Below are 115,343 nucleotides of genomic sequence, written 5' to 3'. Positions count from 1 at the left end.
TAGCTGCGCCTCTTTTGGGTTATCCCAAAAGTCTGGTGCTAAGGTTTTCTCCTCTTCATTGGCAATTTCAATCTTCTTTTTGTCAATCTGGAGATACCTTTCTAAGCGTTCTACCCGCTGGCTAAGTTCCTTGAGTTGGTCTATGGTTACCATTTACGAAAATTTCGGCAAAAGTACGACTTTTTATTTATTTTTCTTGAGATGGCTGTTGTTTTTTTCCAAAATATGTCTTAACGATTGATAAATTAAATAGTAATATACTGATAATCAATAATGTATAAATAAAAATTTTAACGTTCCTCACGGAATAGTTTTAATTATTTGTTGTAATTTTGTCCTTTGTTGAGGCGAATGGCAATTCGCATACAGTTTAATATCTTGAAAGAAATGGCGAAATTCATCAAAATATATCCAGAGAATCCCAATGAGAGGGAAATACAGAAGGTAGTGGAGTGCCTCAGAGATGGTGGGGTGATTATCTATCCTACCGATACCGTCTATGGGTTGGGTTGCGACATCACCCATAGCAAGGCCTTAGAACGTATTGCACACCTTAAGGGCGTAAAGTTGGACAAAGCCAACTTCTCCTTTGTCTGTGCCGATTTGAGCAACCTTTCCGACTACGTAAAACAGATAGATACCGCTACCTTCAAGCTCCTTAAGCGGGCACTGCCAGGGGCTTATACCTTTATCCTGCCAGGGAATAACAACCTGCCTAAGGAGTTCAAAAAGAAAAAGACGGTAGGAATTCGTGTGCCTGATAACAACATTGCTCGTACCCTGGTAGAGAAATTAGGCAATCCGATTGTCTCCTCCTCTATCTATGACGAAGACGAAGTAGTGGAATACACCACAGACCCCGAATTGATCTTTGAGAAATGGCAAGACAAGGTCGATATTGTCATCGATGGTGGTTATGGAGACAATGTAGCCTCCACTATCATAGACCTTTCCACAGGAGTTCCTGAGCTGATTCGTGAGGGAAAGGGTAGCATAGAGGGACTTTTTTAACTAACTGAAAACAAACATAGTGCGTTATTTTATACGACTCTCCTATAATGGAAAAGATTACAATGGTTGGCAGCGACAGCCCAAGGCTCCCTCGGTGCAGGAAGAGATAGAACGAGCCTTGTCCTTACTATTACGTGCTGAAATCTCCATAGTGGGGGCTGGCCGTACCGATACTGGGGTACATGCCAGGGACTATTATGCTCATTTTGACCATGAAGCGTCACTGCCTGAGAATTTAGTAAACAAACTCAACTCCTTCCTCCCAAAAACCATTGCTATCAGAGCCATCTTTCCAGTCAAGGAGGATGCCCATGCCCGTTTTGATGCACGCTCTCGTACCTATCAGTATTTCATCAGCACGGAGAAAGACCCCTTCGGGTATGAGCAACATTATTACATACATTACCCCCTTGACCTTGACCTGATGAATAAGGCTTGCGAAATACTTTTAAAACATACTGATTTTCAATGTTTTTCAAAAGTTAATACCGATGTGAGAACCTATATCTGTCACCTGACAGAGGCCTATTGGCGGCAGCAAGGGGCGTTGCTCATCTTTAGAATCACTGCTGATCGCTTCTTGCGCAATATGGTACGCGCCATTGTAGGGACGCTCTTGGAGGTAGGCTCAGGGAAAATAACCTTGGAGGGCTTCGAGCAAGTCTTACTGAGCAAAAATCGTTCCCAAGCGGGCTATTCCGTTCCTGGGCACGCACTTTTTTTAGAGGAAGTACTTTATAGTGACTAATGACTAGTGACAACTAACCTGCGACAACTGAAAATGGAAATAGAAAAAATACATCATATCGCAATTATTTGTAGCGATTACGAGCTGTCAAAGCATTTTTATACGGAAATTTTGCCTTTTACCATACAGTCCGAACATTATAGGGCAGAAAGACAGTCTTTTAAGTTAGACTTGTGTCTCAACGGGGAATATGTTTTGGAATTGTTTTCCTTTCCTTCGCCTCCTAAGCGCATCAGCCGACCAGAGGCTTGTGGAGGTAGGCATTTGGCCTTGGCGGTGAGAGACTTAGAGGCATCTATTACCTACTTAGAAAGCCAAAAGGTGGCTTGTGAGGCCATACGCCAAGATGAATACACTGGCAAGCGCTTTACTTTTTTGGAAGACCCCGACGGCTTCCCCATTGAATTATACGAAATATAACCCTTTGCGAACGTGATTACTAAAGAAAGCATAGACAAAGTATATGATGCCATTCGGGTGGAGGAAGTCATAGGCGACTTTATCCAACTCAAGCGTTCTGGCTCTGGTTACAAGGGACTCAGTCCCTTTACCAATGAGCGTACGCCGAGCTTTTCCGTATCTCCAGCCAAGCAAATCTGGAAGGACTTCAGTAGCGGAAAAGGTGGCAATGCCATTGCTTTTCTTATGGAACATGAGCACTTCTCTTATGTAGAGGCCATTCGCTATCTGGCAAAAAAATACAATATAGAGCTGGAGGAAACCCAACAGAATGAGGAGGAGAAAAACAAAGCCAATGAGCGGGAGGGATTGTACTTGGTGAGCGAATTTGCTCGTGATTATTTCCAGCAAATTCTTCTAAACGCTGAAGAGGGCAAAGCCTTGGGACTCACTTACTTCAGGGAACGAGGCTTTACCGATGAGACTATTGCTACTTTTCAGCTCGGTTATTCCCTTGATAGCTGGAGTGCGCTGACCGATGAGGCCATAGCCAAGGGAATGAATATCACTTACTTAGAAAAAACAGGGCTTACTATTACCACTGAGAAAGGTCGTAAGATAGATCGTTTCAAAGGACGAGTGATGTTCCCCATTCTCTCCATGAGTGGGCGGGTCTTAGGCTTTGGTGGACGTATACTCTCCAAGGAAAAACAAAAAGAAGCCAAATATCTGAACTCTCCTGAGAGCGACATCTATCATAAGAGTAATATACTATATGGTATATTTCAGGCCAAACCTTTTATCGCCAAGGAGGACAATTGCTACCTTGTAGAAGGCTATACCGATGTGATACAGCTCTACCAGCGCGGTATCAAGAATGTGGTAGCCTCCAGCGGAACAGCCCTCACTCAAGAGCAGATACGCCTTATGCGCCGACTTACCCCCAATGTTACCATTCTCTATGATGGGGATGCGGCAGGGCTAAGAGCGGCTATTCGTGGAGTGGATCTGATTCTTGCCGAGGGTATGAATGTACGTATTTGTACCTTTCCCGAAGGAGAAGACCCTGATAGCTTTGCCAAAAGTAATTCTTTAGAAGAAATACAGGCCTATTTCAACGAACATACACAAGATTTTATCCGCTTTAAGGCCTCTTTGCTCATTGAGGAAGCCCAAGACGACCCTATGAAGCGTGCCGATACCATTCGCAGCATGATAGAGAGTATTTCCAAAATCTCCGACCCTATCAAAAGAGAAATCTACGTCAGGGAATGCGCCAAAATCATGGAAATATCCGAGGAGGTACTCTTTGCTTCGCTGGCACAAATGAAGCAGCAACAGCTCTTAAAGGCACAACAAGAGCTAAAGAAAGTGCAAAAGGAAACACCTATGGCTGCGGTGAAAATGCCTGAGCGCCTGCCTCCCATCGCCTATTTGGAGAAGGATCTGATTAAATACCTGCTTCTCTATGGGCCTAAAGAATGTGTCTTTGAGGACAAATTCCTATACTACGATCCTGAAACGGGAGAAGAAAAAGTGCAGGAAATCAGCCAAAAGGCAAAGGTATATGAAAAACTATTCCTCGAACTCCAAGCCGATGAGATAGAACTTTCCACGGCGGAGTTCAAGGAAATATATACTTTCTTTATAGACAAATATCAACATGGCCTTGAGGATATTTCTACCATTATCAATGAGCTTCCTGTCTCCATGGCTTCCATTATTGCTACCTTTCAAGCTCAGGAGGAAGAAATCCGCCTACACAACTGGAGAGAGAAAGGAGTAGAGGTAAAGCCTAAGGAAGCTGACCTTTCCTATGCAATCAATGGAATTGTCCTGAATCTTCGCAAGATACTTATTGACAAAAAGATAGAAGAACTCCGAGCCGAAATTATCCAATTAGAGGCCGAAGAGGGAGATCCCTCTTGGGCTATCCAAGAAGTAATGGAGTACAATGTACTGAAGAACACGATCTCCCGCCGCTTAGGTTCCAATTAGTCTATGGTTTATAACAATCTATAGCCTCTAAAATAATCGCGCAAGCCTTCTCAATCTCTTCCTTGCTAATGGTCAGTGGCGGAGAGATCCTCACCGCTCTAAGTTCAAAGAGCAGCCAAAAGAAGATATACCCTCTTTGGTGAGCATAAAGGATTATGTGATTGGCCAAGTCCTCACTCTCCATAATAGCCGCTAGCATGAGTCCCTTACCATTAACCGATTTTATCTTAGGATGCTTGAGGAGCTTGCGGAAAAGTTGTTCCTTCTCAAGAGTTTCTTGCATAAGAGAAGTGGTAAGCAGCTCATTGAGTGTCGCCAAAGAGGCAGCTGCCACTACTGGATTTCCCCCAAAGGTTGTGATGTGAGACATCTTGGGTTTGTCGGCCAAAAGGTGCATAAGGTCATAAGAAGCCACAAAAGCACCACAAGGCAGTCCGCTGGCCATTCCTTTACCAATGGCTATAATATCGGGTACTACATTATAGTTCTGAAAACCAAAGAGCTTGCCTGTACGCCCAAAGCCTGGTTGTATCTCGTCCAAGATAAGCAGAGCGCCTACCTCTTGGCAGCGTTGTTTTACCTTAGCCAAGTAGTCATTCTCAGGGGTGATAAAGCCTGCACCTCCTTGAATAGTCTCCAAAACGACCCCTGCAGTTCGCGTGGTAATCTTCTGAAGTTCTGCTTCATTGTTGAACTCTATCCAAGCCACATCGGGTAGGAGCGGACGAAAAGGTTGTTTGCGCAATTCGTAGTCCATGATACTAAGCGATCCCTGAGTATTGCCATGGTAAGCCTTGCGGGCAGCGATAATTTGGGAGCGTCCCGTAGCACGCTTAGCCAGCTTGATACTCCCCTCAATAGCCTCGGTACCTGAATTGACCAAATAAGTCGTTTCCAAAGGTGCAGGTAGATTTTCAGCCAAGCGCTTACAATAGTCCACCGCTGGTGATTGCGCATACTCTCCATAGACCATTACGTGCATATACTTTGCTGCTTGCTCTTGTATCGCCTTGACCACCTTGGGGTGACAATGGCCTAAGGTACAAGCCGATACGCCCGCTACCAAGTCCAAATAAGCCTTTCCTTGGGTATCATAGATATAAGAGCCCTCGGCACGAGCCACCTCTAAGCCCAAGGGGTAGAGAGAGGTTGGGGCTTGATAATGTAAAAAGTCTTCTTTCATTTTATGATGCTTTCATTTTCTTGATTCTAAGACGTATATTGCCTTCTAAAAGATATTTCATATATTCGGAGCGAAGGATTTCATAAGCCCCTAAGCTCTCCAAGTGTTCGTTATACACTTGGCAATCCAGTAGCAGATAGTCCTTTTCCTTGAGATCTTGCAAGAGTGTATAGAAAGCCACTTTGCTAGCGTTGGACACCTTGGAGAACATACTCTCTCCACAGAAGATGCCGTTACCTATATCCACCCCATAGAGTCCTCCTACTAGTTTCTTATTCTGCCATACTTCCACCGAGCGAGCTAGCCCCATTTCGTGGAGTTTGGTATATGCTTCCACTATTTCATCACTAATCCAGGTGCCTTGTTGGTCTCTGCGATAGATGTTCTTGCAAGTGGTAATCACCTGATAGAAGTCTTTGTTAAAGGTTATGTCAAATATTTTTCTATTGAAGATATTGTGCATGCTCTTGTGCATGGTATAATGCTGAGGTACCACTACCATACGCTTTTTGGGAGCCCACCAGAGTATAGGTTCGTCCTCGTTATACCAAGGAAACACCCCGCTCTTATAAGCCAGCAAAAGACGTGGTATGGAGAGGTCTCCTCCTATGGCAAGTATTCCTGTTTTGTCGGCTTGCTCCACTGGAGGAAAATAAAGATTTTGGGTTAATATGTACATTGATAATGATGATATATTAGGGTATATAAGTTTTTTAAGAAATATTTCTACTTGAAGAAATACCATATAATACCTAGGCGCACTTTCCAATCGCGATAAGGTTGAGCAGGAGCCGCGTAATAGTTGTAATTACCAAGTAAGGCTTCAAGGTGCTCCACGGTAAAGAAGATACGCATAGTTCTTACCTTTGCATTGAGGAAGAAATCAGTCACTGAATAGTTCCCTATCTTCTGATCGGTCTGTACTTGGAAATCAGCCAATAGCGGATTATACTCGTTAGCATAATAGTTAGTAAAATACTTGAAAGTAAGTCCTGTCTGCAAATACATGGCTTTTTTGAACATGTAGGAGCTGAAATAGAGTGTATTGCGGGTAGTGAAGGTAGGGACATTGAAAATGTGCTCTCCTTGTTGTAGCACTTGCTGATACATCAGAGTGTTGTCCAAGCCCCAGTTGCCCAAGCGAAACTCTTTCTCCCCTACCAGTTTCAGGTACTGTATATTACCTGTGTATTGCTGAGGTTTGGGTTGTTTTTTTGTTCCATTGATATTGGTTTTAAGTTCAAAATAAGTGTAGTTATTGATATTAGTAATATCCAATGAGAGGTTTCCCCACTGGGAGCGGAGTCCCCCATAGATGGTCTGAATGTTTTCCTTAGAAAAGTCATCAAAGTGATACCAATTATAATTCTTATAATCACTCTGATAGAGTAAAAAATTAAAGTTAGGCAGTTTAGAGGTGATATTAATCCCTGCAAATAGCTTATTATGCTCATTAAAGTTGTAAGACAAGTCTCCTTGGAGCTTGGTACCTAATATTTTCCCAATAATCATTTGTTCTCCTTCGGCATTGATATAGAATCCCTTATAATTCTTTTTCCATTGAAGTCCCAATCCGTAATCGGTTCCCTTTATCTGGTGAGGTATAAAGTTACCCGATGTATCTATGAAGATTCCTTTGGCAAAATAATTATAGAAATAAGACTTTCCATATACGAATGTCTTGCCCAAATAAGGTAGAGAAAGCTCTGCTCCCAGCTTATTGGTCAGTGCTCTAAGGGAGAGCTTGTCTCGAAGATCCTTAAGGGTAAAACTCTCCCCAAAGAAGTTATCTGCAGCTAGAGCTTTTTGGGTATAATAATAGTTTTCTGTCTGATATTCAAACAAATGCTTCAAAAGTATCTCCGAATCACCATCCTCAGAAGGTCTTAGGAAATTATACTGGTGTTGCAAGAAATAACGCTTTAGGTTCTGCTGAGAGGTTACATCCGAAAGGGCTATATCCAAGCGTGCACGATTGCGAAATTGGTCATTTCCCCCTTGGAATTGGTCAGGGTATAGCAATCCCCCATTCTCTTGGCGATCTATCTCCTCATTGGCATAGTGGGACATCACTAGGTACTTTCCACTCTTTGACAAATAGGAAAAGCCTGCAAAGAAATTTCCTATAGAGGAAAGGATATTCTTGTAATCTCCTAAAGAACGCAGCGCATTATAGCGTACAAAAAAGTTAAATTCGGGCGATAGATTGGCCGAGAAAAAGGACTGTAACATTTGTCCTTGCGAGAGTCCCGACTTGAATGAGAATTCAGTCATGGGCGTGGGCACTCTGTAGTAGAAGACATCATCGGCTGATGAAAAATAAAAACTATTTCCTCGCATTCCCAATCGTGGGGAAAGTGCTGTATGCTTAAAATCATACGCCAGTGTCGTATAGGTCTGCCCCATATTTTGGAAAGGTACATAGGCAAACATATCCTTTCTTACAGGATTTTGCTTATACATTGCCTTAAGAGTAAGGGTAGTATCTATCGCTATGGTATCGCGTGTTATGGAAATATACTTATAATCCTGCGAAGAAAGTGTAATACTGTCTTTTTTCTTAGGCTGGGGTCTTACAGATTTGAAACGAATACTATCCTGAGCTAGAACTCCTATGGATAGGAATAAGGCTATAAAGAAAAGTAGTTTTTTGAGCATACTTTTGTTTTAGTTATCAATGTTGGTTGTGTAGGGGCAAATGGCAATTCGCCTATACTTGTTAGTTATTAGTGGTTAGTTCCATATTAACTTTTCACTCTTCATTCTTCACTTAGTTCAGAGATCTCTGATGGAGGTTCCACCAGCGCAAAGGGATTTCCCCTTCAAGAGCTTTTTGGTAATCTCGTTCAGTACAAGGTAGCATAAAGGCTCCTTTGGAAGACTCACTAGGGAGAATCCACCAGCGTCCTGTACGATTGCTCTTATAGAACTCTATGGTGAAATCCTCTAAGAGTACTATATGTTTGGTATAATTTTTATCCTCAATAGAAGGAAACTCTTTGATACGATAGTTGATACCCTCTATAAAGTACCAAAGCACCTCCCCTACTAGCATCTTTCCTCGTTCGGAGACAGGCGGATTGAAAATACCCAATACAGAGGTTTGTGAACTAAGCCCCGCATAGCGGCTTATGGTACAGATCTCTCTGGCGGTAAATCCATTGACGAACCCCTTAGGCATATCGGTATCAGAGGCTTGCACCGAGGTCATATCAATACTCACTAGGTCCGTATTGCGCAAAATAGGTTCCACCTGCTCCATATAGCTGGTAATCTCGCCCAATCGGTAGCTTTCAAAGAACATCTTTTGAAGTAAGTCAATAGATTCCTGAGGGTTATAATAAGTTTGGTAACCAATATTGGTAAAATGGTTCAGCTGTGTAGGCGTTTCCATTAGAATACGGCTCATATAGCTATCCTCAGCAAAAATCTCATACTCATCGGAAAAGCCAAAGAGCGCATTCACACAAGCAAGATTTACCATTTGCTCCATAGTATCGAAGGAGCGATAGAGTGCATAGGTATTCTCCACCCCTTCAGCCAAGAGTATAGGTATAATCCCTTGCTTGAGCAAGTGAGCTGTTACTTCTCTTATAGCTACAAAAGTATCCTCTTGGGTAGTTCCTTCGGGGATATTTCCTAAATCAGCCAAAACAATATCCCAATTACCATAATAAAGGCTATAAAAAGCATCTCTAAATGAGTTTTTCAGGATATTTTCGCTATTAGAGAGTGAGAAAATAGCCACTTGTACCCCTGAAAGGTCTGGCAAGCCCTCTTTTCGGGTATGTTTTTTTATTTTTCCTCCAATGGTTTGGGAAATATATTTCTTTTGAACAAAAAAATCTTCTATAGGATATAAAAAATCTAACACTATTCTAAAAAATTAGATGGTAGACGAAAAATTGTCCCCTGATTAAATCTTGTGCAAAAATACATATTAAAAACTGTACAATAGTAAAATTAAGAGAGTTTGTGAATAGCTCCCCTTTATTTTCATCTATTTTAATGTTTGTTTTTCTATTTTTTAAAAATTTTTCACAGACAAAGTTTGTTTATTATTTTGAAAAAACGTAATTTTACAGCGTAGAAAAACAAAAATATTGTCTAACATATAATCTTCAATTACCATGAAAAATATTCTTGTACCTGTCGATTTCTCAGAACATTCTAATTATGCAGTAGAAGTAGCCGTAGATTTAGCAAAGAAAAATGGGGCTACCATTCTATTGTTACACTGTGTAGAACTGCCTAGACGCTTTGTTACAGAATCCACTTCGGCACTCCCTGAAGAACTTTTCTTCATGCGTGAGGCTGGCCTTAATGTAAAGAAACTCTCCGAGGAGTTAAAAGAGAAAGGTCTTACCGTAAAAACTGTGGTAGAGACTACCGCTCTTACCTATGCAGTAAAGAACCTACTTGAAAGTGAATCGGTAGACTTTATCGTGATGGGATCTACAGGAGCTACAGGCTCTAAAGAACTCTTCTTAGGTTCCAATGCTGAAAAGATTGTACGTACTTCCTCTGTACCTGTTTTGGTCATCAAAGACAAAACGGATATTTCCAAGGTAAAAAAACTTATTTTTGCCTGTGATTTCTCTCAGAAATATGTAGAAGCCTTCCAAAAAGCAGTAGCTTTTGCCAATATTTTGGATGCCAAGATAGACTTTGTATATATCAATACTCCTTATCACTTCAATTCCAGCAGGGAGATAAAGGTACTGATAGATAATTTCTCTAAAGAACATAAGGAAATACTCTCTCACAATATCCATATGTATAGTGATTTCTCTATTGAAGAAGGTATTATCCACTTTACAGAAGACCATCAGAGTGATCTTATCTGTATGTTCCCAGCCAAGCAAAGTGCACTTATGCACATCTTCAATGGCAGTATCAGTGAGGACATTGTAAATCACTCTGAAAAACCCGTACTTACGATTAAGCTATAATTTTTGGTTTCATTTTTTTAATTTTTAAGGAGAATGTCCCTATGCAGTGGTGAGTAGCTATTCATCACTGCATAGGCATTTTAGCCCCTTAGTTACTTTTTTATATTTACATCGTTTTTTTATGCAATACATTTAATGTTAAAAAGGACATTATTGTCGTAATTAAATTGTATTTTTAAAAATACACGTTTTTCTTTAGTAAATATTAAAAATAAATTCTTATTTTTGCAGAAAAAACATATATGAAAAAGATCATTATCCTCTTATTACTTGTTCTAATGACAGAGAACGCCTTTGGAGAAACGCATTTCTCCATAGAGAAGGACACCCTTTTGTCTCCTCATTCGGCACAATCGGCCAATATTGAATTCTATTTCAATAGTAGTTTTGCTGCGGATAAGACAAGACTTACCCCTACTTCAGCCGCTTTCCGCCTAGAGGATGCGAGAATTTATATGTATGGAAACTACAACAAGGACTTATCCTACAATGTACGTTTTCGCTTAAATCGTCCCTTTACACCCACTTCCCAGGACAATGCATCGGTAGCCTTAGACATGGCTTTTCTTACTTATCGCTTTGGTAAAGATCGCCAATGGGACTTGAGATTAGGTAAGGCCTATGCTATGATAGGCTCCTATGAGATAGATATTCACCCCTTGTATGAGTATATCTATGGGGATTATTTGGCTTATATCGTCAATCCCTTCCTTGGGGTACTTCAAGTAGGTTATGCCATCAATGAGCGCCATAAGGTAGGACTACAGGGGCATAATACACTCAATGCCAACTTCGCTGACCACTTGCAGAACAATGGCTTTGTTGCTGGAGATTATGTGGCTTCTAGAGCTCCTATCGGAGGATATGCGTATTGGACAGGCTCCTTTTTTGATGGAGCATTACATACTAATTACTCTTACAATGTATCGCAGTTTGCCCAAGACTATTATACCCATACCGTATCGCTAGGTCATCAGCTTACCTTAGGAAAACACTCGGCCTACATAGACCTGATGTATTCCCATATGGGGGCTGACTATGCCTTAGTAGCCTCCAAGATACTCAACCAGTATGAAGGGCAGTCCGACAAACTTATGTATAAGAACATAGTATATAAAGGAGTCATCTCTCGTTACGAATACCAAATAGATGATTATTGGAGTGTTTCTGCCAAATTGGCAGTGGAGCTTGCAGGAAGCAAAAACAAGATAAGTGAGCACTTCCGCCAAAATTACAGTTATTTCCTTGCCGTACAATATGAACCCTTTAAGACACAGGATTTCCGCTTCTATGGAGCCTATATAGGCAATACAGTTAATTATGCTGAGGCACTCAATATGCCTTATGAGCAATTTCATAGAGTAGCCTTAGGAGCTGCTTATACTTTGCCAGTTTTGAAAAAATCAGTAACTTTACCGCGAGAAAAATAAAATAAATTCATCATGTCAGGAAAAATAAAATTAGTCATTACGCTAAGTATTTTAGTACAGAATTTTATTTTTGCACAGAAAGATACACTTACAGAGCCACTTTCAGCTGAAAAACTGAAAGTAGAATTCTATTTCAGAGGAGGGTTCCTTTCGGATATTCATAGCCAAGAGGCTCTCTCTTCCTCTCATTTTCAGATAGATAATGCGCGTATCAATATTCAAGGGGATTACAACAAAGCGCTCTCCTATAGGGTACGCTTTCGTATGAATAAGCCCTTTGCTACTACCACTCAGGACAATGGGGCTGCTGCTTTGGACTATGCCTATATCACCTATCGCTTTGGCGCAAAAAGACAATGGGCAACCACTTTAGGCAAACAGCTTTCGGTAATGGGGTCCTTTGAACAGGATATCAATCCGCTATACGAATATATTTTTACGGATTACCTCAATGGAGTATATACCAATGTCTTTTTGGCAGGAGCACAACTCTCTTACCAGCTCAATCCCCAGCACATAGTAGGGGTACAGCTGCACAATACAGTAAATCAGTCTTTTGCTAAACACTTGGAGAGTAACCACTTTGTTACTGATAACTATACAGCCTCTAAGGCGCCTATAGGCGGTTATCTGTATTGGAATGGTATTTTCTTTGATGGTATGTTCAGGACTAAGTATTCGTATAACTTAGCCCAGTTTGCCCAAGGATACTACACCCATTCTGTTTCTTTAGGTAACAAGCTACAAGCAGGTAAGCATACCGCTTATTTGGACTTGGTGTATTCCCATATGGGGGCTGACTTCGGGCTTACCTCCTCAAGGCTGCTAAGTATGTATGACGGTCTTTCGGAAGGAGCTTTTGTTATGCGCAAGAACATCGTATATAAGTGTGCGGTCTCCCGCTATGACTATCAGATTGATGAGCGCTGGAGTCTCTCTGCCAAGTTAGGGATAGAGACCACTGGCAGTAGGAATACCCTCAATGAACAGCTAAGAACGAGCTATGTTTATTTCCTTGCAGGGCAATATGCCCCCTTTGTCAGTCAAGATTTGCGCTTCTATGTGGCTTATGTAGGTAACCATATCACCTATACCGAAGCCCTGAAGTTGCCTGATGAACAGTTACACAGCATAGCAGTAGGTGCTTATTATACCTTACCTGTTTTCAAGCGATAATCACGAATTAATTTATTTCCTCATTATATGGAAAATTTCCCGATGGTGGCCAAAACCTTTTTTGGTTTTGAAGATATTTTAGAAAAAGAACTACGTACCTTAGGCGCTATGAATGTGAAAAAAGGCGTACGAAGTGTCTCTTTCTCTGGCGATAAAGGCTTTATGTACAAGGCCAACTTATCCCTACGCACAGCCCTGAAGATTCTCAAGCCTATCTACTCTTTTGAGGTACGCAATGAGAAGGACTATTACCAAAAACTCTATCAGTATGATTGGAGTCGGCTATTCTCTGCTGCGCAAACCTTTGCTATAGAGGTAACTCTGACAACTGACCTCTTTAACCATACCCAGTACATGGCCCTAAGAGCCAAAGATGCTATAGTGGATAAGTTTCGTGCTCAAGAGGGCAAACGTCCTAATATAGACACACTACACCCTGACATTCAGCTGTTTATACATATTCAGAAAGACAATAAGGTCATCGTTTCTTTGGATACCTCTGGGGAATCGTTGCACCATAGGGGCTATCGTACCCAAACCAATATAGCTCCTATCAACGAAGTACTTGCCGCAGGGATCTTGCTACTGAGTGGTTGGGAAGGGCAAAGTGATTTCTTAGACCCCATGTGTGGGAGTGGTACCTTCCTAATAGAGGCTGCTATGATTGCTTGTAATATCCCTGCCTCTCTCCATCGCAAGGAATTTGCCTTTGAGAAATGGGCTGATTATGATGTAGATTTGTTTGAAACTATCTTTGATAGTTCTCTGGGCAAAGCGAAAGAGTTTTCCCACCAGCTATATGGCTATGACAAGGCACCATCGGCGGTGATGAAAGCTAAGGAAAATGTAAAAAATGCTCAACTTAGCGAATATATCACCATTCGCCAACAGGATTTCTTCAAGTCCAAGAAGGAAAACGACAAACCTCTCTTTATGGTATTTAATCCTCCTTATGGAGAGCGATTGGAAATCAACCCACAAGTGTTCTACCAGCAAATAGGCGATACACTCAAGAGGGGATATACCAACACCCAGGCATGGTTCATTACTTCCAACCTTGAAGCCCTTAAGTCGGTAGGGTTGCGCCCTTCTCGCAAGATAAAACTCTTCAACGGTAAGTTAGAGAGCCGTTTGGTCAATTACACCATCTATGAGGGAAGCAAAAAAGTAAAGCAATAATTCCTCACTGGTCTATCTGTAACTTAGCCAAGTAGTTAAAGGCATCCCCCTCCTGTTGTAATTCACAGCTAAGACCATTGTGATAGGCCGCATTTTGCAAGGTATTATAATCCAAAAAGAGCCAAGGGAAGGAATCTTTCTTTCCCTTGTAGCTTATGGTATAAGTAAGTTCACCATAATAATCAGCATCTTCGGCAATGGGCACAATATAACCCCCATCTTCATCTTGGTCAAACATATAAATAATATCGGTAGATGTAGCCAAGATCTGCCCAGTAGGTGTAAGAAGCGATTTTAGTTTTTGTAAATAAAGGTCAATCTTTGACAGTTTCTGACAAACTCCTATACCATTCATTAGCATAAGAATAGTGTCAAACTTGCCATTATAGTCCAGCACATCGGCACATACAGCTTGCTTCACGCCCCTGAGTTTACATACCTCAACAGCAGAAGCAGATATATCAAGTGCCACCACGTCCAATCCCTTTTCTTGTAGATATAGGACATGTGAGCCTGTCCCTGCCCCTACGTCCAATACCCTTCCCTGAGCCATGGTAAGTGCTAATTGTTCCAAAGGAATCATTTGGGAGAAAGAACGAAAGAAGTGAGAGCGGAAGAGAATTTCCCGCTCTGAAATATTTGTCTCTACATGTACATCGTCCGATCGGTCTCCCTTTTGGTAATCCAAGAGCGAGCGTCCTAACAAATCCAACATCTGATTACGATTTTATTTTCTTTGAGAAGCGTTTTTTTATTCTATAAACCAGTTCACCAAAGTTCCCTACCGACTTATCTTCATTGACAAAGATAGTAAGATAAACCCCTAAGGGTAATAGGAAAAAGGTAGGAATCCAAGGAGCTACATAGGGGTTTATATTCCCATTGGTTGCCATATTCTTAGTTAATAGTCCAGAAAAATAATAAGCCAAGAACAATCCTATAGCTACCACCAAAGGCATACCTACCCCCCCCTTACGGATTACAGCCCCTAAGGGAGCCGCCACAAAAAAGAGTACAAAGCAGGTAATGGCCAGCGCAATCTTGTCACTTAGGGTCAAGCGATAGACATTGATTAGCTTCTGCTGGTACTCCATATTCTCCTTGTTGTTATCTATATTATTGATCAGGGAAGAAATATTATCTTTGGCTAGGCTATATATCTGGGTATGCTCATCTTTTTCCTTATATCGGTCAAGTAGTTCTGTGGCACTCTTGACCTTTTCCCCAGAGGAAGGCTGCTGATCTGTCTGTTTATCAGAGAGATAACTCACCCCAGTACGCCTGTAGAAGTTCTCTCCAAAGTCCTTCAACTCCTGCCTATAATCCCCTACTATAGAATCCAAAGTATAGGATAATTGGCTGATATTCATTGTTCTATAATAATCCTTTTCTGCATTCTCATTATAATTGATATCCTCATTAAGTGAACTAATATCTATATTAAGGATATGAGTTTGGAACTTTGCTTTCACGAAGGGATAATTGGCATTGTCATTATCCACATCTTCGTAGTAAGCCCCATCCTTGAGTACCAACTGTAGAATATCTGAACCCTTCTTATGTCCTGAGAGAGTTCCGTTTTTGGCTTTTATGACAGTGCGGTTTTGCTTATAAGCATTGAGTTTATGAATTACTATATCATGGAGAAACTCTCCGTTTTCCCCTGTTTTTCTACCTACTTTTATTGAAAAATCCTGTACATTATTGAATATCCCTTGACTTATGGCCAGTGCTGGTTGCTTATTTCTAATACTTGCTCTGAGGGCTACCACCTTCCTATTAGACCAAGGTTGTAGGTTGTTAAAGGTGAAGAAAACCCCAATACTGAGCAGTATCATAAAGACAATAAGCGTACGAGAGGCCTTGAGCAAAGACACTCCCGACGCTTTCATAGCTGCCAACTCATAGCTCTCTCCCAAAGCTCCTAAGGTCATTATAGACGATAACACCACCGTAAGGGGTAGAATCAGCGGAATGAGATTGGGCAGCATAAGGGCTATAAACTTTATCACCACAAATATACTCAGTCCCTTGCCCACCAACTCATCTATATAAAGCCAAATGGTTTGAAAGACAAAAATCAGTGTGATGATAAAGAGAGAGGCTATGAAATTGTAGATAAAACGCGATAATATATAACGATCCAGTATTTTCATAAAAGGGGATTTGCCTTGCCTAAGTGATTATTTGTTAATGTAATATCCTAATTTCTTGTATTTGCTCTCGTTAAAGAGAAACTCGTTACCACTTAGGGGTTGGTTAGTTTTAAATTCGTTGATCGTAATGGTTGTTTTCGCCTCATTCTTACCCACTTGTATAAGGTTATAGATATGCTTGGTAGTGGTATCTATACCGAGCAAAATAAGCTTAATATCAGAAGCGGGTTTGGTAGGTTTGAGTTCTATATATTGTATTTTACGACCTTTCACTTGCTGTACAATATCCCATTTGTAAGAAAAATCTTTTTTGTAGAAAGTCAGCATCTCGGACGGCTTGATCATTTGGTCGTCTTTGTTTTCGGTATCCTCTATAGTTACCTCCTCATTCTCAGGAACTATAGTATATATTTTTTTACCATCAAAGATTTTGGTAACTCCCATATAATTAAGCAGATACTTCTGTCCACTAAGGGTTACATCACCTCTGGTATCCTGCTTGATACGCTCTTTGGCATTCTCAAAGGAATAGCGAAAGTCTATATAAATATTGTTGTAGGATGTTACTTTTTTATACACTTCATCCAAAAGAGCTTTAGCCTTAGTGGCATTCTGTGCTTGAGTGAGAGAAGCCATAAGAGCAACAACAAATAAAAATATTCTTCTCATTTCTGTAATAATAAATACTCTCTCTACAGCAATAATTATGCCAAATTTTTATCTGCGGTTAATGGTCAGTAATTCAAAATTCAAAACTATTTTTTGTCTGAGTGAAAAAATAATTGTAATTTTGACCCAAATTTTATTAGCTCAATCATAGCATGAATGCTTTGTTCAAAAAAGAAATTCGTTATTTCTTTACCTCAGCTATAGGCTATGTGGTCATTGGTGCTTTTATGCTCTTCAGTGGCCTATTCCTATGGGTTCTATCAGGGGAATACAACATCTTCCAAACGGGTTTTGCGTCCTTGCAGCCCTTCTTTCTGCTCTCGGCATGGATCTTTGTCTTTCTCGTCCCTGCCCTTACCATGCGTATTATTTCCGAGGAGAAGCGTAGTGGTATGTTGCCTTTGCTCTTTACCTACCCTATCTCTGTATGGCGTATAGTGCTTGCTAAGTATCTGTCAGTACTTGCCATTCTACTGATTTTGTTGGCTTTTTCAGGCGTATATATATATGGTATGGCAATTAGGCGCTCCTAAGGGAAATATAGATATGGCCAGTACCATAGGCTCTTATATAGCGCTTTTCTTACTGGGGGCTACCTTTGTAGCGGTAGGCATGTTTGCTTCGGCTATGAGTCAGAACCAGATTATTGCCTTTGTTATCGCTACTTTTCTGAACTTTTTCCTATTCTTCGGATTGGACGAGCTCATAGGTCTCTTTACCCCCAATTCACTTTTCTCCTTTGGCTTCAAGGTACATTTTGAAGACATCAGCCGTGGGGTGATTGACACGAGAAATATAGTCTATTTCTCCTGCTTTATTTTCTTTTTCTTATACTTAACCCAACTTTCTTTGCAGACTGAAAAAAAAATGAAATCCATAAAGAAACCTCTTTTCTCCATTTGTCTATTACTACTCCTTTTGGGAGGGATTATAGGAGTGAGTCAACTACTATATAAGCGATTTGACCTCACCTCGGACAAGCGCTATACCCTCTCCCCTACTACCTTGCAACTTCTATCTAAGGTGAAAGCTCCTATAGATATCAAGGTATTACTCAAAGGAAACATCCCCGCTGAGTACAAGCGTTTACAGACCGAGACCCTACAGCTATTGGAGGAATACAAGGCAGCCAATAAGCATATTCATTTTGAATTTGTCAACCCTTTACAGGGCAAGGATGTAGATAGTCAACTACAAGCCCTAAGTGCGGAAGGTTTTACCCCTCTTATGATTACTTCCTCCACTGGAGCGACGACTTCCGAGGAATATATTATTCCTTGGGCTATTATCACCAAGGGAGACAAGCAAGAGAGAGTTCCCTTATTGCGCAACAAATTGGGTGCTTCCTCACAGGAAAAAATACAATTCTCTGTACAAAACTTGGAGTATGCCTTCTCCGATGCGCTCTATAAGCTCTTTTTAGAGAAACAGAAAAATATAGCTGTTATCAGAAGCAATGGTACCTTAGCTGATATTCAGATTGCAGACTTCTTGCGCTTGGAACAGCAATACTACCACTTAGCGCCCTTTGTCCTAGACTCGGTAGCTACCGCTCCAGAGAAGACACTCAAGCAGCTCTCTGAATTTCAACTATGTATCATAGCCAAACCCACCATACCCTTTACCGATGAGCAGAAACAAGTCCTTGACCAATATATCATGAACGGAGGGCGGGTGTTGTGGCTTTTAGACCCTGTGGCAGCTTCCTTAGAGGAACTCTTCCGCCAGCAAGGGCGTACTATGGCCATGCCCCTAAACCTCAACCTGACAGATATGCTCTTCAAATACGGAGTACGCCTGAACTATGATCTTATCAACGATTGGTACTTTACCCAAATTGTAGTGGCTCAGGGCAGTGGTAGCCAAACCCAATACACCCCTATCCCTTGGGTATATTCCCCTATGATCCTTTCGGCTAATAACCATATGATCAACAAGAACTTGGACGGTATCCGCCTACAGTTCGTCAGTAGCATAGATACACTAAGCAATGGCATCAAAAAGTCTATTTTGCTCACCTCCTCTCCCCTTTCCAAGACAGAAGGAACCCCTAGGGAAATCATTCTCGACTTTCCAGAGAAAACGACTGAGGGTTATGAAAAAGGAAATTTCCCAGTGGCTGTACTCCTAGAGGGCAGTTTTACCTCTGCCTTCAAGAATAGAGTAAAGCCCATTGCTGAGCTTGAGGACAAAGACCAAAGCGTACCTAACAAAATGATTGTTATCTCCGATGGGGATATCATCCGCAATGATATTCAGCAGGGAGTACCTACAGAGCTGGGGTATGACAAATGGACAAACCAATATTTTGACAACAAGGCTTTCTTGCAGAACTGCGTCAATTACCTCCTAGATGACACTGCTTTCCTAAGCCTACGCAATAAGAAAGTCTCTTTGGCCTTCTTGGACAAGAAAATATTAGAAAAAGAAGCAACTTATTGGAAATCAATTGCTTTTATCGTGCCTCTACTTACTCTCACTCTATTAGGCTTAGGAGTAAGATTCTGGTATAAAAAGCGATTTTCTTAATATTAAGTCAAAAATTTTATAGTTTCCCTTTTTTGGAATACCTTTGCACATATTTTAAACGCATAAAAGCATATCATGAGATTTATCGTATCTAGTTCGTATTTATTGAAAAAGCTCCAAATTATAGGAGGTGTAATCAATAGCAACAACACCATGCCTATCTTGGAGAATTTCCTTTTTGAATTATCTGAAAATAAACTAATCGTATCGGCCTCTGACTTAGAAACTACAATCAAAGGTGTCATAGAAGTAGAAAGTACCGATACGGCAAGTATAGTTGTCCCTTATAAGATTTTGATTGACACGCTCAAAACCTTTACCGAACAAGCGCTTACTTTCATCATCAATGACAACAATACGATAGATATTGTGTCTAACAATGGTAAATATACCCTTGCCTACTTAGATAGCCAAGAGTTCCCCACTGTAGTAGAAATAGAAAATGCTAATCATATAACTCTCAAAGGGCATATCCTAGCTACTGCTATACAGAGTACCTTCTTCGCTACAGGAAATGATGACTTACGCCCTATTATGAATGGGGTTTTCTTCAACTTTACCGAAGAGGCGCTTATCTTTGCTGCTACTGACGCCCATAAATTAGTAAAATATGAGCGCCAAGATATCAAATCCGCAGAACCATCCTCATTTGTCATCCCTAAGAAACCACTAAACCTGCTCAAAGGGATTCTCGCTGGAAGCGAAACTGAGGTAACTATAGAGTATAACCAAAGCAATGCTAAGTTCTCCTTTGACCAATTGGATTATGTATGCCGCCTTATTGACGGGACTTACCCCAACTACGAAGCGGTTATTCCTAGGGAAAATCCTAATAAACTGATTGTCAATCGTACGCTATTGCTCAACTCTACCAAGCGTATTTCCAACTTTGCCAGCAAAGCAACCCACCAGATGCGTGTGAAAATTACAGGTAACTCCCTACAAATCTTTGCCGAAGATATAGAATACAACAATAGGGCTAATGAAACCATTCCTTGTAACTACGAAGGTGATGACATGGAAATAGGGTTTAACTCTAAGTTCTTCATGGAGATGCTCAGTAACCTATCCTCCGACGATATCCTTCTTGAGATGTCATACTCCAATCGCCCTGGTATCCTCACCCCAGCCGACGGATTGGACGAAGGGGAGAAAATCTATATGCTTGTGATGCCAACGATGCTCAATGAGAATGTTTAATTGATTTTTTCATATTTAAAAAAGCTGTCTTTGTGAAGATAGCTTTTTTAATCTCATAATCCTAACGAATTCCTTTATGCAAATCTACAAATTCGGAGGTGCCTCCGTCAAAGACGCTCAAAGCGTACGCAATGTGGCCTCTATCCTTGAAAATACTACCCACCGAGATATCCTTATCGTAATCTCTGCTATGGGAAAGACAACTAATGCCCTAGAAGAAGTGGTGACCAATTATTTCAATGAAAATAAAAATGCTTTAGACGAAAGCCTCCAAAAGGTAAAGGACTTCCATTACCAAATCATTGGAGAACTCTTTGAGAATAAAAATCACCCTATTTATTGGAAAATAGATGGGCTTTTTGGGGAAATTTCCTCTTTCTTAGAACGCAACAAATCACCCAAACATAGTTTTGTCTATGACCAAATAGTGAGTTTCGGGGAACTTATCTCCACTCATATTATTAGCCATTACCTCAATGATAGAGGGATACGTAACACTTGGCTTGATGCACGTAACTTAGTGAAAACCAATAGCAACTACCGAGAAGGGGAAGTAGATTGGGAGGAGACCAAGCGCAATATTACCGAGAATATCAACCCCTCCCTTATGTACATCACTCAAGGCTTCATAGGCAGCGACCCGAACTACTTTACCACTACCCTAGGTAGAGAAGGTTCCGACTACTCTGCGGCTATCTTCGCCTACTGTCTTGAGGCTGAGAATGTTACTATCTGGAAAGACGTAGCAGGCGTACTCAATGCCGATCCGAGATATTTCACTGACACCCAGCTACTTGAAAAGATCCCGTACCAAGAGGCTATAGAACTGGCTTTCTATGGGGCTTCGGTGATTCACCCCAAGACCCTACAACCCCTCCAAAAGATGAATATCCCGCTAAATGTACGTTCTTTCCTGAACCCAAATGAAGCAGGAAGTTCCGTGTGCGATGTCAAGGAATTATCACCAAAGATTCCTTGCTACATACGCAAGCAAAATCAGCACCTATTATCACTCTCTTCCTTGGATTTTTCCTTTATTGCCGAAGAGAATATCAGCTTCATTTTCAATCTTTTGGCTACTTATCAAATCAAAGTAAGCCTACTGCAGAACTCAGCCATAAGCTTCAATCTTTGTATAGAGGACAAGTATAACAATCTCTCACAGCTATTGGAAGACCTAAGCAAACGCTTCAAGGTGAGTTGTATAGAGGGAGTAATCTTATACACCGTACGCCATGCTCAGCCCAACAGCTTCGATTTCTTGGGTGATGACAAAGAAGTACTCTTAGAACAATTTGCCCTCAATACCCAACAGAAGATCGTTAGGCAGTGATTTGTGATACCAATCATAAATTAACCACGAATAACTAATCACTAACAATCAACAAAACGTTAAAAACGTATTTTAAGCCTAATTTTTTCAATTTTATTTTCTTATCTCAAAAAAAGGTCGTAAATTAGCACCTTGAAATAAAAAGTAACTTTACAATGGTTGAAGGAGAAAAACTCATTCCTATTAACATAGAAGACCAGATGAAGACTGCCTACATTGACTACTCAATGTCGGTAATTGTCTCTAGGGCCTTGCCTGATGTACGCGATGGACTCAAGCCTGTACATAGGCGTGTACTCTTTGGAATGCATGAACTCGGTGTACGTAGCAATACCACACATAAAAAATCCGCTCGTATCGTCGGGGAAGTACTCGGTAAGTACCACCCACATGGGGATTCTTCTGTATATGATACCATGGTACGCATGGCACAATGGTGGAATATGCGCTACATGCTCGTAGATGGACAAGGTAACTTCGGTTCTATAGATGGGGATTCTCCTGCCGCTATGCGTTATACTGAGGCGAGAATGCGCAAAATGGCTGAGGATATGCTCATAGATATCGAGAAAGAAACAGTGGATCATACCCTGAACTTTGACGATACCCTTGAGGAGCCTACCGTATTGCCTACCCGTATTCCTAACCTTTTAGTCAATGGTTCTTCAGGGATTGCCGTAGGTATGGCTACCAATATGCCACCTCACAATCTTGCTGAGGTAGTAGATGGTACTATTGCTTATCTTGACAATCAAGATATTACCATTGATGAACTCATGGAGTATATCAAGGCACCTGATTTCCCTACAGGAGGAATCATCTATGGCTATGATGGAGTGCGTGAGGCCTTTAAGACTGGACGCGGACGCGTGATTGTACGTGCTAAAACACACTTTGAGGAGATCAATAACCGTGATTATATCGTTGTTACCGAAGTGCCTTATCAGGTAAATCCTGAGACCATGCGTGAACAAACCTCCAATTTGGTCAAAGAAGGCAAACTCGACGGATTGGCCGACATTGTAGATCAGACAGGTAAGGGAGGAATGCGTATCGTATATGAACTCAAGAAAGATGCCATTCCTAATGTAGTATTGAACAACCTTTTCAAGCACACTGCCCTACAATCTTCTTTTAGCGTGAATAATATCGCCTTAGTCAATGGTCGCCCTGAACAACTGAACCTCAAGGACTTAATATACCACTTTGTAGAACATCGCCATGATGTAGTATATAGGCGTACCCAATATGAGCTAAGAAAAGCCAAGGAACGTATCCATATCTTGGAGGGACTCATGAAAGTTATTGCTACTCAAGATACCTTAGATAGAGCGATCTACATCATCCGAAATTCAAAGGAACCTTCAATAGCTAAAGTAGGATTAATTGAGGAATTTGAACTTTCTGAGTTACAAGCTCAAGCAATACTAGATCTTCGCTTAGGACGACTCACTGGCTTAGAACTTGATAAAATCCGTGAGGAATACGAACAGATGTTAGAGGTTATTCTAGATTTAGAAGATATCCTTGCTCACAAGGAACGTCGTACCCAGATTATTAAGGACGAACTTTTAGAAATAAAAGCCAAATATGGGGACGAACGTCGCTCTGTAATAGAATATGCAGGTGGTGATATCTCTATAGAGGATATTATTCCGAACGAACAAGTAGTCATTACCATCTCCAATGCAGGCTATATCAAGCGTACTTCTGTCAATGAATACAAGACCCAAGCTCGTGGTGGTGTAGGACAAAAAGCCTCGGCTACCCGTGATAAAGACTTTATAGAACACCTCTTTGTGGGTACCAACCACCAGTATATGCTTTTCTTTACCGAAAAAGGTAAATGCTTCTGGCTCAGAGTGTATGAAATCCCTGAAGGTGGTAAGAATACCAAAGGACGCGCCATTCAGAACCTTATCAATATCGCTTCTGATGACCTTGTCAAAGCTGTTATCTGTACCCATGATCTCAAGGAACAAGACTATATCAATAGCCATTATGTAGTTATGGCAACTAAGAAAGGGGTAATTAAGAAAACTTGCTTAGAACAATACTCTCGTCCAAGACAGAATGGTATTGTTGCCATTACTATCAAGGAAGACGATGAGCTATTGGAAGCACGCCTTACCTCTGGCAATAGCCAAGTGATGCTTGCCGTGAAATCAGGCAAGGCCATTCGTTTCCCTGAAGAGAAAGTACGTGCCGTAGGTCGTAGCGGATCAGGAGTACGTGGTATCTCCTTTGACGACGAAGCCAATGATGAGGTTATTGGCATGATTACCATAGAGAATCCTAAGGAGGAAACCGTATTGGTAGTCTCCGAAAATGGTTATGGTAAGCGTACTTTCATTGATGACCCTGAGACAGGCGAGGCCGTTTATCGTATCACTAACCGTGGTGGTAAGGGAGTAAAGACAATTTCTGTAACTGAAAAAACGGGCAACTTGGTCGCTATCAAGTCCGTACTGGAAGAGGATGACCTAATGATTATCAACAAGTCAGGTATGGCCATTCGCCTGCCTGTAAGTGATCTCCGTGTTATGGGGCGTGCCACCCAAGGAGTACGCCTAATCAATATCAAAGGTAACGACTCTATTGCAGCTGTAGCCAAAGTGATGAAAGAAGATGAGCAACTCCCCGAAGGAGAAAATGAGGAACTTACCCCTACTGATGAATAAATAATTATAAGTTAAACATAAAACTGAATTACCATGAAAAAAAGTATGCTACTAATAACAGCACTCACTGTTTCAGCTGTTTCATTTGCTCAAAAGAAGGAATTGAAAGAAGTGAAGAAGGCCATTGAGAAGAATGAATTTTCTCAAGCACAAACATTATTGGAAAGTGTAAAAAATGTAGCACTTGCTGATAGAAAATATTCAGCAGAATATTATCTCTTAAAAGGAGAATTAGGACTCAAAAAAGCCATTGCAGGAAAAGATGTGATTAACTCCTTGTCTGAAGCCTCTACTGCCTTTGCCGAAGCAAAAAAAGTAGGGGGAAAAAGTTCCTCTGAGTTAGATATGCTTAAAAACGAAGGTGCAAGAATCGCCGTAGAAAAAGGACAGGCTTCTTATCAAAAGAATGATTTCAAAGAAGCAGCTCTTGCCTTTGAGCAAGTATATCGCCTTAGCCCAAGAGATACCTTATTCCTCTACAATGCAGCTGTTTCAGCTACTCAATGCAAGGAAAACCAAATGGCACTCAACTACTTCTTGGAACTGAAAGACCTAAAATATGATGGTTCTGAGACGCTCTATGCTGCTAAGAACAAAGAAACAGGCCAAATAGAAAAATCTGCTGATAAGGCTACACGCGATATGAAGATGAAAACGGGGAATTACTCCAACCCTACTCAGGAGAAAACCCCATCCAAGAGAGGTGAAATCATCCGCAACATCGCTTACCTCTATGTAGATCAAGGAAAAAAGGATGAAGCTATTAAGGCTTTTGAATTTGCGCGCAAAAACTATCCTAAGGACGGGGAACTAATCATGCAAGAGGCTAATGTATATTATCAATTGGGCAATATGGACAAGTTCGAAGCTCTTATGAAAGAGGCTACCGACCTACAACCTGACAATGCCGATGCACAATACAATATTGGGGTAATGAACCTACAAAGAGGTAACAATGCAGAGGCAAGAAAATATTTCCAAAAAGCCCTCAAGATAGCTCCAGACAACGCCAATGCGGCAATGAATTGTGCAACTACTTATGCTAACGAAGGAGATGCTCTTGTGGATCAGATGAATGCCTTGGGAAATACAGCCAACGACATCAAGAGATTTAATGAGCTTAAAAACAGCAAAGATACTTCTTACCGCTTAGCAGCTGAAGTATTGAATGAGTATGTAAAGAACAATCCTAAGAATCCTAACAAAACTGTATTGGAATACCTTTCCAATATTTACCTATCTCTTAATGATATGACTAACTATAAGAGAATCAAAGCGATTTTGGACAATAACTAAATAGTACATAATTTTATAATTTTAAGTTCAGTGAAAACACCTCTTCCTTTTCTGGAGAGGTGTTTCTTTATTAGCTCTCTTTGTAAGGAGTCTTGGCACAAGAAATAACTAAAAAGGCTTGAGGAGTACCCTCAAGCCTTCTAACTAAACCTTAAAAATCAATGTATTGCGGAGAAAGAGGGATTCGAACCCCCGGAGGTGTTACCCTCAACGGTTTTCAAGACCGCCGCATTCGACCGCTCTGCCATTTCTCCAAAAGAACTCTCTTGAATTCGGGTGCAAAGGTATAACTTTTTTTTTATCCTGCAAAGAAAAAAATGATTTTTTTTATCTGCAAAAAACATTTATTTCTTTTCTATCTGTATTTCAATTAGTTATAGATTATTTATAATAAATTTGAAAAATATCTTTGTTTTCTGATTTTTTTTTTTTACCTTTGTGTGATTTTAAAAAGAACATATATTATAATCATGTCAGTACATATACCTTCTATATTTACTTCTATCTTAGATAATGATTTCTACAAGTTCACTATGCAGTGTGCCGTGGTAAAGCTCTTTCCCGCTGTCAAGGGACGTTATGAGTTTATCAATCGTGGGAAGCACGAATTTCCAGAGGGGTTTGCTCAGGCTATGCAAGAGGCGGTGAATCAAATGGGACAACTCAAGTTATCCAAAGAAGAAAAAAACTTTCTAAAAACTTCTTGCCCTTATCTGAATCCTGCCTATATTGACTTTTTAGAAGGTTATCGCTATGACCCTTCGGAGGTGCATATCTCCCAAGAAGGAACAGAGCTTAAAGTAAGTGTAGAAGGCTACTGGTACAGAACCATTCTATGGGAAGTCCCCTTACTGGCTACCATTAGCGAACTATACTACAAGCTCACAGGAGCTGTGGCTTGGAGCGATGATCAGATTATAGCCAATACTTCCCACAAGATACATGATTATGAAGCTCTTGATGTCATTTTTGCAGAGTTCGGCACTCGCAGAAGGCACTCATATCACACACATGATTTGGTGATGCAGACCCTTACCAAGTCCCATCGTTATAACTTCACAGGGACAAGCAATGTGCACTTCGCCATGAAGTACCAGGTAAAACCCATTGGAACTCATGCCCACGAATGGTTTATGTTTCATGCCGCTGAATATGGCTTTAAGATGTCCAACGCCATGTCCCTAGAGCACTGGGTGGATGTCTATAGAGGGGATTTGGGCGTTGCCCTCTCTGACACTTACACAACCGACGTCTTTTTCAAACAATTCGATACCAAGTTTGCCAAACTATTTGACGGGGTACGCCACGATAGCGGAGACCCTATTGAGTTTGCCAACAAAACCATAGAACATTATAAGAAATTCGGTATCAATCCTCTTTCCAAATATATCATCTTCTCCGACGGGCTAACCCCTGAAAAGGTCGAAGCCATTACCAAATACTGCCGTGGTAAAATAGGTTTTTCTTTCGGTATAGGTACCAACCTTACCAATGATGTAGGTCTACATCCTATGAATATTGTAATGAAACTCACCGAAGTACTTACTTCCGACCACGAATGGGTAAAGACCGTCAAGCTCTCCGATGAGCCACTCAAGCACACTGGAGACCCTAGAATGATAGAATTGGCAAAGGAATTATTACGCATTCACTCTTAAAAGACAACCATGAGTATAGTAAAGAAAACCAATATAGTTGCTTATACCCTTATGATTATAGGAGTACTACTGCTCTACCTACAGTCCAAAAAGGAATATAGATTTTTCCAAGAGCAGTATGTCCTTATGGCAGGACTCATCCTGATGGTGGTGGGTATCTATATGCTTTCTAAGAAATTGTCCTCACGCGAACACAAATAATAGTATTATACAAATAATTTAAAAACAAAATTTTATGTCAGTATTAAAAATTGGAATCAATGGATTCGGACGTATTGGCCGTTTGGCTTTTAGAGCTATTTCAAAACGTGCCAATGTAGAAGTAGTAGGTATCAACGATCTACAAGATGTTGAGTACATTGCCTATTTGCTAAAATATGACTCTGTTCACGGTACTTTCCCTTTGGATGTAAAGACTGAAAACGGACACCTTGTAGTAGATGGAAAAACCATTCGCATTACTGCTGAGAAAGACCCTAACAACCTCAAATGGAATGAAGTAGGTGCTGATGTAGTACTCGAATGTACAGGTATCTTCACTACTTTGGAAAAAGCACAAGCACACCTTAACGCTGGAGCTAAGAAGGTAGTTATCTCTGCCCCATCTGCCGATGCTCCTATGTTCGTAATGGGTGTAAACCACAAGAGCGTAAAACCTACCGATACTATCGTATCCAACGCTTCTTGTACTACTAACTGCTTGGCTCCTATTGCTAAGGTTATCAATGATAACTTCGGTATAGATGAAGCTCTTATGACTACTGTACACGCCACTACTGCTACTCAGCTTACTGTAGATGGTCCTTCTAAAAAGGATTGGAGAGGCGGACGTTCTGCGCTTATCAACATCATTCCTTCCTCTACTGGAGCTGCCAAAGCAGTAGGTAAAGTAATCCCTGAACTTAACGGTAAGCTTACTGGTATGGCCTTCCGCGTACCTACAGCTGACGTTTCTGTAGTGGATTTGACTGTAAAGACTAAAAAAGCTACTTCTCTTAAGGAAATCAACGAAGCTATGAAAAAAGCCTCTGAAGGAGAACTTAAGAACATCTTAGCTTATACCGACGAGCTTGTAGTATCTCAAGACTTCGTAGGTTGTACCAACACTTCTATCTATGATGCTAAAGCTGGTATCGAACTTAACGACCACTTCTTCAAGGTAGTTTCTTGGTATGATAATGAAGCTGGCTACTCTAACAAATTGGTAGATTTAGCTCAACATGTAGCTTCTATTTAATCTTTAGAAGAGAAAAAAGACGTGTGATTTTCCTAAAAGCATACGTCTTTTTTTCAAATATAGTCACTTAATACCTCAAAATTATGATTTTTATAGTAGATAGTGGTGCAACCAAAGCCGATTGGACTGTACTAAACGAAAAAGGAATGAAAGAATTCGGCACCCAGACCCTTGGCCTTAATCCTGAGGTACTTACAGAGGAAATCGCCATGGAGCGTCTTACCACCAACGAACAGCTCAATGAGAACCGCAAGCGTGCTCGCTATGTATTTTTCTATGGAGCAGGTTGTGGGACAGAGCGCCTTCGCTTATTCCTACAAGCTATTCTACAGCGCTTCTTCTCCAATGCAACTATAGTGGTAAAAGAAGATACATATGCGGCAGTACATGCCACTACCGCCGATGGAGAAAGAGCCATTGTAGGTATTCTCGGTACTGGGGCTAACTGTTCCTACTGGGACGGAAAAAAACTACACCAAGCAGTAGATTCCTTGGGCTACTCTCTTATGGACGAATGTAGTGGTAACTTCTTTGGAAAAAGGCTTATTGTGGATTACTACTTCAAAATCATGCCCGAACACCTAAGAAACAAATTCGAACACGAATATGAGCTTAATTCCGATGTGATCAAGTCTCACCTATATAAGTTGCCTAACCCTAATAGCTACTTGGCTACTTTTGCTCGCTTTTTAGTGGAGAACAAGAATGATGCTTATTGCCAACGCATCATCCGAGAAGGTGTACAGCTATTTATTGATCACTGGGTAGTACAATACGAAGCCCGCAATGAAGTGCCTATCAACTTTGTAGGTAGTATCGCTTTCTATTTGCAAGATGTAGTCAAAGATGTATTTGTTAAAAACGGCCTAAAAGTAGGTAAAGTCATCCGCAAACCTATTGATGGCCTTGTGGAATATCATCTATTGCACAAGAATAGGAAATAAACTGATAGCCCAAAATCAATAATGAAAGATTATATTATCGTAGGTTTTGGCTTTGCGGGGTGTAGCTTGGTACATCTGTTGGAAAAATACCAAAAGTCCTTTGTGGTCTTCAGTGATGATCCTACCCCTGTTACTACGGTAGCGGGAGCCATGTTTAATCCTATCATTCTCAAGCGCTTCACCCCTGTGTGGAGGGTAGAGGAGCAGATGGCCTTACTGCTTCCTTTCTTTGGTGAAATAGAACGCAAGTTAGCCACCTCTTTCATCTATAAGACTCGCGTATTTAGGAAATTTACCTCAGTGGAGGAAAAGAATAACTGGTTCGTGGCCTCCGATAAGCCTATCCTATCCCAATACCTCTCCACAGAGGTACGCAGCAGTCTCTCCCCTTATGTAGAGACACCTTTTGGCGTAGGAGAAGTACTGCATACAGGGTTGATTAATACACGTGTACTCATTCCTGCCTATCAAGAAAAATTACAGAAAGAGGGCGTGTATTTCCAAGAGAAATTGGAGTATGACGCCTTGCAGATAAAGGAGGATTGTGTAAGCTACAAGGGTATTTCGGCCAAGCGGGTTGTCTTCTGTGAGGGCTATGGTATGGTGCATAATCCCTTTTTCAATTACCTACCTATGGTAGGAAGCAAGGGGGAACTACTTAGTTTTGAGGCAGATGACCTACAACTGGATGGGGTACTCAAGTCCGATGGTTTTATCGCTCCTTTAGGCGGTAATACCTTCAAAATAGGTACTACCTATGACAATGACGACAAAGACCCCTCCCCTACTGCTCATGGTAGGCAGACGCTTATAGAGAAGCTCGAACGACTGATCAGCTGTCCCTATCGTATCACAGGACAAATGGCAGGCATTCGCCCTACAGTGAAAGATCGTCGCCCTTTGGTAGGGGTACACCCAAAGTATAAAAACTTGTTTATTCTCAACGGATTGGGTACTCATGGTGCACTCTTAGCTCCCTATACAGCCACATCTCTCTATGATTTTATAGAAAATGGAAAAATAATAGACAAAGAAATGAACATTACACGTCATTCCCGATTTTTCCAATAAAAACGAATAATTATTTACATGATAAGAGGTAAATTTTCTGTGATTTACCTCTTTTTTAAATATAAATTTTATGAAGATACCTTATGTTTTCTCAGTAGCTATTTCTTTGGCTTTCACCAGTTTCTCTTATGGACAGGTAGTCCCTACTAAGGATACACTGTCCGTTGTAAAAGATTCGCTTCCCCCTGCTAAGGAGATGGTCTCCATCGTCAAAGATACCCTTTCCCCTGTCAAAGATACCCTTTCTATAGTAGCTGTTGGCGATGTGATGATTGGTTCAGGCTTTCCTGCTGGGCACCTCCCAAAAGATGATGCCTTAGAGAGCTTTAAAGAGGTCAAGCCTTTTCTAAATGGAGATATTGTTTTTGGAAATCTGGAAGGGGCTATTTTAGATTCAGGTAATTCTGAAAAATGTAAAAACTCCAAGGCAGGCACTTGTTATGCTTTTCGTATGCCTGACCGCTATGGAAAAATCCTCAAAGAGGCAGGATTTAGCCTGATGAGCACCGCCAATAACCATGCCAATGACTTTGGAGAAAAAGGAAGACGCAATACCGCTCGTGTATTAGATGAAGTAGGAATCTATCATGCAGGCCCTGTGGAAAACAAGTCAGTAGTCTTTGAAAAAGACGGGATCAGGTACGGTTTTTGTGCTTTTTCTCCCAATAGCAATATGCTTTCAGTTAATGATTTGGAGCAAGCCACCGATTTGGTAAAGGAACTACGCTCTATGGCCGACATCGTAATCGTCTCTTTCCATGGCGGAGCTGAAGGCGCCAGCCATACCCATGTTCCTCGCCAAAATGAATACTTCTTTGGAGAAAACCGAGGCAATGTATACAAGTTTGCTCACGCTGTTATAGATGCAGGTGCCGATATTGTTTTAGGCCATGGCCCTCATGTAACGCGTGCTGTGGAGGTATATAAGCAGAAGTTCATTGCCTATAGTATGGGAAACTTCAATACCTATGGTACCTTCAACCTCAGTGGGCCTAATGGTATGGCTCCTCTTTTGGATATCAAGCTTGATCGCAAGGGCAATTTCCTCTATGCCAAAGTCATCTCTACCAAACAAAGCAAAGCCAATGGCTTGGAACTTGACCCCAATTATAAAGTCTTTGAGGAAATGAAACGCCTGACCAAAACCGATTTTCCTGAAACACCTTTAATCTTTGAAGAGAATCGAATACTTTTAAGTGAATAACAAAAAGTGAATAGTGAAAGATTCTTCACTATTCACTTTTCGTTATTCACTCTTCACTAATCCCTTGGAATAGTTGGATGATTTCCTCTTTTGTATTATAGCTATGCAGACATATACGTAGGCGTTCTTCCCCCTTGGGGACTGTAGGAGAAAGAATCGGTTTTATCCCCATACCCTTGTCTTGTAAGTGAGCAGCTACTTGCTTGACCCTTTGACTATCAGGTATGATAAGCCCCTGTATAGCAGAGGTTGAATCAATAAAAGTAAGGCCTTTTTCCTGAGACAAGACTTGTGCCTTCTCTCGGAAAAAGGCAATATTCTCATGTAAGCGGGCTCTCTCTTCTGTCTCTGGCAGCAGTGCATAAGCAGCCAATAGTGTCGCTACACTTTCTGGAGCGGCGGCCGTGGTATAGATAAACGAACGTGCGAAGTTGATCAGATAATCTATCACCTCCGTTTGAGCTAGAACCAAGGCTCCGTGAGCGCCTATTCCCTTACCAAAGGTAATCAGGCGTAAGAAAATATCCTTCTCTATTCCCAAAGCCTGACAAAGCCCCTCCCCTTTCTGGCCAAATACCCCTACCGAATGGGCTTCATCTATAATGATATAAGCATTGTACTGCTTGGCAAGTGCTACCATAGCAAGCAAGTCGGGTGTATCACCATCCATAGAAAAGACTGATTCGGTAGCTATATAGAGGGTTGTGGCTGTAGCGGCAAAGCGCTGTAGCTTTTCTTGTAAATCCGAAAGAGAATTATGCTTAAACTTGAAGTTCTGCGCCTTATTCAGTTGCAAGCCATCACGAATAGAAGCATGTATATACTGATCATATAACACCACATCACCCTTTTGTGGAATAGAGGAGAAGATACCCACATTGGCATCATAACCTGAATTAAACAAAAGCCCTTTTTCTACGGCATGAAAAGCAGCCAAATAGCTCTCAGCTTCTCTAATCAAGGGATAATTCCCCGATAGGAGGCGAGAGCCTGTACTGCCATTTTGCAAGGGATAGGACTGAAGTATTGTATGAGCCTTTTCCCTAACAGCTGCATTTCTAGCTAACCCTATATAATCATTGGAATAGAAATCAATAGGGTAACTCTCCTGAGATAAGCGGCGGAGTGTCCCCGCCGCTTCACGTTCTTGAAGTGCTCTCTGGAGCGGTTTAGGAATAGTATTCACTTTATTTGTGTTTTGTCTGTTCAGAAGGTTTTATAATCAATTTCTCTATAAGTATAGTAGTAACCCACGCCCAAAGTGCTGGACATATCCAAGAGAGCCCATATTGGTGTAATGGGAGAGGTACTTCAAAGAGTTTGTAGCCTATTTGTTCTAAGAAAATAGGAATGGTTGTGATAAATGTTACTGCTGCTACCGCCTTGAATACATTTCTTGAAGCCAATTTGGCAGGAAGTAGGTGTAAGAATACCAAAGCAATTACGGTTGGATAGAATAGTACCAATACAGGATAGGCAATCTTTATGATATAATCCACTCCAAAAGGTGCTACAATAAGGCAGTATATACAGAGAATTGTAACAAATAGTTTATAAGTACGTTCATTCCCCTTGACAAGTCCTTGGAAAAATTCAGCCCCTCCTGTGATGATTCCTACTGCTGTGGTAAAGCAAGAGATACTTACAGCAATACTAAGAAGTACGCCTCCAAAACCTCCCAATACATGCTTGGTAATCAGCGCTAAAAGAAGTACGCGCTTTTCTACCTCTGGAAAATAACTCCCTTGGGATGCCCCTGTATAGATAAAGCCCGCATAGGTAATAAATAGTAATATACCACTGCCTATCCCAGCATAGATCGTTAAGCGCTTTACTTGACGCTTGTCAAAGGAATTATCCAAGGCCAAAGAGGCTACAATCACCCCTCCGATAATGATAGAGGACATCGCATCATAAGTCTGATAACCTTCCAAAAGTCCCTCTGCAATAGGATTTTCAAAGGAGGATACTGCTATATCTCCTTGATAGAAGATAGCCATGATAATGAGCAAGAGGATAATTCCGACCATAAGAGGGGTAAGATATCTGCCCAATACATCCAATATCTTATTGCGCTGAAAGCATAGATAGCCTACCAAAAAGAAGTAGATTATATAGAAGACATACATCACCCATTGAGGTAGATCGGGAGCAAAAGTTGCTGAAATCATCTCATAACTTACTGAGGCTGTACGTGGCATAGGAAAAGCCAAGCACATACCATAGAGCAAGCAGCCTAAGAGAATCGCTACAAAAGAGCTGACCTTCTTACCAAAATCCAATACAGAACCTTGCAAGCGTGCTTGTACCACTACACCCAAAATAGGAATCAGTACGGCCGAAAGACAGAAGGCTACAGCCACTAAGAACCAATGTTCTCCTGCGGCTCTTCCCAAAAAGGGAGGCAATATAAAGTTCCCTGCTCCAAAGAAGATGGAGAACATCGCAAAGGATGTTACAATGATGCGTGAAAGTGTTATTTTCATTCTATTAAAAATTAAAAAAGTTACTAATCAAATAGGGATTCTCCGTTAAGGTCGGTTGTCAGTGCTCTTGTCATAAAATCATAGAAAGGACGTATAGCCAAAAAAGAAGCTACTACTTCCTCAAAAAATGAGTCTTCAAGGACAGCCTCTGGGGCAAAATCTCTCTTGAGCAAGAATTGTTTCTTCCTCAGGTAAGCAATCATGGGATCATCTTTACTAAATCCCTTTGGGGCGGTCTTAACCTCATCGCCAAAGAGTTGGCCCTTGAAATACTTCACTATAGGGGTAGAGGTCATTATCTGAGAGAAAACCTCTGGCTCCATGGCTATTTCTTGGCGTATCCTAAGTAGGTCTTTGGCTTCAGGATTGAAAAAGCCTCCTCCTACAAAACTCCCCTCAGGGCTTAGATGCAAGTAATATCCGCCGCGATAGTGCGGTTGTAGACGAGGAAAGTAGAGACCAAAGTGTGTCTTGTAAGGGGGCTTGTCTTTGGCAAAGCGCAGATCATTATAGATACGATATATCTTGATAGGTCCCAAGTGATCCTTCGCACTGATCTTATCATACACCGCTTGGAAGAAGCTATTTACTTCTTTTTTCGCTTGTTCATAGTCTTTTTTGTTATCTAAGAACCAATCACGATTATTATTTACAGCCAAAGCTGAGAGGAAAGAAAATATATCGTTTGTTAATTTCGTTAATTTAGTCATTATTTTTAATCGTATAAATTAAATTACTTAGTAAAGCGCAAAGATACAATTTTTTTGATAAAAACTACAATTATTGAAAAAATATTTCTACCTTTGCAACGTTTATAATTTTCGTAGTATGGAGACCAATCGCCAAAAGAAGATAGCAGGCCTCTTGCAAGAGGACTTAGGAGATATCTTGGGCAGAGCTGTACAATCAGGCGGGCTGACCAATCTTATTATATCAGTTACCAAAGTGGCTATTACCGTGGATTTGACACAGGCTAAAGTATATATCAGTGTATTTCCCAGCGAGCAAGGCAAGGAAATTCTCTCGGCCATACAGTCCAATAGTGCCCAGATAAAACATGAGGTAGCCCAGCGAGTGCGCTATCAGCTTCGAAAGATGCCTGATCTTACTTTCTTTTTAGATGATTCCTTGGAGTATCTCTCCCAAATAGAGCACTCCCTCAAGGGAGAAGAGAACCCTATAGAAAACCCTGAATTGCTTATCAAGCGCAAAAAATCTTAGTCTGTTGAAAGCAATTCTCTTCATAGCTTGGCGTTATGTCCGCTCCAAGAGCTCGCAGAATGTGATTAACATCATCAATCGCATGTCCATCTTTGTCCTTATTGTAGGAGGAGCATCGCTGATGATTGTCTTGGCGGGCTTTTCAGGCCTGAGAACCTTTAGCATGTCTTTTTCTAACTTCTTTGACCCTGATCTGAAAATTTTTCCTAAAACAGGAAAGATTTTCTCGCTTTCTCCCATGCAGGAGGCTGCTCTTAAGGAAAGTGGTGTAGTCGCCTCGTATACTAAGGTACTGGAGGAGCGCGTATTTCTCAACAGCAGGGGCAAGAACTATATTGCCTATATCAAGGGAGTAGATGAGAACTATCCTAAGGTAAATGCCGTGGATAGTATCCTTGTTATCTCCCCTAAGGAGTGGCTCCTTTCTGAGGACTATGTGGTAGTGGGCAATATCATCGCTGAGACCCTCAACTTGGGACTCTTTACCAGTACTACTCCCCTACAAATCATTGTTCCTAAGGCTGGTAAGGGCAGTATCACCAGCTCCTCTACCCCTTACAGAGAGGAGACTGTTCTGCTCTCAGACTACTATCAAGTAACGGAGGATTTGGATAGTAAGTATGTCTTTGCTACCCTATCCTTAGCCCAACGCCTGACAGGAGTACAAGCCAATGAGGTAAGTGCGGTAGAGATCAAGCTCTCCAAAGGTATTTCTGCTACTGAAGGGAAAAAGCGTCTGCAAAAGGTTTTGGGAGATGGCTTTGTGATAAAAGACCGTATGGCTCTCAATGAGGATCTCTATAAGATGTTCCAAACAGAAAATTTGGCTACTTATCTCATTTTTACCTTGGTGCTTATCGTAGCATTGTTCAATCTGGTTGGGGCTATTATCATGATGATTTTGGACAAGCGAAAGAACCTATATACGCTCTTTGCTTTGGGAATGACCGAAAGACAGATACGTGCTATATTCTTCCTACAAGGGGTGATTGTCTCCCTGCTGGGGGCTATCTTTGGCGTAGGCCTAGGAGTAGGAATAGCTTGGTTACAGAAGACCTACCCCATGCTATATATTAATCCCAATGCCGCTGTACCTATTGCCTACCCTATGGATATTCGGCTTTTAGAAATTGTAGTGGTGTTTTTCACTATATTTGTATTAGGAATTATAGCCTCTGCTATAGGAGCAAGTAGAACAAAGATTAATGATTAATTGTTAATGCCAATCAATAGTAGAAAAACAATTGTATGGTTTAACTTATTAAGAAACAACAAATTACACCTTAGATAGTTGCGAATAATATTTTAACTATTGATTCGTATGATCGATAATATCTTAAATCAAAACTTTTAAAACAATTAAATTATATTAGAAATGAAGAAAATCATTTTGTTAGTAAGCAGTTTTTTCTGTCTAAGTAGTTGTGCTGATTTGCAGAGTATTATGAACAGCACTCAACAAAGTGGAGCACTTTCCTCTGTGGATATTTCCAACGGACTCAAACAAGCCTTAGAATTGGGCATTGCCCAAGGGGTAGATTTGCTTAGCCAGAAGGACGGGTATTATGGCAATTCCTTGGCGAAGATTCTTTTCCCTGAACCCTTACAAAAAGTAGATAATACCCTAAGAAGTATTGGTTTAGGAAGCCTTGCCGATGAAGGGGTAAAGCTACTGAATCGTGCTGCTGAAGACGCGGTAACCGAAGCCAAACCTATCTTTATCAATGCAGTAAAGAACCTCTCTTTCTCCGATGCTACCGCTATTCTTACAGGTGGTAAGAATGCCGCTACAGATTATCTAAAAAAGACCACTACCCAATCCCTGATACAAGCTTTCTCTCCAAAGATCCAAGTCTCTTTGGGTAAGGTAGGTGCCGATCAGGTATGGTCAAGCATCATAGATAAGTACAATGCGGTTCCCCTAGTAACCAAAGTAAATCCAGATCTAACAAGCTATGTAACAGAAAAGGCCATAGACGGTCTATTCCTACAAATCGCTCAAAAAGAGGAGGATATACGTACCAACATCGGTTCAAGAACTACCCCTCTATTACAGAAAGTTTTTGCTAAACAATAAATATTACTAATGATTAATGCTAACAATGATTAATGATTAATACTTTTTTACTCAAAAATGTTGACCATTAATCATTGATCATTAATCATTGATCATTAATCATTGATTATTCGTTTTGTTTCCTCAGATTCCCTTAGCTCAACAGATACTACTTGCCTGTAAGGCAAAAGGCATCCGCCATATTGTCCTTTCCCCTGGTTCGCGCAATGCTCCACTAACTATTGGCTTTGCCAGTGATTCCTTTTTCAACGCTTATAGCATAGTAGATGAGCGTTGTGCTGCTTTTTTTGCTCTTGGTTTAGCCCAACAGCTTAGAGAGCCTGTCGTGGTGGTCTGTACCTCTGGTTCAGCCTTATTGAACTACTACCCTGCCGTGAGTGAAGCGTATTATAGTAACATCCCTTTGGTGGTCATTAGTGCCGACAGACCAGCCTCTAAGATAGATATAGGTGATGGGCAAACCATACATCAGCGACATGCCTTAGCACTACACACAGCCTATAATGCCAATCTCTCTGAAGAGGAGCAGGATCTCAATTATAATACCTATTTGCTCAATGAGGCTCTCAATACAGCAGCTCTCAAGTGCTTACCTGTACATATCAATGCTCCTTTTGAGGAACCACTATACCAAACACTTCCTGCCCCTACGGTGAGTTTCCACAACGAAGTTGGACTCAAAAAGCCTGTACTCCTGAATACTGAAAAATTACTCCAGTTTGCCAAAGACTGGAACTATCCTAAGAAGATGGTACTTATAGGGGTATTACCCACTGATGCTATTGCTCAAAAATGGTTTGATTGGCTTGAGAAAGACCCTTCTATTTTAGTACTTACTGAGAGTACGGCCAATGTAGTAGCCGATACTTTTATCGGCATGATAGATACATTCCTCGCTCCGATAGAGAAGAGACAACTCCAAGAGCTACTTCGTCCTGATGTGCTTATCTCAATAGGTGGTATGGTGGTATCCAAGAAGATCAAGGAGTTTCTGCGCAAGTACCCTCCCCAAGCTCATTATTATATAGATGAGCATGTGGGGTATGATACGTTCTTTGCCTTGACCCATCACTTCAAGACGGATATTAATACATTCTTGGAGACTGTTAGCCCAGAACTACCGCCTGTTAGCTCTGATTATAAGGAAGTTTGGCTGCCTTTGTACAAGGAAACCCTTGAAAAACGCACAGCCTTCCTAGCAGACGTACCTTTTTCAGATATGGTTGCTTACAAGGCTATTTTGGAGCGTACCCCTACTCCTTACCATATCCAGATTAGCAATAGTGCCGCTATACGCTATGCTCAACTCTTTCCTGCTAAAGCGGGTTGGCAGGTGTTCTGCAATCGGGGTACCAGTGGTATAGATGGCTGTACTTCTACTGCTATAGGGGCTAGTGTCGTACAAGCTACCCCTACACTACTGATTACAGGCGATTTGAGCTTCTTTTACAATAGCAATGCATTGTGGTGTAACTATATTCCGAAGAACCTGAAAATCATTGTAGTTAATAATGCAGGCGGGGGTATTTTCCGAATCTTGCCTACCGATAAGGGAACGCCTTTCTTTGAAACTTTCCAAGAGACTACCCATTCCCTTACGGCTAAGCACCTTTGTGCTATGTATGGTTTTACCTACCTTTGTGCACAAAACCAAGAGGAGTTGACAAAAACTTTGGAAACGTTCTTTTCCCAATATGAAAGTCCTATGCTCTTGGAAGTTTTCACCCCCAGAGAACTGAATAATACAATACTCAAAGATTACTTTAACGTTTTATCATGACAGAAATAAAATATATAAAAGCCGATGCTACTTTCCCTCAAAGTGAGGGGAATATTATCATTCCCCATATATGTAATGACATCGGAGCTTGGGGCAAAGGTTTTGTCTTAGCCCTTTCCAGACGATGGAAAGCTCCTGAGAAGCAGTACAAACTATGGTATCAGGAGAAAGAAGGCTTTGTCTTGGGTGCAGTTCAGTTTGTACAAGTAGAAGAAAATATATGGGTTGGCAATATCATTGGGCAACATAAGATACAAGAGGAGAAAGGAATCCCTCCTATTCGTTATGAAGCAGTCAGAGAGGGATTAGAAAAGGTTGCCTCTTTTGCCCAAGAGAAGCAGGCCTGTGTACAAATGCCTCGTATAGGTTGTGGTTTAGCGGGAGGTACATGGGAGAAAATAGTCCTTATCATAGAAGAAACCCTACTTACAAAGCATATACAAGTCACTGTATGTGATTTATAAAATACCCCCTATATGTATATAGGAGGATATTTTGTATAACCAAGTAACAAATCTTTATGCTGAAGAGGTTGTTATTCTTCTTTCTCTAAGCTAATAAGTATATCCTTGAGAGCTTCCATATCATCAAGGGTAACTAATTGTTGCTTGTACTCCTTGAAATGAGGAATACCTTTGAAATAATTACTATAATGGCGGCGTGTTTCGAGTATTCCCAAGCGCTCACCCTTCCACTCTACCGCCCATAACAAGTGTTGTAGCGCAGCTTTGGCTCTTTGGGCAAGTGTAGGAGGGGGTAACAATTCTCCTGTGGAGAGGTAGTGCTTGATCTCTTGGAAGATCCAAGGATAACCAATAGCGGCACGACCTATCATGATGCCATCTACTCCATATTTGTTTTTGTATTCCAAGGCCTTCTCAGGCGAATCTATATCACCATTACCAAAAATAGGAATATGGATACGAGGGTTTTCCTTCACCTTGGCAATATAGGACCAATCCGAATGCCCCTTGTACATCTGCACGCGAGTACGGGCGTGAATAGAGAGGGCTTGTATGCCTACATCTTGCAGGCGTTCGGCTACCTCTTCTATATTGATCGTATCACTATCCCAGCCCAAGCGTGTCTTGACCGTTACAGGCAAGTGGGTACTCTTTACTACCGCTTGGGTAAGACGTACCATAAGGTCAATGTCTTTGAGTACAGCCGCTCCTGCTCCCTTGGCTACTACTTTTTTGACAGGGCAGCCGAAGTTAATATCTACTACATCGGGGGATACTGTCTCCACGATCCGAGCCGAAAGCGCCATAGCCTCCTCATCACCCCCAAATATCTGGATACCTACAGGCCGTTCGTCATCAAAGATATCCAATTTCTTTCGGCTTTTTATAGCATCACGTATAAGCCCTTCGGAGGAGATAAACTCACTATAGAGCATATCCGCCCCATGCTTCTTACAAAGTCTGCGAAAGGGCGGATCACTTACATCCTCCATAGGAGCCAAGAGTAAGGGAAACTCACCCAAGGCTACCGAACCTATTTTTACCATATTGTCTTATAATTCTATATCAAACATCTGAGCTAAGTAGCGTGCTACCCCATCTTCCTTATGGTGATGGGTTGTATCATTGGCTACTGCTTTCACCTCCTCACGGGCATTGGCCACAGCTACACCGAGACCTACCGCCTCAAGCATCTCTTGGTCATTGTAGTTGTCTCCGAAAGCGATGGCATCAGCAAGGGTAATTTCCTTGTGATGCGCCAAGAAAGCCTCAATTCCTGTGAGCTTGGATACGTTCTGTAAAGTGATTTCTATATAGGTATTCTTTGCCCTATAGAGCTGTAGCTGGCCTGCCATTTGGGTTTGCAAGGCCTCCCACATTGCCTCCACTAGCGCCTCCTCTCCCATAAGCATAAGCTTATGGGTACCTTTATTTTGGGCTTTCCAAAGGGAAAGTACCTCTTGGTTGCTCTTTACCACAGGAGTAGTAGCTGTATTGCGCTCTTCGCGCTCAGCCCACTGGTCTATTTGGGGCACGTACCACTCATTGAAGTTGTAGAAGCTGATATGTAACTTTCCTTGAGTATATTGCTCATTGAGTGCTACAATTTGCTCACAAAGAGCATGAGGTATTTCTACTGAGTGGAGCACTTCGCCCCCTTTGTCCAATACCAAAGCCCCATTATAGGCAATCAGTGGCATACCCAAGATACCTGCCTTCTCCTGTAGGTAGTACATCTGTACTGGCATACGAGAAGATATAAGCACGATAGGAAAGCGACTTTTAAGCTCGGAGAGCACCTTTATAGTCTTCTGGGAGAGGGTACGATCGGCATCGAGCAAGGTACCATCTATATCCGAAAAGAGAATTTTATAAGACATAACCGTTTTGATTTTCTTGTGTTTAATATTTCTCCAACATATCTACTTCGGCGGCGGTAAGTAAGAAATTGTGCATTTTATAGTTTTCTATAAAAGGAGGTAGGTTTTGGCTACCAGGGCCATACATAGCCAGTTCAGTATAGTCGGAGGAGTGATCCATACTGATCCAACCTACGGAAGTATGTTTTTTCTGTATTTCAGCCAAAAGACTATAAGGAAGGTTCTTATAGTTATAGAGTCCATTCTCCTGCTTGCCTTCGGTATAGAAGGAGAGTATTTGTTTGGCATCCTCCTCAGAGAAAGGAATCTTACCAAAGTTATGGGTAAGTAGCTCCCTGACTTGGGAAGCAGAGTCTGTTAGATTAATACTCTGCAAGGTAAAGTCATTGGAATGACGGAAGTAAGCCAAATTGTCGAAGTTTTGGTTACATTCTTTACCATAGATAAGGCCAGGATTAGCATTTCCATGGTCGGAAGTTACCACAACCAAGGTATTACCATCCTTTTTAGCGAAATCTATAGCCACTTGTATAGCATCATCGAAGGCCAATTGGTCAAATAGTAGCGCCCCTATATCGTTTCCATGAGCTGCCCAATCCACTTTACCCCCTTCCACTTGGAGTACAAAACCCTGCTTGTGATCGGCCATCATGTCTATTGCCTTTTTAGTCATCTGGGCTAAGGTAGGAATGGCGGCATTCTTAGTCGTATTATTTTCATCAATGGTATAAGGCAAAGCATTACTATCAAATACCCCAAGCAGAGGTATATTCTTAGGAGCGGCATTCATCTGGGTTACATTCTTAACCACTGTAAATCCTTTTTCCACGTACTTAGCATACATATCTTGCTTATCCTTACGTTTTTCACCACTGAAATAGTTATCTCCGCCCCCCATCATGACATCAAAACGAAGATCAAGATAGTTTTCTGCAATTTTAGGTTGGGCTTTTCTTTCCTTGCTATTAGTGCAAAAACCTGCTGGAGTAGCATGAGTGATAGGCACTGTAGTTACACAACCCACTTTCTTACCTGCTTTCTTAAATTTTTGCAGAATTGGAGTATATTCTTCTCCATTGACCCCAATGTTGATCATTCCATTGATGATACGGTGACCACAGCCCCATGAGGAACTAGCTGCGGAGGAGTCGGTAACTACAGAACTAGCCGATTGCATATCCATAGAGGCTTTCACGGCCAATTTCTGTTCGTATAGTGCAAACCAAGCACTACTACGTCCCAAGATACGCTTGCTATAGAGATCTGCCATAACCAAAGTACCGATACTCATACCATCGCTGACCATATAGATAATGTTCTTTGCCTTCTTACGAGCGAAAGACTCGGAGGCTTGTGCTTGTGCTACAGAGGGAAGTAGGAGAGACCCTAATCCCGCAAATACTGAGTTCTTTAAAAAACTTCTTCTTTCCATTGGTATTTAAATTATTAGTGATTAGTTGCTTTACTTTTTGCTTTTTACCTAATTTTAAGTTCTACTGTAAAGGTAGCTCCCTTACCCACTTCTGAGTTCAGGGTAATAGTCCCACCATGGGCATTGATAATATGCTTGACCATAGTAAGCCCCAGTCCCGAACCTGCGGTGTTCTTAGTGGTGAACTTAGGTTCAAATATGCGTTCTTGCAATTCAGGAGGTACCCCAGAACCATTATCTTTAACCACAATATAAGCAAAGTCACCTGTTACATAGGTTGTAACCTCTATTAGAGGGTCTGGGATGTTATCGGTTGCATAGATAGCATTCTTGAGCAGATTGGTCAACATACGATTCATCTGATTCTTATCCACCCAAAGGCATATCTGCTCTTGCTTACTCTCAAAACGGATATAAGTCAGGTCAAAAATCGCTATAGCATGACGAATAATCGCATTGAGGTCTGTCCTTTCCTTTTTCTGTGGAGGCATAGAGACAAAAGAAGAAAAGGCATCGGAGATATCCGAAAGGGTATCAATATGCTGGAGGAGCATTTGGGTAAAATCAGCTACCTTTTCACTACATTGTGGATCATCAGAGGAGAATCTCCGCTGGAAGTTCTGTACACTCAGCCGCATAGGTGTCAGTGGGTTCTTTATCTCATGGGCAATTTGCTTGGCCATATCCTTCCACATCTTCTCCCGCTCTATTTTAGCTAATGCTTTCTTACTCTTTTCTATCTCATCTACCATTTCATTATAAGAGAAGATAAGCTCTCCTATCTCGGTAGTGGTATTCTTGACATCAATTTTTTCATTTTTCCCTAAGAAATGGGTACTTCTTAATCGTTGTTGTATCTCCCCGATAGAGTGAGTGATATAGCGAGAGATAACAAAAGCTACCCCTATAGTCAGCAGCAATATAGCCATATAAGCACCTCCTAAGTTATATAATGAGTTCTGCAGGAAGCCCTCATTGAAGGTATCATTTTCAAAATGAGGAATATGCAGAATAAGTAGGGGCTTGTATTGTAGGTCATTGACATAGGAATAGGAGTATTGGAAACTATCCTTTTCAAGTGCCGTTTGGAAGACCAATCGCTTATCTACAGAGTTAGAGAGATTGGTGAGAATGGTATCCGAGATACAATGTAACTCCTTGTTATCCCTTAGTCCTGCCTGTGAACTAATAAGGAAAGTCCCATTGATACTATAGAGATTAAAGTTAATATTTTCAATATCGGCAATACGATAGATCTCCTCTCGGAAGATTAGGGGAATATACTTATCTTCCACAGGAAATGTTGTCTGCGATAGTACATAGCGTATCTGCATGGAGAGCTGCTGTTCCTTTCGCAACAAGCGCTCGTTATGATAGGTCTGTGCTTGCTTGCGATACTGGTATATGGTTACTATCGCAATAGTTATAAAGGAAAGTATCGTAATACCAATAAGACTTACAAAGATACGAAACCGTAAGGAATGGAAAGCACTCATTATTAATGATTAATGATTAATGATCAAATTATTTAATGATTGAGTAACATATTAATCATTAATTATTGCTGACATTAATCATTGTAATTTCGCCGCAAAGGTACAAAAAAAAACAAGGTGATTTTCAATCTATACCGTTTTTAATTAGCGCTTATATGTTAATTAATTACTAATCATAATTTAATTAGTCTTTATTTTGTATATTTGCAAGCGATTAGCACAAAGATAATGATTACTGTAAAGAAAGTAGAAGACAAAAAGGGAATGCTTGATTTTGTTAAGTTTCCTTTCTCCTTATACAAAGATAGTAAAACCTGGGTACCCCCTTTAATTGGCGATGAGTTGGATACCCTTGACCCTGAGAAAAATCCAGCCTTCGAGAATTGTGAGGCTACTTTTTACTTAGCTTATGATAAGCAGCAGACTATAGTGGGGCGTATTGCAGTAATTGTTAACCATTATGAGATCAACCGAGGGGTACGTAAGGTACGTTTTGGTTGGCTAGATATGATAGATGATATTGCCGTTACTGATGCACTGCTCAAAAAAGCCTTAGACAAAGTACAAGAATTAGGATTAGAGTATGCCGAAGGACCTATGGGCTTTTCGAATATGGACAAAGTAGGGGTACAGACCTATGGGTATGACCATATTGGAGGTATGATTACTTGGACTAACTACCCTTATTATGTCACTCATTTTGAGAAACTTGGCTGGGTAAAAGAAAAAGGTTATGTAGAGTCCTCTTTCTTTCTTAAGGATGTAAATTTTGATACCTATAAGAAGGCGGGTGATGTAGTAGAGCGCCGTTATGGTCTTAGCTATGCCCCTATCAAAACCAATAAGGATATTATCCCCTATGTAGATGAGATGTTTGACCTATTCAACACCTCCTATGCCAATCTTTCCTCCTTTATTCCTGTCTCTGAAAAGCAAAAAGAGTACTTCAAAAAGAAATATATTCCCTTTGTCCTACCTGAGTTTATCAAATTCATCTTGGATAAAGAGGGGAAAATCATCTGTTTTGCTATTGTAATTCCTTCTTTTTCAAAGGCCTTGCAAAAAGCTAATGGGAAACTCTTCCCCTTTGGTTTCTATCACCTATGGAAAGCTCGAAAGAATCCTAAGACGGTAGAGTTCTATCTTATTGGTATCAGTCCCGAATACCAATCCAAAGGAGTACCTGCCATGCTCTTTAGGGATTGTTACCTACTATTCAAGAAAAAGGGAGTAGAACAATGTATTATCACTCCAGAATTGGAGAACAACTTAGCCGTGCAGAAACTATGGAAAAACTTCAATCCTACTGATTTTGGTCGTAGGGCTACCTATAAGAAATATGTAAATGAAGGGGAGCTGTAATGCTCCCCCTTTTAGTTCCAACTAATCATCAATCTTTTCACTTTGGCTGTTTCAGGAATACTCTCTATGGTATAAGCATCATCTACCGCAGGTAAAAGATCCTCCTTAGCAAAAGCAAAATAGAGGTTACTCCCCTTAGGCATGACAATAACTGTAGAGATCAATTGCTCAAAATCAAAGTCCTTATATACCTTCTTGATATCGGCAAAGGTACTATTGAGCGAAATATGCTCAGCTGTAGCAAAACGCTCATCCATAATTTGTACCCCCTGAATATGTTTGCTTTCCCCCTCCAAAGGAATCGCAGGGGTCAGTTCCAAGAGCTGCTTGCCTTCACCTCCCTTTTCATAGACTAAAAAGCGCTCATCGCTTATATACCTAAACTCCCCTTCAATCGATGTTTTTACCAAAGAATCATTCTTATATAGAGAATCCAACTGAGAAATTTTGGTCTCTTTGGTCAAGTTCCCAACACTGATATCAGTTATCAAGAATCTTTTATCAGAACGGGAGCAACCAATAACCAATAAGGCACTACCTACCGCCCATAAAAGTATTTTTGCTGTATTTTTCATTCTATTTTTAGGTATTTTATTTCTTCATGAGTTTACTCAACACCCCAAATACCCCACGAACGAAAGTAGCACTAGTAAGTAGTTTTACTATGGGATTTTGAGCTGTACTCCTCTTAGTCGTTGTGGTTTGGGGAGCGGTCGTCTTCGCTGTTGTAGAAGTCGTCTTCTTTGGTGCTGGTTCTTTGGCTGTCTGCTCAGCAGCATTGGCTATCTTGGCATTGAGTATCTCATAAGCACTCTCGCGGTCTATCTCCTGATTGTATTTCTTCTTTAGGGCTGATTTGGCCAACACCTGTGCTATTTCGCTATCGGAGAGTATATCCATACGGCTCATAGGAGCACGCATCATAGTGGCAACCAGTGGTGTAGGGCGACCTTTGGTATCCAAGGCTGTCACGAAAGCCTCTCCTGTTCCCAATGAGGTAAGGTCTTCGGCTACGTTGTAGAAAGTTGTTTCAGGATAGTTCTGAGCGGTAAGCTTGATAGCCTGGCGATCCTTGGCTGTAAAAGCACGCAAGGCATGTTGTATCTTCATACCCAACTGAGCGAGCACCGCATCGGGCACATCGGTAGGGGTTTGTGTACAGAAAATAAGTCCTACCCCCTTGGAACGAATCAGCTTGACGATATTTTCTAATTGATTAAGCAGAGCCTTGGAGGCTTGATTGAATATCAGGTGTGCTTCATCTATAAAAATTACTAACTTAGGCTTGTCTTGGTCTCCTATTTCAGGAAATGTATTATAGATTTCAGCCAAGAGACAGAGCATAAAAGTGGAGAACATCTTAGGACGATCTTGTATGTCGGTCAATCGGATAATATTTACCACTCCCCTACCCTTTTCATCGGTATGGAGTAAGTCCTCAGTCTCAAAACTACGTTCTCCGAAGAAAAGTTCAGCTCCTTGGTTCTCCAATTCCACTATTTTGCGCAAGATAGCACTGGTAGAAGAAGAAGCTACACGACCATATTCTGCCTCAAACTCACTTTTCCCCTCTTCAGTGGCATATTGGAGCACCTTTTTGAGGTCTTTAAGGTCAAGCAACGGATATTGGTGATCATCACAATACTTAAAAATCACCGCAAGCACCCCTTCTTGTACATCGGAGAGGTCTAAGATACGGGAGAGCAAAACCGAACCAAACTCGGAAACTGTAGCACGTAGGCGAACCCCATCTTGCTTAGAAATAGTAAGCAGCTCCACAGGAAAAGCCTCAGGTGTGTAAGGCAAGTTCATCTGAGCATGGCGTTCCTTGATAAAGGATTTCTCCTCCCCTATGGCTGCAATACCACTAAGGTCTCCCTTGAGATCCATAAGCAAGGTAGGCACCCCCGCCTTGGAAAGGTTTTCGGTGAGGGATTGTAGCGTTTTAGTCTTTCCTGTACCTGTAGCACCAGCAATAAGACCATGGCGGTTGAGGTTCTTCAGGGGTATATTGACCAACAAGTCCTTAATGACAGCTCCCTCGTACATAGCACCTCCTAAGGTAATATAAGTTCCTTGGGCAGGATACCCTGCCGCGATGGTTTCTTTGAATTTTTCTACACTCATAATGTATTGTATTATTGTAGTGGGTGCAAATATAAGTTTTTTATATGAGAGCTGTTGCCATTTAACAAAAAATTATTCTGAAATTTGCAATAGCTAAAAACAACGTTAATTAATCACTAATAATGAGTAGTTAATCATTTTTATTGTACATTTGTGCCAAATATTTTAAGACAAGATGTTAGAAGACAAAAACACCCATAGAACCCACCTCTCTGAGTTGGGAGAGTTTGGCTTGATAGACCATCTGACCAAGGACTTCCCTATAGTGAATCCCTCCACCCTCAAGGGTGTAGGCGATGATGGAGCTATTATTGATTTCGGGGATCAGAAAGCTGTTATATCCAGCGACCTTTTGATAGAAGGGGTACACTTCAACCTCTCTTATGTACCGCTAAAACACTTAGGTTACAAGTCTATTATGGTCAATCTCTCCGATATCTATGCCATGAATGCCATAGCCACTCAAGTGGTAGTCTCTATCGCTGTCTCCAATCGCTTTCCTGTGGAGGCCTTAGAGGAACTCTATGAGGGCATCCGCTTGGCTTGTGATATTTATAAAGTAGATTTGGTAGGCGGAGATACCACTTCTTCCACTAGAGGACTCATCATCTCGGTTACCGCTATCGGTATGGCGCCACAAGAGAAGATTGTCTATCGCAATGGTGCCAAAGAGAACGACCTTATTGTAGTGAGTGGAGACTTAGGTAGCGCCTATATGGGATTGCAGGTGTTGGAGCGAGAAAATGAGGTGTTTAAGGTCAATCCTAATATGCAACCAGACTTAGAAAGCTATCAATACCTTATAGAAAGGCAACTCAAGCCCGAAGCACGTAAGGATATTGTCCTACTACTTGACAAATTGGGCGTACAACCTACAGCAATGATGGACATCAGCGATGGACTCTCCTCAGAATTGTTACACATCTGCAAACAATCCCATGTCGGGTGTCGCCTAGTAGAGGAAAAGATACCTCTTGACCCTACCCTGATTAATGCTTGTGAAGAATTTACCCTAAGTAGTACCATGGTTGCCCTCAGTGGCGGAGAGGACTATGAGCTACTCTTTACCATAGCCCCCTCGGACTATGACAAAATCAAGGGTAACCCCAACCTTAGTGTCATTGGCTATATTACAGAACCTGCCCAAGGTTGCAACCTCATTACTCGTGCCAATGAAGCCATTCCTCTGAAAGCTAGAGGATGGAATGCTTTCAGATAAAAATATATTTATCTTTTTTAGGGAATACTATTTTTTTACGTATATTTGCCTCCAAATTCGTTAATTTACAAATAAAACCTAAAGTGTATATGAGAATTATTTACAGTCTACTCCTCTGCCTAAGCGCTACAAGCCTACTATGGGCGCAGGAGAGCGATACCCTCACCACTCGTTATAAAGTGTTATCCAAAGGAAATATCACCATTACAGGAAATAATATCCTAAACCGCAAGGAAGGAAAAGCTGATGCCAATACTCCCTACAATGATCTGATAGGCGGACTTAAGCTGAACGATTCCCAAGTAATGGAATATATAGATGTAGATAAGGATAAGAAAACATTCTCTTCCAGCACGGCTAGTGTATCACTTCCTAAGAATAGTAAGATTCTATTTGCTGGACTCTACTGGGCTGCCACTTACCCTTACGAAGAGGGACAGGTAGTGGCCAAAAAATCGGTAGCCAAAGATGCCAAACGTGAATCGGTAGAGGAGGTATTACTAAAAGTTCCTAAAGGGAAATATACGCCTGTAAAAGGAGAATATGTATTTGACGGCAATACGGATTCCCGCTATATAGGCAAAAATGCCCCCTATGTCATGTTCGCCGATGTTACCAAACTCGTTCAGAGCAGCAAACGCATTGATGGGGAATATACGGTAGCCAATGTAAGAGCTGCCAGAGGAAGTGTAGAAGGAGGCTCTTGCGGGGGATGGACATTGGTTATTGCTTATGAAAACGCCTCTGAACCCTTTAGAAAATTGGATATAAAAGACGGATTCTTGGAAGTAAAAGGCGACAAGAGCATCGCCTTTACCAACTATAAAATTCCTTCTATCAAGGAAGCCTTTCCCCGATTGGTAGGAGCTGTCTTGGATGCTGATTTCAATCAAGGAGAGAACAAGGTAGGTGTATTCTCCGACAAAGTAGGATTCTATTTGGAGACAAAAACGAGAAAGATAAAAAACTTCTTCAATAGCTCTATCACCTATGGCGAAGACTATCTCAAACAAAGAAAACCTAATAGTAAAAATACCTTGGGCTTTGATATTTTCTCGGTAGTGCTTCCCAATTACGATTTTGAAGTATTCCCTGTGGGCAATGATTACTTACGAGTGAGTTTCTCCTCCACAAATGATTCTTATTATGCTTTCCTAATGGGGCTAGCTATCAATACCGAAGAAAGTACCTCCTTGCGCGATGAGGAAGTAGATAGGCTCTTAGGAAAGAAAACAACTCCTAAGGTAGCCCCTACAGGACAGACTGTGGTCAATGCTAACCAAGCTGCCTCAGCAGAAGTAAAAACTAACCAACAAGCTAATATAGCTCAGACAAGCTCTACAGCTAAGGCAAATACTACAGGGCAGACAAATGCTACTACCCAAGCAAAAACCCCTGTACAACAAGCCCCTGCAGGACAAACAGCTACAGTAGGACAAGCCACTCAGACAGGACAGACAGAACAGATTCCTGACAATGTACGTAGAATTACCGCTGCGAATGTCAAAAAAGGATTCTACCTAATACTAGGCGTCTATTCCAACAAAGAAAATGCTGAGAAATATATGTTCGGATTGCGACAAAAAGGAATGCGTGCCGAGGGCAGTTTCCTCTATGCTGAAAAGAACTTATATTACGCTTATTCTCTCTATGCAGCTACCTATGCAGAGGCATTTAAAAAACAACAAGAAATCAATACCGCCCGCAGTCTGAACCCCGATTTGCAAAAAGTAAAAGATGTTTGGATATTATATGTGGAATAAATGCTTATAAATTAATTGTTTATAAAAATTTATTTTCCTGAAATTTTTTTCAAGAACAATGACTACTATTTGATAAAAAATTCTTATCTTTGTAGCTACAAGAAATAGATATAAAATGATAAATCTTTTTCGTAAAAAAGAAGACAAATTTTCCTATGTTGAAAAAGGCGAAGGTACTCCTATTATCCTCTTACATGGGCTTATGGGAGGGCTTAGTAACTTTGATAGTACTATTGAGTTTTTTTCAAAAAAATATAAGGTAATAGCCCCAGAACTACCCATTTATGACTTGCCGTTGCTCTCTAGTACAGTAAAGAGTTTAACCAATTGGCTTACGCGCTTTATCACTTACAAAGAACTAGAGCAGGTGATTCTCTTGGGTAATTCCTTGGGCGGACATATTGCGCTGCTTTACACCAAGCTGCACCCTAGAAAGGTCAAGGGACTCATCCTTACAGGTAGTTCTGGCCTTTATGAGAGCGCTATGGGTGATAGTTATCCAAAGCGTGGTAGCTATGAGTTCATCAAAAAGAAGTGTGAGGATGTATTCTATGACCCTAAAACAGCTACCAAAGAACTGGTAGATGAGGTCTTCGCCATTGTCAATGACCGTACAAAGGTGATCAAAACACTCTCCATTGCCAAGAGTGCTATCCGCCACAATATGGCTAAGGATCTGCCTAATATGAAGACTCCCACTTGCCTTATATGGGGAAAGAATGACCCTGTAACGCCCCCTAAAGTAGCTGAGGAGTTTAGTGAACTACTGCCCAATGCGTCTCTCTATTGGATAGACAAGTGTGGCCATGCTCCTATGATGGAACATCCCGACACTTTCAATGAGTTACTAAACAATTGGTTAACGACTAATAAGTTATAAATATGGAGATCAAACAAGCCTCCTTTGTGGTGAGCAATACACAGGTGGCCAAATGCCCTACGCATAAGCTACCTGAGTATGCCTTTATCGGGCGCTCCAATGTGGGGAAATCCTCCCTTATCAATATGCTAACCAACCACAAAGGGCTTGCTAAGACCTCTTCCAAACCAGGAAAAACACAGCTAATTAATCACTTTCTTATCAATAAGAATTGGTATTTAGTAGATTTGCCTGGATATGGCTATGCACAGGTGTCCAAGCAATCTAAGAAAACTTTCCAGCAGTTTATTACCGACTATTTCAAGAAACGCAAGGAATTGGTCTGTGCTTTTGTGTTAGTGGATATACGCCATGAACCCCAAAAAATAGACTTGGAGTTTATGCAATGGTTGGGGGAGAATGCTATTCCCTTTGCTATCATCTTTACTAAGGCAGACAAGCTTGCTCCCAAAGTCATTGAACAACACGTACTTACCTACCAAAAAATTCTCTTAGAGAGTTGGGAGGAGATGCCGCCCTACTTTATTACTTCTTCCGAGAGCAAATTGGGAAAAGAGGAGGTACTTGAATATATAGAAAATATCAATCTTTCACTCAACTAAGGCCTGCTATGATCCCTGAAATAGAACAGCAAGACCCCACAACAATTCGACTATTCCAAGAGGAGAGACTCCGAGTGCTTCTACAATACCTCCACGCTCATTCTCCTTATTACCAACGTATATTCAAGGAATATCATATTGATATTGAGGAGATACAAACCTTGGACGACCTCCAGAGACTCCCCACCACTTCCAAAGATGACCTCCAACGTTATAATGATGATTTCCTCTGCGTACCCAAAACAGCCATAGTGGATTATGCTTCTACCTCCGGGACTTTAGGAAAGCCTGTTACTTTTGGGCTTACTGACAAGGACTTAGACCGCTTGGCCTACAATGAAGCTATTTCACTGAGTTGTGCTGGTATTCAAAAGGGAGATATAGTACAACTGATGACCACTATTGACCGTAGGTTTATGGCTGGACTGGCTTATTTCTTAGGCATTAGAAAACTTGGTGCCAGTATTGTACGTATAGGTGCAGGGATCCCTGAACTCCAATGGGATTCTATAGATTCCTATCAGCCTAAGTGGCTCATTGCAGTGCCTTCTTTTCTACTTAAGCTCATAGAATATGCCGAAAAAACTGATATAGACTATCGCAATTCCTCAGTCAAGGGCGTAATATGTATAGGAGAAACCCTCCGCAGACAAGATTTTTCTGCTAACCTACTCACTCAGAAAATCATGGAAAAATGGCCTGAACTAAAACTCTACTCTACTTATGCCTCTACCGAGATGAGTACCACCTTTACCGAGTGTGAACACCAGCAAGGGGGGCATCATCACCCAGAACTTATTATCACTGAGGTATTAGATGATGAGGGAAAGCCTCTTCCCATGGGTAACTTGGGAGAACTGACCATTACCACCCTTGGTATAGAGGGTATGCCTCTATTGCGTTTCCGTACAGGAGATATGGTTACCCTACACCAAGCACCTTGTTCGTGTGGGAGAAATACACTAAGGGTTAGCCCTGTGGTAGGAAGAAAACAACAGATGATAAAGTACAAGGGAACCACCCTATACCCGCCTGTGCTTATGGACTTACTTAGCCAATTTGCCCAAGTGGAGAACTACATCATAGAGATCAGCAATAATGAAATCCTCACCGATGAGATTCTTATCAAAATAGGAACTACCTCCCCTTCCGAGGCACTTCGTGAAGAGATTACCAACCACTTCCGTGCTAAAATGCGTGTTGTTCCCAAAATAGAGTTCCACCCTGTGGAAATCATAGAACAACAACTCTACCCTAAGGGAAGCCGCAAACCAGTGAAGTTTATTGACCACAGAACTTCAATAAAGTAAAAGATAAAAAGTAAAAGGTTTTCCTGCCTTGCTTGTTCTTTGCCGATATATCTTTTAATCATGAAGTTTTTAATGCGAATCAATAGTTAAAACACTATTAGCTAACTATCTAAGACGCAATAAATTGCGTATCTACACATGCGCTGGCTAAGACAATTACTGATAAGCATAGTCTTCTGTAGAGACGCAATAAATTGCGTCTTAACGAATTAGACTATACAATTGTTCTTCTACTATTGATTCGGATTTTTCTACCAAAATAAAAGGGAGTTCTCTTAGCTAGTTTTATTTCTTTTACTTTTTACCTTTTATTTTTTACCTTTCACAAAGTGTTTCCATACTATAGACCTTATGGTATAATACTGCTGCAAACTAGGGTTTTGTCGTTTGCGATAGAAATGACAAAAATGCCTATAAAAAGAAAAGTGTGCCCTGATGATAGCCCAAGTACTTTTGAACTTTCCTTGAAAGAAAAAGCGCGCCCCTGCTACCCCATCTAAGACCATTCTAAGGAAAATGGTCAGTGGCCAATAGGGCTTAGGCAAGTTCTTAAGTAGCATAAAAAGACTGTTGCGAAAGTTTAAATATACTTTTTGTGAACTTCCTTCGGTAAGAGTAGCCCCTCCTAAGTGGTATATCTGTGACTGAGGGGTATAATAGACCTCATAACCCTTATTCTTTGCTCTCCAACAGAGATCTATCTCCTCCTGATGGGCAAAAAAATCTTCGTCAAAACCTTTAAGCTCATCAAAAACAGCTTTTCTTATAAAAAAGCATGCTCCCGAAGCCCAAAAAATAGGAATTTGCTGGTCATATTGTCCCTTGTCCTCTTCTATACTATCAAAAACACGTCCTCTACAATAAGGGAAACCATATTTATCTATATAGCCTCCTGCTGCTCCTGCATATTCGAAATAGTTTTTCTGCTTATAGGACTTTATTTTAGGTTGTAATATACTTATTTCGGGTTGCTGGGCAAAAATTTCTATAGGCGCTTTAAGCCAATGCTGAGTTACCTCCACATCGGAATTAAGTAGGCAATATACATCGGCAGGGATATGCTTTAGCCCCTCATTGTAGCCCTTTGCATAGCCATAGTTTTCGGGATTCTGTACAATTTTTATTTGAGGATAGTGGGCAGAGAGGAAAGCAACACTCCCATCGGTAGAAGCATTGTCAATTACATAGAGTTCAGCCTCAGTGGAATAAGCTACCACTGAGGGGAGAAACTGTTCCAATAAGTGTTTTCCGTTCCAATTGAGTATAACGACAACCATAGATAGTGACTAATGACTAATGACTAATGACTAATCATTGACAATTAACAATTAACCATTAACAATTAAAAAAGTGTGTTTTTCCTCCTTATATACATACTGCAAGCGGATATGCTGGTACAAATCCACTATAGATTTTACAATTGCTAAGCCTAAGCCTGTGGAGGTACTGTCTTGTTCTCCCTTATGAAAGCGTTTGAATATCTTATCAGCGTCCAAAGGGGTTGGTTTTCCCTCATTGGCAATAGAAAATACGTGTTTGTCTATCTCTATTAGTATTTTCCCTTTGGGATACGTATATTTTATAGCATTTCTAAGGAGGTTAGAGAGGAGAATAACCGCTAAATCCTTATTCATCTGCACCGAGAAAGGTGATTTTTCCGTTATAGAAAGAGTAATTTCCTTAAAAGCTATCAGGTCTTGGTATTCCTCGATAAGGGTACGAAGCAATGAAGCAAAACAGATAGGAGAAACCTCTTCGTATTGTCGGTTTTCTATACGTGCTAAAGTGAGCAAAGACTTATTGAGTGTAGCCATACGGGTAAGTGAGGCCTTCGCTTCAGAGAGTTGTTGAAGTTGTGCTTGAGAAAGCGTTTCATCTTCCATAAGCAATTCTAACTTATTGATAGTAATCGCGATAGGAGTTTGTAACTCATGAGCGGCATTGCCTATAAAAGTACGCTGCTGATCAAAAATAGTTTCCGTACGATGCCACATACGCTGGATGGTCTCATTGAGCTGAGCAAACTCTCTCACTTGAGTGGTTATAGGAACTACCCCCTGACGATTGCCCAATTCGTAAGCATTGATGTTATGAAGCAATGTATTGAAAGGCTTCCACACACGCCGGATGAATAGCAAATGAATGATATACATACTTACGACTAAGACCAAATACAACACCCCAATCCCTATAGCTAAATTGGCCATTAAATCGTCTTCCTCTACTGTAGAGGTACGTATCTCCAAGGTATAACAACGGTCTTGGTCATCACAAAAACCCGTTTTCAGCACTCGGTATAGCTCCTTTTCATCACCTGAGGGTTCGTAGAGAAACTCATTGTTGATACTATTCTTCTTAGATACTTTACCCTGAGCAGGGCGTATTCTAAACTGCCCTATCCCATATTCACTAACAGAGAGTATACGCTCTGGATATTCCTTAGAGAGGGCAATGATTTCTTTTTTCCTATCCTTGAGACCATCATCTACATTGTCATAAACTTCCTCTGAGATAAATATATAAATCACTACTAACCACACTACCATAATAGGTAAAAAGGCCAGCGCTACCTGTCTTAGTGTATAATTTTTTAGAGAAACACTCATTTGCTTAACTCTTTTACTCCTATTTCTCACTATAATAAGCAAAAGCCTGTTCTACAAGAGCTTCTTCCACTTCTATATTCCACTTAGGTTGTCCTATCGCCTCCAATAGTACAAAATAGACATGGCCATAAGCATTCTTTTTATCATACTTGAGTAGTTCCTGTATAGCTGCTATCTCTTGAGCTGAGAAATTCTCCCGAGAGAAATAGTCCAAGAGGACTCTCTTTATCTCTACTGTCTTTTCCCAAGGGAAATGCAAGAGCTTATGAGAGAGGAAAGCCGCTAAAATCATACCAATAGCGACTGCTTCCCCATGCAACAAACGCTTGGAGCGGTGTGCTAAGCAATAAGATTCTATAGCGTGACCCAGCGTATGGCCAAAGTTCAGTATCTTGCGCAAACCTTGTTCCTTAGGGTCTTGCTTTACTACCTGATGCTTAATTACTACCGATTCATAGATAATCTCTTCCAAATCATCAGTAGTCAGGGCGGAGAGCTGTTTCATCTTCTCCCAATAAGCGGGAGACTGTATCAGCCCATGCTTGAACATCTCGGCCAAGCCACTACGAAACTCCTCTTTGGGGAGGGTTGCTAAATAATTCACATCTATCAATAGGAGCTGAGGGTTATTAATCACCCCTATTTGGTTCTTGAGTACGCCCAAATCTACACCCGTTTTTCCTCCAATGGAAGCATCTACCATAGCAAGTAGTGTAGTGGGAACATTGATAAAGTCAATCCCACGCTTGAAGGTAGAGGCAACAAAGCCCCCCATATCGGTAACCACTCCCCCGCCTACATTAATCAGTAAGCTCTTTCTGTCGGCCTCCAAGTCGGAGAGCGTTTGCCAAAGAGAAAGGCAGGTATCCAAATTCTTATGCTCTTCTCCTGCTTCTACTTCTATGATTTCTACCTCAAAAGGAAATTTCTGCAAGAATGTATATACACAACACTCATGGGTATGGGTATCGGAGAGGACAAATATCTTAGAATATTTCTTCTCTTTTACATAGTCTGCTAAGTATTTATACCCCTCTTCCGAGAAATAGATAGTATAGTCGGTTGTATCAATTTTTTTCATATCCATATTCTGTTATTTTAGAATTTTCTGAAAAGCCTCACGTTTTCCATCGCGTACCTGAATAATACCACAATAGACAAAGCCTTCTTTTTCCAAGATATGCTTCATGGCAAGATTGTCATAGTTGGTATCGGCTCGTAGCGAATGGAATCCACGGACAAGGGCGATCTCTTCTGCCTGTTGTATAATATAGCTGGCCAGCCCTTTACCCTTGCCCCTCTCACTCACGGCTATTCTATGACCTACTATATAAGGATCATCACTGAGCCATGCCCCCTCTATCTTTTGATAGGTAGGCTCACCATCACCACTGATTGCCGCATAAGCCACAATCTCACCAGCTTCTTCCACTACATAGGCATAGTGATGCGCTATATCTTGCTCAATAGTTTCCCTAAAGGGATAACCATCTTGCCACTGCTCACTTCCTCTCTGCCGCATGGTTTCTTTAGCATAGAGGATAATCTGCCATATAGCCTCTAAATCTTCTATCTGTGCTTGCCTGAATAACATATTAGTTTTGAGTTTTAAGTTTTAAGTTTTTTATCCCCAGAAAGGGACTTTTACTGATCGCTGATAACAGACCTCTGGCTACTATTCTACTTCTCTATTGCTGAGATAGTTACGCCACTTTTCTATACACTGCTGCATATCTTGAGGAATCTCACTATCAAAACGAAGCATCTGTCCTGTGGAGGGTTTCTCCACTCCTAAGGTCTTGGCATGGAGCGCTTGACGTGGGAGGATCTTAAAACAGTTCTCTACAAACTGTTTATACTTAGCCGAAGTAGTTCCTTTGAGTATCTTGTCCCCTCCATAGCGCTCGTCATTGAAAAGAGGGTGACCTATATAGGTAAAGTGGGCACGAATCTGATGCGTACGCCCTGTCTCTAACCGACAGGAAACGAGGGTTACATAACCGAAACGTTCCAATACCTTGTAATGAGTGATGGCCTCCTTTCCCTGGCTTCCGTCGGGGAAGACTGCCATTTGGAGGCGGTTCTTAGGGTGTCTCCCGATATGCCCTGTGATCGTCCCCTCGTCCTCAGTGAGATTACCCCATACAAGAGCTACATACTCCCGCTCACTGGTTTTATTGAAAAACTGTTTAGCCAAGTGGTTCATGGCCTCTTCCGTCTTAGCCACTACCAATAAACCACTGGTATCCTTGTCTATTCGGTGCACCAAGCCAGGGCGGTCAGAACTGTTCATAGGCAAGTGCTGAAAATGGTATATCAGCCCATTGATAAGAGTTCCCTGATAATTTCCATGCCCTGGATGTACTACCAAGCCAGCAGGCTTATTGATAATGATTAGTTCCTCGTCTTCATAGACAATATCCAAGGGGATAGGCTCTGGTACTAACAAATATTCGTGAGGAGGGTGAGCAAACATGACCTTGACCTCATCATTGGCCTTCACCCTATGGTTAGCCTTCACGGCTACTCCATTGACAAATATATTGCCGTCCTTAGCCGCCTGTTGTACCTTATTACGGGAGGCATTCTCCACGAAGTTCATCAGGAACTTATCCACTCTTAGCGGTTCTTGTCCCTTTCCTGCCTTAAAACTATAGTGCTCATACAGTTCATCGTCTGTAATCAAGTCATCGTCTGCCATTTGTTAGTTTTGAGTTTTTAATTTTGAGCTTTGAGTTATTATTTATTCTTCACTTATCATCATTTTACGCCATCTTTTTCTTGCATTTATATAGTTTTCCAATTCCTTTTTAGCATTTTTATCTAGTGCATGTGCTTCATATTCCTGCATTACTTCCTTTTGGTATCTTGTTTTGAGCTTTACCGAAGGTTCTTTGTAAGCGAATCTGTGTTTCTCATCAGAAATCATAATTGTATCACACTTAAATATACCTTCCCTTGTATTGTCTGCTAAAAGAAATTGAAAAAATGCATCTTTGCGCTTACCTCTTAGGTTTCCTTCAAAGAAAGTCATAAAGAATATACGACCTTTTCCCTTCTTTCGCTCTCCAAAAAAGAGGCTTATCTGTGTATTTCTTTCCCTAGTAGGAATACTTTGCAGCATTTTGCGATATATGGACTCCAATTGGGCTACTTTTGAACTGTCTCCTACCGCTGGATTCTTGGCTATAGCCTCAAAATCCTTAGTACAGAAAGCATATACAAAATCGGTAAGTGTATTTTCCCTATATGCCCATTGTTTTTCTCCCTCTACATAGAACTTATAAGTCTGTTGGGCAGAAGCTACAAAGGTAAAGGTCAAGAAAAGAGATAAGAATAGTATTTTCTTCATGGTAATATATGTAAAAAACACCAATTGCATTGTACAAACAAATGTAATTGGTGTAAAACAAAAAAGTAGCTCTTTGTTTAGCTTAAAGCATTGATTTTCGCTATGATAGCATTTACTTCTCCTTCAAAGTTCTTAAGAAGCTGTTTGTAGAAAGCTCCTTTATTTTCAGTAGGATGGTTGATTTGCTCAAGGTATTTGTCATAAGTAAGGTAGATTTCCTCTACAATACCTCTTGACTGCTCATTTCTCTTATCGGTAACCAATTCCCAAATAATAAGAGTATCTACCAATTCCCCTAAAACAGAAGCAACATTCTTTTTTAAACGTCTTACGCTTGCCATAAAATTTATTTTTACAAAATTATTTATACTTATTTTCCGAAAAGGACATCCTTCATGGAGAAGACTCCTTTTTTTCCTATAATCCACTCGGCTGCCAATACAGCGCCCAAGGCAAAACCATCGCGGCTATGGGCGGTATGCTTGATCTCAAGTGTATCGACCACACTCTTATAGGTAACGATATGGGTGCCAGGTACATTTTCTATACGTTTGGCAGTAATAGGAATTTTATCCTCGGTAGTCTCTCCAAGCTCCCAACCTACCTTATCTGTCTGCTCTATGATCTCTTGTGCCAAGGTAATGGCCGTTCCACTGGGGGCATCGAGCTTTTGGGTATGGTGTATTTCCTCTATAGCAACCGCATATTCAGGATATTTTCGCATAAGTTGGGCTAAGGTCTTGTTCAGTTCAAAGAAGATATTCACCCCTATACTAAAGTTGGAAGCATACAAAAAGGCCGCCTTATGCTCCTTGCACAAGGCTACTGCCTCAGGATAGTGTTCTAGCCAACCTGTGGTACCTGCCACTGTGGGCAATCCTAAAGAGAGTGCTCGGCTGATGTTGGCAAAGGCACTCTGTGGCGTACTGAACTCAATAGCTACCTCTGCCACAGAAAGATCATAATCACCTGGGGCATCTACTTTTAGGACAATCTCATGGCCTCGCTCCTGAGCTATCCGCTCTATGGTCTTACCCATTTTCCCATAACCTAATAGTGCTATTTTCATCTTTGAGCCTTCCTTTTAATACCCCGCAAAAGTAAGAAAAAAAATACTATGCGGCAAATTTTCTTATCAACAATTATTTAGAATTTTCGTTTGATATGGCGCCAACGGTAAGCATGTATCCACTTACCTTCTTCAGGAGTTACCAAAAAGGGCTGTTTCTCTTTCTTTGCCTTGAAATACCCCTTCATATAATCCCAGAATAAGCGAAGGCTACGCTTCTTGTAAGCCAGCTTAGCGCTAGCCAAAAACGAGAGCACTCCCCCATAGCGCAAGCGGTAGAACATCCCCCCTTGCATATATTGTGCTTGTGAGTTGTAGCGGCTTGCGGTAGGGCGCAAGTGCTTTACTACCAAGTCCTCCACAACAAGCAATTCCCAACCATGATACTGTGCTAATAGCTCATCTACTGTGTCCCAACCCATTGCCTCTTTCAGCCCTCCAATAGCCTTGAAACATTCCTTGCGGTAACTCTTCAGTGCGCCACGCAAGTGGTTCTTATTGGTTAAGTTTTCCTTGAGCCATTTCCCATTCTTCTCTATACTACAGACGCCTCCACACATCCCCAATTGAGGGTTTTGGAGGTAGTAGGTCTGTAGCGTCTCTAAATAGTTGGGAGGGAAAATAAGATCTGCATCATACTTACAGATAATATCTACCTGCCCCACAAGAGGCAAACCTGCATTGAAGGCTTGTACGATCTTAGCCCCTGGTAGGCGCTGCACAGAGGAACTTCGGTAGAGGGTTTTCACCTGAGGAAAGCGCCTGCAATAATCGGCCACTATTGCAGCTGTATGATCGGTAGAATTATCATCTATCACCACAATGCTATGGGCAGGAAGCGTTTGCCTCAAGAGACTATCCAAGGTTTGCGCCAAGATGTCTCCCTCATTATGAGCGGGAATAATAATTCCAAATCGTAAATGTTCTTTCAAAACTATGGTAATAGAGTGAAGTTAGGATAATCAATCAGTTCTTTTTTCTGGTTTTCAAACTGTTCTTTGCTTATGGCACGGGTACAATGTTCATGTAGAAATACCTTATAACCTAAGTTGAGTGCATCTATCATAGAAAAATACACACAATAATCAGCCGCCAAGCCTGCAAAATGGAGTTCGTCCAAGTGTAAGCCTTTTAGATAGCCGTCAAGACCTGTTTCTTTGAGCTTTTGATTGTCAAAAAAAGCGCTATAGCTATCTATATCTGGATTAGTTCCTTTGCGAAAAATAGCATCGATTGCATTGGTCTGTAGTTCAGGGAAGAAATTAGCCCCTTCGCTTCCTTGTATGCAATGAGGAGGCCAAAGAGTCTGCTGGTAATTATCCTTAGTGATAGATTCAAAAGCCTTCTTACCCTCATGAAGCGTAAAGAAGCTAAAATGATTTGCTGGATGCCAATCTTGGGTAGCTATCACATGGGAGAACTGAGGGATAAGGTTATTGACAGGCTCTATAATAGACCTAGCATCAGGAACAGGAAGTTCTCCTGTAATAAAATCATTTTGAATATCTATAAGTATCAATATGCCATTCATCATGTATAGATTTTTTTATTTCAAATATGAAGGGAAATTCTGTTTGTAGTCCTATTGGTGAAAAATCAGGTATATAATACCTCTTTGCTATAACACTATAATCCATCCGCTGCTTTCATAAGCATAGCAACTCCCCCTTATAGAGCTACTTTTTCTTGTTGTATGTTTTGTATATGGAGAGATAATGAACTTCACATATTGTTATGTGAAATTCATTATCTAAGCTCCTTGTTTAGGCAAGTATAAGTATTAGAGCAATCACTACTCCTGTAAGTGCACCCCATTGGAATCCTATCCAAAACCGTTCTTTATCCTTAATAGTCATAAGATATTCTAACGAGTTTCCTTGTATTTTTTCAGGAATCTTTCAATAGGGTTTTCACAAGCATCTACCCCTTCTTCGAAGGATTTGAATTGTTTTTTGACCACGAAGCTATCTCCTGGTACATTTACCTTTATTTCCACTATCTTATTTTCTTTGACAGTGGTATTATCTAACTTTAAATAGACATCGGCATCAATAACCCTATCGTAGAAAAGGTCTAATTTGTCCATTTTTTTCTGGATGAAGTCAACCAATTTTTGATCAACTGTAAAACCGACATTGTGTAAATTTACTTTCATAATCTGAAAAAATTTAAAATTAGTACTATTTGTTTGTCATCCTCGGATGCGCATTGTTGTATTGTTTTTTTAGCTCTGCTATACTACTATGAGTATAGACCTGTGTAGCCGCCAGCCCTGCATGCCCTAAGAGTTCTTTTACAGCATTAAGGTCAGCCCCATTGTCCAAAAGGTGCGTAGCAAAGGAGTGCCGCAGCACATGTGGGCTTTTCTTCTGCTTTGTTGTGGCACTGCTAAAATACGAATTTATTATATTATACACAAGTTTTGGGTACATTTTTTTACCACTATCTGTCAAAAATAAATATAATTCGTTAGTATCTAATTCCTTACGCATAGACAAATATTGTTCCAAACACACCCTAACCGAAGGGATTAAGGGAATGATACGCTCTTTACTGCGCTTTCCCAGTACCTTTATCGTCTGTTGAGAGAAGTCTATATCACTTATTTTCAGTTCTATAAGTTCCGCCCGGCGCATGCCTGTAGCGTAAAACAACTCTATAATTGTCTTATTGCGTACTTGAGGGTAGTCCCCGCCCTCTTCCGCTTGAGAGAGTACCGTCTCTATCTCCTTCTGGGAGAAGGGAATAGACACTTTCTTCTGCGTTTTCAGTGGAATATGCTGCAAAAAGGGACTACTACTGATAACTAAAGAGCGTACCAAAAAAGCATAATAAGCCTTCAAAGATGCTATTTTCCGATTGATAGACCTATTGGTAATCCCACTTTCTACCAAGTGTATGATCCAAGAACGAATCAAGGGATAATTCACTTGGGAGAGTTCCACAGTAGCGTCTTTTTCCTTAAGGTAAGCGGAGAACTCCTCCATATCAGCAAGGTAAGCTGTTATGGTATGGGGAGAATACTTCTTCTCCAAAGATAGGTAGTTCTTGAATGTCTCCATTTCCTTTTAGAATAAAAAACCTCCGTTACGAATGGTACTGCCCAAAATAAGCAGAGTTACCGCAATCAGGGTAACACATAGAATATGTACCGCCATTTCGGGGAGCTTTTGGATTTGCCCCTTAGCAAGCTTTGGAAGCACTCTTGTTTGGGCACTGATGGCAAAGCAAATGGTCGTGAGTAGCCCAATAATTTTCAGTGATACTACCGTCTCCACTCCTGTGGCAAAGGAAAACCACGAAGATAGTGGTGCATTCAGGTCATAGGCCATCAGAATCCCTGTAATGACCAAAAGGAGCAGTGAGGGCATTCCTATAGGCTCATAAGTCTTCTCAAAACGAGAGATAAAGTCAAAATTCTTATGCTTAAGCGCCTTTGGCAAAAAGCCCAAGAGCAAGACCAAATGTCCTCCTACCCAAACAGTTGCACTGATCAGGTGAATGATGAGTAGTATATGATGTTTGTCCATATAACAGCTTATTACTATTTGTTCTTAATAGAAGAGCAAATATACGAAATAATTTAAGACAAATGAAACTTTTACTCAAAAAAAATTCTCCTTGATTATTAGTCAATTATTTATATCTTTTTCGTATATTTGTCCTTTGATAAGAAATATTCCACTATAATGAACAGATATCTTCTTTTGTTGCTATTGTTTGCTTGCTCTTGGGTAAGTAAAGCCAATATGGCAAAACCATATACAGATGGGACTTCTCATACTTGTCTTATTCTTACCAATGATTGCAGCGTAACCCATGAGAAAATCATTGCGGAAATCATCAAGGATAATAAGGATTCTTTTAATGATTATATCATCCGCTTTAGGGCAAAATATCATATCTCCTCCCCTAAAGAACAGTCTATGCCACTGCTCTTTATGGCTTCCAACTACCTGAATGACCAGCAGGTGTATGTAAATGGACAGGCTATCACCTCAAATGCTATTAACCAAGAACAGGACTATCCTTTTCTGAGGAAAGAAGAAATCATTGATACCCTGCAATATTCTGATGGTACTCCTACCCAATACAATACTTATACTAAGTACTATATTTCCTATGATGGAAAAGAAGAAGAAGAGGTAACCCCCTCAGATCTTATTTACTTTACAGCACCACTTAAGGCAGGAGAGAATGTGATAGAGGTTAGCTATAGTGCTTTCCCTACTACTTTCCGTTATGGGTTTCTGCCCCCTTACCAGTTTGAATACAACTTATATCCTTCCAAATTTTGGAAGACTTTCCCTGAGATAGAGGTTGAAATCCACTTTCCAAAGGAATTAGAATTTGAAAAATCCTCTATGGAAGAAGAGGAATATAGAGTAAGTGACCAACTTTTTCAGGGAAAGATCAAGGATATTACCTATGGTAACCACTATTGGCGATTTTCTCCTAAACCTTCTTGGTTTGGTCGCATCGTCCTTACAATAAACCCTTTAGGCTTTGGAGCTATTCTCTTTTTAGTTGCCGCAGGGCTGCACATTTATACTATCAGAAAAAAAAGCAAATGGGGCTTATGGTTGGGTGTATTCTTAGCACCCCTGCTTTTCTATGTAGGACTTTTTGCTGCAATCCCTTTTATTGACTGGGTTTTAGGTCGTCCAAGCGATCAAGGATATGTTTTTCTTATAGCTTTCACTTATCCTATTTTTCTTATATTCTATGGGATATTCACTTTTCTTTATTATAAGTCTCAAAAAAATAAAATTTAAAGATATATGTCATTAATCAAATCTATTTCAGGTATTCGTGGTACCATAGGAGGCAAGGTAGATGAGAACCTTACCCCTATTGATGCAGTCAAATTCGCCGCTGCTTACGGCTCTTGGCTCAAAGGACAAAGTAGCAAAGAACACGTCAAAGTAGTCATTGGGCGAGATGCACGCATCTCTGGCGAGATGATCCAAAATTTAGTACAATACACCCTTATCGGCTTAGGGATTGATGTAGTTAATATAGGCCTTAGTACTACCCCTACCGTGGAAGTAGCTGTTCCTATGGAAAAGGCCGACGGAGGCATTATCCTTACCGCCAGCCATAACCCTAAGGAGTGGAATGCCTTAAAACTCCTCAATAACAAAGGAGAATTTGTCTCTGACCAAGATGGTAAGGCTATTTTAAAAATCGCTCAAGAGAATGATTTTTCCTTTGCTACAGTAGATCACTTAGGTAAGCTCACCCATGATGATCAGTATATTGACCTCCATATAGAAAAGGTACTTGCCCTCCCCTTGGTTGCCCCTGAAGCTATCCAGAAAAAGAAATTCAGAGTAGTAGTAGATGCCGTCAACTCCACCGGCGGGATAGCTATTCCGAGACTCCTGGAACGATTGGGTGTAGAGGTTGTCAAACTCTATTGTGAGCCTAATGGACACTTCCCTCACAACCCCGAACCACTAAAGGAACACTTGGGGGATATTTGCAAAAGAGTCGTAGAAGAAAAAGCTGATTTCGGTATTGTAGTAGATCCTGATGTAGACCGCTTGGCCTTTATTACTGACAAAGGAGAGATGTTTGGTGAAGAATATACCTTAGTGGCTTGTGCTGATTATGTATTAGGCAAAGCTAGGGGCAACGTTGTCTCCAACCTTTCTTCCTCTCGTGCCTTGCGCGATATTGCTCAAAAGCATGGCGTTAGCTACTCAGCAGCAGCAGTAGGAGAAGTGAATGTCGTTACCGAGATGAAACGCGTAGAAGCCATTATCGGAGGTGAAGGCAATGGAGGAATTATTTACCCTGAGCTACACTATGGGCGAGATGCCTTGGTAGGAGTTGCTTTATTCCTATCCCTTTTGGCAGAGAGAGGAGGCAGTGTACAACAACTCAGAGAGAGTTATCCTGCTTACTTTATGAGTAAGAACAAGATACAACTGACAGAGCAAATCAATCCTGACCAAATCCTCAAGGCAATGGAACAGAAATATGCTCATGAACAGACTACCACTATTGATGGTCTTAAAATAGATTTTGCCGATAGCTGGGTACACTTGAGAAAATCCAATACAGAACCCATTATCCGTATCTATACTGAGGCAAAAAGCCAAAAAGAAGCCGATGCATTAGCACATCGTTTTATAGAGGAGATGCAAGCGCTTATCTAACCCAATCCCTTGCTTATGACTATGTACATTACCTTGGCTATCCTTGTGATTGCCTCCGCTTTCTTTATGATGGGGAAGATCCGTTCAGACTTGGTAGCGCTCTCCTCCCTGCTCCTACTGGTACTCTTTGGTATCCTATCGCCAGAGGAAGCCTTATCGGGCTTTTCCAACTCAGTGGTGGTGATGATGATAGGACTTTTCGTAGTGGGAGGGGCTATCTTCCAAACAGGTTTGGCTAAAATGATTAGCAACAAGCTACTGAAGCTCGCTGGCAAGAGTGAGCTGAAGCTCTTTGTGCTAGTTATCTTGGCCACCTCCTTCATTGGTGCCTTTGTGAGCAATACAGGGACGGTTGCTCTGATGCTTCCCATTGTAGTGAGTATGGCCATGAGTGCCAATATCAACTCTTCTCGCCTACTCATGCCGCTGGCTTTTGCCAGTAGCTTAGGGGGAATGATGACCCTTATCGGGACACCTCCCAACCTTATTATTAATGAAGAACTAATAAAGCATGGTTTCCCTTCCCTGACCTTCTTCTCCTTTACCCCTGTGGGACTGGTAGCACTTGCTGTGGGACTGTTATACCTTATTCCTGTAAGCAAACGCTTTCTAAACAAGACTGACCCTCATCAAGAAAGCAAGAAAGACGGCAAATCTCTTTCTGACCTTATGGACGAATACCAACTCTCCAAGGATATCCACTTGGTGATGGTAGGAAAAAATGCTCCTTTTGTAGGGAAAACCCTCTTGGAAAGCCATATAGCGGACAAATATGAAGTATATGTAACCGAAATCTTGCGCAAACCCAGCCTTAACAGCTCTATTTTTCAAAATCCCAATCGCGAATTGGCACAAGCCAATACAATTCTCCATGAAGGAGATATCCTCTTTGTACAAGGAGATATTCGCAAGATAGAGGCCATGGCTTGGGAGAAGTCCTTGAGCCTGATAGAAGACAAATTTACCTCTCAAGAAGAGCTTATGAACTCCCAAAAGCATGGGATTGCCGAGGTGCTGATTACCTCCACCTCACGCCTGGTGAATCTGCCAATCAAGAAATCAAAGTTCAGGGAACAATTCTCACTCAATATCTTGGGTATGCAGCGCAATGAAACCTATATCCTGAAAAACCTGAAAGACCAACGTATTCATTCGGGAGATATACTCTTGGTACAGGGTTCTTGGAAGGACATCGCAAGGCTCAATGACCAACATAGACACCTGATTGTATTGGGACAACCCCTGAAGGAGGCCTCCAAGGTAACCCTAACGCATAAAGCACCTATAGCGGGGATCATTATGCTACTTATGGTAGTGAGTATGATGTTTGATTTTATTCCTATACAGCCTGTAACAGCTGTTTTGGTAGCCTCCTTGCTCATGGTCTTCTCTGGAGCACTGCCCAATGTGGAGGCTGCTTATAAGACTATCAATTGGGAAAGTGTTGTCCTGATTGCTGCTATGCTCCCTATGGCCTTAGCCTTAGAGAAAACGGGGGCTTCGGCATGGGTATCGGAGATGCTTGTAGGCAAGTTGGGCGGCTATAGTCCTTATATTCTTTTGGCAAGTATCTACTTTACCACTTCGCTACTTACCATGTTCATCAGCAATACCGCTACAGCTATTCTGATTGCCCCTATAGCTATGAGTGCGGCCACTAGTATGGGAATCAATCCATTGCCTTTGCTCATTGCCGTATCGGTAGGTGCTAGTATGTGCTTTGCCTCCCCTTTCTCTACGCCCCCCAATGCCTTGGTGATGTCGGCAGGGCGTTATACCTTCATGGATTATGTGAAAGTGGGGCTTCCCTTACAGATACTTATGGGAATTGTAATGATTTTGGTACTGCCTATTCTCTTCCCCTTTTAGATAAAGTTAGAGGCTATCCCACGGGGATAGCCTCTAACCATTTTGAATTAAATATCACTATTTAATATCTTCAAAGTCATCAATAGTGAATGATGATGACGCCTCTTGTTCCTTATGAGAAGAGAATGTTTTCTTGAAATCCTTCTGATGTTTTTCAGAGATTACTTCCTCTCCCTTTTCTTCAAAAACATAAGAAGTCATCTCATCCAAGATTTCTCTAAAGGCATTAAAATCTTCCTTGTAAAGATAAATCTTATGTTTCTGATAATGGGACGAACCATCATCATGTGTGAACTTTTTGCTCTCTGTTATCGTCAAATAATAATCACCGGCCTTGGTGCCGCGTATATCAAAGAAATAAGTTCGCCTACCTGCTCTTAGAGCTTTTGAGAAAATCTCATTGTTTTCTCCTTCATTTTCATACATATGTTCTATATTTTTAGGTATAATAATTATTTTTACAGTATTGTATTTATTTTATAGTATCATATTCTATGATAAAAATATCTTCGTTTTCTCTCTTAAAGTAATAGTGCTCACGTCCAAATTTCTCTCTACCTTCAGGGGTATTAATTTCCTTGATGGCCTCCCTGTCTTTGGCTATTTCCTTTTGGAGAAACTCCTTTTGACGCTTAAGGGATTCTATTTCCTTATTCAGCTTTCTTTGGGAAAGCAAAGAATTGGAGTCAAAGAAAAGCATCCATATTCCAAAAGCAGCGATGCCAATGAAGTAAGCATATTTCTTGATATAGGCCTGAAGATCTATCATTATTATTGGATTCTATTATGGACAATGGTCTTGACAATATCAATAGCCACCTTGTTATGTCGGTTATTGGGAATAATGATATCGGCATATTCCTTGGTAGGCTCTATAAACTGCTGGTGCATTGGTTTAAGAGTAGTTTGGTATCGGTTGAGCACCTCCTGTATATCTCTTCCGCGCTCGGTGGTATCTCTTTTGATACGGCGAATAAGACGCTCATCGGAATCGGCATGTACAAATATCTTAATATCAAACAAATCTCTCAGATCTGGATGAGAAAATATTAAAATTCCCTCCACTATAATCACCTTACAAGGAGCTATAGGTATCACCTGTGGCGTTCTGTTGTGTTCTACAAAGGAATAAGTGGGTTGCATAATTGTTTTTCCTTGCTTAAGCAGGGAAAGATGCTCCCTGAGCAAATCAAAATCCAAGGACTTAGGGTGGTCAAAATTCACCTTGGTTCTCTCTTCAAAAGTAAGGTGTGACAAATCCCTATAATAAGCATCTTGTGAGATGACACTCACCTCTCCTGGTGGTATTTCTTGGACAATCTGATTGACTACTGTTGTCTTACCACAGCCCGTTCCTCCTGTTATTCCTATGAGTAACATTCATTGTAAATTTTTGCAAAAGTAATTATTTTTCTTGACTTGAAAAAATTGTTTTTCTTAAAATATAACCCCTATTAAGGTTAAAAATCGTCCATGAAAAAATCCTCATACTCTTGCCAAAAACATTCTACTTGTTGCATCTTTTCATTTAAGAACACCATAGCTTGTTGCCAAGTATCCTTATTATAGATACATACCCCTTGCTTCTCTACCCAAATACGTGCTATTTCCTTACCATTCTCCAAGTAATAGTGCTCTTCAAATAGGATCTCAGGTAGGAACTCTGCCAATATGGATTTTAAGGATAGGAATTTGTTATAATATTTTTCTATTTCCTGCTGATCTCCCTCTATATCCATACATACCATCGCCTTTTTATTATCAAAATAGAATTTGAATTGGATAGGTTTCACCTTCGTCCTATACAAAATCCACTTATGAGGGAAAGATTTCCCAAAAGACACCCAAAAATCTTGTCTGAGCTTAGCTGCTTCCTCTTTGCTATACATTTATTGGTGATGATAAGGTTCGTTATTGAGAATAGTAAAAGCCCTATAGAGTTGTTCTACAAAAAATAGGCGTACTATCTGGTGAGAGAATGTCATCCTAGAGAGCGAACACATATTGTTAGCTCTCTGATACACCTGTTGAGAAAAACCATAAGGCCCTCCTATGACAAAGACACACTGCTTAACCCCCGTATTCATAATTTTCTGTAACTGCGCAGAAAACTCTACAGAGGTATATTCCTTTCCTCGCTCATCCAAAAGCACTAAGAAGTCATTGTCTGCTATTTGCTTAAGCAGCAAGGCACCTTCTTTGTTTTTTTGTTCTTCTTGTGAGATGTTTTTGGTGTTTTTCAAGTCAGGAATCGTCTCTATTTCAAATTTTATATAAAATCGTATTCTTTTCTTATAGTCTTCAATTATTTTTTCTAAAAGGGACACATCTGTTTTTCCTACTACGAGTAATTTTATGGTCATTTTACCTTATTTTTTTCTCATCATCATCCAAAATTCGCTTGATAGCATAGAGATTATGTGTGATTTCTTGAATATCTTCGTCAAAAATTCCCTCTGGGGTAATACGATCTACACGTACTTTCCCATAAGCATGAATGATATACCCGGATTGGATCAGAAGCCCCACATGAATGATACGCCCCATGTTATCATTAAAGAAAAGCAAGTCCCCTACTTCAGCATCTTCCAAAGTAGCCACATCTCCACTTTCAATAATTTCATACTGGGAAACCACCTCTCGAGGAAGGGTGATTCCCATAAGCTTATAGACCATTTGTACCAATGCAGGACTATCAATTCCAAAAGGAGATTTCCCGCCCCATGAATAAGGCGTATTAAGGTATCTCAGAGCTATCTCTACTACATTCTTACGCAACACCTTTCTCTGCACTTCTCCAGAGAAGAGATGTCCCATAAAAGGGGCATTGCTCACAGTAGCCCCTATACAAATGGGCAAGAGATCATATTCTTTATCACTAATCTGCACATAATCCACCATATCTGAAGCATAACGAGGGAGCACCTTCTTGGTTTCCTGGTAAGTAGCTTCGCTTATGGGAGATAATTGTTTGGCATCTATCCAACCTTCATAGTTATCAAAATCAGTACGTACATAACACCAGCCGTCTTCTTCTTTCATTATAAAGCACAATTCTCCGTATAATAACTGAGAAATCTGTTCGCTCTTATGAGAGGCTTCATCCCGCATCGGTACTATACTCAAATGACATATAGCATACATAATTTATTCCTTATAAAGAGTACAATATTACGATATTTTTTCGTATTAAACAAATTTATTGCATAGTAAAAGAAAAGAGGCATGTGGGATTATGCCTCTTTCTCAATAAATATATATAATTGCGTTACATACGGTTCATACTATGCCAACATAGTAACAGGGTTTTCTATGTAAGCCTTCAAGGTTTGCAAGAATTGTGCACCTGTAGCCCCATCTATAGTACGGTGATCACAAGCAAGGCAAAGCTTCATAGTGTGTCCCACTACAATCTGTCCATCCTTTACAACAGGTTTCTCTACGATAGCCCCTACAGAAAGAATAGCAGAGTTAGGTTGGTTAATGATAGAAGTAAATTGTTCTACTCCGAACATACCCAAATTAGAAACTGTAAAGGTGCTTCCGTCCATTTCAGCAGGTGTTAGCTTCTTGTTACGAGCTTTTCCTGCCAAATCTTTCACCAATACACCTATCTGAGAGAGACTCAAGTTGTCAGCGAACTTAAGTACAGGTACTACCAATCCGTCCTCAATAGCCACAGCTACTCCTATATGTACATGCTTGTTATACACTGTAACATCTCCTTTCCAAGAAGTATTCACTTGTGGGTGTTTTCTAAGAGCCATAGCGCAAGCCTTCACAACCATATCGTTGAAAGACACCTTAGTATCAGGCAAGTTATTGATTTGGCTACGTGAGGCCATCGCATTTTCCATATCTACCTCAATGGTAAGGTAATAGTGAGGTGCTGTAAACTTAGATTCAGAAAGGCGCTTAGCGATTGTCTTACGCATTTGTGAGTTCTTCACTTCTTCCGTAACTTCTTCTCCTACAGGAACATAAGCTACAGGAGCAGCAGCTTTCTCAGTAGAGGCAGCGGCAGCAGGCTTAGCTGATGGGGTGAATCCTTCTACATCTTTGCGTACGATACGGCCATTTTCTCCACTTCCTTTTACTTCAGATAGGTTGATACCCTTATCCTGAGCTATTTTCTTAGCCAAAGGAGAAGCAAATACACGTCCGTCGGTAGTGGTTGCAGCTGGAGCAGCAGGGGCAGCAGCCACAGGAACTTCTGCCTTAGCAGGAGCAGCAGCTGTTTCAGGGGCACTACCACCTTTAGCAGCGGCAAGTACAGCATTTACATCGGTACCTGCAGGGCCTATGATAGCCAATAATGAGTCAATTGGAGCTGATTCCCCTTCTTTGATACCTATATACAATAAAGTACCAGCATAGAATGATTCAAACTCCATTGTGGCTTTGTCTGTTTCTATTTCGGCTAAGATATCTCCTTCTTTTACTGTATCACCTACTTTCTTAAGCCAAGAGGCTACAGTCCCCTCGGTCATAGTATCACTTAGGCGTGGCATGGTAACGATCTGTACGCCTTTAGGCATAGCAGCAGCGGGTGCACTTGTAGCAGCAGCGGCAGGTGTCTCAGCAGCAGCTGGAGCAGCAGCGGCAGGCGCAGCAGCTGCACCACCACCTATAAGTGCTGAAATATCTTCACCTTTCTCACCAATGATAGCCAAAAGGGTATCCACGGGAGCGGTTTCTCCTTCTTTTAGACCAATGTATAATAAGGTACCTGAATAGAAAGATTCAAATTCCATAGTCGCCTTGTCGGTTTCTATCTCAGCGAGAATATCACCTTCCTTTACAGTGTCTCCTACTTTTTTGAGCCATTTTGCTACGACTCCTTCTTCCATGGTGTCGCTTAATCGCGGCATATTTACTATTTCTGCCATTTTCTTTTATAATTTATGAGGTAAAAAAGGATAATTTTCTTGTTCGTATACTACATCATACATTACATTCTTTTCAGGGAATGGAGATTCATTAGCGAATTTTTCGCACTCTGCTACCAAGTTCTTTACGCGTTCGTCTATGGCTTCTATTTCAGCATCAGTAGCATATTTCTTTTCTTTGATTACGTCAAGAACTTGAGTGATAGGGTCTATCTTCTTATACTCTTCCACTTCCTCTTTAGTACGATAATGTTGAGCATCGGACATAGAGTGTCCTCTGTAACGATAGGTACGAATATCCAAGAAAGTTGGGCCTTCTCCACGACGAGCGCGTTCTACAGCTTCGTATACCTTTTCAGCTACTGAAACAGGGTTCATACCATCTACAGGTTCGCAAGGCATTTCATAACCTAAACCTAATTTCCAAATATCAGGATGATTAGCGGTTCTCTCCACAGAAGTACCCATAGCATAGTGGTTATTCTCACAGATGAATATCACTGGAAGCTTCCAGTTCATAGCCATGTTAAAAGTCTCATGAAGGGTTCCCTGACGCGTAGCTCCATCTCCCATAAAAGTAAGGACAACTCCCCCTGTCTCATTGTACTTCTCAGCAAAAGCCAAGCCAGCACCTAGGGCGATTTGTCCTCCTACGATTCCATGACCTCCGAAGAAGTTATGTTCTTTTGAGAAAATGTGCATGGAACCTCCCAATCCATGTGAAGTTCCTGTTCCTTTTCCAAAAAGCTCTGCCATAATTCTACGTGGATCTACCCCTAAAGCGATAGGATGCACGTGATTACGATAGGCAGTAATCATTTTGTCTTTCTTAGGGTCAATTACGTGCATACAACCTGCCACAATTGCCTCTTGTCCATTGTACAAATGTAAAAATCCTCTTACTTTTTGTTGGATATAAGCAGAAGCCAATTTGTCTTCAAACTTTCTCCAAAAGAGCATTTCCTGGTACCATTGCAAATACGTTTTTTTATCTATTTTTTTCATTATCAAGAATGAATTTAGTATGCTTATTTATACTTTTCTAGAGTGCAAATTTACGAATTTTAAATCACTTTGCAAAGGTATAAAAACTTTTTTTATTATAGAAATTTTTTTTTCACTTTTCTTCTCGTCTAAGTAGCAAAATAGCAAAATACACCTCCAAAAAAAGTGCTACAAAGAAAGCGAACATGAAAGAGAGGATCTCCCACTCCCCTACCTTGGGCTGGGAAAGCAGTGGAGGAAGCAGGAATGCTAAGCAAGCCAACATCTGCAAAAAGGTGAGCACTATAAAGCGATAGCCTATATACATATTCCCTCCTATAGGGAGTAATAGCAAGCCACATACCCCTATAGCACACAAAGAATGGAAGATATAGAATGATTCCAAGGAGAAAAACAATAACCCTTTGTAATATTCCTCTACTACATAGAGGTGTAACAATAGGAAAACACCCATACAAAACAGTATCCTAAGGATTTGCTTAAGATAAAATAAAGAGGGTTTAGAACCCTCTTTGTTTTTGAATGCTTTCATAAGCCTCTTGTATACGTTTGAATTTCTCTTCAGCTCCCTTACGGATAGCAACATCATTGGTGTCAATACGGTCTGGGTGATATTTCTTAACCATATCGCGATAAGCCTTTTTAATTTCAGCTTCAGAAGCATCTTTACTTACACCAAGGATGGTGTAATCATCGTCTTTTTCTTGGCGGAACATTGCCTTGACACTCTCAAAATCGGACTGATCTATATTAAGATTTTTATTAATACGCTCTATCAAAGCAAGTTCTGCCTCCTTGATACGGCCATCAAGGCTAGCAATATCAAACAAGAAGTGTATAATAGAAAGACGTGCCTCATAGTTGGTGCGAGCACGCATATATAAGCAGATACGAGTTATCGGCACCTCATTCTGTTTGATTTGGTTGAAAGTACGAAATATATCGTTTGCCTTGTCCTTTCCGTAGAGAGAGACAAACTTATAACGTACATAGTCCAACTCCTTTTGGGTAGGTCCTGTACCATCTGCCTTGATCACTAAGGCACAAAGTGCAAGCAAGTTGAGCTCAAAGTCCGAAGGATTGTATCCTCCTTCTATAGCGCCTGCTTGTCTTAGATTCACTTGATTACTTCTGCTTCCCTTAAATAAAGTTAGGCGGAGTAATAATCCCAAACATAGAACAGCTATACCCACCCATATGTTTCTGGTAATAAGGCCGATAACTATCGCCACAATATACTCTAGGTATTTTTCTATAATTCTTGGCATATTCTTTCTTTTTTGAGGGCAAAGATAAAGATTTTATTTTTTATAAACAAATGATATTCTAATTTTTTTTAATTTTAATTCAATCTCTTCTGTTTAAAAAACTTGCGAAATGATTTGAATAATATTTTCAGATTTCCCCATGGAATAGTAATGGAGCGAAGGTACGCCTGCCTTCTTCAGCTCTATACTTTGGGCAATCGCCCACTCTATCCCAACCTGCTTAACGGCCTCATTGTTCTTACACTTTTCTATTTCCTTAACCAGCTGCTCTGGAAAGTCTAAGAAAAAAGCCTGAGGAAGTATATTAAGATGCTTTTTGACACTAACTGGTTTAATCCCTGGAATAATAGGTACATGAATTCCCATTTCGCGTGCCTTAGCTACAAACTCAAAATACTTTTTGTTGTCAAAGAACATCTGAGTAACTACATAGTCGGCTCCATTATCCACTTTTTCTTTGAGTTTTTCCAAATCAAATGTTTTGGAAGGGGCTTCTATATGCTTTTCAGGATAGCCAGCCACTCCTATACAGAAATCCATACCTATATTGGTTTCCAAAGTATCATGTAGGTAAATTCCTTTGCGTAAATTATCGATTTGTTTTACAAGGTCAAGGGCATATACATTGCCATTTTTGGTAGGGCGAAAATACCTTTCCTCCTTCATAGCATCGCCCCTGAGTGCCATGATGTTGTCTATTCCCAAATAGAAACAATCCACTAGCAGATCTTCTGTTTCTTCCTTGGTAAATCCCCCACAGAGTACATGAGGTACCGTATCTATATTATACTTATGTTGTATAGCCGAGCAGATACCCACTGTACCAGGCCGCATACGAATGAGTTTTTTCTCCAACAATCCATTGGGATGCTCCTTGTAGAGATACTCTTCGCGGGAAGTTGTTACATCAATAAAAGGAGGCTTGAACTCCAAGAGAGGCTCTATATTCTTGTACAGTTCCTCTATATTATTTCCCTTCTTAGGCGGGACTATTTCAAAGGAAAATAATGTTTTCCCTTTAGCTTGTGCTATATGCTCCGTTACTTTCATCTTGTTTTTTATCTTTTTCTCTAATAATACTCTATCACCCGTTCTGTTATCTCTACAGGGTTTCTATTTATATATTGTGTTCGTTCTACCCAATTTCCTTTTTCGTCGAAGGTATAGACGAATGTATATTTTTCATCTAAAATACCCTTGCGATATATTTGTTCTTCTGTTACGTTACCATTTTTGGCTCTGCTATAAAGTATATCCCAGTTTTCTTTACCTTTTTTATGATTCTCCTCTACCAAATTATGATTTTTATCATACTTGTAAAAGATTTCTGTATCCTGTAAGTAATATTCTATCAGATCTCCGTTGTCATTATAAACCACTTTTAATTCAAATTGTGTTTTATTCTGATACAGATGACCTCCTGTAATAACTCCTTTGTCATCATAAGTTGTTAAGAGATAATCTCCATCATTGAAATACATCTTTCCTTCGGTTCTGTTGCCCTTATCATCATATTTATAGGTAAATTTCTTTTCATAGGAATAAATATTATCTTTGTTATAATACACGATTTTAGTAAGATATCCCTTTTGAGTAAATACAGATAGGGTATTTTGCTTATTGTCCTTCTGCTTGTGATTTTTAGCATCGTAAGTCTTTACTCTCAGCGTCTTGATGTTTCCTTTAAGCTCTTGGGCTGTCCAATCATTTTTCACTCCTGTGTTATCTGCATTCGTATTACTCTCTGGAGCTGTATCCATCTCCGAGATCGGTTCTCTTAGCTCTTTTGGGCCTTCTCCATAGGTTATTTCCCTATCGGTTAGATAAATTGCCTTACCATTAAGGTATTCTATACGCTCTGTCCAGTTATTTTTATCATCAAGGGTATATATATAGGTATGATTAGCAATGGTCTTACCATTTTTGTCATATTTTTTCCGCTCTATCATATTTCCTTTATTATCATAGACAAAAGAATACTTATATTTCAGTTGGCCTTCAGCATCATAGATATTAGTTTCTATACATAGGTCTTGGTCATTGTAAGCATTTATTTGTTTTTGTTCCAATTCTCCCTTTTTATTATAGGTTTCTTCCTCAAGGAGTAATTGTTTGTCATTGTAAGAGCGTATTTCTTTTTGAAGAAACACCCCTTGGCCACTGTAACTATTAATTTCTACTTCATTACTCTCAGAATCCTGGGTATAGATATACCTTGTTTTAAGTGTGCCGCCTTCCTTAAACTCATTGACCAAAGCGCGATTCCCTTTGGTGTCATATCTATATTCATAGCGACGCATAGCCTTGTCGGTAGGAGAGAAAAAGGTCTTTTCTACTTGGTTTCCCTTGTTGTTAAATACCGTAAGGGTATTCTCTCGCTCGGAGGTTCTAGCTTTCTTTTCCACTTGGTTAAATTTCTCAATTACCGAATAAGAAGTCATACGCACTTGCTTTATCTCTCCGTGCAAGTTCTGTTGTTTCAGATCATTATAAATATCTCTCCCTCCACAACTTACAAGAGAGAGTGCTATCATAAAAAATAAGATTTTGTTCATATCGGTTAAATTTTCTGCAAAAATACATCTTTTTTCACTATTTGCCAATTTTGTAGAAAAAAATTACTTATCCAAAAAATGGCATTCTTCTTGTACTCAAAGGTTATAAACAGACTTTTTGAAAATTTTCACAGATAAAAATAGAATAATAAATCATTGTAAATCAGATTATTAAAGTATTCTATAAAGAGAATACATATAATTTTGCGTTTTGTTGGGTATCATCATTAAAAAAATACACTATATTTGTTGCGCATTTAGAACTAAATAAATTTATATGATAAAAAAATTTTTGCTCCTTGCCTCTTTTTTAGTATTTTCCCCTTGTTTTTCACAGAATGACAGTGCTTTTCAAGATGGAGAATATATAAAGTTTCGTGTACGTTATGGCGTTTTCAATGCAAGCTATGCCTCTCTCCTATTGAAAAACAAGGTATATGAGGGTAAAACAGTCTATCACGCTTTAGGGAAAGGAGAAACTACAGGATTAGCCAAATTATTTTTCAAGGTTGATGACACTTATGAAAGCTATTTTGACAAAAATACAGGGAAACCCTACTTTTTTAATCGTGATATCTATGAGGGAGGCTATACCAAGAAGCTGAATTTCTTTTTCAATTTTGACACTAACAACCTACGTATCAAGAATTTGGAGAATAATGAAGAGAAAAATATGCCTATACAACCTGATATAAAAGATGTTATCTCTACTCTATACTACCTGCGTAATAATCCTAAGATGAACTCCCTGAATAAGAATGATGAAGTGAGCATGGATATGATTTTCGATGACGATGAAGTATACCGATTTCGACTCAAGTTCTTAGGACGAGAAAAAGTAAATACACCACTAGGAGATATTAACACACTTATTTTCAGACCTTTAGTTCAAGATGGACGTGTATTTAAAGAACAAGAAAGTCTCACTCTATGGATTAGTGATGACCAAAATAAGATTCCCGTCAAGATAAAGGCTAGCCTTAGGGTAGGGTCTTTGGTAGGTGAAATTATTAGCTTTAATGGACTAAAGCACCCAACTACATTAAAAAAATAACTATGGAAAAAGATTTAAGTGATTTAAGGCTTGTCTATTCCTTGGGAGCACTCTTGGAAAAAGACCTCAGAGAGAATCCTATGGAACAATTTCAACAATGGTTTCTACAAGCTCAGCAATCAGGTACCGTACAAGAGCCTAATGCTATGTCTGTAGCCACCATTGGGCTAGACGGTTTCCCAAAAACTCGAGTGGTACTACTCAAGAAATTTACCGATGAGGGATTTATCTTCTATACCAATTATAATAGTGAGAAAGGAAAAGCCATAGAAGTTCACCCCAATATCTGTCTATCCTTCTTTTGGCCTGCATTGGAACGACAAATCATCATCAAAGGAACCGCTGAGAAGCTCGCGGCCAATCTCTCCGATGGTTATTTCCTATCACGCCCTCGTGGTAGCCAGTTGGGTTCTATAGTATCTGAGCAGAGCCAAGTGGTACCCTCAAGGGAGTACCTACAGGAACAACTCTCTGCTCTAGAACAGGAAATGGAAGGCAAGCCCCTACAGCGCCCTGCTCATTGGGGAGGTTTTCTCGTACGCCCTGTCTCTTTAGAGTTTTGGCAAGGACGCCCTAACCGACTCCATGACCGTATCCGGTATACACTACAAGAAGATTATGATTGGAAAATAGAGCGCCTGAGTCCTTAAAAAATACTAATTAAACCCAAATTTGGTAGAAAAACATTTTTTTTATTAACAAGTACTCTTTTTTTCTTTTATGTATAATGAAAAATGTGTACTTTTGTGCCGAAAAAATCTATGACTTTATAATATTGACATATGAAAAATTTAGATACTTATATAGAGGATTTGTTATTCAAGCACCAGTGTGTGATCATTCCTGAGTTTGGAGCTTTCGTTTCCAACAGGAAGGCAGCAGAATTGGCCGCTGACAAATCTTTTTCCCCTCCACAAAAAGAATTGACTTTCAATGCTCGCCTTACTTATAATGATGGATTGCTTGCCAAGCATATTTCTGAAGTGGAGCGCTCCTCATATGAGGAGGCTCAAGGATATATCAAGTCCGTAGTTACCACTTGGAAACAAGATCTTAGTTTAGGAAAGGAAATAAGACTTGCCAATATAGGGAAGTTCACTAAAGGAACTGATAACAATGTGATTTTCACTTCTTTGTCAAAAGAAAACTACCTTACTGATTCTTTTGGTATGTCCAATGTGGCTGCTAAAGAAATCAATAAGAGTGAGACAGGGGTGGAAATTGCTAATCCTATATATGGTAATGACCAGAATAACAAGCCTGGATTGGTAGAAAATCCCAGTGTGACCCCTGAAGAGGCGGCAGCTGGGAAACCTAAACCCAAAATGCCTCTCCCTATAAAATATGCGGCTGTGGCTATCGTAGGTCTTTCTGCTATTGGGTTTGCTATCTATTCTTTCCTCAATAACCAAGAAAACCCTGCCGTAGTGGAAGTACAAGCCGACCCTGCCAAGGTAGAGGAGCTTGTCAATGAAGAAGTAGCTAAAGCTACCTATGTCCCTGATGTACAGCTAACAGCTACTGCTATACAAGTTACCAAAGACCCTGCTTTGGTAAAAAAACGCAACGAAGAGAAGAAACGAGCCGAAAAAGAAGCTGCTCTTGCAGCCAAAGAAGCTGAAAAACAAGCTGCTCTTGCTGCTAAGGAAGCTGAAAAGGCTGCCAAGGAAGCTGAGAAACAAAATACAGCAAGCACTTCAAACAATACAAGCAGTGGCAGTAGCACGACTAGAGATACAGGTACAAAGGCCTCAAGCGGAAACTTCTTCTTGATTGCAGGAGCTTTCAGTTCCGAAGCCAATGCTCGCAATCGCATCAAGCAACTTAAAAGAGATGGATATAGTAGTGCCACTATGGTAGGACAAAACGAAAAAGGTTATTACTTAGTTGCCTACAAAAGTTTCAGTTCTCGCTCACAAGCTGAAAGTTATATGCCTGAGATAAAGGGTAAAGGATTAAGCACTTGGGTATATCCTCCCGCTAAATAATCCTAACCCAATAAAATAAAAAAGCTATCCTTGATTTGGATAGCTTTTTTATTTATCGGTTATTTATCTTTGTCGTCAGATCAGTGAAGAACTTTCTAAACTGCTTATCGGTCTCATTAAGATTATCTACCGTCTTACAGGCGTGAAGTACTGTAGCATGATCACGCTTTCCTATGAGTTTTCCTATGTTAGCCAAAGAGAGTTTAGTATATTTTTTAGCAAAGAACATAGCCAACTGGCGTGCCTGCACTACATGTCTCTTTCTAGTCTTGGATTGCAATTCCTCTACTGTAAGCTGGAAGTATTCTGAAACAATCTCTTGGATATACTCCACTGTTACTTCCTTCTTGATATTCTTTACAATCTTATCTACCGCTTTCTTAGCCAAATCAAGGGTAATTTCCTTCTTGTTGAAGAGTGCTTCTGCTACTAAGGAGGTATTGACCCCCTCTAATTCTCGGATATTGGTCTTTACATTCTGAGCTATATAATCCACTATCTCATCGGTCATTTCCACTCCATCACGGTAGAGAATTGCCTTGAGGATACGTCTGCGCATCTGGTAGTCGGGGGCTTGTAGTTCTGCTGATAGTCCCCACTTAAAGCGAGAGAGTAGGCGCTGTTCTACATCCTGTATATCCACAGGGGCCTTATCAGAAGTCAAGATCAACTGCTTCCCATTCTGATGTAAGTGGTTAAATATTTGGAAGAAAACATCCTGAGTTCCTTGTTTGGAAGCAAAGAACTGTACGTTATCTATGATAAGAACATCTATCTGTTGATAAAAATGAATAAAATCGGTACGGTTGTTATTTTTTGCAGCTACTGCATATTGTTTGGTAAAATCCTCAGCCTCAATATATAAAATTTTCTTTTTAGGATGCTTCTCTTGGATCTCATTGCCAATGGCATGAGCCAAGTGGGTTTTCCCAAGCCCTACTCCTCCGAATATAAACAGCGGATTGAAGGAAGTACCTCCAGGTCTTTCAGTGATCGCCTTACCAGCTGAGCGTGCCAATCGGTTACTTTCTCCCTCAATAAAGGTATCAAAGTTCTTATTTGGATTCAGCTGAGAATCCACTTTTACTTCCTCTATCTCTACCAGCCCTGGTACTATATAAGGGTTATATGCTTGTTGAGGTTTTTGTTTGTACCCCAATACCTCCATACTAGTTGCCTTACGGTTGGAGCTTGGAAGTTGCTCTGTTGCCTGCTCAGTCTTATTAGGATTGTTCTCCATCTTAATATTATAGATGAGCTTGGGGCGAGAGCCTAACTCCTTAGTTAAGGCACTCCAAATTAGGTTGATATAATGATCCTCCAGCCATTCCATGAAGAACATGCTAGGCACCATAATCACCAAGGTATTATCATCGGTCAGCTCCACAGGCTCTATGGGCTTAAACCAAACATCAAATACATCCTTGGATATGTTATCCTTTATAAAGGACAAACAATTTTCCCAAATATTCCGTACATCGGTATTCATTAGTTATAAGAAATTTTATATATTTGCGTTTTAAAAATGAGGGGTAAAATCATTGGGCAAAAATGCAACTTTTTTTTTGAATAAAAAAATTTTTTTGCCCTTTTCCGAAAATTATTATTATCTGATTAATTATCAACTATTTAAAATAAGAAAACATGAACAATTCATTTACTTTTCAAATACGTACCCGCTATGGGGAAACAGACCAAATGGGGGTTATATATTATGGTATATATCCACAATATTTAGAAATTGCCCGTGTAGAGTGGCTCCGCAGCTTAGGCATCTCCTACAAGGAACTGGAAGAGAAAGGTATCATGCTACCTGTTGCCTCCCTACATATTGACTACAAGAAACCTGCCCTCTATGACGAACTCCTCTCCATTACCCTCACCCTGAAAGAACCTCCTACCTCCAAGATTACTTTCGAGTATGAAATCTTCAATGAGCAACAACAACTCCTTTCCAAAGCGCATACTACCCTTGTCTTTGTAGATAAAAACACCTTCAAACCTATAAAATGTCCGTCTTTTATCTTGGAGAAAATTAATTTTTAGAGTAAAATTCGTATCTTTGTCCCTCGTTTCACATCAGGGGTGTTCTATCGCCGCTCTAACAAAGCACAAGCCTTTGGTTCTCTTTTCCTTAGAGAGAAAAAGCCCTTTAGAAAGCCCCTACTATAACGATAGGACAAAGATACAAAAAATATTTGAACGCTTCACAAGAAAAAACATTATTTTATGAAAGAAGAAATTCAGATGGATATGGTAAAAATCGCTCAAAAAATACTTACCAATCCTGCTTTCTTGGATAATTCTGAACTCTTAGTCAAAGAATTACAAAAACTCTACGAAAGAGCTTTGGTTTTTAATTTCTTAGAGAAGAATCACCCTGAAGCACTTAAGAAAAACACCTATACACCTCCCTCCACTCCCCCTCCTTCTGCTATAAAAGAGGAAAAGATAGCCCCCAAGCAAGCCCAAGTGAATACACCAACCAATACATGGGATGAAATTCGCTCTCAAGCTCCTGAAAAAGAGATTATCTTTGAAGAGAAAACCTCCTCTCCTAAAGCACAGAGTGAGGCCCCTAAAACTCTCAATGACCGTATAGCTTCCCAACAATTACAGATAGGGCTGAATGACCGTATTGCCTTTGTTACCCATCTTTTCAACGGAGATATAGAGGCCTATAACAGGGCTATAGCCATGATTAATAACCTACATACCCCTGACGAATGTTGGGCTTTTATTCTTCAGAAGGTGAAACCTTCTTTCAATAATTGGCAAGGAAAGGAAGAATACGAGGATCGGTTCTTTTATATTGTTTCTAAACGTTTTGGATAATGGGAAAACTTTACTTAATTCCTACCCCTATTGGTAACTTGCAGGATATCACCCTGAGAGCCTTGCAAGTACTTGAGCAGGTTGATCTCATCTTGGCAGAAGATACTCGTACCAGTGGCAAGCTCCTCCAGCACTTTCATATCAGCACTCCCATGCTTGCACACCATAAGTTCAACGAACACCAAGCCCTTGAGGGAATCCTTAGAAAGCTCAAGGACGGCCAGCAGCTCGCCCTTATCAGTGATGCAGGTACCCCTGCCATTGCCGATCCAGGATTTTTGCTCTCCAGAGCTTGTATTGCCGAAGGTATCCCTGTGGAAACGCTCCCTGGGGCTACAGCCTTTGTACCCGCCTTAGTCAATAGTGGATTGCCCAATGATCGTTTTGTTTTCGAAGGCTTCCTTCCTGATAAAAAAGGGCGACAAACCCGCCTGAAAAATCTTATGGAAGAGACCCGAACGATGATTTTCTATGTCTCTCCTCACAAGCTCATAAAGACCCTTGAAGAGTTTACCCAATTCTTCGGGGCTGAGCGTAAGGCGAGTATCAGCAGGGAGCTTACCAAAATACATGAGCAGACGCTCAGGGGCACCTTGGCGGAACTTTTAGCCCATTTTCAAAGCCAAAACCCCAAAGGTGAGTTTGTTCTAATTCTCTCTGGGAAAGACACAAAATAAGGGGTAAGACCTACAGCCTTACCCCCTTTTTAGCAAATGTGTTTCTATTATGCGTTCATTATTTAGCCTTGCGCATGAACTCCTCTATCGTATCTACCATGGAACTGCTACCACAGAAGAAAGGTGTACGCTGGTGTAGCTCGGTAGGCTCTAATTCCAAGATACGCTGAAAGCCGTTGGAGGCCTTTCCTCCTGCTTGTTCTGTAAGGAATGCCATAGGATTGCACTCATAGAGCAAGCGTAGCTTTCCATTAGGAGACTGAGAGGTAGAAGGATACATATAGATACCTCCTTTGATCATATTTCTATGGAAATCCGATACCAAAGAACCTATGTAGCGAGAGGTATAAGGACGATCATCCTTTTCTTCTTGACAGAACTTAATATAATCCTTCACACCCTGAGGGAATTTTATATAGTTCCCTTCGTTGATAGAATATATTTTTCCTTTTTCAGGGAATTTCATATCGGGGTGAGAGAGGTAGTAACTACCCAATGAGGGGTCTAAGGTAAAGCCATTTACCCCCTTACCTGTGGTATAGACAAGCATAGTGGAAGAACCATATACGATATACCCTGCGGCAACTTGGTTCACTCCTTTTTGTAAGAAATCCTCCAACTGCACTGGGGTACCTTCTGGGGTAATGCGTCGGTAGATAGAGAAAATAGTACCTACGGAAACATTCACATCAATATTGGACGAGCCATCGAGTGGATCTATCAGCACCACATACTTGCTTAACTCAGAGTTTTCTCCGTTTTTGATTTCAATAAAAGTATCGTTTTCCTCTGAAGCAATACCACAAACTACCTCGCGCTGAGAAAGAGACTTGATGAAGGTCTCATTGGCAATAACATCCAATTTCTGTTGTTCTTCCCCTTGTACATTTTGGTTACCTACAGCACCCAATACATTGGCAATGCCTGCTTTGTTAATGGCTCGATTGACCATTTTGGAAGCAATTTGCAAACAACTAATAAGTCGTGATAATTCCCCTGTGGAGTACTTAAAATCACGCTGTTTCTCAATGATAAACTCCCCTAAGGTGGGCAGACTTTTTTCTTCTTTCATGTTAATATCTCTTTATTTTAGTACTGCGAATTTACAATTTTTTTTCCATACAACCATGTCATTTATTTAGATTATAACAAATTTAACACTCCTGTTTTTTCAAAATAACTACCTTTGCAATCCTTTAAAAATGATTTTTATAGATGATTATCGACACACATACCCATCTGTATGTAGAGCAGTTTGATACAGATTATAAGGAGGTTATACAGCGAGCCATGGACGCCGGAGTAGAAAAATTCTTCCTCCCTGCCATAGATTCCTCTTATACCGAACGCATGTTTCGCTTGCAAAAAACATACCCTAAGCAGATGTATCTTATGAACGGTTTACACCCCTGTAGTGTGAAAGCGGATTGGGAAAAAGAACTTGCTCATGTAATCGCTCTCATGCAAGCCTACCCTAATACTTTCTATGCTATTGGTGAAATCGGTATAGACCTCTACTGGGACAGTACCTTTTTAGAAGCTCAAAAAGAAGCCTTTCGCCAACAGATTCGCATAGCCAAGAGCTATAAGCTCCCTATTGTGATCCATTGCAGAGAAGCCTTTGAGGAAGTTTTCGAGGTACTTGAAGGTGAAAAAGATGAGCAATTATTTGGCATATTTCACTGTTTTTCAGGTAATCAACAACAGGCCGAACAGGCTATTTCCTATGGATTGAAATTGGGTATAGGAGGCATTGTAACCTTTAAGAATGGGAAAATAGACACCTTTCTTAGTTCTATTGCTTTGGAACACATTGTTTTAGAGACCGATGCCCCCTACTTGGCTCCCATACCTTTCCGTGGCAAACGCAATGAAAGTAGCTACCTTACCTATATCATAAAGAAACTTTCTGAGCTATACGAAGTATCTGAAAATGAGATTATTAATCAAACAACAGCCAATGCCATTGAAATTTTCAAGCCTTGATTGTTTCTTTTCTGATAAATTTTGCGTAACTTTGCACTGTTATATTCAACCGCTACATTTTGACAGATTTTTCTCAAATACGCCCTTTTCACGATAGTGAGGTATCTGAAATATTGAACTATATCAAGGATAACCCAACCATATATCAGCTACTGCAATTTGGCTTTCCCAAGCTCAATGAACAGGAGCAGATGAATTTATTGCTTTCGTGCAAGAAAATAAGAGATTTTCAGTCAAGGATCATGTATCCTATCATCAAGAGTGCCATTAGTAAGAGTGTTACACAGCTCTCTGACGATGGTTTTGAGTACCTCAACCCCTCTCAGTCCTACTTATTTATTTCTAATCATAGAGATATCATACTGGATACCTCCTTTCTCAATGTATTACTACATGAAAAAGGATTTAAGATGACTGCTTCGGCCATGGGGAGCAATTTGGTGAATACTCCTTTCCTTTTGGCTTTTGCTAAGCTCAATCGTAACTTTATCATACACAGAGGTTTATCTCCAAGGGAGACACTACAGAAATCCCAATTGGTATCTCAGTTTATCGCTCGCTGTGTGATTGAGAAAAACCGCTCCGTGTGGATTGCCCAACGAGAAGGACGCACCAAGGACGGAAACGATCGTACCCAACAGGGGGTAATCAAGATGCTATCCATGAATTGTCCCAAGCAGATGCCTCTGATGACTTATTTCAAACAACTGCACATAGTGCCCATGGCCATATCATACGAGTTTGACCCCACTGATATCTTAAAGATTCCCGCTCTTTTGGCACAACATCATGGAGTGGAATATATTAAAAAAGAAAACGAGGACTATAATAATATAGTACAAGGCTTAGTAGGACAGAAAGGTTGCGTACATATCTCGGTAGGAAAGCCTTTATATGAGGATTTAGACCTTATTGCAGCGCAAGAGGAACACACCAACCGACAGATACAAGCCCTTGTGGAGCTGATGGACGCTAGAATTCATTCTCAATACAAGTTATTTGCCAGCAACTACATAGCCTATGATTTACTTAACGACATAGAAAGATTTTCCGATAAATATACCGAGAAAGAACTTAGACAATTTGAGAGACGATTAGAGAATAGAAGTAATTCGGAAGGTAACATTTCTCGCAAAAAATTCTTAGAAATGTATGCCAACCCTGTCATTAATAAATTAAAATTATGACTCACAGAACAAAAATTCTCCTCATCTACACAGGAGGTACCATCGGGATGGTAAAGGATTATGAAACAGGTGTGTTACGTCCTTTCCGTTTTGAGAAAATCAAAGAGCGCTTACCTGAACTCTCTCAGTTGGACAGTGATATAAGTCACGTCTCTTTTGATCCTCCTATTGATTCGTCGGATATGAACATTGCTCACTGGGAAAGAATCGCCCAAAGTATCAAAGAGAATTACAATGATTACGATGGCTTTGTCGTCCTTCATGGCAGTGATACTATGGGATATTCGGCCTCTGCACTGAGCTTTATGCTAGAGAACTTAGCCAAACCTGTGATCTTTACAGGTTCACAGCTTCCTATAGGTGACCTCAGAACCGATGCCAGAGAGAACCTCATCACCTCTATTCGCTTGGCCAGTCTCAAGGAAAACAACAAACCTGTCATAGAGGAAGTATGTCTATATTTTGAATACAAGCTCTATAGGGGCAATAGAACAACCAAGATAGATGCAGAGAATTTTCAGGCCTTTGACTCGCCTAACTATCATATATTAGCCGAAAGTGGCGTACACCTAAAGGTACATCACGAATACCTATACCAAAGAAAATCTCAAGAGGCCTTGCAAGTCTTTACCCAATTTGATCCTCATGTAGCTTTCTTGAAGATTTTCCCCAACATCACCCAACCTATATTAGAAGGTATCCTTAGTATCCCTTCGCTTAAGGGGGTAGTTATGGAGACTTTCGGATCAGGGAATGCCCCTACCGAAGATTGGTTCTTAGCTACCATAGAACAGGCCATCAAAAGAGGTGTTACAGTGGTTAATATTACCCAATGTATGCGTGGATTTGTGCTTCCTAACAAGTATGAAGCGGGTTCTCACTTTGAAAACATAGGGGTTATCAACGGAAAAGACCTCACTAGTGAAGCTGCTATTACCAAACTGATGTATCTATTAGGAAAGAACCTTGATAGCAAAACACTGAAAATCAAGTACGAAACAGAGATACAAGGAGAAATATCATAAAATTTTATTAAGAAATGTTGAGCTATCATTTTTTTGTTGTAATTTAGCGGCTTGTAAAATGATACTTATTTAGAGAGGTGTCCGAGTGGTCGAAGGAGCACGCCTGGAAAGTGTGTATACGCCAAAAGCGTATCGAGGGTTCGAATCCCTTCCTCTCTGCTTTATTTTATTAATTTAATATCCACCTAAAAAATTGAAAAAATGAAAAAAATGTATTCAAAATTAGCCTTAGCCGCGTTGCTTTTCATAAATGTTAGCTCTGTTTTCGCACAAGAAGCTACTCAGAGAAGTGTGAATCAAAGTTTCAAGGAATACTTCATCAAGGGAGGTCCTGCCTACATGGCACCTATCCTTTTGTGTCTTATCATTGGACTTGCCGTTGCCATTGAGCGTATCATTTATTTGACTATGTCCACTACCAATACCAAAAAGCTATTGGAAAATGTAGAGGATGCTCTTAAGAATGGTGGAACAGAAGCTGCCAAGGAAGTATGTAGAAACACCGCAGGGCCTGTGGCTTCTATTTTCTACCAAGGTCTTGATCGTGTAGATGAAGGTATCGATATCGTAGAAAAATCTGTAGTTTCTTATGGAGGTGTCCAGATGGGGCTTTTGGAAAAGAACGTATCTTGGATTTCCTTATTTATCTCCATTGCTCCGATGCTTGGGTTCATGGGAACGGTAATTGGTATGATTCAGGCCTTTGAAAAGATCAGCTTGGCTGGTGGTTTGGATGCATCTTTGATCGCTGGAGATATCCAAGTAGCATTGCTTACTACCGTATTCGGGCTTATCGTTGCGATGATTCTTCAAGTATTCTATAACTATATCGTAGCTAAAGTAGACAGCATTGTAAATGATATGGAAGATGCTTCTATCTCACTTGTTGACCTATTGGTAGCTTACAAAAAATAATTACTAACCCTTAAAATCTCTATCCATGCACAAAATATCAAGATTAATAGCGCTTATTTTGGGCGTTATAGGACTTGTTCTTTGCGGTTGGCTTATGGTTAGTTCCGATGAGACCAAGAACAGCATTGACAATTTCCCTATGATAGGTATGTTCGGCGTAGCTTATTTGCTATTGGTTATTGGATTAGTAGTTGTTATTCTCTCTGCTTCCAAGAACATATTATCCTCACCCAAATCAATTAAAAAGACCTTACTCTATGCAGGAGCTTTCTTAGGAGTGATCATAGTATCCTATCCCCTTTCCTATGCATTGTTTGGTTCAGACAGTAACTTCCAGTGGATAAGTGCTGGTATTATGGCAACCTATCTGCTTATACTCATCTCGTTAGTGTCTGTAGTTTTCTCAGTTATCAAAAGAACTTAAAAAATGGCAAGACGTTCAGTACCCGAAGTAAATGCCGGCTCCATGGCAGATATAGCATTTCTTTTGCTTATATTCTTCCTTGTAACGACCGACATCACATCCAATGCGGGAATAGCTGCAAAATTACCGCCAAAAGTTCCCAAACAAGAACAACAAGAACCTCCTATTAACGAACGCAACTTGTTCGTCGTATTAGTTAATAAAAATAATCAGCTTTTAGTAGAAGACCAAATATTGGACATCAAAAATCTTAGACAAAAAGCGGTTGAGTTCTTAGACAATGGAGGCGGAAAAGCCGAAGAGGCTTGTAGCTATTGCCAAGGCAAGCATGACCCAGCTTCATCAGACAATCCTAATAAAGCGGTTATCTCCTTACAAAATGACCGAGAAACCAATTACGAAACTTATATTGCTGTGCAAAATGAACTAGTAGCAGCCTACAATGAGTTACGTGAGAGAGAACGTAAAAGATTGTTCCCCAATGAAGTTACTTACGCAGAGATGGATGCAGAGTTTAACGCTGCAAAAACTCCTGAAAAAGAGAAAAAATGAACTAAGACCAAAACTAGAAAAATTGCAAGAACTATTTCCTAGAAAATTGGTAGAAGCAAGTGTAAAAAAAGATAAATAATTTAGAATTATGGCAAAGTTCAACAAGAAAAAAAGTGATGAGGTACCTCCTATCTCAACCGCCTCTCTGCCTGATATTATCTTCATGCTTTTGTTCTTTTTTATGACAGTAACCCAAACTAAAGATGGGGAAATAAAAGTAGCCAATGATATTCCATCGGCAGATCAAGTACAAAAATTAGATAAAAAAGACCCTGTGATCTATGTGTATGCAGGGGAACCTTTACAAAGATATCAAGATAAGTTTGGTAAAAATGCAAAACTTCAGATTAATGATGTGTTTGTAGATGTAGATCAGGTAGGTACACCTATCCTTAAATACAAAGAAGGACTACAAGAGCGATACAAAGATGTATTTATCACCTCCTTAAAGATTGATAAGCATACTAAAATGGGGATCATCGGAGACTTAAAAGAACAGTTGAGAGAGATCAATGCTTTAAAGATTAATTACATAACAAAAGAAGGAAAACCTGCTGTGTTAGGTGACTAATCAAACTTTAGAAAATTGTAGTTTTTATAGTTTATATTATTTTTATAAGAATCCGTGAAATATTTATTTTACGGATTTTTTTATAGACACTTCTTTGTGAATTCTTATACCCAATTTGACTATGAAAATACTTCATACTGCCGACTGGCACTTAGGAAAAAAATTAGACCGCTTCTCCCGTATAGAAGAGCAGCGTGCTGTAATGGGAGAAATTGTACAAATAGCTAATGCCCAAAAGGTAGATGTGGTTATCATCGCAGGAGACCTTTTTGACAACTTCACCCCCAATACCGACGCCATAGAACTATTCTACAAGACCGTTAAGCAACTCTCCCTCGGTGGGCGCAGGCCTGTGGTAGCTATTTCTGGCAATCACGATGCTCCAAAGCTCATTGATGCCCCTGATCCTTTAGCTCGCGAATGTGGTATTTTCCTTATAGGTCAGCCTTTTGCTCTGGTAACTCCTATAGAAACGCAAGATTTTAAAATTACCCTTTCCTCAGCGGGCTTTATAGAGCTACAACTTGCCTCCTTCCCCTACCCCTTGCGAATTATCCATACTGCTTATGCCAACGAGCCTAGGCTAAGAGAAGAATTGGAAGGAGACAAACAACTGGCTATCAACCAATTCCTATCCGACAAATGGCAAGCTCTTGCACAGGAGTATTGTGATTCCAAGGGGGTAAATATACTTACCGCTCATCTATTTATGAATCCTAAGAATGGCGAACTCTTGGAAGAACCTGAAGGAGAGCGCCCTATCCGTATTGGAAATGCTGACATGATCTACACCAATGCTATTCCTCCCCAAATGCAATATACGGCCTTAGGACACTTACACGGATTTAAGAATATTGGCAGTGAAGAAAAGCCTATTGTATATGCTTCCTCTCCCCTATGCTACAGTTTTAGCGAAGCAGGAGAGGAGAAATATGTGGCTATCATAGAGGCCGAGCCTAATAAAGCTGTGCACCTTAGCAAAATACCCCTTACCCAAGGCAAACCCTTAGTAAGGAAGCAATTTGCCTCTATAGAAGCGGCAACCTCTTGGCTAAAAGAAAATCCCAATACTTGGGTGGAGCTAACCCTTGAACTCAAGGAATACCTCAGAGCCGAGGATAGAAAACGACTATACAACACCCATGAAGGCATCGTCTTTCTAATCCCTAAGTTACTGCTGGATACAGAACATAACCCCTCTGCTGAGTTATCTCTGCAAGATATTAATTTTGAGAATATTACTCCCCTATTTGAAAGCTATTTCAAATACAAGAATGGCGGCATAGCCCCCAATCAGGAAATTCTAAATTTGTTCAACGAAGCCATCAATACCCCTATAGACTAATGTTACCCATATCCCTCACCATTGAAGGAATCTATTCCTATCAGCAAAGACAACATATTGATTTTTCTCACCTTACCAGTGCTGGCTTATTTGGCATCTTTGGTGCGGTAGGTGCTGGAAAATCCTCTATCTTGGAGGCTATCACCTATGCCTTATATGGAGAAACCGAACGCCTAAACAAGGCCGACAAAAGAGGGTACAATATGATGAACCTCAAATCCAACCATATCTATATAGAATTTGAGTTTCTCAATTTTGAGAACCGACAGCTACGAGTGGTCAGGGAGTTCAAGCGCAACTCCAAAAAATTCGAAGATGTAAGAACCCCTACTGTACAGTTTTATGAGAAAGAAGGTAACCAATGGCGCCCCTTGGAGCAAGCCAATCCTCAAGAACTGATAGGGTTGAGCTACCACAACTTCAAGCGTACCATCATCATTCCGCAAGGGCAGTTCAAGGAGTTTTTAGAACTCGGTGCCAAGGATCGCAACGAGATGATGAAGGAAATCTTCAACCTACAGAAGTTTGACCTTTCCGATAATATTGCTAAACTTAAAAAGGAAAATAGCGAAAAACTCAGTTTCAAAGAGGGCGAACTCAAGGGATATGAAGAAATCCACGAAGAGGCCATACAAATACAAAAGGACAAACTCAAGGAAGAGACAGACAAACAAAGATCTTTAGAAGTAATACTTGATCAACTAAAGACACATTACGAACATCTCAAGAGCTTGAAATCAGACTTTGAACTTTTAGAGCAAAAGAAAAAGGAATTTGTACAACTACATTCACTAAAAAATTCATTTGACGAATTAGAGAAAAAAGTCAATGCGTATGAGAAAATAGAAAAAGTATTCAAAAATTTATTAGATAATAAAGCACGCCTGACAAAAGAACTACAATCTTACACTTATAAAAGAGATACGGAGACCGAAAAACTCAAAGAAGTACAAGACAAATTAGCTTTCATCTCTGAGAATATAAATTCTCTGCAAGAGACCTATGAGAAACTTCCTGAAACAAAACAAATAGAAGCTGATTTACAACAAATATTGTCCATATTTCCCCTGCAAGAAAAGCTAGCAGAGGAAAAAGGAAGAACTATAAAAGGTTCTGAAAAAATAGCTGAAGTAGAGAAGGAACTCAAAAACAAAAAGGAGTTCAATAGCACCATTGAAAATGAAATAGAGAGTCTCAAAAAACAACGTATAGACAGCCAATTGCTCTTAGAGATTGGAAATTGGTATGAGAAAAACCAATCATTTTCTGAAAACCAAAACAAACAGCAGCAAAAAATTCAGGAAACAACCGCACAATTACAAAATATCATAGACGAACTCAGCCATTTTGCACTCTTTAAAGAGGGTTTTGTTCCCAACTACAAAGAAAAAATAACCATTGAAAAGGAATCTATAGAGAAAAAGAAAGACACGCTCCAACAAAAGTGTAACCAACTTGAACTACAGCGGCAATTATCCCATTATACAAAAGAACTTCACAAGGGAAGTCCCTGTCCTCTTTGTGGCTCATTAGAACATCCAAGTGTTGCCCATTTTGAAGACGTCAGTACCGAACTTGCTTCTACTCAAAAAGAGATAAAAGCGCTTGATGCCCAACAAGAACAACTACGACAGTACCTCTTCCAAATAGAAAAGGCCGTAGATAAAAAACATTTTTTTGAAAAACAATTACAATCAGAAAAGGAAACTGCTCGACAAATAAAACAGGAATACTCAGCACATCATGACAAATTCATTTGGAGCGAATTTTCAAAAGAAGATCGTACTGCCTTCGATAAAAAGCGTAAAGAGGCCTTAGCTTTGGAACAACAAATAGAAAATAAAGAAAGCATACGCAAAAAGGGCACCAAAGAAATAGAAGACCTTCAAATCACAATAGAAAAGTACAAAAAAGGATTAGAAAATATCTATAAAGAAATCGCCACTCTTGAGGGACATATAGCCAGCCGAAAGGAAAGTCTCAAAAAATATACTTTTGCCGATTATCAAAGCAAAGCACACGCACTGGTTGAAAAAGAATATGAGGAGGTTGTCCGCTCCAATAAGCAAACGGAACAAGCCTATATCTCCCTTACCGAAGAACGAAACCGCCTACTACCACTGTTATCACAATATGAAGCGCAACTAAAAGGCACCTGTGAGCTACTTGAAAAATGGGAAAAGGAACTATCAGATGTAGAACATACCTTAGAGAGTACCTTGTCTCAAGAGCATATAAGCCTTGAGGAGGTTAGCCAAATACTCTGCACCCCCATAGCTATAGAGAAGAATAGGAAAAAAATACAGGATTTCAAGATTCGCTACGAGGTACTCCAAAGACAAATTCAGGACTTGGAAGCCAAATTTGCCCAAGTATCCTTTGACCCTAAGGCCTTTGCCGAAATTGAAAGGCAATACACGCTCAAGCAGCAGGAAGTAAAGGCGCTTCACGAGCAATGTATAAGAATCGCCAGCGAACTGGAACGTATCACTAAGGCTTTGGTTACCAAGAAGGAACTGCTCAAGTCGGTAGCTGCCCTTAGCACTCGCCAAGAACATATCAAACTCTTGGAAAATATCTTCCGAGGACAGGGGTTTGTACAGTACATCTCCTCCATCTACCTTCAGCAGCTCTGCCAACATGCCAATGAGCGTTTCCATAGAATGACACGAGGACAATTGAGCCTGCAAATTGGAGAAAACAATGAGTTCGAGATCATAGACTACCTCAATGAGGGAAAAAGCAGAAGTGTAAAAACCCTCTCAGGAGGACAGGCCTTTCAAGTATCTTTGAGTTTGGCCTTAGCTTTAGCCGAAAGTGTACAAAGTGAGGCAAGTGCCGATAAGAATTTCTTCTTTATTGACGAAGGTTTCGGTACCCAAGATGCAGAATCTGTAAATATTGTATTTGAGACTATGGCTAACCTGCTTAAGGATAATCGTATCGTAGGAATTATCTCCCACGTAGAAGAACTCAAAGAACGTATTCCTATGTCCCTGACCATTACCAATGATCCTGAAAAGGGGAGCCTTATTAGTTGTTAGTTTTTAGTTATTAGTCTCTTTTTAATAATTAATAATTAACCATTGACAATTAAATAGTGTCTATTTGTCAGTTATATCTTTACAAAAAATTAAAAAACTATGGCATTTAAAGAAATTGAACGCAAATTCTTAGTCAAAAATACCGATTTCATAGCACAAGCACATAGAAGTACCCCTATTGTGCAGGCTTTTCTGAATACTGACCCTTCAAGAACGGTACGTGTACGCCTCAAAGGGGAAAAAGGCTACCTCACTGTCAAAGGAAAGAGTGAGGAGAATGGTGTCAGCCGATTCGAATGGGAGAAAGAAATCACCCCTACCGATGTGCATGCCCTATTGCCCCTATGTGAACCCTCCCCTATTGAGAAAACTCGCTATGAGGTATGGGTGGGTGAAGCGCTCTACGAAGTAGATGTTTTTCACGGTGAAAATGAAGGACTTATCGTCGCTGAAATAGAACTTACCGATGTGGCACAGGACTTTGAAAAACCCACTTGGTTAGCAGAGGAAGTTACCTCTGATACCCGCTACTATAACAGTGCTCTAAGCCAACACCCTTATAAACATTGGAACAAGTAAGCGAATACTGACAATTTGACATATTTTGCCAATTGGCACACTTTATGCTTAGAGAGAAATAGATTTACAAAAATAAATGAATATGAGTGTAAAATTAAAACCGTTAGCTGATAGAGTGCTTGTGGAACCAGCACCAGCTGAAACTACAACCGCCTCTGGTATTATCATTCCTGATACTGCTCAAGAAAAACCTCAAAAAGGAAAAATTGTAGCTGTAGGGGCAGGAACCAAAGAAAATCCTATCACTGTAAAGGTAGGTGATACCGTTCTTTATGGAAAATATGCAGGTACAGAACTAAAATTGGAAGGTAAGACTTACCTCATCATGAGAGAAAACGATTTGTTAGGTATTTTAGAATAATCTAAATATAACAAATTATGTTCTACACTTTACAACTAAATGCAAAGTTACAACCTTTTGACAGACATGATCTGGAGGACATTATAGATGAGTTTCTCTCCAAGGAAGATCTAGGAGAAACCTCAGGTGGTGGTACTCTCATGTCCAAAGAGGGAGAAATAGAATACTGCGATATAGAAATCTCTCTCAATGATACTGCTAATGCAGTGGAGAAATTACTACAAAAGTTGGAAGATATTGGTATCCCAAAAGGCTCTAAGCTATATAATGAGAATTTCTCTCAAGAGATAGGCTCTTTAGAAGGTTTAGGACTTTATGTAAATGGTACTGACTTACCTAAAGAAGTATATGAGACTTCTGATATCAATGTGGTTTTTGACACTGTCTGTGAAATTTTAAAAGATGTTTTGGTACTAACTTCATATCATGAAGGCAGTAAAGATACAGCTTTGTATTTCTATATAAAAGGAAATTTTGCAGAAGCCAAAGAACAAATTAAGGATTTTATAACTACCTATCCCTTGTGTGAAAAGTGTAGAATTGTTCAAATCGCTTAAATAATTAAACTTAATAATTTAAAAAATAAAAAACATGGCAAAAGATATAAAATTTGATATTGATGCACGTGACGGCTTAAAAAGAGGAGTTGATGCCCTAGCTAATGCCGTAAAAGTGACCCTCGGCCCTAAGGGACGCAATGTAATTATTAGCAAATCCTTCGGTGCTCCTACCGTTACCAAAGATGGGGTTACTGTAGCCAAAGAAGTGGAACTTGCTGATGCACACGAAAATATGGGTGCTCAAATGGTTAAGGAAGTAGCTTCCAAAACCAATGACCTCGCTGGTGATGGTACCACTACCGCCACTGTATTAGCCCAAGCTATTGTACGCGAAGGTCTTAAAAACGTAGCGGCAGGTGCCAATCCTATGGATTTGAAACGCGGTATTGACAAAGCGGTGAAGTCTATCGTAAATGAATTGGCTAAACAAAGCCAAAAAGTAGGTGACTCTATTGATAAAATCCGCCAAGTGGCTGCTATCTCTGCCAACAATGACGAGACTGTAGGGGAACTCATCGCCGATGCCTTCTCCAAAGTAGGTAAAGAGGGTGTTATCACCGTAGAAGAAGCCAAAGGTACTGATACTTATGTGGATATCGTAGAAGGTATGCAGTTTGACCGTGGTTACCTTTCTCCTTACTTTGTAACCAATTCTGAGAAGATGACTGCTGAGTTGGATAATCCTTTTATCCTTCTATATGACAAGAAAATCTCTACCATGAAGGATTTGCTTTCTGTATTGGAGCCTGTGGCACAATCTGGCAAATCACTCCTTATTATCGCTGAAGATATTGACGGGGAAGCCCTAGCTACCTTGGTTGTGAACAAATTGCGTGGTGCCCTTCGCATTGCTGCTGTGAAAGCTCCTGGTTTCGGAGACCGTCGCAAAGCCATGCTTGAGGACATCGCTATCCTTACAGGTGGTACTGTCATAGCTGAAGAAAGAGGCTTTACCCTTGAAAATGCTACTATTGACATGCTTGGCCGTGCCGAACGTGTAGCTATTGACAAGGACAACACCACTATCGTAAACGGAGCCGGTAAGAGCGAAGAGATCCAAGCCCGTGTAGGACAAATCAAAGCCCAAATTGAAGTTACTACTTCTGACTATGACAAGGAAAAACTCCAAGAACGCTTGGCCAAATTGGCAGGTGGAGTGGCTGTCCTCTATGTAGGAGCACCTTCCGAAGTAGAAATGAAAGAAAAGAAAGACCGTGTAGATGATGCCCTTCACGCTACTCGTGCTGCCGTAGAAGAAGGTATCGTAGCTGGTGGTGGAGTTGCTCTATTACGCGCTAGAAATGTACTAGCTAAGATCAAACCTACCAATGCTGATGAGGCTACAGGTATCCAAATCGTGTTCAAGGCCGTAGAAGCTCCTTTGCGTACTATCGTAGAAAACGCTGGTGGTGAAGGCTCTGTGGTAATTGCCAAAGTATTGGACGGCAGAAACTCCACAGGATACAATGCCAAAACAGAACAATATGTAGATATGTTCCGTGCTGGTATCATTGACCCTAAGAAAGTAACCCGTGTAGCTTTGGAAAATGCAGCTTCTGTAGCTGGTATGATCCTTACTACCGAATGTGCTTTGGTAGATATCAAAGAAGATACCCCTGCTATGCCTCCTATGGGCGGCGGCATGCCTGGCATGATGTAATTGCATCATAATAAATATTTTAAAGAAACCCGCCCCAAACAGGCGGGTTTCCCTTTCTATTTTTAACAAAGGATTCACGATAACAACGCAGAGGATTCGAAAAAATATACTACTTTTGTCCAAGAAACACACTTCCCTTTCCCTATGTATTTAATCTTTGATACTGAAACAACTGGACTTCCCCGCAACTATAATGCACCACTCTCCGATAGTGCCAACTGGCCGCGTGCTGTACAAATCGCTTGGCAACTACACGATGCTCAAGGTACTCTTGTAGAGCATAAGGACTTTTTAATCACCCCTGACGACTTTACCATTCCCTACGATGCAGAACGTATCCATGGGATCTCCACAGAGCTGGCTGCCAAAGAGGGCGTACCTATCCAACAAGTATTTGAAGAATTTGAAAAAGCACTGAGCAAGACTCAGTATATTGTAGGACAAAATATCAGCTTTGATATCAATATCATGGGGGCTGAGTTCTACCGCTATGGGGTAGCTACCCGCTTGGGAGAACTGCCTGTTTTGGACACCTGTACCGAAATCACTGCCGAACTCTGCCGAATAGAAGGGGGTAAGGGAGGTAAGTTCAAGTATCCAAGTCTTACCGAACTCCACCAGTTTCTCTTTGGCACTCCCTTTGCCGAAGCCCATAACGCTACAGCCGATGTGGAGGCAACCGCTCGCTGTTTTTTTGAGCTAGTCCGCCGAGGCGAGGGCTTCACCTCCAGCCAAGTCTCCCATGAGGCTATGGCACTTATCCAAGAGAAGTATACCGCTCCTGTAGCGCTTTGGGGGTTACAGCATATCAACCTAAAGGCAGCTTCTGAAAAGCTCAAAGCCCAAGAGGAATCCACAGCTCTGTCCTCTACCGAGCTGGCTGAAAACCTTGCCCTACTGGAGACTGCTCCCTTTGCACACCTGCACAACCACACTCAGTTCTCTGTCTTGCAATCCACCGCCTCTATTGCTGATTTGGTCAAGGCCACTGCCGAAGCGCAGATGCCTGCTGTAGCACTAACCGACCATGGCAATATGATGGGAGCTTTCCACTTTATCAAAGAAATATCTAAGTATAACAAAGAAGCTAAAGCCAAAAACGCCCAAGCTCAAGAGGAGGGAAAGCCCGCTCCCCTACCCATCATCAAGCCTATTATAGGTTGCGAATTCTATATCTGTGAAAACCACTTAGACAGAAGCAAAAAGGACAATGGCTATCAAGTAGTCATGCTCGCCAAGGACAAAGAAGGCTATCAGAACCTTATCAAGATGGCTTCTATCGCCTATACCAAAGGTTTTTACTATGTACCTCGTATTGACAAAAAGGTAGTAGAGCAATATAAAAAGAATATCATTGTACTTTCAGGGAACCTATATGGTGAAATCCCCTCTAAAGTCTTAAATCAAGGCGAAAAACAAGCTGAAGAGGCACTCCTATGGTGGAAGAACCAATTCGGAGAGGATTTTTATATAGAACTTATCAGGCATGGCCAAGAAGATGAAGACCGTGCCAATGCAGTACTGATACAATTAGCGCAAAAACATGGGGTCAAATTGGTCGCAACCAACAATACCTACTACATCAACCCCAAAGATGCCAACGCTCATGACATTCTGCTCTGTGTCAAAGACGGAGAAAAGCAAGCTACCCCTATCGGACATGGGCGCGGCTTCCGCTATGGGCTGCCTAATGAACAGTATTATTTCAAATCCTCCCAGCAGATGAAGGAATTATTCAAGGATATTCCCCAAGCTATTCTTTCTATTGAGGAGATTATAAACAAAATAGAACCCTATGAGCTAGCACGCAATATCCTCCTCCCTAAGTTTGACATACCCAAGGAGTTCCAAGTGGAGGATGATCCTACTGGAAAAAAGGGAGAGAACAAATACCTTCGCCATCTCACCTACTTAGGCGCTGAAAAGCGCTATAAGGAACTTACCGACGAAGTACGCGAACGCCTTGATTTTGAGCTTTCTATCATAGAAAAAACAGGCTACCCTGGCTACTTCCTTATTGTGGAGGACTTCATTACTGCCGCACGCAATATGGGGGTCTCCGTAGGCCCTGGACGTGGTTCCGCGGCAGGCTCAGCTGTGGCTTATTGCTTGGGTATTACCAATATAGACCCTATCCAGTACGACCTGCTTTTTGAACGTTTCCTCAACCCTGACCGTGTGAGTATGCCCGATATTGATATTGACTTTGAAGATGATGGGCGTGGCCGTGTCCTAGACTATGTGATAGAGAAATATGGGGCAAACCAAGTGGCACAGATCATTACCTATGGTACCATGGCTGCCAAATCCTCTGTACGTGATACGGCTCGTGTGTTGGACTTGCCGCTAAAGGAGGCTGACCAAATAGCCAAACTGATTCCTAATATTTCTCTTAAAAAAATCTTTACCTTCGACGATGAAAAACTTAAAGAAACTGTAGGAAGTGACTTGCCAAAAGTACAGCAACTCAAGGAGATAGCCCAGGGCGATGACCTCTCGGCTAAAACTGTTCAGCAGGCTTGTATCTTGGAGGGTTCTGTACGTAATACAGGGGTACATGCTTGTGGAGTTATCATCACTCCCGACGATATCACCAACTTTGTCCCTGTGGCCTTGGCCAAGGACTCCGACCTCTTTATCACTCAGTTTGACAACTCCGTGGTAGAGAGTGCTGGCCTATTGAAAATGGACTTCTTGGGACTGAAAACGCTCACCATCCTCAAGGATGCAGTGGCTCTTATCCAAAAACGACACGGATTTGAGTTAGACATAGATCATATTCCCTTGGATGACAAGCCTACTTATGCCCTTTTCCAGCGTGGAGAAACCATCGGGATATTCCAATACGAGTCCCCTGGTATGCAAAAATATATGCGTGAGCTTAAACCTACCGTCTTCGCCGACCTGATCGCCATGAATGCCCTCTACCGACCAGGACCTATGGACTATATCCCAAGCTTTATTCATCGCAAACAAGGCGTAGAGCCTATCACCTATGACTTGGCCGATATGGAGGAATACCTCAAGGACACCTATGGTATCACCGTATACCAAGAGCAGGTAATGCTCCTTTCTCAGAAATTAGCTGGATTCACCAAGGGAGAAGCCGATAAGCTGAGAAAGGCCATGGGGAAAAAACTCAAGGATGTCTTGGCCGAGATGAAACCTAAGTTTATAGAGGGGGGAGGCAAAAAAGGACACCCTGCCGAGGTCTTGGAGAAGATTTGGAAAGACTGGGAATCTTTTGCCAGCTATGCCTTTAACAAATCACATTCTACCTGTTATGCGTGGATTGCTTACCAAACAGCCTACCTGAAGGCCAACTACCCTGCCGAATACATGGCAGCGGTACTCTCTAACAATATGAATGATATTAAGTCCATCAGCTTTTTCCTTTCCGAGTGTAACCGTATGGGTATCAAGGTACTCAGCCCCGATGTAAACGAATCCGAATACAAGTTTACTGTAAACAAAGATGGTGCAATTCGTTTTGGTATGGGAGCCATTAAGGGATTGGGCAAGGCTGCGGTGGATACCATCGTAAAGACCAGAGAGAAAGGCCCTTACAAGTCTGTTTTTGATATGGCCAAGCGTATAGATCTCAAGTCGGCCAATAAGAAAGCCTTTGAAAGTCTCGCCTTAGCGGGAGGATTTGACTCCTTCCCAGGGGTACACCGTGCCCAATTCTTCCACCAAAGCCCCTCGGAGAATATGAACTTCTTGGAAAAGATCATTCGCTATGGTGCCAAATCACAGGAGAGCGCCCACTCCATACAGCTAAGCCTTTTCGGAGATAGCCCAGAGGTGCAAATCCCCGAACCCAAAATGCCTGAAACAGAGCCTTGGAACTCCTTAGAGGAACTCCGCCGAGAGAAAGAAGTAGTAGGGATCTATATCTCACGCCACCCCTTGGACATGTTCAAGTACCAATTGGACTACCTATGCAACCGAAAAGCAGCCGAATTTACCTCCAACTACGAGGGTATGGAGAACCAAGATGTACGTTTTGGAGGAATGATTGTCAAGATGGAACACCTCACCAGCAAAAACGGGAAAGGTTGGGGTGCTTTCACCATAGAAGACTATAGCGGTACGGTCGATTTTCGTATTTTTGGCGAAGAATACCTAAAATTCCGCCCTTTCCTTTCCGAAAAACAGTTTGTTTTCATCAAAGCCCATATCAAGGGAGGCTATACCACCCCCGACGGACGCACCTTTGGCCCCAAGATTGTTTTCACCCATATCGGTTTCTTAGAAGATGCCCTACAAGAGAATATAGACAAGCTACAAATGGCCGTAGAACTCCCCCAAGTAAATGAAGAGACCCTTTTTTTCGTAAAGAACCTATCTCAACACTTCAAGGGGAGCACTCCTTTTAACTTTCTGATCATAGGAAAAAGCAAAGAACGAGAAAAGGACATAGAACTCCCTATGAATAGTCACGGTACTAAGGTCAAGGTATGCAAAGAGTTCTTTGATGCACTCTCCAACAGCTCCTTTATCTATCGCCTGAACAACGAACCCCGTTGGCTGAACCTTGCCATAGAAGCCCCTGATACCATGACCTCCGCCGATGAGGAAGTCCTCAAACTCATGGAAGAAGTAGAAATAGATTAACAACTATTTAAAATTTAATAATTACAGTTGATAAAATTAAAGTATTTTTATTATATTTTAGAGACTAAAAACTCTTTTAAAACATAATTCTTAACCAAATAAACTTTTATGAAAGCAATTTATAGGATTATTTCCTTACTTATTATATCATTCGTGAGTATGATTACTTGCTCAAGTAATGAAGTAAGTGAAACCTATGTATATATTTGCAAGGGACCTAATAGTACCGCTTATCATTATAGTCCTCATTGTAGAGGACTAAGGCAGTGTTCTACAGATTTAGAAAAATTAACAATAAAAGAAGCTGTAGAAAAAGGAAGAAAACTATGTGGTTATGAAGACTAAAGTAAGATATGCTATACTTAGAGCAGCTTTTTCATTCTCAGGGCGTATTGGTAGAACAGTATATGGTCTAAGCCTAATTATTTGTACTCTTTTAAGTATTCTTATCCTTACAAGTATACTTCAAACTAAAGGAAATACTACCTTTTTAGTACTTTTATATATACCTATAGGATGGTTTGCCTTAGCCCAAGGTGCTAAGCGTTGTCATGATTTAGGAAACAGTGGCTGGTTTCAGTGGATTCCTTTTTACTATCTTGTTCTATTATTTGGTAAGGGAGATAAAGAAGCCAACTATTATGGCGAACCTCCCAAGTATAAGCACCCCAAAAAGGACACTCTCTTTGAGGATAGACCTCCCTCGGATACTGATAGTGCTTCTGCAGATCAAAAAACAGAGACTTCTTATGGCAAATATAATAAGGATTATAGAAAAAACTATAGTAAGAAATACTAATATCTCCCTTTTCTATAGCTTATTGAGCAGACCATCTAAGTTTCCTGCTTCTTGTAAGGCTTCGAAGGAATCTTTTCTTAAAGACTCCTTTTTTCTATAGCAGGATTCTTGACAACAAACAAATAATCCCCCTCTATCTCTTGGGTAGTGAGTAGGTTTCCACTGAGTTGTGGGGCTTTAAGTCCTACAGAGAATTGAGGAGTACCTACAAATATACGGGCTTCGTCCCATAGACCTTCGTCTATAAATTGCTGGAGTACATGAGCGCCTCCCTCTACAATAAGGCTTTGTATCTGTCGCTCATATAGGTCATTACATACCTGTTTAGGCATAGAGAGCGTTGGGGAAATGGTAAGAGTAACGGTAGGATTTCCCTGAAAAATGGCTAAAGTCTTAGCAAGGGAATGTTCATTGTCTATAACCAAGCGCAAGGGGTTGTTCCCTACCCAATGGCGTGTGGTAAGGGAAGGGTTATCCTTCTCTACCGTGTGCTTACCAACCAAGATAGCCCCTTCTTGTGCCCTCCATAGGTGAGTAAGTTGTTGGGAGAGGGCGTTGGATATCCATACAGGTGCCTGCTGCGTTTGCTGCAAAGGCGCTATAAAGCCATCGCGGGTTTGTGCCCACTTAAGAATAATATAAGGGCGCTTTTGGGCATGAAAGGTAAAAAACCGTTTATTAAGCGCTTGGCTTTCAGCCTCCAAAACCCCTACAATGACCTCTCGGCCTGCTTGTCGTAAGCGCTCAATACCCTTGCCCGCTACTTTGGAATTGATATCCACACAGCCAATAACGATCTTGGGGATTTCTTTTTCTATAATTAGGTCGGCACAGGGAGGCGTTTTCCCAAAGTGTGCACAGGGTTCCAGATTCACATAAAGGGTACTTTCTTTAAGTAGGCTTTTATCCCTGACGGAGGCAATAGCATTAACCTCGGCATGGGGTTCTCCTGCTTTAGTATGCCAGCCCTCCCCTATGATCTTACCCTTGTGCACTATCACGCTACCTACCAATGGGTTGGGATAGGTATAGCCTATAGCCTTACGGGCTAAAAATAGGCAACGTTGCATGTATAGCTCGTCTGTAGTCATCATGATAGGCGTTGGAATTTGGCTGATACCCAGCGATTTCGCTCTATATGGCTAAGATAGGTAAGTCCCACTTCTTGGCATTTTTCTTTTATCGCTGGTAAGTCTTCCACGTAAAAGCCACTAACCAAGAGTAATCCCTGAGGAAGGAGTGCTTGGGTGTAAGCAGGAATATCTGAAAGCAAGATATTTCGGTTGATATTGGCTAAGATTAGGTTATACTGCTCCCCTGCAATTAGAGAAACATCTCCTTCTTTTATGGTGATAAAAGAACAGTCGTTCTGCTGTACATTTTCTGTGGCATTCTCCACGCACCAAGGGTCTATATCTATAGCGGTAATATCACGAGCACCACGCAAGGCTGCCATAATAGCCAAGATACCCGTACCACAGCCCATATCCAAGACTTTGGTACCCTCAAGTGACAAAGGAAGCAATTGCTGCAACATCATATAAGTCGTTTCGTGATGACCTGTACCAAAACTCATTTTGGGGGTAATCACAATATCGTAGCGTGTATTAGGCACAGGATGGAAGTTGGCTCGTACTGTACAGAGATCCTCCACTACGATAGGTGAAAAGTTCTTTTCCCACTCCTCATTCCAATTGACCTGCTCTATTTCTGTTATTTGGTAGGAAATGGTAAATTCTGGATTGCTTAGCAGATAAATATCCTGCAAAATATGCTCATTCCAGCTATCTTTAGGAATATAGGCTTTGATCCCTGTAGGGGTATCCTCAAAGCTGTCAAAACCTACTTCGGCAAGTTCGGCCATAAGGATTTCAGCTCCCATTTCTGTAGGGGAAACAGTAAAATCGTACTCTATATAATTCATTATCAATGGTTAATTGTTAGTTCTATATAAATAACAGATGCAAATATAGGAAGAATCACAATGACTACCAAATATTTTTCTTGTTTTTCTACCTAAAAATTCGTATTTTTGTTAGCTCAAGGTTAAGTCTCCTCTCAAATGAAAAGATATACTACTGGTATCTCCTATTGGACAAGGCAACAAAAACGAGGTGTTTTGGGACTCGTATGTTGTTGTATATTGTTACAAGTAGCTTATTTTGTGATAGATATTCCCTCTCCTGCTATTGCTTTCTCTCAGGAAAATCTTATAGCTTTCCAACAGCGGATAGATAGCCTAAAAGCACAAGAGAAGGCCAAGCAATATACAATAAGTCCCTTTAATCCCAATTTCATTTCAGATTATAAGGCCTATATTTTGGGAATTTCCGCCCAAGAACTCTCCCGCTTGCAAGTCTTTAGAGAGACAGGCAAGTACGTCAATTCCGCTAAGGAGTTCCAAGAGGTAACTGGAGTCTCCGATTCTCTCTTGGCTACTATAGCCCCCTTGTTCAAATTCCCTGATTGGGTGAGCAAGAAAAAGAATGGTTCTTTCTATAGCTATGACAACAAGACCTCAGCAAAGATTGTCAAGAAAGACCTCAATACCGCCACAACAGAGGATTTACTCCCCATACGAGGGATAGGAGAAAAGCTCTCCGAACGTATCCTAAAATACCGAGAGCGCTTAGGAGGCTTCTCTTCTAAAAAACAATTAGGTGAGGTGTATGGCCTTTCCGAGGAAATCATCACAGAAGTTTGGAAATACTTTGACCTACTCACCCCTGCTCAGATTACCAAAATAGATCTCAATCTTGCCTCTAAAAAAGAACTCTCCAAGGTACCCTATCTCAACTACAAAGAGGTAGAAGCCCTACTTATCTTTCGTTCAGAGCAAGGAAATCTAAGTTCGCTAAAGGACTTACAAGCCATGGGCTTCTCTCAAGAAAAGATAGAACAACTCAGCTGGTATCTGAAAGTAGAAAAATAGCCTCTTTTCTTTGCTGGTTTGGTTAATATATTGTATTTTTGCACTTTATTATTTCAATCTATATGAATAAGAATCATTATGCTATTATTATGGCAGGGGGCGTTGGCTCTCGCTTTTGGCCAGTAAGTACTTGGGCTTTCCCTAAGCAATTTCATGACATGTTAGGCACAGGTCAGACACTCTTGCAGCGCACCTACCAACGTTTGACGGGCTTTATCCCCAAAGAAAATATTCTTATCTCTACCAATGAGATTTATAAAAACTTAGTAAAGACACAGCTATCAGGTATCTCCGATGAGAATTTGGTCTTGGAACCCTCCATGCGCAATACAGCTCCGTGTATTCTCTATGCTACTATGAAGATTCAAAAGCGCAATCCAAACGCCGTTTTTATTGTAGCTCCTTCCGACCACTGGATAGAACAAGAGGACGAATTTCAGGACAATGTAAGGAGTTGCTTTACCTTATGTGAACAACAGGATATTCTGATGACCTTGGGAATCAAACCTACTTTCCCTAATACAGGTTATGGTTATATACAATATGACAAAACTGACAGCAAACCCAGTAAAAAGGTTCTACAATTCACCGAAAAACCTGATTATGAGCGTGCTAAACAGTTTCTCACAGAAGGAAACTACCTATGGAATGCGGGTATCTTTATCTGGCGGACACAAAGTGTATTGAGAGCTTTTGAAAGATTCCAACCCAATTTGTTCTCACTCTTCAAGGAAGGAGAGGCAGCTTATAATACCCCACAGGAATGGGAATTTATCAGGGATAATTATGGAAAAGCAGAAAATATATCAGTAGATTATGCCATTATGGAGCCTTCGGATAATATCTATGTATATCCTGTTGGATTTGATTGGAATGATTTAGGTACTTGGGGTTCCCTACACGAGAAATTGGCTAAGGATTCTAATAACAATGCAGTGGTCAATGCACTTACTCTCTTTAAAAACTCCTCTGATAATATCATTCGTACCGATACCAACAAGGTGGTGATTGTAGATGGTATAGAACACTATATCATTGTAGATACCGCTTCGGTATTGATGATCTACCCTAAGGAAAAAGAACAGAGTATCAAGGAACTCTTGGGAGAAGTCAAAGAGAAGTTTGGTAACAACCTCTCTTAATGGTTTAAGAAATCACCTTTTGATATACCTTCAACAGATTTTCACAGACGTTTTCGTCTGTGAATTTTTGTACATAGTTATAGCCTACCTCTCTCATCTGTTGCATATGTTCAGGCGAGGAAAGAAGTTCCTCTATAGCCTGCCGAATCTCCTGCGGTGTATTCTCGGTAGGGTTTATATAGATACTACCACTACCTCCAGCTTCTTCAAAGCAACTCCCTTGGGAGGTAATCACTGGGGTTTTGGAAAAGAGGGCTTCTATAATAGGAATTCCAAAGCCTTCAAAGACAGAAGGATAACAAAATATCGTTGCGGCTTGGTATATCATAGCCAACTCCTGCATGGAAACCCCAGAGAGTACTCTTACTTGAGACTGCATATCATTTTCCTTGCAATAAGCCTCTATCTTCTCGTAATAGGCCGTTTTTTTTCCTACCATAATCAGCGGCAAGTCAGTACCTTTGAGTGCTTTTACTATCTCTAAAGCATTCTTTCGCTCCTCTATAGCCCCTACATTGAGAACAAATCGGTCAGGTAGGGCATATTTTTCTCTTACTTTGGCTTTTTCTTCCTCCGTATAGGTTTGCTTAAAAGCGGCATGACATCCCTGATATACTACCGATATTTTATTAGGATCTATATGAAAATAATCTACTATATCTCGCTTGGTTTGCTCACTGATAGCAATAATATGTTGTGCTTTCTCAGCTGCATAGCGAAACTTGAGAGTATGTATCTTTCTGTCAAAAGCACTATACCACTGGGGAAAACGCAAGAAAATAAGATCGTGTATGGTTACTACCGTAGGGACATACTTGTATATACCTATAGGAATCTCCCCAGAAAGCCCGTGATAGATATCAAGTTGCTGTTCTTTGGCAAGGGTTGTAATATGAAAAAGCCGCCAAAGACTTTTGAGTTTTTTCCAAAAAAAGCCTTTGGGATTGATCTCTGTAGTCCTTGGGGTAATCTTTACCCCTAAGAATTTTCTTCTTTTAGGGTTAAAAAGTACTAATTCCGTATCTGTTCTCTCTTGCAAGATACGAATCAGGTCTCGGCTGTAGTTACCCAAACCGCGAAAGTTATGAAAAGCCCGCTTGGCATCGAATCCTATTCTCATTTCTCTGTTTTTAAAACCTCTTTCAAAAACTTAGCTGTATAGCTCTTTTTACTCTTAGCCACTTGCTCAGGTGTCCCCATAGCCACTACCTGACCGCCTCCCTTGCCTCCTTCAGGGCCTATGTCTATAAGATAATCCATCATCTTGATTACATCTAGGTTATGCTCAATAATAAGCACCGTATTTCCCTTTTCGGTAAGCTTGTTAAGCACTTCCATTAGGATTTTTATATCCTCAAAGTGTAGTCCTGTAGTGGGTTCGTCCAGGATATAGAAAGTATTACCTGTATCACGCTTGGAGAGTTCTGTAGCCAGCTTGATACGTTGTGCTTCACCCCCTGAAAGAGTGGTAGAGGGTTGCCCTAAGGTAATATAACCCAGTCCCACTTCCTGTATCGTCTTGAGCTTTCGATAGATTTTCGGAATGGGTTCAAAGAAAGCCACTGCCTCATCTATAGTCATCGCTAGTACATCGGCTATGGATTTTCCTTTGTAGCGAATCTCAAGAGTTTCTCTATTAAAACGCTTACCATGGCAAGTCTCACACTCTACCAAAACATCGGGAAGGAAGTTCATTTCAATCACTTTCATACCTCCGCCCTCACAGGTTTCACAACGGCCTCCCTTGACATTGAAGCTAAAGCGCCCTGGTTTGTAGCCCCTGATCATTGCCTCTGGCGTATGGGCAAAGAGGTCACGTATTTCGCCAAAGACACCTGTATAAGTGGCAGGATTAGAGCGCGGAATACGCCCAATAGGTGATTGGTCTATATCTATCACTTTATCTATATGTTCCAGCCCCAAAATCTGCTTGTAAGGCATGGGTTTTTTCAGGGCATTGTAGAAATGTGCATTGAGAATCGGATAGAGAGTCTCGTTGATTAGGGTTGATTTGCCCGAGCCTGACACTCCTGTAACCCCTATCATCATCCCCAAAGGGAATTTGACCGATATATTTTTAAGGTTATTGCCTGTACAGCCTACGAGTTCTATAAAATGTCCGTTACCTTGGCGACGTTCCTCAGGCACCTCTATGGCACGTTCTCCATTGAGGTAAGAGGCCGTCAGGGTATGCGCCTTAAGCATTTCTTTAGGAGAGCCTGCGAAAATTACCTCTCCCCCACCCTTACCTGCCTTAGGGCCTATATCGATTACGTAGTCAGCATGGAGCATCATATCAGCATCGTGCTCTACTACCACTACCGAATTGCCTATATCTCGAAGTGATTTTAGGGATTTGATCAGCCGCTCATTATCACGCTGATGCAAACCTATACTGGGTTCGTCTAAGGTATAAAGTACATTGGTGAGCTTGGAACCTATTTGGGTAGCTAGGCGGATACGCTGTGCCTCTCCCCCCGAAAGAGTTTTGGAACTTCTGCCCAAGGAGAGGTAATCAAGTCCCACATCCAAGAGAAAACGTAGGCGTTCGCTTATCTCTTTAAGGATTTCATGGGCAATCTTTTCTTGGCGAGCAGAGAGCTTTTCTGGCAAGGCATCAAACCACTGCATCAGTTCGGCTATGTCCATAGCAGAAAGTTCGGCTATATTCTTATCAGCAATACGGAAATACAGCGCCTCTTTCCTCAGACGAGAACCCTCACACTCAGGACAGGGCTTTTCTTCCATGAAATCTTTTGCCCAACGCTGCATAGAGGCGCTACTTTCTGTATCTTGGTATTGTTGTTCTATGAAATTGACAATTCCCTCAAAATCAATAGAGAAATCACGGGTTAGCCCCATAACTTCAGATTTCTCAGAGAATTTCTCTTTTCCCCCAAAAAGAATCATATCTATAGCCTCTTTAGGGAGTTTCTCCACAGGGTCGGAGAGTTTGTGTCCAAACTTCCTAAGTATAGTTTCTATTTGCTGGAATATCCAAGTTTTTTTCTCAGCTCCTATGGCTGTGATAGCCCCCTGCTTGATAGAGAGCGACATATCAGGAATGAGCTTGCTCAGGGTTACCTCCTGTACTATTCCCAGTCCATTACAGTGCGGACACATCCCTTTGGGAGAATTAAAAGAAAAAGTATTCGGCTCTGGTAATGGATAAGAAATCCCTGTAGTGGGACACATAAGGTTACGGCTAAAGTAGCGAGGAACATCCTTTTTATCTGCCAGTATCATCAGGATTCCATTACCATGTCGCATAGCTGTCTGTATGCTTTCGGACAGGCGACGCTGAGTAGTATCATTGTTTTTGATCTCCAATCGGTCAATTACCACCTCTATATCATGGGTTTTATAGCGATCGAGCTTCATACCATACTCTATTTCACGAATCTGGCCATCTACACGTACCTTAAGGAATCCCTGCTTGGCAATTTGCTCAAAGAGTTCGCGGTAATGCCCCTTACGCGACTGTACTACGGGAGCTAAGATATGGATCGCCTTGCCCTGGTACTCTTGTAGGATCAACTCTTGTATCTGGCTATCGGTATAGCTAACCATCTTCTCACCTGTACGATAGCTATAGGCATCGGAGGCACGGGCATAGAGTAAACGCAGAAAGTCATAGATTTCGGTAATTGTCCCCACAGTAGAGCGAGGCGACTTGGAAGTGGTCTTCTGCTCAATGGCAATCACAGGAGAGAGACCATCTATCTTATCCACATCGGGACGTTCCAATCCACCTAAGAACTGACGGGCATAGGCAGAGAAAGTCTCTATATAGCGGCGTTGTCCCTCAGCATAAATCGTATCAAAGACCAAAGACGACTTACCACTACCCGATAAGCCTGTTACTACCACCAGTTCATAACGAGGAATCTGTACATCTATATCCTTGAGGTTATGTACTCTTGCCCCTTGTACTATAATATTTTTATCTTTTTTCATGTATTGCAAATGCAGATGAAGTTAAAAGAAAGTACTTACTTTTGCCCTGCAAACCTCCCTATAAGGACGACCTGCTACAAAAGTAAGTAACTCTATTGAAAAAACTAATTTTATCTAGAAAACAATATCTAATTAAGGAATTTAGGCAGTTCCCAATGGTGCTTCAAGGAGAGCATACGTACAACTATCACCACACAGATCGTTACAAATACCACCCAATTATGATTATCAGCCATAACCCCATTGAGCAAGAAATACACTGTACCACCTGCTACACAAGCTGTTGCATAGATTTCTTTCTGAAAAATGGCAGGCATCCTATTGGCTAAGACATCTCGAATGACCCCTCCAAAGCTTCCTGTCATAGTACCCAATACAATAGCTATAGTCGGAGAAAGGTCAAAGCGAAGTGCTTTTTCCAAACCAATAATGGTAAATACCCCCAACCCAATGGCATCAAAGAGTAATAACCAGTAGTTCCAGTGTGCAGCAAACTTGCGCTTGAAAAGAATGGTAAAGGCCACACTCAAAGCAATCATAAAGATATACATGAGGTTTTTCATCCAAAAGACAGGAATACTCCCAATCATAATATCGCGGAGTGTTCCTCCTCCTACCCCCGTTACGAAAGCCAAGATGAACATACCAAAGACGTCCATACGGCGTTCTAAACCGAGCAAGACGCCCGAAATTCCGAAAACAAAGGTACCTATAAGGTCCCACAAATAAATAGGGTCTGTAATGATGGCTGTCATCTCTTGACTTAGACTCCCCCATAGAGTGATTTCGTTCATTTTTCTATAATTCTATAAATGGTTTTATAGCACTGATTAGGTTGGCTGTAGGTTGGAGTGCTTCGGTACGCCATACGAGTTCTCCCTTATGAAAGATCATATAAGTAGGAATCCCGTTGATCTGTAGCTTTTTGGTAAGTTCCTTGTTATTATCAATATCAATTTTGATCACACGTACCGCTTCGCCTAAGGAATCGGCCACTTGCTGTATGGAAGTGCTCGCATCCTCAGTCAGATAATGCCAGCCCGCATAAAAAACAATAAGTACGGGCTTACTAGTGCTTATTATATCTCCAAATACTGACATATTTATTATAGTTTTTCTTTTATAGCTATCACGCTGCAAATATAAGATTTTTTTCTAAATTAAGCGCCCTTAATGTGCTTAATTTTGCAGGTCTGTAGGCGTATTTTTATCCTTTTTCCTGAGTTCTATAACAGTAATTTCGGGAGGCATCCCTACTCGACCTGGGAAAGCTAAGTAACCAAAACCACGATTTACATTGATATACTTACCCTTTTCTTTATAGATTCCTCCCCAATACTTATAACGCCAACTGGCAGGACTCCACTTGATCACCCCAGGAATTTCTATACCAAACTGCATCCCATGGGTGTGTCCGGTCAGGGTCAGGTGAATAAAGTTAGGACTATCTATCACCTCATATTGCCAATGGGTAGGATCATGAGAGAGAAGCACCTTGAAATCCTTCTTATCTACCTCATGTAAGGCCTGCTTAAGGTCTCCTTTTTTGACAAAGCCTTGCCCCCAGTTTTCCACACCTACTACTGCAATACGTTGCTGGCCACGAGTGAGAAATACAGATTCGTTATTGAGCAAACAAAAACCCAACTGCTGATGTATTCCCTTGAGGTCTTCTAAATTTTTAAGCTTGTCCTGTGGTGAATCCCACTGTACATAATCACCATAGTCATGGTTACCCAATACAGAATACACCCCATCCTTAGCATGCAATTGCTTAAAGTGTGAGATCCAAGGGAGCATCTCCTCTGCCTTATTATTGACCAAATCTCCTGTGAAGAAGATTACATCACCCTTTTGGGCATTGATCATATCTATACCATATTGTACTTTTTCAACATTGTCAAAACTACCTGAATGAATATCGGAAATATGCACGATACGATACCCATCAAAAGCCTCGGGAAGATCATCAAAATAGAGTGTATGCTTTATCACCCGAAAGTTGTACTTACCCCAAAGCATCCCATAGATCATTCCGGCAAAGGGAATGGCTGCCACACCCATTCCTATAAGGCTTACAAAGCGCCTACGAGAGGGAATTACTTTTTCCTTTTTCATACGGAAAGGCGCACATAGCAAGCGTACTAGCGTCTCCCCTAAGAAGAATATACTTATAAGCGTGGCAAATAAGAGCCATGAGAGG

Annotated in this window: 106 protein-coding genes, 2 tRNA genes and 2 pseudogenes (2 of these 110 running past the window's edge); 58 read left to right on the top strand and 52 right to left on the bottom strand. The window is 40.8% G+C overall.

The features are described from left to right. On the bottom strand, positions 1 to 153 hold the beginning of the coding sequence (prfB, locus tag HMPREF9331_RS02065; protein ID WP_016419509.1) for a peptide chain release factor 2. Its footprint begins 945 nt before the window's first position; the window shows 153 of its 1,098 coding nt (coding positions 1-153); it begins with the start codon at positions 151 to 153; its stop codon lies beyond the left edge, outside the window. A gap of 234 nt (positions 154 to 387) precedes the next feature. Between prfB and HMPREF9331_RS02060 the strand changes: the two genes are divergently transcribed. From HMPREF9331_RS02060 to dnaG, 4 genes are read left to right on the top strand one after another with little or no spacing between them, the layout of a single operon-like run. Further along, positions 388 to 1,011, top strand: coding sequence for an L-threonylcarbamoyladenylate synthase (locus tag HMPREF9331_RS02060; protein WP_009641362.1), 624 nt, complete (start codon positions 388 to 390; stop codon positions 1,009 to 1,011). A 19-nt stretch (positions 1,012 to 1,030) separates the two neighbouring features. Then, on the top strand, positions 1,031 to 1,759 hold the full coding sequence (truA, locus tag HMPREF9331_RS02055; RefSeq protein ID WP_016419507.1) for a tRNA pseudouridine(38-40) synthase TruA: 729 nt from the start codon (positions 1,031 to 1,033) through the stop codon (positions 1,757 to 1,759). A gap of 33 nt (positions 1,760 to 1,792) precedes the next feature. Continuing rightward, positions 1,793 to 2,179, top strand: coding sequence for an SMU1112c/YaeR family gloxylase I-like metalloprotein (gloA2, locus tag HMPREF9331_RS02050; RefSeq protein ID WP_016419506.1), 387 nt, complete (start codon positions 1,793 to 1,795; stop codon positions 2,177 to 2,179). Positions 2,180 to 2,191: 12 nt separating this feature from the next. After that, positions 2,192 to 4,156 (top strand): DNA primase, encoded by a 1,965-nt coding sequence (gene dnaG, locus HMPREF9331_RS02045; protein WP_016419505.1) that lies wholly within the window; start codon positions 2,192 to 2,194, stop codon positions 4,154 to 4,156. Position 4,157: 1 nt separating this feature from the next. On the opposite strand, the gene HMPREF9331_RS02040 is transcribed toward dnaG, so the two are convergent. From HMPREF9331_RS02040 to HMPREF9331_RS02025, 4 genes are all read right to left on the bottom strand, one after another. Then, complete coding sequence (locus tag HMPREF9331_RS02040) at positions 4,158 to 5,339, bottom strand: aspartate aminotransferase family protein (RefSeq protein ID WP_009641461.1); 1,182 nt, start codon at positions 5,337 to 5,339, stop codon at positions 4,158 to 4,160. 1 nt (position 5,340) lies between these two features. Further along, positions 5,341 to 6,018 carry a leucyl/phenylalanyl-tRNA--protein transferase gene (aat, locus tag HMPREF9331_RS02035; RefSeq protein ID WP_016419504.1) on the bottom strand — a complete coding sequence of 226 codons (678 nt, stop codon included), beginning with the start codon at positions 6,016 to 6,018 and terminating at the stop codon, positions 5,341 to 5,343. A gap of 47 nt (positions 6,019 to 6,065) precedes the next feature. Beyond that, positions 6,066 to 7,997, bottom strand: a complete 1,932-nt coding sequence (locus HMPREF9331_RS02030) for a putative porin (RefSeq protein ID WP_016419503.1) — start codon at positions 7,995 to 7,997, stop codon at positions 6,066 to 6,068. Between the two features lie 112 nt (positions 7,998 to 8,109). Further along, on the bottom strand, positions 8,110 to 9,213 hold the full coding sequence (locus HMPREF9331_RS02025) for a formimidoylglutamase (RefSeq protein ID WP_016419502.1): 1,104 nt from the start codon (positions 9,211 to 9,213) through the stop codon (positions 8,110 to 8,112). A gap of 256 nt (positions 9,214 to 9,469) precedes the next feature. Between HMPREF9331_RS02025 and HMPREF9331_RS02020 the strand changes: the two genes are divergently transcribed. The 4 genes from HMPREF9331_RS02020 (at position 9,470) to HMPREF9331_RS02005 (ending at position 14,076) form a co-directional block, all read left to right on the top strand. After that, positions 9,470 to 10,291, top strand: a complete 822-nt coding sequence (locus HMPREF9331_RS02020; protein ID WP_009641470.1) for a universal stress protein — start codon at positions 9,470 to 9,472, stop codon at positions 10,289 to 10,291. 242 nt (positions 10,292 to 10,533) lie between these two features. Beyond that, complete coding sequence (locus HMPREF9331_RS02015; protein ID WP_016419501.1) at positions 10,534 to 11,721, top strand: porin; 1,188 nt, start codon at positions 10,534 to 10,536, stop codon at positions 11,719 to 11,721. A 12-nt stretch (positions 11,722 to 11,733) separates the two neighbouring features. Continuing rightward, entirely contained in the window at positions 11,734 to 12,897 is a 1,164-nt protein-coding gene (locus HMPREF9331_RS02010; protein ID WP_016419500.1) for a porin, read from the top strand. A 27-nt stretch (positions 12,898 to 12,924) separates the two neighbouring features. After that, on the top strand, positions 12,925 to 14,076 hold the full coding sequence (locus tag HMPREF9331_RS02005) for a THUMP domain-containing class I SAM-dependent RNA methyltransferase (protein WP_172539818.1): 1,152 nt from the start codon (positions 12,925 to 12,927) through the stop codon (positions 14,074 to 14,076). Between the two features lie 4 nt (positions 14,077 to 14,080). Here HMPREF9331_RS02005 and HMPREF9331_RS02000 read toward each other — a convergent pair whose 3' ends face one another. From HMPREF9331_RS02000 to lolA1, 3 genes are read right to left on the bottom strand one after another with little or no spacing between them, the layout of a single operon-like run. Further along, on the bottom strand, positions 14,081 to 14,791 hold the full coding sequence (locus tag HMPREF9331_RS02000; RefSeq protein WP_016419498.1) for a class I SAM-dependent methyltransferase: 711 nt from the start codon (positions 14,789 to 14,791) through the stop codon (positions 14,081 to 14,083). Positions 14,792 to 14,795: 4 nt separating this feature from the next. Continuing rightward, positions 14,796 to 16,232: an LptF/LptG family permease gene (locus HMPREF9331_RS01995; protein WP_016419497.1), complete on the bottom strand. Its 1,437-nt coding sequence runs from the start codon at positions 16,230 to 16,232 to the stop codon at positions 14,796 to 14,798. A gap of 27 nt (positions 16,233 to 16,259) precedes the next feature. Then, entirely contained in the window at positions 16,260 to 16,901 is a 642-nt protein-coding gene (lolA1, locus tag HMPREF9331_RS01990) for an outer membrane lipoprotein periplasmic chaperone LolA1 (RefSeq protein WP_009641425.1), read from the bottom strand. A 152-nt stretch (positions 16,902 to 17,053) separates the two neighbouring features. Here lolA1 and HMPREF9331_RS13485 point away from each other — a divergent pair. The 6 genes and pseudogenes from HMPREF9331_RS13485 to HMPREF9331_RS01960 form a co-directional block, all read left to right on the top strand. Continuing rightward, positions 17,054 to 17,768: pseudogene (locus HMPREF9331_RS13485) on the top strand (ABC transporter permease); the annotation flags it as partial. Further along, positions 17,769 to 19,430 carry a gliding motility-associated ABC transporter substrate-binding protein GldG gene (gene gldG / locus HMPREF9331_RS01980; RefSeq protein ID WP_040356983.1) on the top strand — a complete coding sequence of 554 codons (1,662 nt, stop codon included), beginning with the start codon at positions 17,769 to 17,771 and terminating at the stop codon, positions 19,428 to 19,430. It abuts the pseudogene before it with no gap. Between the two features lie 75 nt (positions 19,431 to 19,505). Beyond that, positions 19,506 to 20,630: a DNA polymerase III subunit beta gene (dnaN, locus tag HMPREF9331_RS01975; protein WP_009641372.1), complete on the top strand. Its 1,125-nt coding sequence runs from the start codon at positions 19,506 to 19,508 to the stop codon at positions 20,628 to 20,630. 76 nt (positions 20,631 to 20,706) lie between these two features. Beyond that, entirely contained in the window at positions 20,707 to 21,963 is a 1,257-nt protein-coding gene (locus tag HMPREF9331_RS01970) for an aspartate kinase (RefSeq protein ID WP_016419493.1), read from the top strand. Positions 21,964 to 22,118: 155 nt separating this feature from the next. Next, positions 22,119 to 24,644 carry a DNA gyrase subunit A gene (gyrA, locus tag HMPREF9331_RS01965; protein WP_016419492.1) on the top strand — a complete coding sequence of 842 codons (2,526 nt, stop codon included), beginning with the start codon at positions 22,119 to 22,121 and terminating at the stop codon, positions 24,642 to 24,644. Between the two features lie 33 nt (positions 24,645 to 24,677). Then, complete coding sequence (locus HMPREF9331_RS01960; protein WP_009641355.1) at positions 24,678 to 25,940, top strand: tetratricopeptide repeat protein; 1,263 nt, start codon at positions 24,678 to 24,680, stop codon at positions 25,938 to 25,940. 169 nt (positions 25,941 to 26,109) lie between these two features. Here HMPREF9331_RS01960 and HMPREF9331_RS01955 read toward each other — a convergent pair. Continuing rightward, a tRNA-Ser gene (locus HMPREF9331_RS01955) sits at positions 26,110 to 26,194 on the bottom strand. Positions 26,195 to 26,410: 216 nt separating this feature from the next. Here HMPREF9331_RS01955 and pncB point away from each other — a divergent pair. The 6 genes from pncB to HMPREF9331_RS01925 all read left to right on the top strand — a co-directional run bounded on the left by pncB (position 26,411) and on the right by HMPREF9331_RS01925 (position 32,054). Then, complete coding sequence (gene pncB / locus HMPREF9331_RS01950) at positions 26,411 to 27,598, top strand: nicotinate phosphoribosyltransferase (RefSeq protein ID WP_016419491.1); 1,188 nt, start codon at positions 26,411 to 26,413, stop codon at positions 27,596 to 27,598. Between the two features lie 9 nt (positions 27,599 to 27,607). Further along, entirely contained in the window at positions 27,608 to 27,799 is a 192-nt protein-coding gene (locus tag HMPREF9331_RS01945; protein WP_009641380.1) for a hypothetical protein, read from the top strand. Positions 27,800 to 27,833: 34 nt separating this feature from the next. Further along, entirely contained in the window at positions 27,834 to 28,835 is a 1,002-nt protein-coding gene (gene gap, locus HMPREF9331_RS01940) for a type I glyceraldehyde-3-phosphate dehydrogenase (RefSeq protein WP_016419490.1), read from the top strand. A gap of 83 nt (positions 28,836 to 28,918) precedes the next feature. Next, a complete protein-coding gene (locus tag HMPREF9331_RS01935; protein ID WP_016419489.1) occupies positions 28,919 to 29,779 on the top strand; it encodes a hypothetical protein in 861 nt (286 codons plus the stop codon). A 21-nt stretch (positions 29,780 to 29,800) separates the two neighbouring features. After that, the gene (locus HMPREF9331_RS01930) at positions 29,801 to 30,850 is read left to right on the top strand and encodes an NAD(P)/FAD-dependent oxidoreductase (RefSeq protein ID WP_016419488.1); all 1,050 of its coding nucleotides are present in this window, start codon (positions 29,801 to 29,803) and stop codon (positions 30,848 to 30,850) included. 70 nt (positions 30,851 to 30,920) lie between these two features. After that, entirely contained in the window at positions 30,921 to 32,054 is a 1,134-nt protein-coding gene (locus HMPREF9331_RS01925; RefSeq protein WP_016419487.1) for a CapA family protein, read from the top strand. A gap of 46 nt (positions 32,055 to 32,100) precedes the next feature. Here HMPREF9331_RS01925 and HMPREF9331_RS01920 read toward each other — a convergent pair whose 3' ends face one another. The 3 genes from HMPREF9331_RS01920 to HMPREF9331_RS01910 are packed head-to-tail and all read right to left on the bottom strand — an operon-like array spanning position 32,101 to position 35,250. Continuing rightward, positions 32,101 to 33,240, bottom strand: a complete 1,140-nt coding sequence (locus HMPREF9331_RS01920; RefSeq protein ID WP_016419486.1) for an aminotransferase class I/II-fold pyridoxal phosphate-dependent enzyme — start codon at positions 33,238 to 33,240, stop codon at positions 32,101 to 32,103. Between the two features lies 1 nt (position 33,241). Continuing rightward, a complete protein-coding gene (brnQ, locus tag HMPREF9331_RS01915) occupies positions 33,242 to 34,540 on the bottom strand; it encodes a branched-chain amino acid transport system II carrier protein (protein ID WP_016419485.1) in 1,299 nt (432 codons plus the stop codon). 23 nt (positions 34,541 to 34,563) lie between these two features. Further along, positions 34,564 to 35,250, bottom strand: coding sequence for a DUF2461 domain-containing protein (locus tag HMPREF9331_RS01910; RefSeq protein WP_016419484.1), 687 nt, complete (start codon positions 35,248 to 35,250; stop codon positions 34,564 to 34,566). A gap of 118 nt (positions 35,251 to 35,368) precedes the next feature. Here HMPREF9331_RS01910 and rbfA point away from each other — a divergent pair, with 118 nt between their 5' ends. The 5 genes from rbfA to HMPREF9331_RS01885 all read left to right on the top strand — a co-directional run bounded on the left by rbfA (position 35,369) and on the right by HMPREF9331_RS01885 (position 40,082). Beyond that, entirely contained in the window at positions 35,369 to 35,761 is a 393-nt protein-coding gene (gene rbfA, locus HMPREF9331_RS01905; protein WP_009641497.1) for a 30S ribosome-binding factor RbfA, read from the top strand. A 4-nt stretch (positions 35,762 to 35,765) separates the two neighbouring features. After that, positions 35,766 to 36,974, top strand: coding sequence for an FtsX-like permease family protein (locus tag HMPREF9331_RS01900; RefSeq protein ID WP_016419483.1), 1,209 nt, complete (start codon positions 35,766 to 35,768; stop codon positions 36,972 to 36,974). Between the two features lie 162 nt (positions 36,975 to 37,136). After that, on the top strand, positions 37,137 to 37,838 hold the full coding sequence (locus HMPREF9331_RS01895) for a DUF4197 domain-containing protein (RefSeq protein WP_016419482.1): 702 nt from the start codon (positions 37,137 to 37,139) through the stop codon (positions 37,836 to 37,838). A 115-nt stretch (positions 37,839 to 37,953) separates the two neighbouring features. Further along, positions 37,954 to 39,618, top strand: coding sequence for a 2-succinyl-5-enolpyruvyl-6-hydroxy-3-cyclohexene-1-carboxylic-acid synthase (gene menD, locus HMPREF9331_RS01890; protein WP_016419481.1), 1,665 nt, complete (start codon positions 37,954 to 37,956; stop codon positions 39,616 to 39,618). After that, complete coding sequence (locus HMPREF9331_RS01885; protein WP_016419480.1) at positions 39,615 to 40,082, top strand: macro domain-containing protein; 468 nt, start codon at positions 39,615 to 39,617, stop codon at positions 40,080 to 40,082. The genes menD and HMPREF9331_RS01885 overlap by 4 nt, the downstream gene beginning before the upstream one ends. Positions 40,083 to 40,153: 71 nt before the next feature. On the opposite strand, the gene dusB is transcribed toward HMPREF9331_RS01885, so the two are convergent. Genes dusB through HMPREF9331_RS01865 form a run of 4 tightly spaced genes read right to left on the bottom strand, consistent with a single transcriptional unit; the run spans position 40,154 to position 44,890 of the window. Continuing rightward, positions 40,154 to 41,128, bottom strand: a complete 975-nt coding sequence (gene dusB / locus HMPREF9331_RS01880; RefSeq protein ID WP_016419479.1) for a tRNA dihydrouridine synthase DusB — start codon at positions 41,126 to 41,128, stop codon at positions 40,154 to 40,156. A gap of 6 nt (positions 41,129 to 41,134) precedes the next feature. Continuing rightward, a complete protein-coding gene (locus HMPREF9331_RS01875) occupies positions 41,135 to 41,962 on the bottom strand; it encodes a Cof-type HAD-IIB family hydrolase (protein ID WP_016419478.1) in 828 nt (275 codons plus the stop codon). 22 nt (positions 41,963 to 41,984) lie between these two features. Further along, complete coding sequence (locus HMPREF9331_RS01870; protein WP_016419477.1) at positions 41,985 to 43,394, bottom strand: alkaline phosphatase; 1,410 nt, start codon at positions 43,392 to 43,394, stop codon at positions 41,985 to 41,987. A gap of 44 nt (positions 43,395 to 43,438) precedes the next feature. Beyond that, a complete protein-coding gene (locus HMPREF9331_RS01865) occupies positions 43,439 to 44,890 on the bottom strand; it encodes a sensor histidine kinase (protein ID WP_016419476.1) in 1,452 nt (483 codons plus the stop codon). A 228-nt stretch (positions 44,891 to 45,118) separates the two neighbouring features. On the opposite strand from HMPREF9331_RS01865, the gene HMPREF9331_RS01860 reads away from it, so the two are divergent. Further along, on the top strand, positions 45,119 to 46,252 hold the full coding sequence (locus HMPREF9331_RS01860; RefSeq protein WP_009641521.1) for an N-acetyltransferase: 1,134 nt from the start codon (positions 45,119 to 45,121) through the stop codon (positions 46,250 to 46,252). An 11-nt stretch (positions 46,253 to 46,263) separates the two neighbouring features. On the opposite strand, the gene HMPREF9331_RS01855 is transcribed toward HMPREF9331_RS01860, so the two are convergent. Then, entirely contained in the window at positions 46,264 to 46,827 is a 564-nt protein-coding gene (locus HMPREF9331_RS01855; RefSeq protein ID WP_009641527.1) for a hypothetical protein, read from the bottom strand. Positions 46,828 to 46,843: 16 nt separating this feature from the next. Beyond that, the gene (locus tag HMPREF9331_RS01850; RefSeq protein ID WP_016419475.1) at positions 46,844 to 48,379 is read right to left on the bottom strand and encodes a helicase HerA-like domain-containing protein; all 1,536 of its coding nucleotides are present in this window, start codon (positions 48,377 to 48,379) and stop codon (positions 46,844 to 46,846) included. Positions 48,380 to 48,554: 175 nt separating this feature from the next. On the opposite strand from HMPREF9331_RS01850, the gene thiL reads away from it, so the two are divergent. From thiL to flxY, 5 genes are all read left to right on the top strand, one after another. Beyond that, positions 48,555 to 49,598: a thiamine-phosphate kinase gene (thiL, locus tag HMPREF9331_RS01845; protein WP_016419474.1), complete on the top strand. Its 1,044-nt coding sequence runs from the start codon at positions 48,555 to 48,557 to the stop codon at positions 49,596 to 49,598. An 89-nt stretch (positions 49,599 to 49,687) separates the two neighbouring features. Continuing rightward, the gene (locus HMPREF9331_RS01840; protein ID WP_016419473.1) at positions 49,688 to 51,361 is read left to right on the top strand and encodes an SPOR domain-containing protein; all 1,674 of its coding nucleotides are present in this window, start codon (positions 49,688 to 49,690) and stop codon (positions 51,359 to 51,361) included. Positions 51,362 to 51,476: 115 nt separating this feature from the next. Further along, the gene (locus HMPREF9331_RS01835) at positions 51,477 to 52,241 is read left to right on the top strand and encodes an alpha/beta fold hydrolase (RefSeq protein ID WP_009641493.1); all 765 of its coding nucleotides are present in this window, start codon (positions 51,477 to 51,479) and stop codon (positions 52,239 to 52,241) included. Between the two features lie 2 nt (positions 52,242 to 52,243). After that, on the top strand, positions 52,244 to 52,843 hold the full coding sequence (gene yihA, locus HMPREF9331_RS01830; RefSeq protein WP_016419472.1) for a ribosome biogenesis GTP-binding protein YihA/YsxC: 600 nt from the start codon (positions 52,244 to 52,246) through the stop codon (positions 52,841 to 52,843). An 8-nt stretch (positions 52,844 to 52,851) separates the two neighbouring features. Beyond that, on the top strand, positions 52,852 to 54,153 hold the full coding sequence (flxY, locus tag HMPREF9331_RS01825) for a flexirubin biosynthesis putative acyl-CoA ligase FlxY (RefSeq protein ID WP_016419471.1): 1,302 nt from the start codon (positions 52,852 to 52,854) through the stop codon (positions 54,151 to 54,153). A gap of 308 nt (positions 54,154 to 54,461) precedes the next feature. Here flxY and HMPREF9331_RS01820 read toward each other — a convergent pair whose 3' ends face one another. The 13 genes from HMPREF9331_RS01820 to HMPREF9331_RS01760 form a co-directional block, all read right to left on the bottom strand. Beyond that, the gene (locus HMPREF9331_RS01820; RefSeq protein ID WP_016419470.1) at positions 54,462 to 55,430 is read right to left on the bottom strand and encodes a glycosyltransferase family 2 protein; all 969 of its coding nucleotides are present in this window, start codon (positions 55,428 to 55,430) and stop codon (positions 54,462 to 54,464) included. A 51-nt stretch (positions 55,431 to 55,481) separates the two neighbouring features. Then, the gene (locus HMPREF9331_RS01815) at positions 55,482 to 56,759 is read right to left on the bottom strand and encodes a sensor histidine kinase (protein WP_016419469.1); all 1,278 of its coding nucleotides are present in this window, start codon (positions 56,757 to 56,759) and stop codon (positions 55,482 to 55,484) included. Positions 56,760 to 56,778: 19 nt separating this feature from the next. Continuing rightward, entirely contained in the window at positions 56,779 to 57,846 is a 1,068-nt protein-coding gene (gene aroB, locus HMPREF9331_RS01810) for a 3-dehydroquinate synthase (protein ID WP_016419468.1), read from the bottom strand. Between the two features lie 6 nt (positions 57,847 to 57,852). Continuing rightward, complete coding sequence (locus tag HMPREF9331_RS01805) at positions 57,853 to 58,353, bottom strand: GNAT family N-acetyltransferase (protein ID WP_016419467.1); 501 nt, start codon at positions 58,351 to 58,353, stop codon at positions 57,853 to 57,855. A gap of 81 nt (positions 58,354 to 58,434) precedes the next feature. Then, complete coding sequence (locus HMPREF9331_RS01800) at positions 58,435 to 59,460, bottom strand: RluA family pseudouridine synthase (RefSeq protein WP_016419466.1); 1,026 nt, start codon at positions 59,458 to 59,460, stop codon at positions 58,435 to 58,437. 42 nt (positions 59,461 to 59,502) lie between these two features. After that, positions 59,503 to 60,111, bottom strand: a complete 609-nt coding sequence (locus tag HMPREF9331_RS01795) for a hypothetical protein (protein WP_234945843.1) — start codon at positions 60,109 to 60,111, stop codon at positions 59,503 to 59,505. Between the two features lie 77 nt (positions 60,112 to 60,188). Beyond that, a complete protein-coding gene (locus HMPREF9331_RS01790) occupies positions 60,189 to 60,452 on the bottom strand; it encodes a hypothetical protein (RefSeq protein WP_009641364.1) in 264 nt (87 codons plus the stop codon). A 29-nt stretch (positions 60,453 to 60,481) separates the two neighbouring features. Beyond that, on the bottom strand, positions 60,482 to 61,180 hold the full coding sequence (dapB, locus tag HMPREF9331_RS01785; RefSeq protein WP_016419464.1) for a 4-hydroxy-tetrahydrodipicolinate reductase: 699 nt from the start codon (positions 61,178 to 61,180) through the stop codon (positions 60,482 to 60,484). Positions 61,181 to 61,257: 77 nt separating this feature from the next. Then, complete coding sequence (locus HMPREF9331_RS01780) at positions 61,258 to 62,112, bottom strand: glycosyltransferase family 2 protein (protein ID WP_016419463.1); 855 nt, start codon at positions 62,110 to 62,112, stop codon at positions 61,258 to 61,260. 2 nt (positions 62,113 to 62,114) lie between these two features. Then, positions 62,115 to 62,711, bottom strand: a complete 597-nt coding sequence (gene pncA, locus HMPREF9331_RS01775; RefSeq protein ID WP_040356846.1) for a bifunctional nicotinamidase/pyrazinamidase — start codon at positions 62,709 to 62,711, stop codon at positions 62,115 to 62,117. 333 nt (positions 62,712 to 63,044) lie between these two features. Beyond that, a complete protein-coding gene (locus HMPREF9331_RS01770) occupies positions 63,045 to 63,335 on the bottom strand; it encodes an HPF/RaiA family ribosome-associated protein (RefSeq protein WP_016419460.1) in 291 nt (96 codons plus the stop codon). A gap of 25 nt (positions 63,336 to 63,360) precedes the next feature. After that, on the bottom strand, positions 63,361 to 64,242 hold the full coding sequence (locus tag HMPREF9331_RS01765) for a tyrosine-type recombinase/integrase (protein ID WP_016419459.1): 882 nt from the start codon (positions 64,240 to 64,242) through the stop codon (positions 63,361 to 63,363). A gap of 6 nt (positions 64,243 to 64,248) precedes the next feature. Further along, the gene (locus tag HMPREF9331_RS01760) at positions 64,249 to 64,710 is read right to left on the bottom strand and encodes a hypothetical protein (RefSeq protein WP_016419458.1); all 462 of its coding nucleotides are present in this window, start codon (positions 64,708 to 64,710) and stop codon (positions 64,249 to 64,251) included. 159 nt (positions 64,711 to 64,869) lie between these two features. Here HMPREF9331_RS01760 and HMPREF9331_RS01755 point away from each other — a divergent pair, with 159 nt between their 5' ends. The 3 genes from HMPREF9331_RS01755 to HMPREF9331_RS01745 are packed head-to-tail and all read left to right on the top strand — an operon-like array spanning position 64,870 to position 69,213. Beyond that, positions 64,870 to 65,955, top strand: coding sequence for a hypothetical protein (locus tag HMPREF9331_RS01755; RefSeq protein ID WP_040356845.1), 1,086 nt, complete (start codon positions 64,870 to 64,872; stop codon positions 65,953 to 65,955). Between the two features lie 6 nt (positions 65,956 to 65,961). Continuing rightward, positions 65,962 to 67,344, top strand: a complete 1,383-nt coding sequence (gene glmM / locus HMPREF9331_RS01750; RefSeq protein WP_016419456.1) for a phosphoglucosamine mutase — start codon at positions 65,962 to 65,964, stop codon at positions 67,342 to 67,344. A 21-nt stretch (positions 67,345 to 67,365) separates the two neighbouring features. Further along, on the top strand, positions 67,366 to 69,213 hold the full coding sequence (locus HMPREF9331_RS01745; protein WP_040356842.1) for an SLC13 family permease: 1,848 nt from the start codon (positions 67,366 to 67,368) through the stop codon (positions 69,211 to 69,213). Positions 69,214 to 69,270: 57 nt separating this feature from the next. On the opposite strand, the gene HMPREF9331_RS01740 is transcribed toward HMPREF9331_RS01745, so the two are convergent. The 12 genes from HMPREF9331_RS01740 to HMPREF9331_RS01685 all read right to left on the bottom strand — a co-directional run bounded on the left by HMPREF9331_RS01740 (position 69,271) and on the right by HMPREF9331_RS01685 (position 78,930). Continuing rightward, positions 69,271 to 69,639: a PUR family DNA/RNA-binding protein gene (locus HMPREF9331_RS01740; protein ID WP_009641406.1), complete on the bottom strand. Its 369-nt coding sequence runs from the start codon at positions 69,637 to 69,639 to the stop codon at positions 69,271 to 69,273. Positions 69,640 to 69,685: 46 nt separating this feature from the next. Then, positions 69,686 to 69,982 (bottom strand): FtsB family cell division protein, encoded by a 297-nt coding sequence (locus HMPREF9331_RS01735; RefSeq protein WP_009641486.1) that lies wholly within the window; start codon positions 69,980 to 69,982, stop codon positions 69,686 to 69,688. A 2-nt stretch (positions 69,983 to 69,984) separates the two neighbouring features. Further along, entirely contained in the window at positions 69,985 to 70,593 is a 609-nt protein-coding gene (udk, locus tag HMPREF9331_RS01730; protein ID WP_016419454.1) for a uridine kinase, read from the bottom strand. Between the two features lie 80 nt (positions 70,594 to 70,673). Beyond that, on the bottom strand, positions 70,674 to 71,102 hold the full coding sequence (locus tag HMPREF9331_RS01725; RefSeq protein ID WP_009641424.1) for a DUF4268 domain-containing protein: 429 nt from the start codon (positions 71,100 to 71,102) through the stop codon (positions 70,674 to 70,676). Continuing rightward, positions 71,103 to 71,576, bottom strand: coding sequence for a 23S rRNA (pseudouridine(1915)-N(3))-methyltransferase RlmH (rlmH, locus tag HMPREF9331_RS01720; protein WP_016419453.1), 474 nt, complete (start codon positions 71,574 to 71,576; stop codon positions 71,103 to 71,105). It lies immediately after the preceding gene. 1 nt (position 71,577) lies between these two features. Beyond that, positions 71,578 to 72,357: a C40 family peptidase gene (locus tag HMPREF9331_RS01715; protein WP_016419452.1), complete on the bottom strand. Its 780-nt coding sequence runs from the start codon at positions 72,355 to 72,357 to the stop codon at positions 71,578 to 71,580. Between the two features lie 140 nt (positions 72,358 to 72,497). Next, positions 72,498 to 74,102, bottom strand: a complete 1,605-nt coding sequence (locus tag HMPREF9331_RS01710; RefSeq protein WP_016419451.1) for a 2-oxo acid dehydrogenase subunit E2 — start codon at positions 74,100 to 74,102, stop codon at positions 72,498 to 72,500. A 6-nt stretch (positions 74,103 to 74,108) separates the two neighbouring features. Next, positions 74,109 to 75,107 carry a pyruvate dehydrogenase (acetyl-transferring) E1 component subunit alpha gene (gene pdhA / locus HMPREF9331_RS01705; RefSeq protein WP_016419450.1) on the bottom strand — a complete coding sequence of 333 codons (999 nt, stop codon included), beginning with the start codon at positions 75,105 to 75,107 and terminating at the stop codon, positions 74,109 to 74,111. A gap of 112 nt (positions 75,108 to 75,219) precedes the next feature. After that, positions 75,220 to 75,639, bottom strand: a complete 420-nt coding sequence (locus HMPREF9331_RS01700; protein ID WP_234945842.1) for a hypothetical protein — start codon at positions 75,637 to 75,639, stop codon at positions 75,220 to 75,222. Further along, positions 75,608 to 76,375, bottom strand: coding sequence for a tellurite resistance TerB family protein (locus HMPREF9331_RS01695; protein WP_016419448.1), 768 nt, complete (start codon positions 76,373 to 76,375; stop codon positions 75,608 to 75,610). Before HMPREF9331_RS01695 ends, HMPREF9331_RS01700 begins: the two co-directional genes overlap by 32 nt. A gap of 93 nt (positions 76,376 to 76,468) precedes the next feature. Then, the gene (gene metF, locus HMPREF9331_RS01690) at positions 76,469 to 77,425 is read right to left on the bottom strand and encodes a methylenetetrahydrofolate reductase [NAD(P)H] (protein WP_016419447.1); all 957 of its coding nucleotides are present in this window, start codon (positions 77,423 to 77,425) and stop codon (positions 76,469 to 76,471) included. A 20-nt stretch (positions 77,426 to 77,445) separates the two neighbouring features. Beyond that, entirely contained in the window at positions 77,446 to 78,930 is a 1,485-nt protein-coding gene (locus HMPREF9331_RS01685) for a hypothetical protein (RefSeq protein WP_016419446.1), read from the bottom strand. Between the two features lie 277 nt (positions 78,931 to 79,207). Here HMPREF9331_RS01685 and HMPREF9331_RS01680 point away from each other — a divergent pair, with 277 nt between their 5' ends. The 3 genes from HMPREF9331_RS01680 to HMPREF9331_RS01670 all read left to right on the top strand — a co-directional run bounded on the left by HMPREF9331_RS01680 (position 79,208) and on the right by HMPREF9331_RS01670 (position 81,972). Next, complete coding sequence (locus HMPREF9331_RS01680) at positions 79,208 to 79,984, top strand: DUF3108 domain-containing protein (protein ID WP_016419445.1); 777 nt, start codon at positions 79,208 to 79,210, stop codon at positions 79,982 to 79,984. Positions 79,985 to 79,986: 2 nt separating this feature from the next. Then, complete coding sequence (pdxH, locus tag HMPREF9331_RS01675; RefSeq protein WP_016419444.1) at positions 79,987 to 80,634, top strand: pyridoxamine 5'-phosphate oxidase; 648 nt, start codon at positions 79,987 to 79,989, stop codon at positions 80,632 to 80,634. 132 nt (positions 80,635 to 80,766) lie between these two features. Further along, positions 80,767 to 81,972, top strand: coding sequence for an HU domain-containing protein (locus HMPREF9331_RS01670; protein WP_016419443.1), 1,206 nt, complete (start codon positions 80,767 to 80,769; stop codon positions 81,970 to 81,972). A gap of 52 nt (positions 81,973 to 82,024) precedes the next feature. On the opposite strand, the gene dnaA is transcribed toward HMPREF9331_RS01670, so the two are convergent. Beyond that, entirely contained in the window at positions 82,025 to 83,461 is a 1,437-nt protein-coding gene (dnaA, locus tag HMPREF9331_RS01665; protein ID WP_009641524.1) for a chromosomal replication initiator protein DnaA, read from the bottom strand. A gap of 155 nt (positions 83,462 to 83,616) precedes the next feature. Here dnaA and HMPREF9331_RS01660 point away from each other — a divergent pair, with 155 nt between their 5' ends. From HMPREF9331_RS01660 to rsmI, 3 genes are all read left to right on the top strand, one after another. Beyond that, complete coding sequence (locus tag HMPREF9331_RS01660) at positions 83,617 to 84,018, top strand: acyl-CoA thioesterase (protein WP_016419442.1); 402 nt, start codon at positions 83,617 to 83,619, stop codon at positions 84,016 to 84,018. 183 nt (positions 84,019 to 84,201) lie between these two features. Beyond that, the gene (locus HMPREF9331_RS01655) at positions 84,202 to 84,807 is read left to right on the top strand and encodes a hypothetical protein (protein ID WP_016419441.1); all 606 of its coding nucleotides are present in this window, start codon (positions 84,202 to 84,204) and stop codon (positions 84,805 to 84,807) included. After that, positions 84,807 to 85,484, top strand: a complete 678-nt coding sequence (gene rsmI, locus HMPREF9331_RS01650) for a 16S rRNA (cytidine(1402)-2'-O)-methyltransferase (RefSeq protein ID WP_016419440.1) — start codon at positions 84,807 to 84,809, stop codon at positions 85,482 to 85,484. Before HMPREF9331_RS01655 ends, rsmI begins: the two co-directional genes overlap by 1 nt. 58 nt (positions 85,485 to 85,542) lie before the next feature. Here rsmI and fbp read toward each other — a convergent pair whose 3' ends face one another. Next, a complete protein-coding gene (gene fbp, locus HMPREF9331_RS01645; protein WP_016419439.1) occupies positions 85,543 to 86,556 on the bottom strand; it encodes a class 1 fructose-bisphosphatase in 1,014 nt (337 codons plus the stop codon). A gap of 143 nt (positions 86,557 to 86,699) precedes the next feature. Between fbp and HMPREF9331_RS01640 the strand changes: the two genes are divergently transcribed. The 16 genes and pseudogenes from HMPREF9331_RS01640 (at position 86,700) to HMPREF9331_RS01565 (ending at position 105,109) form a co-directional block, all read left to right on the top strand. Further along, positions 86,700 to 87,470 (top strand): TatD family hydrolase, encoded by a 771-nt coding sequence (locus tag HMPREF9331_RS01640; protein WP_016419438.1) that lies wholly within the window; start codon positions 86,700 to 86,702, stop codon positions 87,468 to 87,470. 59 nt (positions 87,471 to 87,529) lie between these two features. Next, positions 87,530 to 88,657, top strand: a complete 1,128-nt coding sequence (locus HMPREF9331_RS01635) for a 1-acyl-sn-glycerol-3-phosphate acyltransferase (protein ID WP_016419437.1) — start codon at positions 87,530 to 87,532, stop codon at positions 88,655 to 88,657. Then, a complete protein-coding gene (locus tag HMPREF9331_RS01630) occupies positions 88,654 to 89,682 on the top strand; it encodes an asparaginase (RefSeq protein ID WP_016419436.1) in 1,029 nt (342 codons plus the stop codon). Before HMPREF9331_RS01635 ends, HMPREF9331_RS01630 begins: the two co-directional genes overlap by 4 nt. Before the next feature lie 71 nt (positions 89,683 to 89,753). Next, positions 89,754 to 89,841, top strand: a tRNA-Ser gene (locus tag HMPREF9331_RS01625). Positions 89,842 to 89,883: 42 nt separating this feature from the next. Continuing rightward, complete coding sequence (locus tag HMPREF9331_RS01620) at positions 89,884 to 90,597, top strand: MotA/TolQ/ExbB proton channel family protein (RefSeq protein ID WP_009641404.1); 714 nt, start codon at positions 89,884 to 89,886, stop codon at positions 90,595 to 90,597. A gap of 25 nt (positions 90,598 to 90,622) precedes the next feature. Continuing rightward, positions 90,623 to 91,021, top strand: coding sequence for a hypothetical protein (locus HMPREF9331_RS01615; RefSeq protein WP_016419435.1), 399 nt, complete (start codon positions 90,623 to 90,625; stop codon positions 91,019 to 91,021). 3 nt (positions 91,022 to 91,024) lie between these two features. Next, positions 91,025 to 91,652, top strand: a pseudogene (locus tag HMPREF9331_RS01610) (ExbD/TolR family protein). Between the two features lie 9 nt (positions 91,653 to 91,661). Continuing rightward, entirely contained in the window at positions 91,662 to 92,144 is a 483-nt protein-coding gene (locus tag HMPREF9331_RS01605) for an ExbD/TolR family protein (RefSeq protein ID WP_009641427.1), read from the top strand. A 121-nt stretch (positions 92,145 to 92,265) separates the two neighbouring features. Next, the gene (locus tag HMPREF9331_RS01600; protein WP_016419433.1) at positions 92,266 to 93,489 is read left to right on the top strand and encodes a metallophosphoesterase family protein; all 1,224 of its coding nucleotides are present in this window, start codon (positions 92,266 to 92,268) and stop codon (positions 93,487 to 93,489) included. Then, positions 93,489 to 96,533, top strand: a complete 3,045-nt coding sequence (locus HMPREF9331_RS01595; RefSeq protein ID WP_016419432.1) for an AAA family ATPase — start codon at positions 93,489 to 93,491, stop codon at positions 96,531 to 96,533. The genes HMPREF9331_RS01600 and HMPREF9331_RS01595 overlap by 1 nt, the downstream gene beginning before the upstream one ends. A gap of 99 nt (positions 96,534 to 96,632) precedes the next feature. Next, positions 96,633 to 97,112 (top strand): CYTH domain-containing protein, encoded by a 480-nt coding sequence (locus HMPREF9331_RS01590; RefSeq protein ID WP_016419431.1) that lies wholly within the window; start codon positions 96,633 to 96,635, stop codon positions 97,110 to 97,112. 82 nt (positions 97,113 to 97,194) lie between these two features. Further along, positions 97,195 to 97,473, top strand: a complete 279-nt coding sequence (locus HMPREF9331_RS01585) for a co-chaperone GroES (RefSeq protein WP_009641430.1) — start codon at positions 97,195 to 97,197, stop codon at positions 97,471 to 97,473. Between the two features lie 17 nt (positions 97,474 to 97,490). After that, the gene (locus HMPREF9331_RS01580; protein ID WP_016419430.1) at positions 97,491 to 98,030 is read left to right on the top strand and encodes a hypothetical protein; all 540 of its coding nucleotides are present in this window, start codon (positions 97,491 to 97,493) and stop codon (positions 98,028 to 98,030) included. Positions 98,031 to 98,064: 34 nt separating this feature from the next. Next, positions 98,065 to 99,693, top strand: a complete 1,629-nt coding sequence (gene groL, locus HMPREF9331_RS01575) for a chaperonin GroEL (protein WP_016419429.1) — start codon at positions 98,065 to 98,067, stop codon at positions 99,691 to 99,693. A gap of 144 nt (positions 99,694 to 99,837) precedes the next feature. Continuing rightward, the gene (dnaE, locus tag HMPREF9331_RS01570) at positions 99,838 to 104,310 is read left to right on the top strand and encodes a DNA polymerase III subunit alpha (protein WP_016419428.1); all 4,473 of its coding nucleotides are present in this window, start codon (positions 99,838 to 99,840) and stop codon (positions 104,308 to 104,310) included. Positions 104,311 to 104,644: 334 nt separating this feature from the next. Then, entirely contained in the window at positions 104,645 to 105,109 is a 465-nt protein-coding gene (locus HMPREF9331_RS01565) for a DUF805 domain-containing protein (RefSeq protein ID WP_016419426.1), read from the top strand. A 77-nt stretch (positions 105,110 to 105,186) separates the two neighbouring features. Here HMPREF9331_RS01565 and ribD read toward each other — a convergent pair whose 3' ends face one another. Beyond that, positions 105,187 to 106,200 carry a bifunctional diaminohydroxyphosphoribosylaminopyrimidine deaminase/5-amino-6-(5-phosphoribosylamino)uracil reductase RibD gene (gene ribD / locus HMPREF9331_RS01560; protein WP_040356838.1) on the bottom strand — a complete coding sequence of 338 codons (1,014 nt, stop codon included), beginning with the start codon at positions 106,198 to 106,200 and terminating at the stop codon, positions 105,187 to 105,189. Next, complete coding sequence (gene prmA / locus HMPREF9331_RS01555) at positions 106,200 to 107,033, bottom strand: 50S ribosomal protein L11 methyltransferase (protein WP_016419424.1); 834 nt, start codon at positions 107,031 to 107,033, stop codon at positions 106,200 to 106,202. The genes ribD and prmA overlap by 1 nt, the downstream gene beginning before the upstream one ends. A 138-nt stretch (positions 107,034 to 107,171) precedes the next feature. Between prmA and HMPREF9331_RS01550 the strand changes: the two genes are divergently transcribed. Both HMPREF9331_RS01550 and HMPREF9331_RS01545 read left to right on the top strand, forming a co-directional pair. Further along, positions 107,172 to 108,041, top strand: a complete 870-nt coding sequence (locus HMPREF9331_RS01550) for a ComEA family DNA-binding protein (RefSeq protein ID WP_016419423.1) — start codon at positions 107,172 to 107,174, stop codon at positions 108,039 to 108,041. Positions 108,042 to 108,103: 62 nt separating this feature from the next. Then, positions 108,104 to 109,183: a mannose-1-phosphate guanylyltransferase gene (locus tag HMPREF9331_RS01545; RefSeq protein ID WP_016419422.1), complete on the top strand. Its 1,080-nt coding sequence runs from the start codon at positions 108,104 to 108,106 to the stop codon at positions 109,181 to 109,183. A 4-nt stretch (positions 109,184 to 109,187) separates the two neighbouring features. Here HMPREF9331_RS01545 and HMPREF9331_RS01540 read toward each other — a convergent pair whose 3' ends face one another. From HMPREF9331_RS01540 to HMPREF9331_RS01520, 5 genes are all read right to left on the bottom strand, one after another. Beyond that, the gene (locus HMPREF9331_RS01540; RefSeq protein ID WP_016419421.1) at positions 109,188 to 110,303 is read right to left on the bottom strand and encodes a glycosyltransferase family 4 protein; all 1,116 of its coding nucleotides are present in this window, start codon (positions 110,301 to 110,303) and stop codon (positions 109,188 to 109,190) included. Then, positions 110,300 to 113,140, bottom strand: coding sequence for an excinuclease ABC subunit UvrA (gene uvrA, locus HMPREF9331_RS01535; protein WP_040356836.1), 2,841 nt, complete (start codon positions 113,138 to 113,140; stop codon positions 110,300 to 110,302). Before uvrA ends, HMPREF9331_RS01540 begins: the two co-directional genes overlap by 4 nt. 128 nt (positions 113,141 to 113,268) lie before the next feature. Further along, entirely contained in the window at positions 113,269 to 113,934 is a 666-nt protein-coding gene (locus tag HMPREF9331_RS01530; protein ID WP_016419419.1) for a trimeric intracellular cation channel family protein, read from the bottom strand. Positions 113,935 to 113,938: 4 nt separating this feature from the next. Further along, on the bottom strand, positions 113,939 to 114,241 hold the full coding sequence (locus HMPREF9331_RS01525; RefSeq protein ID WP_009641381.1) for a thioredoxin family protein: 303 nt from the start codon (positions 114,239 to 114,241) through the stop codon (positions 113,939 to 113,941). Between the two features lie 78 nt (positions 114,242 to 114,319). Then, positions 114,320 to 115,343, bottom strand: the 3' portion of a protein-coding gene (locus HMPREF9331_RS01520; protein ID WP_016419418.1) for a metallophosphoesterase. 209 nt of this gene lie beyond the right edge of the window; the window shows 1,024 of its 1,233 coding nt (coding positions 210-1,233); the start codon falls outside the window, past its right edge — the gene reads right to left on this strand; the stop codon is at positions 114,320 to 114,322.

It is taken from the genome of Capnocytophaga granulosa ATCC 51502 (genome assembly GCF_000411115.1).
In the GTDB taxonomy this organism is placed as follows: domain Bacteria; phylum Bacteroidota; class Bacteroidia; order Flavobacteriales; family Flavobacteriaceae; genus Capnocytophaga; species Capnocytophaga granulosa.
This window is presented reverse-complemented; position numbering and strand designations above follow the sequence as displayed.

Excerpts from the sequence above, each read along its gene's own strand:
- HMPREF9331_RS01790 (WP_009641364.1), bottom strand. The coding sequence starts at position 60,452 with ATGGCAAGCGTAAGACGTTTAAAAAAGAATGTTGCTTCTGTTTTAGGG.
- dnaN (WP_009641372.1), top strand. The coding sequence starts at position 19,506 with ATGAGATTTATCGTATCTAGTTCGTATTTATTGAAAAAGCTCCAAATT.
- pdxH (WP_016419444.1), top strand. The coding sequence starts at position 79,987 with ATGGAAAAAGATTTAAGTGATTTAAGGCTTGTCTATTCCTTGGGAGCA.
- fbp (WP_016419439.1), bottom strand. The coding sequence starts at position 86,556 with ATGAAAGAAGAAAAAAGTCTGCCCACCTTAGGGGAGTTTATCATTGAG.
- HMPREF9331_RS01565 (WP_016419426.1), top strand. The coding sequence starts at position 104,645 with ATGAAGACTAAAGTAAGATATGCTATACTTAGAGCAGCTTTTTCATTC.
- HMPREF9331_RS01895 (WP_016419482.1), top strand. The coding sequence starts at position 37,137 with ATGAAGAAAATCATTTTGTTAGTAAGCAGTTTTTTCTGTCTAAGTAGT.
- aroB (WP_016419468.1), bottom strand. The coding sequence starts at position 57,846 with ATGGATATGAAAAAAATTGATACAACCGACTATACTATCTATTTCTCG.
- HMPREF9331_RS01585 (WP_009641430.1), top strand. The coding sequence starts at position 97,195 with ATGAGTGTAAAATTAAAACCGTTAGCTGATAGAGTGCTTGTGGAACCA.
- HMPREF9331_RS01875 (WP_016419478.1), bottom strand. The coding sequence starts at position 41,962 with ATGTCTTATAAAATTCTCTTTTCGGATATAGATGGTACCTTGCTCGAT.
- HMPREF9331_RS01935 (WP_016419489.1), top strand. The coding sequence starts at position 28,919 with ATGATTTTTATAGTAGATAGTGGTGCAACCAAAGCCGATTGGACTGTA.
- flxY (WP_016419471.1), top strand. The coding sequence starts at position 52,852 with ATGATCCCTGAAATAGAACAGCAAGACCCCACAACAATTCGACTATTC.
- dusB (WP_016419479.1), bottom strand. The coding sequence starts at position 41,128 with ATGGTAAAAATAGGTTCGGTAGCCTTGGGTGAGTTTCCCTTACTCTTG.
- HMPREF9331_RS01805 (WP_016419467.1), bottom strand. The coding sequence starts at position 58,353 with ATGTTATTCAGGCAAGCACAGATAGAAGATTTAGAGGCTATATGGCAG.
- metF (WP_016419447.1), bottom strand. The coding sequence starts at position 77,425 with ATGAAAGTAACGGAGCATATAGCACAAGCTAAAGGGAAAACATTATTT.
- HMPREF9331_RS01525 (WP_009641381.1), bottom strand. The coding sequence starts at position 114,241 with ATGTCAGTATTTGGAGATATAATAAGCACTAGTAAGCCCGTACTTATT.
- HMPREF9331_RS01885 (WP_016419480.1), top strand. The coding sequence starts at position 39,615 with ATGACAGAAATAAAATATATAAAAGCCGATGCTACTTTCCCTCAAAGT.
- HMPREF9331_RS02040 (WP_009641461.1), bottom strand. The coding sequence starts at position 5,339 with ATGAAAGAAGACTTTTTACATTATCAAGCCCCAACCTCTCTCTACCCC.
- HMPREF9331_RS02030 (WP_016419503.1), bottom strand. The coding sequence starts at position 7,997 with ATGCTCAAAAAACTACTTTTCTTTATAGCCTTATTCCTATCCATAGGA.
- HMPREF9331_RS01710 (WP_016419451.1), bottom strand. The coding sequence starts at position 74,102 with ATGGCAGAAATAGTAAATATGCCGCGATTAAGCGACACCATGGAAGAA.
- HMPREF9331_RS02000 (WP_016419498.1), bottom strand. The coding sequence starts at position 14,791 with ATGTTGGATTTGTTAGGACGCTCGCTCTTGGATTACCAAAAGGGAGAC.
- dnaE (WP_016419428.1), top strand. The coding sequence starts at position 99,838 with ATGTATTTAATCTTTGATACTGAAACAACTGGACTTCCCCGCAACTAT.
- gloA2 (WP_016419506.1), top strand. The coding sequence starts at position 1,793 with ATGGAAATAGAAAAAATACATCATATCGCAATTATTTGTAGCGATTAC.
- HMPREF9331_RS01580 (WP_016419430.1), top strand. The coding sequence starts at position 97,491 with ATGTTCTACACTTTACAACTAAATGCAAAGTTACAACCTTTTGACAGA.
- HMPREF9331_RS01910 (WP_016419484.1), bottom strand. The coding sequence starts at position 35,250 with ATGACTAAATTAACGAAATTAACAAACGATATATTTTCTTTCCTCTCA.
- HMPREF9331_RS01755 (WP_040356845.1), top strand. The coding sequence starts at position 64,870 with ATGAACAGATATCTTCTTTTGTTGCTATTGTTTGCTTGCTCTTGGGTA.
- HMPREF9331_RS01960 (WP_009641355.1), top strand. The coding sequence starts at position 24,678 with ATGAAAAAAAGTATGCTACTAATAACAGCACTCACTGTTTCAGCTGTT.
- rlmH (WP_016419453.1), bottom strand. The coding sequence starts at position 71,576 with ATGACCATAAAATTACTCGTAGTAGGAAAAACAGATGTGTCCCTTTTA.
- pdhA (WP_016419450.1), bottom strand. The coding sequence starts at position 75,107 with ATGAAAAAAATAGATAAAAAAACGTATTTGCAATGGTACCAGGAAATG.
- dapB (WP_016419464.1), bottom strand. The coding sequence starts at position 61,180 with ATGAAAATAGCACTATTAGGTTATGGGAAAATGGGTAAGACCATAGAG.
- groL (WP_016419429.1), top strand. The coding sequence starts at position 98,065 with ATGGCAAAAGATATAAAATTTGATATTGATGCACGTGACGGCTTAAAA.
- glmM (WP_016419456.1), top strand. The coding sequence starts at position 65,962 with ATGTCATTAATCAAATCTATTTCAGGTATTCGTGGTACCATAGGAGGC.
- HMPREF9331_RS01715 (WP_016419452.1), bottom strand. The coding sequence starts at position 72,357 with ATGTATGCTATATGTCATTTGAGTATAGTACCGATGCGGGATGAAGCC.
- HMPREF9331_RS01530 (WP_016419419.1), bottom strand. The coding sequence starts at position 113,934 with ATGAACGAAATCACTCTATGGGGGAGTCTAAGTCAAGAGATGACAGCC.
- HMPREF9331_RS02005 (WP_172539818.1), top strand. The coding sequence starts at position 12,925 with ATGGAAAATTTCCCGATGGTGGCCAAAACCTTTTTTGGTTTTGAAGAT.
- HMPREF9331_RS01605 (WP_009641427.1), top strand. The coding sequence starts at position 91,662 with ATGGCAAAGTTCAACAAGAAAAAAAGTGATGAGGTACCTCCTATCTCA.
- HMPREF9331_RS01970 (WP_016419493.1), top strand. The coding sequence starts at position 20,707 with ATGCAAATCTACAAATTCGGAGGTGCCTCCGTCAAAGACGCTCAAAGC.
- HMPREF9331_RS01590 (WP_016419431.1), top strand. The coding sequence starts at position 96,633 with ATGGCATTTAAAGAAATTGAACGCAAATTCTTAGTCAAAAATACCGAT.
- HMPREF9331_RS01685 (WP_016419446.1), bottom strand. The coding sequence starts at position 78,930 with ATGAACAAAATCTTATTTTTTATGATAGCACTCTCTCTTGTAAGTTGT.
- HMPREF9331_RS01620 (WP_009641404.1), top strand. The coding sequence starts at position 89,884 with ATGAAAAAAATGTATTCAAAATTAGCCTTAGCCGCGTTGCTTTTCATA.
- ribD (WP_040356838.1), bottom strand. The coding sequence starts at position 106,200 with ATGACTACAGACGAGCTATACATGCAACGTTGCCTATTTTTAGCCCGT.
- yihA (WP_016419472.1), top strand. The coding sequence starts at position 52,244 with ATGGAGATCAAACAAGCCTCCTTTGTGGTGAGCAATACACAGGTGGCC.
- gap (WP_016419490.1), top strand. The coding sequence starts at position 27,834 with ATGTCAGTATTAAAAATTGGAATCAATGGATTCGGACGTATTGGCCGT.
- HMPREF9331_RS01745 (WP_040356842.1), top strand. The coding sequence starts at position 67,366 with ATGTACATTACCTTGGCTATCCTTGTGATTGCCTCCGCTTTCTTTATG.
- HMPREF9331_RS01725 (WP_009641424.1), bottom strand. The coding sequence starts at position 71,102 with ATGTATAGCAAAGAGGAAGCAGCTAAGCTCAGACAAGATTTTTGGGTG.
- pncB (WP_016419491.1), top strand. The coding sequence starts at position 26,411 with ATGTCAGTACATATACCTTCTATATTTACTTCTATCTTAGATAATGAT.
- HMPREF9331_RS01865 (WP_016419476.1), bottom strand. The coding sequence starts at position 44,890 with ATGAGTGCTTTCCATTCCTTACGGTTTCGTATCTTTGTAAGTCTTATT.
- HMPREF9331_RS01655 (WP_016419441.1), top strand. The coding sequence starts at position 84,202 with ATGAAAGAAGAAATTCAGATGGATATGGTAAAAATCGCTCAAAAAATA.
- HMPREF9331_RS01765 (WP_016419459.1), bottom strand. The coding sequence starts at position 64,242 with ATGGAGACATTCAAGAACTACCTATCTTTGGAGAAGAAGTATTCTCCC.
- gldG (WP_040356983.1), top strand. The coding sequence starts at position 17,769 with ATGAAATCCATAAAGAAACCTCTTTTCTCCATTTGTCTATTACTACTC.
- HMPREF9331_RS01670 (WP_016419443.1), top strand. The coding sequence starts at position 80,767 with ATGAAAAATTTAGATACTTATATAGAGGATTTGTTATTCAAGCACCAG.
- HMPREF9331_RS01835 (WP_009641493.1), top strand. The coding sequence starts at position 51,477 with ATGATAAATCTTTTTCGTAAAAAAGAAGACAAATTTTCCTATGTTGAA.
- HMPREF9331_RS02015 (WP_016419501.1), top strand. The coding sequence starts at position 10,534 with ATGAAAAAGATCATTATCCTCTTATTACTTGTTCTAATGACAGAGAAC.
- HMPREF9331_RS01815 (WP_016419469.1), bottom strand. The coding sequence starts at position 56,759 with ATGAGTGTTTCTCTAAAAAATTATACACTAAGACAGGTAGCGCTGGCC.
- HMPREF9331_RS01855 (WP_009641527.1), bottom strand. The coding sequence starts at position 46,827 with ATGAAAAATACAGCAAAAATACTTTTATGGGCGGTAGGTAGTGCCTTA.
- HMPREF9331_RS01695 (WP_016419448.1), bottom strand. The coding sequence starts at position 76,375 with ATGCCAAGAATTATAGAAAAATACCTAGAGTATATTGTGGCGATAGTT.
- HMPREF9331_RS01630 (WP_016419436.1), top strand. The coding sequence starts at position 88,654 with ATGACTCACAGAACAAAAATTCTCCTCATCTACACAGGAGGTACCATC.
- HMPREF9331_RS01740 (WP_009641406.1), bottom strand. The coding sequence starts at position 69,639 with ATGTATGAAAATGAAGGAGAAAACAATGAGATTTTCTCAAAAGCTCTA.
- HMPREF9331_RS01770 (WP_016419460.1), bottom strand. The coding sequence starts at position 63,335 with ATGAAAGTAAATTTACACAATGTCGGTTTTACAGTTGATCAAAAATTG.
- HMPREF9331_RS01760 (WP_016419458.1), bottom strand. The coding sequence starts at position 64,710 with ATGGACAAACATCATATACTACTCATCATTCACCTGATCAGTGCAACT.
- HMPREF9331_RS01860 (WP_009641521.1), top strand. The coding sequence starts at position 45,119 with ATGATTACTGTAAAGAAAGTAGAAGACAAAAAGGGAATGCTTGATTTT.
- pncA (WP_040356846.1), bottom strand. The coding sequence starts at position 62,711 with ATGAATGGCATATTGATACTTATAGATATTCAAAATGATTTTATTACA.
- HMPREF9331_RS01930 (WP_016419488.1), top strand. The coding sequence starts at position 29,801 with ATGAAAGATTATATTATCGTAGGTTTTGGCTTTGCGGGGTGTAGCTTG.
- gyrA (WP_016419492.1), top strand. The coding sequence starts at position 22,119 with ATGGTTGAAGGAGAAAAACTCATTCCTATTAACATAGAAGACCAGATG.
- HMPREF9331_RS02020 (WP_009641470.1), top strand. The coding sequence starts at position 9,470 with ATGAAAAATATTCTTGTACCTGTCGATTTCTCAGAACATTCTAATTAT.
- HMPREF9331_RS01660 (WP_016419442.1), top strand. The coding sequence starts at position 83,617 with ATGAACAATTCATTTACTTTTCAAATACGTACCCGCTATGGGGAAACA.
- dnaA (WP_009641524.1), bottom strand. The coding sequence starts at position 83,461 with ATGAATACCGATGTACGGAATATTTGGGAAAATTGTTTGTCCTTTATA.
- HMPREF9331_RS01870 (WP_016419477.1), bottom strand. The coding sequence starts at position 43,394 with ATGGAAAGAAGAAGTTTTTTAAAGAACTCAGTATTTGCGGGATTAGGG.
- HMPREF9331_RS01595 (WP_016419432.1), top strand. The coding sequence starts at position 93,489 with ATGTTACCCATATCCCTCACCATTGAAGGAATCTATTCCTATCAGCAA.
- uvrA (WP_040356836.1), bottom strand. The coding sequence starts at position 113,140 with ATGAAAAAAGATAAAAATATTATAGTACAAGGGGCAAGAGTACATAAC.
- HMPREF9331_RS01545 (WP_016419422.1), top strand. The coding sequence starts at position 108,104 with ATGAATAAGAATCATTATGCTATTATTATGGCAGGGGGCGTTGGCTCT.
- HMPREF9331_RS01700 (WP_234945842.1), bottom strand. The coding sequence starts at position 75,639 with ATGAAAGCATTCAAAAACAAAGAGGGTTCTAAACCCTCTTTATTTTAT.
- thiL (WP_016419474.1), top strand. The coding sequence starts at position 48,555 with ATGTTAGAAGACAAAAACACCCATAGAACCCACCTCTCTGAGTTGGGA.
- HMPREF9331_RS01945 (WP_009641380.1), top strand. The coding sequence starts at position 27,608 with ATGAGTATAGTAAAGAAAACCAATATAGTTGCTTATACCCTTATGATT.
- HMPREF9331_RS01680 (WP_016419445.1), top strand. The coding sequence starts at position 79,208 with ATGATAAAAAAATTTTTGCTCCTTGCCTCTTTTTTAGTATTTTCCCCT.
- HMPREF9331_RS02060 (WP_009641362.1), top strand. The coding sequence starts at position 388 with ATGGCGAAATTCATCAAAATATATCCAGAGAATCCCAATGAGAGGGAA.
- brnQ (WP_016419485.1), bottom strand. The coding sequence starts at position 34,540 with ATGAAAATAACACTTTCACGCATCATTGTAACATCCTTTGCGATGTTC.
- HMPREF9331_RS01925 (WP_016419487.1), top strand. The coding sequence starts at position 30,921 with ATGAAGATACCTTATGTTTTCTCAGTAGCTATTTCTTTGGCTTTCACC.
- HMPREF9331_RS02010 (WP_016419500.1), top strand. The coding sequence starts at position 11,734 with ATGTCAGGAAAAATAAAATTAGTCATTACGCTAAGTATTTTAGTACAG.
- HMPREF9331_RS01840 (WP_016419473.1), top strand. The coding sequence starts at position 49,688 with ATGAGAATTATTTACAGTCTACTCCTCTGCCTAAGCGCTACAAGCCTA.
- HMPREF9331_RS01800 (WP_016419466.1), bottom strand. The coding sequence starts at position 59,460 with ATGGCAGACGATGACTTGATTACAGACGATGAACTGTATGAGCACTAT.
- aat (WP_016419504.1), bottom strand. The coding sequence starts at position 6,018 with ATGTACATATTAACCCAAAATCTTTATTTTCCTCCAGTGGAGCAAGCC.
- HMPREF9331_RS01850 (WP_016419475.1), bottom strand. The coding sequence starts at position 48,379 with ATGAGTGTAGAAAAATTCAAAGAAACCATCGCGGCAGGGTATCCTGCC.
- HMPREF9331_RS01640 (WP_016419438.1), top strand. The coding sequence starts at position 86,700 with ATGATTATCGACACACATACCCATCTGTATGTAGAGCAGTTTGATACA.
- HMPREF9331_RS01735 (WP_009641486.1), bottom strand. The coding sequence starts at position 69,982 with ATGATAGATCTTCAGGCCTATATCAAGAAATATGCTTACTTCATTGGC.
- rsmI (WP_016419440.1), top strand. The coding sequence starts at position 84,807 with ATGGGAAAACTTTACTTAATTCCTACCCCTATTGGTAACTTGCAGGAT.
- udk (WP_016419454.1), bottom strand. The coding sequence starts at position 70,593 with ATGTTACTCATAGGAATAACAGGAGGAACGGGCTGTGGTAAGACAACA.
- HMPREF9331_RS01995 (WP_016419497.1), bottom strand. The coding sequence starts at position 16,232 with ATGAAAATACTGGATCGTTATATATTATCGCGTTTTATCTACAATTTC.
- prmA (WP_016419424.1), bottom strand. The coding sequence starts at position 107,033 with ATGAATTATATAGAGTACGATTTTACTGTTTCCCCTACAGAAATGGGA.
- HMPREF9331_RS01550 (WP_016419423.1), top strand. The coding sequence starts at position 107,172 with ATGAAAAGATATACTACTGGTATCTCCTATTGGACAAGGCAACAAAAA.
- lolA1 (WP_009641425.1), bottom strand. The coding sequence starts at position 16,901 with ATGAGAAGAATATTTTTATTTGTTGTTGCTCTTATGGCTTCTCTCACT.
- HMPREF9331_RS01820 (WP_016419470.1), bottom strand. The coding sequence starts at position 55,430 with ATGGTTGTCGTTATACTCAATTGGAACGGAAAACACTTATTGGAACAG.
- HMPREF9331_RS01795 (WP_234945843.1), bottom strand. The coding sequence starts at position 60,111 with ATGAAGAAAATACTATTCTTATCTCTTTTCTTGACCTTTACCTTTGTA.
- HMPREF9331_RS01600 (WP_016419433.1), top strand. The coding sequence starts at position 92,266 with ATGAAAATACTTCATACTGCCGACTGGCACTTAGGAAAAAAATTAGAC.
- HMPREF9331_RS01540 (WP_016419421.1), bottom strand. The coding sequence starts at position 110,303 with ATGAGAATAGGATTCGATGCCAAGCGGGCTTTTCATAACTTTCGCGGT.
- rbfA (WP_009641497.1), top strand. The coding sequence starts at position 35,369 with ATGGAGACCAATCGCCAAAAGAAGATAGCAGGCCTCTTGCAAGAGGAC.
- HMPREF9331_RS01615 (WP_016419435.1), top strand. The coding sequence starts at position 90,623 with ATGCACAAAATATCAAGATTAATAGCGCTTATTTTGGGCGTTATAGGA.